This window comes from Vibrio splendidus (assembly GCF_002873455.1).
Taxonomy (GTDB): Bacteria; Pseudomonadota; Gammaproteobacteria; order Enterobacterales; family Vibrionaceae; genus Vibrio; species Vibrio splendidus_J.
The window spans coordinates 173015-288357 of sequence record NZ_MCUN01000009.1; the positions used below are offsets into that span (position 1 = coordinate 173015).

Genomic DNA, 115343 nt, shown 5'->3' on the forward strand with positions numbered 1-115343 from the left:
GCCACCAGAATATCCAGAAATAACGTCAGTTACCCCTGTGAGTTTCTCTAGATCAGATTCTGTACACCAAAAACAACCACCAGCTAGGGTCGCGACTTCACTTTTCCCTGAATTAGCCGTTTTATCCATAGTATTGGCAGTGCCAGTTTGGCTCACAAACAGAGAAATCAGTGGCAGAGCAACCACGAGTGATACCAATATTTTAGATAATTTATTCATAGATACCTCATCTTGACGTTCTTTTCATTCGATTTTGAATGTACGTATAGAGACAGGTTTAAGATGGAAAAAATTACATCATTTACAAAAAAATATGTCACAGAGAAAATCTTGCTCATAAATGGCGCCAGTAGTAGGGTGTAGACATTGGTACGCAATAACAAATAATGATGGCGTCTCTCGTACATCTAAGGAACAACATGCAAGCAGAAGTTAAATGGGTCGAAGGCTTTAAATTTTTAGGTCAATCTCAGTCAGGCCACTCTGTCGTTATGGATGGAAGCGGTGGCGCAACGGCTCCAAGCCCAATGGAAATGGTGTTAATGGCCGCGGGTGGTTGCAGCTCTGTTGATGTAGTGGATGGTTTGAAATCTGCAGGACAAAACATCACTGGTTGTAATGCAAAACTAGAAACGACACGTCGTGAAACAGCGCCGAAAATCTTTACCGTGATTAATATTCATTTTGAAGTATCTGGTGACAATCTTGATCCTGAACTTGTTGCTAAGGTATGTGCGGATTCGTTAGAAAAGTATTGTTCAGTATGCTTAATGTTGGGTGCCGGTGTAGAGATGACCCACAGTTGGGAAATCGTCTAGTCTCTAATTGTACTGCTTGGCGGTAGACTGATTTTTACGGCTTCTACTTATAGCTGACGGCATATGGGGAGAGCCTGATAAAGAAAAGGGCGGAGCACTTGAAAGTGCTCCGCCCTTAATTTTTTAGTTGTTATAGATAGCGTTATTGAGCAGCTTCTACGACAACTTCTTCAACTTTGACTTCTTCTTGGTATTCAAAACCAGGGATCGTTGCGTCAACACGACGGTTTTGAGCGCGGCCTTCTGCAGTATCGTTTGATGCAATAGGGTTCTCTTCACCTTCACCAGACGCTGAAATACGGTCTGCTTCGATGCCTTGCTCTTCGATGTACGCGGCTACAGCAGCAGCACGTTTCTTCGAGATCATCATGTTGTATTCAGCTGCGCCTGTTGAGTCAGTGTGACCAACAACATCAACTGATGATTGAGGGTGAGCTTTAAGTACTTCAACTAATGGCATTAATGCAATTTTGCCATCTGTAGACAGTTCAGTGCTGTTTGTCTCAAACATACCTTGAGAGAAGCTTTCAGTTTGCGCTTTAGTAACAACAACGGTTGTTTTTTCTTCAACAACAACTACTGGCTCTGTGATTGGCTCAGATGGCGCTTGTGTTACTGCTACCGCAGAAGCTGTAGCCGCTGCCGCTGAAGCCGTTGTGTTACCTGTACCGAAGTTGTAGCTTACGCCAACAGACAGTAGATTTGAGTTTAGGTCTTGAACGTAGTTGTCGTCGAAATCATCAAAGTATTGGTATTCAACACGCAGTGCCCAGTCAGAAGAAAGCTGCTTCTCAACACCGATGCCAGCAGTAAGAACAACGTCATCTTCGCCACCGTGAGAAATGTAAGCAGGACCGGCTTTGAAGAATACGTCAAACTCTTGCTGTACAGGTAAACGGTACATTGGAGTTAAAGAAATTGCGATCAGAGGATCGCTAAATGATGATGTAGTGCCATTCTTTGAGAAGCTAGTTTTGTAATCACCTAAGAAATCAGAACTCAACTCAATGCCAAGTCTGTCACTAAAGTTATAACCAGAGTAGATACCTGCACCGATTGCATCGTCATCACATTTAGCACCAGCTACACACGCGCTGTCTAGCCAGCCCACACCCACTTTTGCACCAACGTAAGTGGTTGCAGCAATAGAAGGAGCTGCTGCTAGGCCTGAAGCCGCAACAACAGCACACATGATTTTTGACAGTTTTTTCATAATCTTATCCTTGGATTAACTCTTATTGTTATCTGAACCTGCCAGGAGAACGATTACTTATTGGGGTATGACACTGCTTACAAAAAGTAAACCAAGGCGTTGGCTCAGCTGGATCTATTTTTTACTTAGTACTTATATTGTTAATCTGATTGCGTATCGTAGTCAATGAAATTGTTAAATATTATATATTTAAGGTGCTATTTACTGTTTTATTTGTCAATAATATGTTGTCTTAAATGTTGGAATCGGATGAACCTCGCATCACTGACGTAGTTTTACGAGGTTTTGTGTTGTTTTTTTTATACAGAATGTGGATTTATCGAGCTAGTTTAAGAGTTTAAGAGTTTAAGAGTTTAAGGGCGCTCGCCTGCAATTAAACGTTTTTCAATATCGACAATGACATCTGGTAGATCTGCAATAGTATCAATCAAATAGTGCGGGTTTGACCTATTTAGCTTCATACTTGCTTTGTCACGCGCAGCTGCAAGTGTCGCTTCGTCGGCATCCAAATATTCTTGGTACGTCAAACCTGCTTCGTTACCAGAAAGAACAAGACCTACTGTCCACATGCCGGCGTTGTGGCCTTCATCGATGCCAGGTGCTGCATCATCCACTTTCACACATGCTGAAACACTAGTCACACCAAGGTCGATTACGTTTTTAAGTGCCATGAATGGAGCAGGGCGACCGCCTTGAGGTAAGTCATCCGTCGCTACGACGTTGTCTGGATGGTAACCGTAATCTGCTGCAGCTGGAATCAGTACGTCCATCACTTCTCGTGGGTAACCAGAACAAGAACCTATTTTTACGTTCTTCTCTTTTAAGTTATTAACGACTTCAATCGCGTTTAAAATTGGCGCTGCGTGATCCGCTACTTTCGCTTTTTGAAGAGGCATGAATGCCGCGTAGATCGCATCAACGTCTTCGCTGGTCATCGAGCGTCCGAATTGAGCATTCCAACGAGCGTCAACAGCTGGGATTCGACCCACCGCCTGGATGTGATCCCATTTGCCGATACCCATAGGTTCACGTGCTTCTGCTAGAACAATATCAAAGTCGAAACCTTGCTTGAATGCTTCAACGAAGATGCTGGTTGGAGCAAACGAACCGAAATCAACGATAGTGCCAGCCCAGTCAAAGATAACCGCTTGGATAGGTGATGTTGTGTTCATAATAATGTCCTATTGTGTGTCACTTCCCGCCTGTTTAATACTCAAAGGTTCAGACGCGAGGTTACGGGTTGTTTTAGGTTATTGGTTATTTGAAATTATTGCTTCAAGGCATGCTTTCAAAGGTACTCAAAGTCTCTGCAGACTTTTGCTATCGCTTTTTCGAATACAGACAGAGCGACTTCTAGTTCGTTGCGGTTGATGATTAATGGTGGACTCAACTGGATCACGTTACCTTGTGACACCTTAAAGCTCAGGCCATCGTTTAGACACTGGTAAAGCACCGCTTCTGCTTCATCGAAAGCTCGGGTTTTGGTGATGTGGTCAGTGACCAATTCCACGCCCCAGAGCAGGCCGATGCCGCGAACGTCACCAATGACTGGGTACTTCTCTTTCATTTGAAGCAGTTGTTCATGCACGAAAGCGCTGTCTGCTTGCACTTTTTTAAGTAGGTTTTGTTGCTCAATTACTTCCATGGTGGCAAGTGCTGCCGCGCAGCCAATAGGGCTTTTCTCATGGGTGTAGTGACCCAGTGATACCTGCGCTGCCGTGTTGTATTTGTCTTTGGTGACCATGGCTGCAATTGGAACCAAACCACCGCCGAAACCTTTACCAATACATAGGATGTCAGGTTCGATATCAAACGCTTGGTGTGTGAACCATTCACCGCTACGACCCATGCCATTTGGGATGTCATCAATGATCAACATGACGTTGTGTTTGTCACAGATCTCACGGATACGCTTCCAATAAGCCTTACTTGGCACTTGAACATCGGTGTTACGAACCGCTTCTGCGATGAAGGCGCCAATACTGCCTTCTTTTTCAATCACGTACTCAAGGTAATCGGCATAGTGCACATCACATGCCGTCTCATTGTTATCGCCTGAGCTTTGCCCGCGAAGCGATAAAGAGTCATTAAGCGGGAAAGCACCACGATAAGAGACCGCTGGTGGGATACGTTCTACGCCTGCCATTAACGGGCCCATGCCTTCACGAAAACAAGCTTCACCACCGACAGAGATTGCATCCAGTGACGCGCCATGGAAGGAATCCCACAATGAAACGACTTTGAAGTTGTTGGTGACATGTCGAGCCAGTTTGAGTGCCATGCCGATCACCGATGTACCACCGGGAGCAAACAACACGCGATTCAAATCACCACCGCAGATCTGTGTCAGCTTTTCAGCGCACTGAACGGCTGTTTCATTGGTGAAGCGACGTGGTGAAAACGGCAATGACGCCATTTGCTGAGTCACTTTATTAATGATATGTGGGTGGCCATAACCTAATTGGTGAACATTATTGCCGTGAAAGTCCATGTACTTCTTGCCCGTCGCATCTTGAATGTAGATGCCTTCGGCTGCTTCAAGTGTGTCTAGGCAAGGCGTTGACATGGCTTGGTGAAGAAACACGTCAGAGTCACGCTTTAACATTGCTTGAGTCGCATCATCGTTTAGCGATTCGTTCCACTTCTCACGCGCTGGCGTGGTGTTCACATCGCCTTCGCTTCGAAAGTGTGTCGCCTTTAGAATCTGCTCTTGATTGGTCGTCGTCATTATTTGATGTCCCAGTACATAGCGTTTTCTACAGCGCCAATGAGAGCTTCAATGTCTGACGGGTAAACTTCACCGATGTTACCGATTCGAAAGCAGTCTGCGTTTGAAACCTTGCCCGGGTAAATCACAAACCCTTGCTCTTTCAATCGGTCATAGAATTCCTTGAATTGGTAATCGCTATGAGTTGGAGAGTAGAAAGAGGTGATGATAGGTGAGTGAAGATCATCATTGAGTAACGGTTCAAAACCAAGAGAACGCATACCTGCAACCAATGTGGTTTGGTTGGTTTGGTAGCGATTATGACGAGCTTCAATACCGCCTTCTTGTTCCAATTCAAGTAGAGCTTGGTAGAAAGCGCGCACCGTATGAGTCGGAGAGGTGAAGCGCCATTTCCCATGGTTGCTTTCCATACAGTGCCATTGGTCAAACAAATCAAGGCTTAATGAGCGAGCTTGGCCTTTACACTTTTCCAGTTCTGATTGTTTTGCAATAACAAAGCCGAACCCCGGCACGCCTTGAATGCACTTGTTTGCAGAGCTGATCATGTAATCGATACCTAAGTCAGCAATATCCATAGGGATGCCACCAAAACTCGACATCGCATCTAGAATGACTGTTTTGTTGTGCTGTTTTGCCAATTTGGCAATCTCTTCAATTGGATTCAGCATACCAGTGGTGGTTTCACAGTGGACAATCGCCACGTGAGTAATGTCTGAATCCATGGCCAATGCCGTTTCCATTTCGTTCAAGTCAGGCTGTGATGTTTCACCTGGGGAAACGACATGGCATGGAATGTTTAAATATTCTGCGATTTGAGCAATACGAGCACCATACGCACCGTTATCAACCACAAGAAGCTTACCGCTGTTAGAGATAACGCTACCGATTGTTGCTTCAACTGAAGCAGTGCCGCTGCCTTGCATTAGCACACTTGTATATCCCGCTTGTTTAGTCGCTAAAGTCACAAGCTTGCTACGAATCACTTCAACAACGTCTTTGTTGTATTCATCATCCCAAGTACACCAATCTTTTAGCATCGCTTGGCGAACGGTTTCAGAAGTAGATAGAGGACCTGGTGTCAGTAGTAAGTATTCGTTTCTCATGTTCAATTCTCGCGATGTTGATTTTGGACTATACCAATATTTGCGATTACTTTAACAACCAATTTAAACGGTCGTAAATAGCCTAAACATCATTTTCACAAAAGCTTCATATTAAAATTGGTCACTTCTCTTGAGAAATTCCCCGATCTTTAAACTGCCATTTTTTGTTCATTTAATCGTCATAAAAGCCAGTTAGCTTAATACTCGAAATCTGGTACATACCAATGTAAAGGTATGTGCTCACAACCTAAATGAATTTATGGATATAGAAGCCTCTAGATGGAGCTTCTAGCCTTAACAACTTTAACCTTGGCAATTCCTAACCTTGGCATCGGGCCTGACTGGAGAAAATGATGAAAAACCGTTTTATGAAAGGATCACTTGCAGCATTAGTTACTCTATTGGCTGGTAATGCTTATGCAGCACAGGAAGTGACGGTTTACACCGCTTTCGAAACTGACATTTTAGCGAAATACAAAAACGCATTTGAAAGTGAAAACCCAGACATCAACATCAAATGGGTTCGTGATTCAACTGGGATCATGACGGCAAAATTATTGGCCGAGAAAAACAACCCTCGTGCAGAAGTAGTATGGGGTCTTGCGGGCTCTTCTATGGCTTTGCTTAAAGAAGAGGGCATTCTCAAGCCTTACACACCTCAAGGTGTAGAAGCACTGCGTTCAAACCTCAACGACCCGCAATCTACTCAAGCTTGGTATGGCAATGACGCATTCTTCAATGCGGTTTGTTTCAACGAAGTAGTTGCTAAGCAATTGAACCTACCTGCACCTAAATCTTGGGATGACCTAACGAAGCCTATCTACAAAGGCCACATTGCAATGCCAAACCCAGCGTCTTCTGGTACGGGCTACATGCAGGTTTCGGCTTGGTTACAAAACATGGGTGAAGACCAAGGTTGGAACTACATGCAGAAGCTTGATCAAAACATTGCTCATTACACGCACTCCGGTTCGAAGCCATGTGTTCAAGCGGGTATGGGTGAAGTGGCTATCGGTATTTCTATGGCGAGCCGCGGCGCGAAGCTGAAGACTCAAGGCGCGCCACTTTCTGTGATTACACCGGAAGGTATCGGTTGGGAATCTGAAGCGGTAGGTCTTGTTAAGCCTTCAGATGCAGCACAGCGTGTTATCGATTGGTCTATCTCTAAAGCAGCGAATGAACTTTACATTGAAATGTACCCAGTTGTTGGCCACCAAGATGTCACAGGTAAAGCAGAGAACTTCCCGAACGTAGAGAAGAACATGGCAAAAATGGACTTCGCTCGTATGGGCAGTGAACGTGCAGATGTTCTGAAAACATGGTCTGAGAAGTTTGACGCTAAATCAGAGCCAAAATCTTAATCTGCTGAGCTTTTTAGTTCATGAGCTCCTTGGTTAATTATCTACCGAGCTTATTCGACACGTGGTTTATTAGACACGTAGTCCATTAGGTATGCAGCTCATTAGAAGTTAGGAATCAGTAAAGGAAGGCTTCGGTCTTCCTTTTTTAGTTTTACACCTTTAGGTTTTAAGTAAGGTACAACAAATGACAAAGCACTACTCATATTGGTTCAAGCAAGCATTGGAACAGGAATTTGGCAGCATCAATACTGGGCTAGAATCCGCTAAACCGCTTCAAAAAGACGTTAACTGTGATATCTCCATTGTCGGCGGTGGTTACACCGGTTTATGGACGGCGATTTTAATCAAACAACAACAGCCCGAAAAACATGTTGTAGTGATTGAAAAAGGCTTGTGTGGCAGCGGTGCTTCTGGTGCGAACGGCGGGTGTATGCTGACTTGGTCAACTAAATATCCAACGCTGAAAAAACTCTATGGAAAAGAGCAAGCCAAATGGCTAGTTAAGGAATCTGAAAAGGTCATTTACGAGATCGAAGCTTTCTGTAACGAGCATAAAATCGATGCGCATCTTTATAGAAGTGGCACTTACTACACGGCGACCAATGAAGCTCAAAAGGGCGGAATGAAGCCTGTCGTTAATGAGTTGGTCAAGCAGGGTATCAACAGTTGGAAGAAGTGCGATCAGTCATTGCCTGATAAAGCAGGGTCGGATCGCCACATTGAAGGTTATTACTCGGAAGCTGCGGGTAGCGTTCAGCCAGCGTTATTAGCGAGAGGCTTACGCCGCATTGCGATCGAATTGGGTGTCGAAATTTACGAAAATACAGAAATGACTTCTCTTGATTACGGCTCACCAGTTCGCGTCCAAACTAAGGGTGGGACGATAACTTCCGATAAAGTGATCTTAGCGCTCAATGCATGGATGCTCGATCACTTTAAAGAGTTCAAACGCAGCATTGTGGTTGTCTCGTCTGACATGGTAGTGACCAAGCCTATTCCAGAAAAACTCAGGCAGTTTGGTCCCGAAAAAGGAGCGGCGGTAGTGGACTCACGCATCTTTGTTCATTACTACCGTGACACTGAAGATGGACGACTCATGTTGGGCAAAGGCGGCAATAAATTCTCGTTTGCCAATCAAGTTGAAAGCATGTTCAACCAAACGACTAACTACATACCGATCCTCAATCAATCTTTCCAGAAATTGTTCCCTAAACTGGAACAGAATGAATTCGATTACAACTGGTCAGGCGGTTCAGACCGCTCCGTCACAGGATTGCCATTTTTCGGTAATCTAAAAGATCAAAACAACATCTATTATGGGCTCGGTTACTCAGGTAATGGTGTGGCTCAAACTCGCATGGGAGGCAAAATTTTGTCTTCAATGGTGTTAGGAGATGATAACGAATGGACACGTAGTGGTTTAACTCGCGGTCCACGAGGCTATTTCCCACCAGAGCCATTTCGTTGGGTTGGGGCGATGATGGTGCGTGATGCGGTGCGAAGAAAAGAGAACGCAGAAGATTCGGGTAACACGCCATTGTGGCTAGATAAACAGTTATCCAAACTCGCAGGTGCGGCGGGCAAAGCCGACAAGGTTGAATCATAGATTAATCTAGCGTTTAAATTAGAAGTTTACATTTAGGCTCTCAGTGATTTATGGGCAAGTCATTGAGGGCTTTCAACGTTGAGCTCACTTTTAATGCTGAACAAATAGCAATCTTTAATGCTTATTATATCTGCAATATAACTGTCATTTAGCTTCTATAAATTTGTCACTCAACTGCAATATTCAAAGTTTAAATTTGGTATATACCATATAGAGAGTGCTGTAGTATGAGCAACCAAACTTATTTGAATATTGAAAACGTTGTAAAACAATTTGGCCAATTTACAGCGTTAAAAGACATATCCTTATCGATCGAAAAAGGTGAGTTCGTCTGTTTCCTTGGCCCGTCTGGCTGCGGTAAAACAACACTCCTACGTGCGATTGCAGGACTGGATTTACCGACCTCAGGCTCTATTGAGCAGAATGGAGCGGATACGACGTTCCTACCTCCTGAGAAACGCGATTTTGGTATCGTATTCCAATCTTATGCTCTATTTCCAAACCTGACTGTGGAAGAGAACATCGCAATTGGTTTGAAGAACCAAGGGATGTCGACCAAAGAAGCTCTGGAAGCGGTAGAATCTTGGTTAGAAACCATTGGTTTACCAACTTCTGGCCAAAAATACCCAAATCAACTGTCTGGTGGACAACAGCAACGCGTGGCTCTCGCTCGTGCATTGGCCTTGTCTCCAGGTTTGCTACTCCTCGATGAACCGCTCTCTGCGCTTGATGCGAAGGTAAGAACACACCTGCGTGATGAGATCTGTCAATTGCAGCGTAAGCTGGGCATTACCACCATCATGGTGACTCATGATCAAGATGAAGCCTTAACCATGGCCGATCGCATTGTGGTCATGAATCATGGTGTTATCGAGCAAGTGGGTGCTCCGCAAGAAATCTATCAAAATCCAGTCAGCCGCTTTGTCGCTGAATTCGTTGGTAGTATGAACTTTATACAAGCTTCTGTTGCTGCGAAAGGCAAAATGCGCATTGCAGAGTCGATGTTAACGTTGCCAGTTTTAGATAATTTGACACCAAAGCATGGCGACCGTTTTGATATCGCGGTGCGTCCAGAACAAATTCAGTTTGTTGATCGCTTTAACGAGTCTTTACCCGTCAGAATCATATCTAGCGAGTTCCTCGGGGCGTTCTATCGAGTTGAGTGCGAGCTGCAACATGACTCAACGGCTAAAGAGATCATCGTTGATGTGTCAGTCAAAGAGTTTAATCGATTGAAACTGCGTCGCAGCGATATTCGTTACGTAGCGTTTGATGAAGAAGGTCTGAGAGCTTACCCATCTGAAAGCCTGCAAGTGATGAAAGACGAGGCGGCGTAACAATCATGGAATCGACTCAAATGATGCAATCTAAGCTGCTAATTCAACGACGAGTAACGCCTTTTCTTGCTCGGTTAAGTAAAGACAACGTAATCCTATTCGGGCTTCTGGCTTTTTTGTCAGTGGTCATGACGCTATTCATTCTGATGCCTCTGTGGGCAATGTTGAAAAAGAGTGTTCAGAACGCAGACGGTGAATTTGTAGGATTACAGAATTTCGCAACGTATTTTGCTTCGCAGAGCCTCTGGCAGTCGGTAGGTAACACGTTTACACTTGGGCTGTTAGTAACGGTTGTCGTAGGTGTATTAGCGTTTGGTTATGCCTATGCGTTGACTCGTTCATGTATGCCTTTTAAGGGGCTTTTTCAGGTGTTGGGTTCAGCGCCGATTCTAGCTCCGTCGTTGCTTCCTGCGATCAGTTTGATCTTCTTATTTGGTAATCAAGGTATCGCCAAAGAAGTATTAGGGGGAAACTCGGTATACGGTTTGATTGGTATATCACTCGGCTTAATATTCTGGACTTTTCCACACGCCTTGATGATTCTGACCACCTCGTTAAGAACTTCTGATGCTCGTCTGTATGAGGCGGCACGTGCTCTAAATACTTCATCACTTAAAACCTTCTTCATGGTGACGCTACCTGCAGCCAAGTATGGTTTGATCAGCACTCTGATCGTTGTATTTACGCTGGTGGTTTGTGACTTTGGTGTGCCAAAGGTGATTGGTGGCAGTTATAACGTTCTATCGACTGACATCTTTAAACAAGTGGTAGGGCAACAGAATTTCTCTATGGGTGCAGTGACCAGTATTTTGTTGCTGTTGCCTGCATTGCTTGCGTTTACAGTGGATCGCTGGGTTCAAAAGAAACAGAAGAGCTTGTTTGATACTCGATCCGTCGCGTACCAACCTGAACCAAACACTCTACGTGATGGCGTGTGTTTCCTTTATTGCACCATCATCTCTGCTGCTGTGGTTATCGTGCTAGGCATGGCGATATACGGTTCAATGGTCACGTTCTGGCCTTGGAACAAAGCACTCACCTTGAATAACTACAACTTCGCAGAAATGAGTACTTATGGTTGGACGCCGTTCTTCAACTCTCTAACGCTGGGTGCATGGACTGCTATTATCGGTACAGTGCTGATTTTCTTGGGTGCGTACTGCATCGAGAAAGGCAGAGCATTTGGTCCTGTTCGTCAAGCAATGCAGATGCTCAGTGTTGTGCCGATGGCAGTTCCGGGCATGGTGTTGGGTTTGGGGTACATCTTCTACTTTAATGACTTGAGCAACCCACTTAACTTTTTGTATGGCACGATGGCGTTCTTGGTGATCAACACCGTGGTTCACTACTACACGGTAGGGCACATGACGGCATTAACCGCATTAAAACAGCTGCCTGAGGAGATAGAAGCGACGGCGGCTTCGGTTAACCTACCGCAATACAAGCTGTTCTTTAAGGTAACCGTGCCGGTTTGTTTGCCTGCGATTTTAGATATTGCGACATACCTGTTTATTAATGCACTTACCACGACATCTGCGGTAGTATTCTTGTATTCTACCGATACGATACCTGCGTCAGTTTCAGTACTGAATATGGACGATGCGGGACAAACCGGTGCAGCAGCAGCCATGGCCGTCATGATCATGATATCGGCGGCAAGTGCGAAGTTGATTCATATGCTAATCAACAAGTTATTTGAGAAGCGCACCCAAGCTTGGCGCAAACGCTAGCCAACCATTTTATATTGCAGTTGGCCAAGGAATGGCTGACGACAAGAACAAAAATAAAAGGAAATGAAGTGCAGTACGTAAAAATAAAAGACGTCATCGTAGAGCAAATAGAGTCGGGGATGTTAACGCCACGACAGAAGCTGCCTGCGGAGCGCAAACTGGCTGAATCGTTTGATACAACACGAGTAACGTTGCGTGAAGCGCTGTCTTCACTTGAAGCTGAAGGGCGTATTTATCGAGAAGACCGCCGTGGTTGGTTTATCTCTCCAGCGCCGCTGCGCTACGATCCAACGCAAACGCTGAACTTCACTAATATGGCTTTGTCGCAGAATCGTAAGCCGAAAACAGAATTAGTGGCAGCGAAAGGTATGTTAGCAACCAAGGAAGCAACTAAGCTTCTTGAGCTGCAACCTTTTTCGGATGTTTATCGAGTGGACAGAGTTCGTTACCTTGAAGATAGGCCAGTTGTGTATGTGACCAACTACATTCGACCTGAACTGTTCCCTAACTTGCTTGACTACGACTTGTCTAAGTCATTGACGGACATATACCGAGAGCACTTTGGTGTGGTGTATCAAAAGATACGTTATCGTGTGAGCACAACATCATTGCTGGGCGAAACAGCGCAAGCTCTGCGCGCGACTTCGGGTTCTCCGGCTATGGTGGTTGAGCGTGTTAACTACAATCAGAACGGTGATTTGATTGACTGCGATATTGAGTATTGGCGTCATGATGCGATCAGCATTGAGTCGATAGCCCAGCTAGAGCGCTAGTCATACTTTAGAATGCTGGCATATCTGCAATTATGTAGTATTGCCCAATTGAAACGATCAAAGGTCTCTTATTCGGAGGCCTTTTTTATCACCGGTTGTCAGCCGTTGTGCTAATTCATCAATAATTTAGGAATGAAATGGAATTCTCTGCCATTGTAATCGTGATTATTTCGGCTTTGCTTCATGCGGGTTGGAATGTTCTAGGTAAATCTAATCAAGGATCGGGTTCGTCATTCTTCTTAGCCTCTGGCTTTGCCGCCGCAGCGATATTGACGCCTTACTTGCTCTGGTATGTTCACAGTGTAGGGCTATCAAATATCTCACTTCCATTCTGGCAACTGGTTTTCTTGAGTGGGATCTGTCAAATCATCTATTTGATTGGGTTAGGCGCGGCCTATAAACAAGCTGATATCGGTGTGATTTACCCAATGGCACGAGCACTTCCCGTGTTGATGGTGGGTTTAGGCACCGTGTTGATCGGCTATGAATTGTCAGCGAATCAATGGATTGGGTTCACTTTAATAACCTTAGGCTGTTTGTTTGTACCACTTAAGCAGTTTTCAGATCTTAGGTTAAAAGCGTATCTGAACCTTGGCGTGCTGTGGGCGTTAATCGCCGCTATTGGTACCACGGGTTATTCCATTATTGATAAAGAGGCGCTTCTACTATTAGAACCATTAAGCACATCTATTATCACAAACAAGCACACCGCGATTTTTTACCTAGGCATTCAGTTTTGGGCGATTGTGATTCCGTTGAGTGTTTGGTTATTCGTAACCAACCAAAGAATCGAGTTTACTAATGCTTGGACACTGCGAAAGAAAGCCACAGTGGCCGGCATCATGATGGCTTCGACTTATGGTTTGGTGTTGTTTGCGATGACCATGACTGAGAACGTCAGCTTGGTTGTTGCTCTTAGGCAAGTAAGTATCATCTTCGGCGTAGTGATGGGGATCTACTTTTTAAAGGAAAAGTGGCACGTTACACGTGGTGTAGGCGTCATGTTTATCATTGCTGGCTTAGTTATCTCACTGACTTAAAAAGAAATTAAATCCCACCTCCAACCTGTAATGTGACTTTTCAGTCGCATTTTTCTTATTGATAGCAAACGTTTTACTAATGTTAAAGATGTGATCCTTCTCATAGACAAGGCTGTAAAGTTACCGGTAACATTCACCTCAACGTTACCGGTAACATATAATTACAAACCGGACTCTGTGAAACTCATAAGGATACCCAAATGAAAGCTCTGACTAAAACGCTGATTGCTGCCTCCCTCACTGGTCTATTTGCTACTTCAGCAATGGCTGCAGACTTTAAACTTAAAATTCAATCTTCAGATCCTTCTGGTGACTTGAACTTCAAGGTTCAGCAGAAGTGGGCTGAGCGCGTAGAGACGATGTCTAACGGACGTATTGATATCGATCTTCTGCCTGTAGGCGCTGTGGTTAAGCACACAGAAACGCTAGGCGCGATCAAAATGGGCATCCTAGATGGTCACATCACAGCAACAGGTTACTTCTCTGGTAAAGATCCAGCATTTGGTCTTATCGGTAACATGGTTGGCGCATGGTCAGACACAACACAACTGCTTCAGTACATGAACTACGGTGGTGGTAATGAGCTAATGACCGAACTGTACAAGCCTTACGGTGTTCAATTTGTTGGTGCTTCTACGACGGGTGTTGAATCTTTCATTTCTAAAAAACCAATCGATGGTGTTGCGGATCTTAAAGGCCTGAAATTACGTGCGCCTGAAGGCCTAGTTCAACAAGTATTTGCAGCCGCGGGTGCGACTCCAGTAAACCTACCGGGTTCGGAAGTATTTACTGGCCTAAGCAAAGGCGTAATTGATGCCGCGGACTACACGGTATTCTCTACCAACCAAAAAGCGGGCATGAACGACATTGCAACACATCCAGTTCAACCGGGCTTCCACTCACTGCCGCTTATCGATATCTCTATTTCTCAGAAGAAATGGGACAAGATGCCAGCTGATCTACAAACGATTCTACAAACGTCAGTTCGTGACTTCTCTTACGACATGACGACTCAGCTGAAAATGGCTGACCAAGCTGCACTTAAAGAAGCTCAAGCGAACCCAGAAATTACTATCCACGACTGGTCTCAAGAAGAGCGTAAGAAGTTCCGTGAAATCGCGAAAGGCCAATGGAAGGTATTTGCAGAGCGTTCTGATAACGCAGGAAAAGTTTACACCTCAGTGACTGTGTTCCTAGAAGAAAACGGCTTACTGTAATTCAAACTTAGTTTACTGACGGGGGAGGGCACTGCTCTCCCGTATTCTCCCAGGAAATTTGGCTCATGACCGATAAAATCCCCCACGCCCCAGCTGAAAACGACGAGCAACCAAGAAATGCGCTTGATCGTTTTGTTATAAAGTTCAGTAATCTCGTTAGCTGGTTGTTTATTTTTACTGTATTGATTTCATTTTATGAAGTTGTGATGCGTTACGCATTTGATGCCCCGACCACATGGGTACATGAAACAGCTTCTTTCATCGGTGGTTCATTATTCATTATTGGTGGTATCTACGCGTTTGCTGCGAATAAGCATGTACGTGTGGTTCTTATCTACGATTCAGTGTCTAACCAAGCACGCAAATATCTTAATCTTGTTCACCACATTGTTGGTTTGGCCTTTGCTGGCATGCTCGCTTACGCGGCTTACTTCACTGCGGAAGAAGCGTGGTTTGCACCTTGGGGTGAATTCCGCCTTGAAACATCAGGTTCAGTGTTAAACGCGCCTTATCCTGCGTTGCTGAAAGGCCTGATTTTTGTCGTTTTGTGTGTTCTTGTTGTCCAGTTTGTATTGCACCTAATCCAAGAGTTGATAGGTCTAAGGAAGAATGACGATGTTTGATTTATCTTCTATTGGTATCGCATGGGGCAGTTTGCTCATGCTGGTTATGATGATTGGCTTGCTACTGACCGGTATGCAGCTAGCGTTCGTAACAGGCTTTGTCGCGATTTTCTTCACTCTATGTTGGTTTGGTCCTGATGCCCTGCCTTTGATTGCAAGCCGTACCTACAGCTTTGCTTCTGGTTATGTTTTCCTTGCTGTTCCGATGTTCGTGTTGATGGCGGCTTTATTAGACCGCTCGGGTATCGCGCGTGACCTGTTTGATGCAATGAAATCTGTTGGCCGTAAGGTTCGTGGTGGTGTTGCAGTTCAAACGCTACTAGTTGCGGTTCTATTGGCTTCGATGTCAGGCGTTATCGGTGGTGAAACGGTACTACTGGGTATTCTTGCTCTGCCACAAATGCTTCGCTTGGGTTATGACCGTAAGCTTGCTATCGGTACAACCTGTGCGGGTGGCGCACTTGGTACCATGCTTCCGCCAAGTATCGTACTGATCATCTACGGTATGACAGCCAGCGTATCGATTGGCGACCTGTTCAAAGCTTCTTTCCTACCTGCGTTTATTCTTGCTGGCTGTTACATCGGTTACGTGCTGATTCGCTGTAAGCTAAACCCTTCTCTTGCGCCTATTCCAAGTGATGATGAGACAGAAGAAGATATCGCCAATCAGCCAAGCTACTTCAAAGCTCTGTTCTTCCCATTGCTTTCTGTTGCAACGGTTTTGGGCAGTATTTACACAGGTATCGCTTCAGTAACAGAAGCTTCTGCCTTGGGCGTGGTTGGTATCATGATCAGTGCGCTAATTCGTGGTGAACTGAACTTCAACATGTTGAAAGAGAGTGCCATCGCAACCATGCGTACCTGCGGCATGATCATGTGGATTGGTATCGGTGCAAGTGCATTGGTTGGTATCTACAACCTGATGGGCGGTATTGATTTTGTTGAAGAAACTATCCTTGCGCTCAGTGGCGGTAACGCGACAGTAACGCTATTAATCATGATGGCTATCTTGTTGGTTCTAGGCATGTTCCTTGACTGGGTAGGTGTGGCGCTTCTGACTATGCCAATCTTCGTTCCAATCATCACTGGCCTTGGTTTTGATCCAGTATGGTTCGGCGTTGTGTTTTGCCTAAACATGCAGGTGTCGTTCTTGTCACCGCCGTTTGGTCCTGCGGCATTCTACTTGAAATCAGTAGCACCAAAAGACATCAGCTTAGGTGAGATTTTCTCTTCACTACTGCCGTTCATTGCACTTCAAGTATTGGTTCTGGCACTGGTTATTATCTTCCCTCAGCTCGCGCTTTGGTGGCAATAACAGCGAAGGTTCCTGAGTGAGTTTACGTTCAGGAACCTATCAATAGCAACACAAGTTTAACTATTAGATTCGATTGTCAGCCCCTGTTTTGGTTGGGGCTTAGGGAAGGCTTGCCTTATGAAAAGCAAAAAAATACTCGTGATGGGCGTATCTGGATGCGGAAAAAGCCTGATTGGTAGCCGTGTCGCGCAGGCTTTAGAACTTCAATTTTTTGATGGGGATGACTTCCATCCGCAAAGCAACGTTGAAAAAATGCGTCAAGGTATCCCGCTGACTGACGAAGATCGTCAAGGATGGCTAGAAACACTGAATAAGCAATATATCGAACAACCAAGTGCTGTGATTGCATGCTCTGCATTGAAACCTCAATACCGCGAGATTCTGCGAGAGAACAATGAAGACTTAGTAATTATATACCTTCAGGGCAGTTTCGATACGATTTGGAGTCGCCATAAAGCTCGCGAAAACCATTACTTTAATGGTCAAGAAATGTTGAAAAGCCAATTCGCAACCTTGGTTGAACCTGAGCTAGATGAAGCGTTATTTGTCGATATATCGCAAGATGTTGGGCAAGTCGTAGAAAGTGCACTCAAACAAATTAAGCAGATAGGTTAAACCATGACTCAGATAAAAAATGACATCGCGATGATTGGTTTAGGAGTGATGGGCAAAAGCCTTGCGCTCAACCTATTGGATAACGGCTTTAACGTTGCTGGCTTTGACTTGAATACAGACAATATTGATCGCGCCAGTTCAGAAGCAAAGCTGCTTAATGAATCGTTTACTGGTAAAGGTCAGTTCACACAAGGGACTAGCCTTGAGCATGTGCTGCAAGGGCTCGCGAAGCCGCGTGTAATCGCTTTGTCGGTTCCTGCTGGAAAACCTGTCGATATCGTCGTGAATAGCTTGCTTGATGCTGGCTTAGAAAAGGATGACATTGTTATCGATACAGGTAACAGCCTTTGGACAGATACCGAGGCGCGTGAAGTGAACTACAAAGGCAAGCTTCGCTTCTTTAGCACCGCCGTTTCTGGTGGTGAAGAAGGCGCGCGTGTTGGCCCAGCGCTCATGGCGAGTGGTGACCAATCAGCTTGGCAATATGTGAAACCGATGTGGGAAGCGATTGCTGCAAAAGTGGATGCGAATGGACTACCGGTTGCTAAGTTTGAAGCGGGTGAAGCGTGCGCGGCGTATGTTGGTCCTTCTGGTACAGGGCACTATGTGAAAATGGTACACAATGGTATTGAATATGCCGACATGCAGCTTATTTGCGAAGTGTACCATTTCATGCGTGATATGCTTGAAATGCCAGCTCAAGAGATTGGACAAGTCTTTGATCAATGGAACAACGGTGTACTTAATAGTTACCTGATGGAAATCAGTGCCGATATTCTTCAACAAGAAGATGTTGTAACGGGTAAGCCGTTCGTTGAGGTAGTGCTTGATAAAGCAGGGCAGAAAGGTACGGGGTTGTGGACGGCAGTTAACAGCCTTCAAGAGGGGTGTCCAACCCCAACCATTGCTCAAGCGGTTTATGCACGTGCGATGAGCGGTCAAAAATCACAACGTCTTCAAGGTAGTCAGCTTCTAAAGGGCAATATTGCTGATGCCAGCCAGTTGGATAAAACAGAGGTTATTTCTGAGCTTCACGATGCCCTATATTGCGCCAAACTGTCTGTTTATGCCCAAGGTTTTGATTTATTGAAGACAGCGTCAGACAAAGAGGGTTGGAATCTCGATTTCACTCAAATTGCTAAGATTTGGCGAGCGGGTTGTATTATTCGTGCCGCTTTCTTGCAAAGTATCACATCGGCTTACCAACAAAATAGTGAGCTAGCGAATCTATTGTTTGATGAGGCTTTCATCAAACAAGTGGAAGAGCGCGAGTTGGCTTGGCGCATCGCAGTAGCGAACTCAGCTCTGTATGGTGTGCCGATGCCGGGAATCAGCTCTGCTCTGAGTTACTTCGACTCATTACGTTGTGAGGTGTTGCCTGCAAATCTGCTGCAAGCGCAACGTGACTATTTTGGTTCTCATACTTATTCGCGCGTGGATAGAGAGGAAGCTGAAAAGTTTCACGTGACTTGGAGTCAGTCCCCAAGAACTGAAGTAAAAGTGAATGCTTAAACAATCAATAACGCCCTCAACAAGATTTTGTCTCAAAAGGTCATTCCTTTTCCGAACTTGTTTACTGGCGCACATTACTTCCCCTCAATTTATGAATACTAACCCGTAGAGTCTTTGAAAGCGGCAAGTGCTGTAGTTCAAGAGAATATCAAAATAATATATAGTAAATTTGCAAATTGTAGTGAGGTTGTAATGAATGTAATGCTATTTAGTAACGGTAAGTTACCAGGTGACACATCACTTTTGGAGTATGGTAAAGAGTGGATTCGTCCAATGATGGAAAAGGCTCAGCCTAAAAAAATGTTGTTTATTCCATTCGCAATGATTCGAGGGCAATACTCGGATCGCACGCAGCAATTGCAGCAAGTGTTCGATGAATATGATTGCGAAGTGGTGAGCATTCATGAAGCCGAAGACCCTGTGCAAGCCTTGAAAGAGGTTGATGGTATCATCATTAGTGGCGGTAATACGTGGGTACTTAACCGTATGCTTCACGATCTAGGTTTGGTAACACCGATGCGTGATGCTGTGATCAACAAAGGTAAGCTGTTTATTGGTTGGAGTGCGGGAACAAATGTTGCAACACCAACGATTCGTACCACTAATGACATGCCAATTGTCAGCGCTGCTATCTTGCCTGCGCTTAATTTTGTGCCATTTCAGATTAACCCTCACTATATAGAAGCATCCATTTCTGGGCATATGGGCGAAACACGTGATGAACGTATTGAAGAGTTCTTGTGCATGAACCCAAGTGAAGTCGTTGTTGGTATCCCTGAAGGGACGATGCTGCAAGTGTGTGAAGGGAAATTAACGTACCACACCGCGACAGGCAAGCCAATGAAGCTCTTTAAGCATGGTCGACTTGCAGAAACGTTCACGGCAGACAGCGATCTTGCATTCTTGATGGACATCGGTTGCTAGATAACGAATAGAGACAAGTTACAACCTCTTAATAGGGGCAAGTTATGTGCACAATTGTAATGGGTTAAGCGAAACCTCAGTCTTGATCATCCAAGGTTGGGGTTTTTAATGCGTAATATACACATCAAGTGTAAGTTGAGAACTTATTGAACATCGTCTTCGAAAAGAAATATTGTTAGTTTTATTAGTGGTAAAGCGACGTGTGTGTTTATGATCTGATATCAAGTTTTAGGTGTTTAGTTCTTCTAAAGTCGTCGAAATTCGTTACTATGTTACCAGTAACATTAATCGTAACCATGATGCTGTCAGTATGCTAAGTAAGAAAAAACGTCCCACATTACAAGATGTTGCCAACCTAGTTGGTGTCACCAAAATGACCGTCAGTCGCTGTTTACGTGATTCTTCACAGGTATCAGAAGCACTGCGAGATAAGATCAGCGCTGCAGTAGACGAGCTAGGTTATATTCCTAACCGTGCGCCAGACATCCTTTCCAACGCTAAAAGCAATGCGATTGGTGTTTTAGTCCCCTCGTTAACTAACCAAGTTTTTGCTGAGGTTATCCGCGGTATTGAGCAAGTCACCGCACCTGCGGGTTACCAAACTATGATAGCCCACTATGGCTATAGCGCAGAACTGGAAGAGCAGAGCATCGCTTCGCTGCTTTCTTACAACGTTGATGCGATTATCCTCTCAGAAAACGTGCACACAGATAGAGCGCGTAAGATGCTGCAGACTGTTTCTATCCCTGTGATTGAAATTATGGATTCGGTGTCGCCAAGAATTGAACAAGCGGTTGGCTTTGATAACTTCGAAGCGGCTAGAGCGATGACCAAAACCATGCTCGACCGAGGGCGCACTAATATCGCTTACTTAGCGGCACGTATGGATGAACGTACTCGCTTAAAAATGGCGGGCTACGAGCATGCGATGCAAGAAGCCGATAAAACGCCGGTAACCCTGCAAACGGAGGACGCTTCCTCGTTTACCCTTGGTGCAAAACTGATTGGTGAGTTACTTGAGAAGCACCCTGAAGTGAATGGTATCTTTTGTACTAATGATGATTTAGCGATTGGTGCTTTTTATGAATGTGTACGGCGTGGTATTCAAGTACCCGAGCAGATGGCGATTGCAGGTTTCCACGGACACGATATCACAGTGGCGATGACACCGCGTTTGGCGACTGTCGTAACACCTAGGGAGCAAATTGGTAAAGTCGCTGCACAGCAAGTTGTAGCGCGTTTACAAGGCAATAAAGAATGGGTTGCGAAGCTGGATCTCGGTTATGAGATTGAAGTAGGTGAGAGTATTTAATCTTACACTTTGGCTTTGATCTTCATCGGATTCAAACTAAAACGCCCTTAACGAGATGAACTTCGCTAAGAGCGTTTTCTATTTATCTAGCAAAAAGATGTATGTAGTAACAGGCTTAACCCGCTAAAGCCTGAGCATCTTGTTGCTTCAACACTTTGTGGCCATCTTCAGTGACGCCACGCTTCCAATAACTGCTGATGTAGATGTTCTCTTTAGCGACTTCTTTTTCGTTGCGGAAGTATTGTCTTAGTGCGCGCATGCTTTCAAATTCACACGCTGTCCAGATCGAAACCTGACCGTCTAACCATTCTGAGTTGCGAACCGTTTGTGAAAGGGATTCTGAGGTTTCATCTTCAATTAACCAAGTGACTTTGATGCCTTGAGGCGCTTCAAGCGTTTGCTTGTCTGCTGCTGAATTGATCTGAATGACAGCGTGCCCCGTCGCCGTTTCTGGAAGTGTTTTTACTTTTGCAGAGAGCGCAGGTAGCGACGTCATATCTGCCACCAAGAAGAACCAATCCGATTCTAGATTCAGCCCTTGAATTAATCCAGGGCCTGCCACTGAAACCGTGTCACCTACTTCTGCGTTCATTGCCCATCTTGCAGCAAAGCCACATTGCAGATCTGTGGTGATGTGACGAACGAAGTCAACCTCAATCCACTTTTCTACTGGGTTGTATTGACGAATGGTGTAAGTGCGCATGGCTGGGCGCTCACCTTCGTTCAGCTGGCTTAAATCAGTGGTGCCGAGTGGCGAGAACAAAAGCTTGATGTAGCCGCCAGCACATTCGGTTGGGTACTTACTTAATCCTTCACCGCTAAGCGTTATACGCTGCATATTCGGTGTAATTGTTGAGGTTTGAGTAACGGTTAATGTGATAGGGCTAGGCTTGCTCATATAAGGCTCTCTTGGATTCTGATTTTTACATCATAATCCTGAACAAGAAAACACTCAATACTAATGGTTATCATTTACTTTTATTTACACAAGCACAACGTAACTTGAATCATCCATCGAGTTATCTACCAATCCTGACATCTATATACCTATTTATCCTGATATCAATATCGACAAAAAAGCCCTTTAGAAAACTAAAGGGCTTGATGAACGAGCTTGTTGAGTAAGAATGCTGTTAGCTGTTAGCTGTTAGCTTGTTCTAGTTCAATCGTTTGATCAGCGGCTTTCGCTGCGTCTAGCATCTTACGAATAATGAACGATGCTGCCATTGCGATACCCACCATTACAACCGCTAGAATAGTTAGTAATTGGAAGTAATCACCGTAAACCGTTTGAACGATTTCTTGTGTGATTGCTTGGCCTTTCTCAAGTGCAATTGACGTAGAGAATACCGCACCAACAATGCCGGATAGTGCGATTGCAACAGAGAATAAGCTTACTGAGAAGTTCTCGATGTGCTTAGGTGCAACAGACAAAATGAACGCTACAACCATAGAACCAACAATAACTTCACCAAATGCTAGGAAGAAGTGGATTGCTAGGAACACTTCCGGGCGAATCAGAATATCTTCACCAACGGTTGTTACTGCCATCGTTAAGATACCAAAAGCGATCGCCGTCAGGATGAAAGATAAACCTACTTTGGTAGCGGTTGAGAAGTGAATGTTTTTCTTTTCTAGTTTAGAGAAGATGCCCGTAATGATAGGGCCTGCAACCATACACCAAAGTGGGTTCATTGCCATTGAAGCTTCAGGGGCTACAGGGATGAAGCCAAATAGATCGCCACGCATTGTGTTGATCGCAACCATTGTCATCGAAGTCATCATCTGTCCGTAGTACACGAAGAAACATGTCGTCAGGAATGTGATGATTAAGATCGTGCCCATTTTCAGCATGTCTGATTTCTTCGATTTCATCATCAAAGAGACAAAGTAGATGATCGCTGCACCACCAATTGCGTATACGATGTTCTGGCCGATATCCATGTTAGAAAACATGAAGAATACCAAACCAATCATTGCTGCAGAAAGGCCAAGGAACGCAGCCCAGTGTTTAGTGCTTACTGGTTTTTGGTCGATTTCAGCACTTGCTTCAACAAGGCCTTTGCGAACAAAGAGCATCATCAGAAGTGCAGCACCTGCTAGAGCAGCTGAAAGAAGGAAGCCACCGTGGAAACCAACAACAAGCACTAGCATCGGGAACAAGTACTGGCCTAATAGCGCACCAATATTGTTGACTGAGTAGTTGATAGGGTAGCAGTTTTCGAAATCTTCCTGAGTTTTGAACGTGCGTTTGTAAAGACTTGGGTAAGAAGGGGACATCAAACCACGCGCATAACTCGCTAAAGCAATACCACATAATGCCATTGGAACATTGGTCGCCGCGGCACCGAGTACCAGTAGAGCATAACCACTTGCGAATCCTAGAAAGGCAATGGTCAACGATCGGTATGCGCCTAAAAATTTGTCGGCGATGAAGCCACCTGCAATAGCAAATAGCGGTCCGATTGCAGAGAAAGCACCAACAACCATCATTGTGTCGGCTTCATTGTAGTTAAGATCTTCAAGGAAGAAACGAGTCAAGATCACCATAACGCCATAGAACGAAAGTCCAAACATCATTTGGCAGAACATCATTGATTTGTTTAATCTATTCCACATTATTTTATTCTCACATTAGTATTAAGATGTAGTGTAATAACCTAATTATAATACCATCACTAGCAAGACATAAACTGAAACATGTATCCCAAACAGAACTTTACTCGATATACCTTTTCTTATGAGTGCATTGATATTTCTAATGAGTGAAATTTGCAATGTTAGATTTTGCTAATGAGTGTGTGGTTGTTCGAAATCTAACCATCTTCATTTGTGGCTAAGTAATGAACTAATAAAGAGAAAATTAACGTTGATCATTTTGTAAAGTTTACAAGTGAGAGTCACTTTCAATTGGCTGCTGGGCTTTAGCCAATAAAAAAGCCAGCTTGGTGGCTGGCTTTGTTGAGATATTGAAAACTAAGTTTACAATAACGTGTTCTGAGAGCGGCGGCTTCTAGTCGCGCGTTTCAATGATTTATTGTACTTCAACTATGCAATGTACCTGAACTATTCACCGCATCTCAGCTGGTCACAGCATCTAGCTATTCACAGGGTGGCGCCATGTGGATCACTGCTAAACCACCTAAGGACGTTTCACGGTACTTTTTGTTCATGTCTTTACCTGTTTGGTACATGGTTGCGATAACCTTGTCTAACGAGATAAGACACTTGCTAGTGCGTTTCAGCGCCATGCGTGATGCGTTGATGGCTTTCATTGCACCCATTGCATTACGTTCGATACATGGGACCTGAACAAGCCCACCGATCGGGTCGCACGTCATGCCCAGTGAGTGTTCCATTGCGATTTCAGCAGCGATACAGATTTGCTCGTTGCTGCCACCGCGCAAGGCGGTTAAGCCAGCTGCAGCCATTGATGAAGATACACCGACCTCACCTTGACAACCCACTTCTGCACCAGAAATTGAAGCATTGGTTTTGTATAGGATACCGATAGCACCAGAGACGGCTAAGAAGTCTTTCAACTGCTTGGTGTCTAGCTCTTTGATGAAGCGGTGGTAGTACATTAGTACCGCAGGGATAACGCCAGCCGCACCGTTAGTTGGTGATGTTACGACTTGTCCACCCGCAGCGTTTTCTTCACTCACAGCAAAGGCAAATAGGTTAATCCAATCCATGATCTCCATTGGATCGTTTTCAATCGAAGCATTGGCCTCAAGCTTTTTCAAAAGAGCAGGGGCTCGACGCGTCACTTCTAAACCGCCATCAAGAATGCCTTCGGTGTCAAAGCCACGTTGCATACACAGAGACATCACCTTCCAAATTTGGTCGGCTTTTTGGTCAATCACATCCATACCTTGGAATGAAACTTCATTGCGCAGAATTAAGCCACCAAGGCTAAGCCCTTGCTGTTCTGAGAGTTCAAGCAATTGGTCGGCAGAAGTAAAAGGGAATTCAACTTTTGTTTCTGCTTCTTGCTTGCCGTTTTGTAGCTCATCAGCGGTTGCGATAAAGCCACCACCAATCGAGTAATACGTTTCCATATTGAGAAGGTTACCGTTTGCGTCAAAGGCAGAGATGGTCATGCCATTTTCATGAAGCGGAAGGTTAGTTTTATGGAAGAGTAAGTCGCTTTCTACATCGAAGTGAATTTCATGGTTACCGCTAACCAGTAGAGATTTATCTTCGATCGCTTTACGCATTGCTTGGTTAGCGCTGGTAATCTTTATGGTATCAGGGCGGTTACCGAGTAAACCTAACAAAGTTGCTCTGTCGGTGTGGTGACCAATACCCGTCAATGATAACGAGCCGTACAAGTCGATTTGAATACGCTTCACTTGCTTAAGCTGAGCATCAATCTTTTGGGTAAAATTAAACCCAGCAATCATTGGTCCATTTGTATGGGAGCTGGAAGGCCCAACCCCGATTTTGTAAATGTCAAAAATAGACAGCATAGTAACTTCCTGTGAAGACGGTTCGATGAACGAACTCTGTGTAAAATTTTTATTTTGTGCGTTTCACTTTTTAGTGAAAACAGACCTTGGTTGAAACAGATTTTTGATTGAGCTTATTCTTTGTTTGAAACGTTTCTTTTATTGAAATTTGTGTTAACAAACGTAGAGCAATGAAATGCATGAGCGTGTTATTTTTGCTTAAAAGCGGCACGTCTATTCTTGCATTTCCTATGTGTCGCTATGAATAGTGAGCATTATTGCGAGCAACATATAAGAATTTCAAAATACTTTTGTTAACAACTATTGTATACATAATTCACTTCATCTAATCACTAAAACGAGACTTGAACATAAAATGAGCATTAATCACCTCCTTATTGTGCTGGGTAAGCGACTTAATGAGAATAAATTGACTGATGAAGGAATCAGTCGAGTTGATGCTTTGGTTGGGTATCTGGCGGAGTCTTTGGTAGAAGAGTCCGATCAGCAAACTGCCGTTGCATTTTGTGGTGGGATAACGCAAGGGCAAACCCTCTCTGAAGCCGATGTGATGCACCAGTATTTTAGAAAGCTTGAAAACCAGCGTGCACATCCGTTTCCGTTAGGAGCGGTTTTACTCGAGCAACATTCGACCAACACTGTTGAGAACATTCAGAACTTGGCCTCAGAGATGATTGCAAGCAGGCTATTTACTCGCGGACAGAGTGTGCAGGTGACATTCGTTTCTAATGATTACCACTTACAACGTATATTCGAGATTCAATCGCTAATGGACGAGCAAGGTTTACTTAAGATTTTAGTCGAGAAGTGCTCTGCACTTGGCGTGGAACTGCAAATAGATCATCAGCTAGATGCTCATGTCGCGGTGCCATACCCTCATCAAAGTGCTCAAGGGCAATTGTTTCTGTTGATGGATGTGCTGACAACCTATCGAGTTTATCTTGAAGGTGTTTCTGCAGGCTCATTTAAGAGGGATTTGGATTCAGTAAGACGAGAGCCCGAAAGGTTGTCTTTGGAAGCCTTGATGGCCGTAAAGGAATTAGTCGGGGACTCTTCTCATTTTGATATCGTCGACAGCTTACTTCCAGTATTGGAGGGTTGTATCCAAAAGACCCCAGTTGGTACCGAGATAAAAAAAGTCAGGGAGTACCTAGCGTTGCTCGATACTAACCTGACTTTATTGAATCGTTATTTAGACCCGGAATCGGATCACACACATCGCTGGTGGCGATAGATGTTATTTCTTTCTCGTGATGCCAATAACGGTCTTTAAACTTGCAAATGCAATCAGGCAGTAAGCTAAAAGTTCAGTACCTTCTTCTGCGATGGTCTTAACGTTATTTATATAATGTTCTCCCATTACGCCATGCCAAAAACTGCCCATGCCAAATAAGCGAGAAAAAACAAGCAGAAGCATAACACCAGTAACCAGCATGTTCATGTGTGGGGATGCAAGAATAAGAGCCAGTTGGTCTATAGTTTGTTTACCATTTCTTAATGCATAAAAAATTGCACTTCCGGCTACAAGAACCGCGGGATAAACCCAAGCACCATGAACGATCATGTCAAACCAATAATCTAACTCTCGGATGAACATTACGGCAAAGAATGCGCTGATTAACATAGCGGCATGTTTTACCTCAGGACGCTTTTTTGCTAAGTAAGCAAATGCGCCAGAGGAGACGATTAAAAGAAATTGCTGTAGCATTTCAGTGACTGAATTTTCACCGATCTTTCCATTCAAGAAAACGAAATCAATGCGGATTGCTAGGTTGACTATTATACCAATCGCCAATACTACCAGCGCTGTTTGACAGCGTTTATAGATTACCTCAGAAGTCGACTGAGATAGATTGAACTCTGGTATCTCAAATGACATATGACTTTGTTCTTTCGATTTTGTTTGTATTTTCATAATCAACACTATTTGTAAATATTTGTAACAGACAGGTATTCTATCGGTCTAGGTTAGGCTAATGTCAGAAATGTGTCAGAAATAAAACGGTGTTCAATTGGTGTTCGCATACCGTAAACCGCTACCTGAAGGCAGGCAGTTTACGTAACGGAATAGAATTGATAGGGGTGGGTTTTATAGTTTTGAGGTTGGAAACTTATAATCGAAGGATTACTTTTCAGTTTCTTGATCATGGTTATTGCGGTAGTACTCCCACTGTTCAATGCGCTCACCGTCTTCGAATACACAGTAAGTTGTGCGTTGATCGTTTTCAGTGACAGTTTCTAACTCACCATCTTGTTGAACACAATAAACTGCAGCAGGGTTAGCGACTGATACACGTTGGCCTTCGCTATATTCTGCATAGTCGTTCGCACAACCGCCTAATACAACGGCAAATACAGCCATCAAACCAATTTTCTTCATGTTTATCTCCTACGTGATAAGTCTAAAAGTGAATGCGTTAAGTTTTACAGAACCAAATGAGAAGCTCTATGAAACTAGTATATTTTAGATTTCAGAAAAGGTTGTCCTAATTTGGTCAAGATATTGAAATAGGTTGATATTTCTCAATGTTTGGTTGTTTTTTGAGTGTTGGATCAAGCTAAGTTAATCCATGTTGCAGCGGAAATGTCCCTGTTCGATAAGTTCTTGTTTGGTGGTGTTAGGGATTCGATAGCGACTCGATAATCATTCGGTAAGGATGACTGAATAGTGAAAAAAGCAAGCAAGTAACGGTAGTTGTTGGCGATTGTAAACCTCTAATCTATTGATGATTATGATATGATGCCGCCAAATTCAGTAGAGCAGTCAGAACCATGAGACACCTAAAAACCACTATCCACCCTGATATCGACCATCTAGACAATAAAACGGTATACAAGCGCAACGCTGCCCGCGCTATTGTATTAGATGGTGAAGATATTCTGATGCTCTATACAGAGCGTTATCACGATTACACCATTCCTGGCGGTGGTTTAGATGAAGGGGAAGATGTTATTGCAGGTATGGTCCGTGAACTCGAAGAAGAGACCGGCGCGAAGAATATCCATAGCATCAAGCCGTTCGGTATTTTTGAAGAGTTCCGTCCTTGGCACAAAGACGATGCGGATATAATGCACATGATTTCTTACTGTTACTCATGCAAGATTGATCGTGAACTTGGTGAAACGGCTTACGAAGACTATGAAGTGAAAAACGGGATGAAGCCTGTGTGGATGAATATCAATGAAGCGATTGCTCATAACGAAAAGACCATGGCTGAGAGTCCTAAAAAGGGCATGAGCATTGAGCGTGAAACTTTTTTACTCCATCTGATTGCCAAAGAGATGCTGTAGACGCAGCGACTTTCGATGTTTTAAGCGTCTCTATCTCAAACTTCTCCCTCTCTAAGTTCGCTGATGTTTAATCGCCTAAAAGCTATGTGCTTTTAGGCGTTTTTATTGGCCCCTCAAAACCACCGCCTAGGGCGGTGGTGATTGTTCCTTGAGGCTATAGCCTGAAGAAGTGCCCATGTTAGAAGTAACCTCTTATTCACCAAAAGTAAGGGAAACAACCACATGGGCGATTATAGAAGTTCATCACATGTCTATTGGCGTTGCAAATACCATATAGTTTGGACTCCAAAGTACAGATGTAAGATTTTGAAAGATAGGGTTGGAAAGGAGCTTTATCGTTCAATCTATATCTTGTGCAACATGAAAGACTGCGAGGTTTTAGAATTAAATGTTCAACTAGATCATGTTCACCTTGTTGTCATTATTCCTCCCAAGTTGTCGATCTCGAGTTTGTTAGGAGTTTTAAAGGGCCGAACAGCAATTAGACTTTTCAATAAATTCCCACATATACGTAAGAAACTAAGGGGAAATCACTTTTGGGCTAGAGGGTACTTTGTAGATACGGTCGGTGTGAATGAAGAAATCATTCGACGATATGTCCGACACCAAGATAAACAGGACATTGAGTATGAACAACAACTGCAGTTATTGAAGAACGGCTAGCGTGGACGCCCCCTTCTTGGGGGTTATAAAGCAAAACCGCCTTCTAAGAAGGCGGATATTTTTTTAAAATCCGAAGTAATCGAGAAAATGAACTCTACTATCCAAGGTATCAACCCCGGAGCTGGTATCACACGTTTCTCTCTCCAGATGATGAAAGACTATGGCTTGAGCGATGTCGGCTACGAATTCTTCTCTGGAAGTGAAGTGGATTGTTTTGATGCATTTGAAAGTGCGGTCGCAAACAAAGAGTGGGTCATCGTGCCCCTATGGAAACCACAGTTTCTGCATTATCGCTACGATATTCGCGAACTCAAAGAGCTTAAAGGCTTGCTCGGAATTGTTGATAGAGCGGTACTGCTTTTAAGAGATGACAAGAAGCTCTTGTTCAGTGAAGAACAGATTCAGAAGTTGGATTCACTGCGTTTCTCGAACGATATTATTGCCGAACTGGATTACAAAGTTTGCCGTGAAGGTAAATCACAAGATCAAGTGACACATGATTGGTTGATTGAGCACGGCCTGATTTAACCTCTAAGCCGTTGGCAATGCAGTTAGATGTCTGCATTACCTAGATAGCGGCAATACCATTGTCAAAAATAATTTGATAATTATTCAAATATTAGGCGGTTTATCTCGGGTGGGAATTAACTAAGATTAACTCGTCTAATTCAAGGAGAAAGCACAATGTCAGTACCATCAAAAATAAAAGTTATCGGATTTACTCAGTCACTTGCGATTACCGAGCAAGAGAGTTTGTTTGAGTTTGAAACGAGTCTGCCAGAACTAAAAAATAATGATTTGCTGGTAAAAGTGAATGCGACTTCTATCAACCCTGCTGACGCCAAAATTCGTATTCGTAATGCTAAGGATAAAACACTCGAACAACCTAAAGTGCTGGGCTATGACGCAGTCGGTGAAGTTGTTGGCAGAGGTGCTGACGTTGAAGGCTTCGAAGTCGGTGACCGTGTGTACTATGCGGGTGACGTAACACGTATGGGTGCTAACGCAGAATTCCAAGCTGTGGACTACCGTATTGCGGCTAAAGCACCTAAGAGCCTTTCTGATGAAGCTGCTGCTGTTATGCCACTAGCAACACTTACCGCTTGGGAAGCGTTGTTTGACCGCCTGCGTGTTCGTCCTGAAGAGAAAAAGTCTATCCTGATCATTGGTGGAGCAGGCGGTGTAGGTTCAATTACGATTCAATTGGCGAAGCAAATGACCAATCTGAAAGTTATCGCTACAGCTTCAAGACCTGAAACTGAACACTGGGTTAGGGATATGGGTGCAGACCATGTGGTGAATCACCGTAACTTGGTTGAGTCTGTACGAGAGCAAGGTATTCAACATGTAGACTACATCTTCAATGTTGCTGATACAAAAGGGCATTGGGATTCGATGGTTGAGCTAATAGCCCCTCAAGGCATGATCAGTTCGATTGTTGAGTTTGATGGCGGAGTTGACTTGTCTGCGTTACAAGGTAAATCAGCAGGCTTTATTTGGGAGCTGATGTTTACACGTTCACTGTTCAACACCGACGATATCCAGAAGCAACAAGACATCTTATTCCAAGCCGCGAATCTGATTGATGCGGGTCGTATTAAATCGACGCTGACCACCACATTGAATGGCTTTAGTGTTGAGACACTGAAAGATGCACATCAACGTATTGAAAGCAGTGCCTCGATCGGTAAAACAGCCATCAAATACTAATAGCTGATGTGTTTCCGCCGTTGTTTTGAATCGTTGACGGTTTAAATAGAAGAAGCCCCTGATATCTGATTGCTAGTCAAAAAGTATCAGGGGCTTTTATTTTGCTTGCGGTTTAGTCAGCTTTTGGTGACTTGATAGGTTTCGATGTTTTGAAGTGAAGCTGTATTAGGTCTAGCTCAAAAGGAACGGGCTGCTTGTCTGCGATCAAAAAGCCGATCTGTTTGATGTCTTGTGCTTTAAGTTCTGGCGAATCGCTCAGTATCCGGCCTCTGAACACCGCTTGAAAATCATTGAAGTGGAAGGTCTTGTTAAGCTGCTGTCCCTTAATGGTATCGAAATCGTGTTTGTATTGAACTCGATTACCGTTCTTCGATGTTGTGAACCTCAGTTGGTAGGTTCGACCATCACCAATGAATAATAGCTCTGCACTATCTATTTCATGGGCAGGTGATTCAATGGAGCGCTTTATAGAACTGAAACCGCCATTATTTTCTAACGATAGCTCGCCCCTGAATCGACTTATCCCATCATCATAAATGAACCCGCCGGTTGAGATGCCGCCCATGACATTGTCATTGGTCGCTGTCCATTTTTGTTGTTGATCAGGTTGTGTAAAATCGATCATATTTATCTCTGCGGCAACTGACTTGGAATATAAAAAAATTAGGCTGAGTAGCAGCCACAAGGGTGTTGTTAGCCTAAATCGCACTTGCGTCTGAAAAGCGGTTCCGTTCATGATTCTCTCCACTGTTTTTCCATAGCGCTACATTGTTTACTCGTTAGCTATGGATGTTTTACGGAGAAGGTTCAGTTTCAAGCATAGCTAAACAACGCTTGATGAAGTCTTCATAGTTCGGTGCCTTGTCGTATTCTATCTTCAACGAACCATGGAACATCAGTGTCACCGTAACGTCTCTGTAGCTTAACCAACAGGTGTAACCATCGTAATCGTGCCACGCAATCATCTCGCCCAATTGATATTTACTATTCAGTTGTTCTCCAGAGGTACGAATGCACTCAAATACTCTAAGAAATTCCATAATGGTGATTCTGCTGTCCATGTGCTGCTCCCGCTGAGTAGTCGATTAAACAATGTTAAGTGCTTGTATTTTAATTAAATACGATCTCGCTTTCTGTTCCGATCACATGGGAGAGCAAACGTGATCTTTTTACAGAAAGCTTCTTACTTACAAATCTTTTCTTGAGAAAATAGGATTCAATACCAGTTCAGAGAGTCTTATTCTTCTGTTCTGAAGATGAAGTTTGAATCGAGTTACTTATTTTCCATTCTCATGTATTATGCCTGACCATAATTGTATGACAAATGTGTAATTCTGTTTCCGTATGAGTAAAGTCACCAACCACGCCATCTTGCTTTTGGTATTTGCAAACCTATTGGCGTCTTTTTCCGATGTCTCACTAAAAATACTGAATGGTGAAGTTCCCACATTTCAGTATGTGTTTATTCGGCAGCTATTGAGCGTGATCTTACTGCTTCCTTTTTGGCTAAAGCTCCCTAAAGAGACTCGCATGCAAGGCGGTTGCCGCATCAATTTTTTACGGGCTCAATTTATATTAGTGGGTAGTGGTTGTGCGATGATTGCCATTACACACCTTACCTTGGCGACAGCGAACGCGATGTTCTATGTTGGGCCAATCCTGATGCTTCCTCTGTCTATTGTATTGTTGAAAGAAAGGCCGACATCATCAAAAGTGATCGCGACACTGATAGGCTTCGTGGGTGTATTAATTGTGTTGCGTCCGGAGCAATTTCACTGGGCGGCGATTGCAGGGTTAGGCAGTGCGCTTGCAATGGGTGTCGGTAATATTCTGATCAAGCGTCTGAACGCCGAACAACACATTATCTCGACCTTGTTTTGGACTAGTGTTATGACTCTGCCACTTGCACTGGCGTTTGCATTGCCGGCATGGGGCGCGATTGAATGGCGTCATGTGGGATGGATCATGGCAATCAACCTGTTCGTTCTTGGTTACCATGCGCTTGTCGTAGTCGCTTATAAAAAAGCACCGGCAAACCAAATTGCACTCGCAGAATATTCGGGGTTAGTGTTTGTAACCTTGTTTGGCGTGATGTGGTTTGACGAAATCCCCGACACGCTGACATTGGTTGGTATCAGCCTCATCGTTATTCCTATGATGCCGATTAAATGGAAGACGTTCTTTAGTCTAGGGAACAGAGCGCCTCTCGATGTAGAGGTGAATCAGCCCAAGTCATAATATCTGCTGCTTAACCGCCACGTATTGCAAAGACGAAACGTGTTTGATGAAAGAAAAGCGAACCCAAGTGGTTCGCTTTTTTGCTTTTGAATCATCACAGACTTAACAAACGAGCTTAACAAGCCGCATGATCAGGAAGTCAGTTTGGGGTAGTCGTCTAAACTTAACGCCTATCGCTTAAAACTTGTGTGATTAAAGTTCTCATGCTTGAAGTTTGTATAGCATCAAAAGCAGAACATTAGGGCTCTAAAACGTTCTCGAAATAAAAGCAAATTAGTGCTTTACCTAAACTTAACTTGAGGTATTAGGATATGAAACGTTGCTTACGAGAATACTTTAAGGAGAGAAGAATGATTCAACTTGAACATGTGAATTTAGTCGTCAAAGACATCCCTGAAATGCTGACTTTTTACAAAGCTGCGTTCCCTCATTGGTATGTCCGTGATGAAGGCAAAGGGGAGTGGTCAGGTAAGCCGCGTAACTGGCTGCATTTTGGTGACGAGTACCAATATATAGCGTTGAGTGATCACGGCGAAGGCGAAAATAGAGACTTGGCTGGGCATTCTGTTGGTCTCGCGCACTTCGCTTATGTGACTAATAATATCGAAAGTGTAACCAGGCGCCTTGTTGATGCGGGCTTCCCAATTGCCAAGCCCGGAGCCGAAGAACCTTATCGAAAAAACGTATACTTTGTGGATCCGGCGGGCTTTGAAATCGAGTTCGTTGAGTATCTTAGCGATGATCCCAAACTGCGTAATGCCACGAGTTAACGGTATGAAAATGCTTTAGGGAGCACTTATAGAAAAGGGCATTGTGGGATATTCCGCAATGCCCTTTAAGATCTATTGATTAGCCAACTGATCTTTAGTTTGGTTACCTACTTAGCTTTAAATGGCACTAACAGTTGTTTTCCAAACACATTGATAAGCGCACCCGTCACGATAAGGCCACCACCTAGGTAGGTCCAAACTGATGGAATCTCGTTGAACACCCACACACCTAATAGTGCTGAGAACACGATCTGGACGTATGAGTAAGCCGAGGCTTTACCTGCCGCTTGAGTTTGCATTGCTTTGGTTAAACCGTATTGGCCGATTTGTGTGAAAATTCCGACTAGAACTAACATAACGGTTAAGAACAGGCTCGGCCATACAAAGTCGTTCCAGATAAGAGCTGTTGATATTGGCAGAGCAACCAGTGGGAAGTAGAAGATGATCACTGAACTGTCTTCAGTCTGGCTAAGCTTCCTCACAATCACATAAGCAATTGAGCTACCAAATGCGCCACATAACGCCAGCATAATACTGAATAACGGCAACTCGCTGCTCGCGCCGCTGTTCATGCTTGGCTGAACCATTACTAGTAATCCAGCTAAGCAAAATGCAATACAGATCATGGTCGATTTTTGAATGCGTTCTTTTAGGAAAAGTACACCGAGTAACGCGGTAAATACCGGGTGAACGTATTGCAAAATGGTGGCTTCTGCAAGCGGTAGCGTGGTGACTGCATAGTAAACACACATGAGCGCAGCAGTGCCGACAGCTCCACGGACGAAAAGGAGTGGCTTATTTTGTCCCCAAATTGATATGCGTTTTCGTTTCACATCGATATAACTGATGATCAAAGATACCAAAGCTCTTGCTGCAACGATTTCAAATACTGGTATGCCGTAGTTGCTAATGTATTTCACACAAGCTGACATTAATGCGAATCCAAAAGCGGAGAGGATCATGAACCTGACCCCAACGGGGATCTGTGAAAAAGAGAAAGAAGGCATAAAAATATCAATCGGTTGAGGGAGAAGGAATGATAGCTTAGTTTAGGAGTGCCGACCAAAGTCTTTGTTTATTGTTTCAAGCTATTGGCGAAAAGCCATCGACTTTGAGTGTTCGAAGGACGCACAGAATATCTACTACAACTCAGTTTTATAAAATCAACCCCGACATAAAGTGACCTTAATTCAATTCTGATTTTTTTTGGTTTAAATTAGCTGTCGGCTTCTTATTATCTCGATGAATAGATAATAAGAGACACTGCCATGAAACCAATAAATACCCTACTCATTTCTGCACTTGCCGCTTGTGCGTTTAGCCCGGTAAGCTATGCTGATACTATTTTGCACGCTTTCAACTGGAAGTATTCAGACGTCACTGCCAACGCTAATCAAATTGCGCAAGCGGGTTACAAAAAAGTGCTTGTTGCTCCGGCAATGAAGTCGAGCGGCACCCAATGGTGGGCTCGCTACCAACCTCAAGACTTGCGAACCATTGATTCCCCTTTAGGTAATAAACAAGATTTAGCCGCTATGATCTCGGCACTCAAATCTGTGGGTGTTGATGTGTATGCCGATGTGGTTCTAAACCATATGGCGAATGAAAGCTGGAAGCGAAGTGACCTAGATTATCCTGGGACCGAGGTACTTAATGACTATGCAAACCGCTCTAGCTATTTTTCCGATCAAACTCTTTTTGGCAATTTAGCACAAGGTTATGTTTCGGCTAGCGACTTCCACCCAGCAGGTTGTATTTCAAACTGGAACGATCCTGGTCACGTTCAGTACTGGCGTCTGTGTGGTGCCGATGGCGATGTAGGTTTACCTGACCTTGATCCGAATAACTGGGTGGTTTCACAGCAGCGTTTATATCTAAAAGCGCTGAAAGGGATGGGAATTAAAGGTTTCCGTATTGATGCCGTCAAGCACATGAGTCAGTACCAAATCGATCAGGTATTCACATCTGAGATTACTTCGAACATGCACGTGTTTGGTGAGGTAATTACCAGTGGCGGGGCAGGGAACAGCGGCTATGAGTCATTCTTAGCGCCTTACCTGAATAATACTAATCACTCCGCGTACGATTTCCCGTTGTTTGCATCGATTCGCTCTGCATTCTCTATGAGTGGTGGTCTAAATCAGCTGCATGATCCTAAAGCATATGGTCAAGCGCTTGATGATGATCGCTCGATTACGTTTACTATTACGCATGATATCCCGACCAATGATGGATTCCGTTACCAAATTATGGGTCCACAAGATGAGCAGCTTGCTTACGCTTACATCCTTGGCAAAGATGGCGGCACGCCGTTAATCTACAGTGATGACCTTCCTGATTCTGAAGATAAGGATAGCGGTCGTTGGGGCAATGTCTGGAATAGCTCGAATATGAAGAATATGTTGAGCTTCCATAACGCAATGCAAGGCAAATCAATGACGATGATTTCGAGCGACCAATGTACTTTGCTGTTTAAGCGTGGCAAGGAAGGCGTTGTTGGTATTAACAAGTGTGGCGAAACGCGTGGAGTGACGGTTGATACTTACCAACATGAGTTCAATTGGAATGTTCAATACAAAGACGTATTAAGCAGCGCGACAGAAACCATTTCTTCTCGCTACCATACGTTCAATCTACCACCACGCAGTGCGCGTATGTTTAAGCTTTAATGTTTACTCAATAGAGCGAACACCACCGGTAGAAAGCCTAAGCCGCAGTCAGTTCTGCGGCTTATTTGTCTCTGGATTCAAGGTCTATCTCTACGGTTGATCGATAATTACACCAAACCAATGGTTCTTATGGGATAGCGATTTCAACAACTCGATCTCTTTTACTGTCTCTTCTTTAAGCCATTCAATAAGGTCATTGATGATAGGCGTGTGAGTGCGCTGGTGCATGAAGTAAGTCCAAGCACTGTGTTGGATCTTTGTGTGCTTAGGGCAGTACAAGAAACCGCGTTGAAGCTCTTGTTGAACCAATAATAGATCAGTAACCGTCACTCCTTCACCTGACAAGCAAGCACTAAGCGCCATATCCAAAGACAAAAAGCTGGTATTCCTGACGGGTTTCTTTGGGGGAAACTCGACATCTGCCAACCACACTTTCCAGTCGTGATGATCTAAGGTTGGATGGAGCCTTGGCAAGGTTAAGATCGAATCGAGGTCGGTGTCTTTATTCGTTAAGTTGGTCGAATTAGCTAAGTTGGCAGAATTAGTTAAGCTAGTCGAACAGACTGGCGCCATAAACTCTTCACGTAAGAAAGTGATGTCAGGTGCTTTGTCATATCGCTTTTTGAAGCGCGTGTGGAAGATCAGTAGGTCATACTCACTACTATTAATCGATTCGTCTTCCTCAATTACAGGAACTATGACGATTTCATAATCTTGATAACGCTCGTTTAGTTCCCTTACTTTAGAGATCAATACTCGCGTAGCGAAACTCAAGGTCGCTTTGATCACAATACGTTTCTGCTTGGGCTCGCTCCAAGAGGCAATGACAGCTTCGATATTGCCGTAGCTTTCACGCAAAGCCGCATACAAATCATAACCTTGTACCGTTAATTCAATCGCTCGATGCTTACGAATAACCAGTGATGCGTTTAACTCATCTTCAAGCTGTTTGATCTGTCGGCTGACTGCACTTTGTGTCACGTGCAGCTCTTCGGCAGCCAGAGTAAAGCTCATCAGCCTTGCTGCAGCTTCAAAGGCTTTTAAGCCATTATGTGAGGGGGGCAAGCTAGGATACGGGGTCATAATTTGTTCGCATGAGTTTACGGAATGTTAGAGTCGCAAATTTATCAATTGAACACCAGCCTCATCGATCGTATTTTGTCCAAAATAACTCGAGGCACCCATGAAAAAAATACTCACACTCGCATTCCCTTTGATCATTTCTCAGCTGATCTCTATGGCGTTAGTCCTTACTGATGTTTGGATGATGTCGCGTATCAGTGTGTCAGCCCTTGCGGCTGGTGGCTTAGGTGCCTCTATCTACTTCTTCATTTTTATCATTGCCAGCAGCACCGTAGGCTGTGTCGCGAACCTGATCGCGATCGCTTATGGTCAGCGCGTAGCTCGCCCAGAGTTTGGCAATACTCAAATTAGGTTGGCCGTTAAAGGCGCAGTTATGTTGGCATTCGTACTCAGTGTCAGCTTGATGGCAAGCTTTTGGTTCGCGCCACTGGTATTAGAAGCGGCCAAGCAGCCACAAGAAGTGATCACTTTGGCCATGGAATACGTGCATGCCTTGAAATGGGTGATGCTGCCTTCGCTTATATTGTTGGTGCTTCGTGGCTTAACCAGTGCGTTTGGTAATGTACGCTCCATTCTAGTGATGTCGATCATCACCGTAATCCTGAATGTGCCAGTAAGCTACCTCCTCACGTTCCAACTCGATATGGGTTTAACTGGATTAGGACTAGGTACGGCTATTGCGGCATTTATCGTGATGATTGGATACACGGTTTGGGTGTTCAAACGTGATGAGTTCAAACAATTCGCCCCTTGGTTAAATACCGAAGAGTATTCCATTAAGTTGATGAGCCCTTTATTAATGATGGGTTTACCGATTGGACTCGCGGCTTTACTTGAGCATGGCTTGATATATGGCGGTACCTTAATGGCGGGAACGATCAGTATTGCTTCGTTAGCCTTACATCAAATCTTGCTTCAATGTTTAAGTTTTACTTGGAACTTCAATTTTGGTTTTTCACAAGCTGCAGCGATTTTGGTTGGTCGTGATTTTGGTGCGGGTAATTTCGAAGGAATCAAGCGAACGTCAATTCAAAGCTTTATCTTAGTATCGGTGTTGAGCGTCGTGTTGTCTGCCGTGTTCATTATATGGCCGGAAATGATCGCTTCTATTTTTAAGCTCGACGACGGTACTGGCGCAATGACTTCGTTATTGGCTTCTGTGATCTGGGTGGTGGCTCTGTGCTTTATTGTAGATGCTTGGCAGTTACTGGCGATTAACTTGTTGAGAGGGATGAAGATTGTCTCAATGCCGACTGTTATGACAGCCATTGGTTACTGGGTGTTTGGTTTGCCTGCAGCCTGGTATTTGATGCCACAGTTTCAGCTTGCTGGGATCTGGGGAGGAATCGGAGTTGGTTTAGGTGTAACTGGTATTCTTCTACTTATCCAATTAATGCGTGTTATTCAAAAGCACAATCAATCTCCAGATTTGTCTAATCATTCTTATACGTGATTTGCTAATGGTGTACTGAACACAATAAAGCCGCAGTCATCATAATGACTGCGGCTTTTTTTGTTATCTATTCAGATTCTCCCTTTTCTGGGGGGATGGGAAGAATCAATATCAGGGGCGCCTATTTGTTACTAGGCAGATTTATTTACTACGAGATTATTTTCCACCAGACATTGCTGATTTCATCATCGTTTTGAATTGCTCTTTCTGCTCGTTGGTTAGCACATTGTAAATATTATTTTTCAGACGCATTTCCTGCATCACCATCGACTTCTCAGTTGCTTGAACGGTGTCGATGACTTTCTCCATTTCCGCTTCATCAAAAACAGGTTGAATCACAAGGTTGATCTGTTTCTTCTTAAGCGCTATCGCCTTATCCATATCAATCTGTGTTCTATCAGATTGGTAATCTTCAACAAGAGAAATGACTTCAGCGTGCTGTTCTTCCGTTAGGTTCAAAGAGGCAATCACCATTTGTAGTGGGCTCGCTGCGGGCTGTGGTGGTTGTGTTGGTGATGAAGCACTCACAAACGGAGCGGTAACGAGTAAAGCTGAAGCCATTAATACACAAAGCGACTTTTTCAGTGATTTCATTGAGTTTCTCCTGTTAGTGGAAAACAGAGTATAGAGTGGTGAGCTGAACTCGATATGAATATTCTATTCAGCTTTCATTCGTTGATTTGAATCCCCGATTCTGAATAAGTGAGGATTCCGTCCATCTTAAGAGATTACAAGGAAAAGGTGATTGCGATTAAATTGGTGTCAACAGAGCGAGACACACACATTAATTTGAGGTGTTTAACTCAATATGAATTATTTAGTCGTTTTACTTTTTTGAGGAAATCTTATGTGCACACGTATCATCTATGAAACAAATACTGGCAAATTCATCACAGGTCGTGGAATGGATTGGAACGATCCAACAGCAAAAAGCCGCGTTGTTGTTTACCCTCGAGGGCTAAAGCAAACGGGCGGTGATATGGATAATGCTCTAACTTGGACCTCAAAATACGGCTCAATTTTTAGTTCTTTTTACGATGCTGCTTCATCAGATGGTATGAATGAATGTGGCTTAGTTGCTAACACACTTTACCTAGCAGAAGCTGACTACGGCGATGTTGCACTGAGTGAAAAACCGCGTATGTCGATTGGCGCTTGGAATCAATATTTCCTAGATAATTTTGCAACAGTTGCTGAAGCGGTAGAGGCGATGCAAGATGTTCCGTTTATTATTGCAGCACCAATGCTTCCTAATGGCCGTGCAGCGGCAGTACATCTAGCGATTTCTGATGTATCTGGTGATTCTGCTGTACTTGAATATATTGATGGGGACTTGGTTATTTACCACAGTAAAGCTCATCGAGTGATGACAAATTCACCAACATTTGATCAGCAGTTAGCGATTAACAACTATTGGGAAATTATAGGCGGCAACCGTATGCTTCCTGGAACAATTAGTGCCGCTGACCGTTTTGTCCGTGTAAATTATCTTCTGAAAAGCACGCCTAAATTTGATGATGGCGTAATGGCAACTTCAGCGGCTATGTCAATTATGCGTTCAATTGGTGTCCCTCTAGGCATGGAAGACCCTGATCACCCAAATATTTCTGCAACATTGTGGAGAAGTTTGGGCGACCATGAAGCAAAACGTTACTACTTTGAATCTTCTATTCAGCCTGCTATTTTTTGGCTAGATATTGATAGTGTTAACCTAGAAGTGGGCGCACCAATTATGTCAGTAGAAGTTAATGGTCCAGAATCGTTATTTGGTGACGTTACTGAACAGCTTAAACCATTAGAAAAACTGACTTGGTTATAATAAGTTTTTGGCTCAAGTGATAAGTGCTGTTTTAAAGCCCTCTATTGTTTGAATGACTAGTTAGAAGCCGTTGCATTTTGCAGCGGCTTTTTCGTTTTATAAGTCTAGATTCATTGATTTTGTTATGTATTGAGAAGAGTCGATTGGTCGCTAGCCATTGAATGGCTCGTTGATTGATGTGTATTTATAGACCTTGGTCTTACAGAAACCTATAGAAAAGGTGACTAGAATGAATCGAGTCGCTCACCGTTTTATCAAGGAAACTACAAATGGAAGTTGGATTGTTCTGGACTGAAAAAGGAATGTTAGTGCTTGGCGCACTGTTTGTTTTGACGAGCATGATGCAGTACGGAAGACGCAGTAGTGATTGGAAGGGCGTGATTACTATGTTTTATAAGCGTATCCCAATGAATATTGCAGAATACAAATGGTACCGTTTAGGCATAGCATTACTGGTATTTGCTGTGGTCATTCGCTTTGCATTGTTGATTCTTTGGCCTTCATATCAATTCTAGTCCTCTTAGATAGGAATGTGAAGTCACCTGTTAGAAACGAGAAGTCAGTTTATTAACGAGTAAATCCGAGCCTTAATGAACCGATTTATTAGGGCTGCCATTTCATAAATTAGTACTGTTGCTCGATAAAAAAGTGTTATTACTCTATAATAACGATCGGTTATTACCTTTGTAGCATATTGTTTTTCATGAAGAATAATGTCAGATAATAGCTTACCTGCTTGTTTCATCATTCTTACTAATAATCTACACATAAATCCATTCACCCCGTACCTGATACCATAATGTTCTGTTACACTCGTCCGAATTAGCTTTAATTTGTCGGTGGTGCATTTATGTCGTTCCCAGTTCTTATATGTGATGATTCTGCGTTAGCAAGGAAGCAGATGGCTCGATCACTGCCTAGTTCTCTAAATGCAGATATAACGTTTGCTGTTCACGGGCTTAATGCACTTGAAGAGTTAGCTCAAAACCAGTTCAAACTGATGTTCCTCGATCTCACCATGCCGGAACTAGACGGCTATGGCACATTGGAAGAGATGCAGCGCTTGGGTGATACCACACCTGTTGTCGTTGTTTCGGGTGACATACAACCAAAAGCACAACAGAAGGTGATGGATCTCGGTGCCAAAGCATTTTTGCAAAAGCCGATCGATAAAGAAGCGTTAAAAGCCATTTTACGTGAGCATGTTGAGCCGCCAAAACAGCCTCAAATCATTACTCCAACCGCCTTAGAGTTGCCAATACTTCGCAGACGCGACATCTACATGGAAGTCGCGAACGTAGCGATAGGCCGTGCAGCCGATGCATTGGCTCGTCACTTTAATGTGTTTGTTCACCTACCGCTGCCGAACGTCAACATCTTCGAAGTGAGTGAATTGCACATGGCACTTCGTGACCTAGCCGACAACGACCAAGTGTCGGGTGTTTGCCAAGGCTTTAGCGGAGAAGGCATTGCAGGCGAAGCATTAGTCTTGTTGAGTGATTCCAGTGTGAGCGATCTTAAGAAGCTCATGAAGGTGCCAACAGAGAGCGAGCAGCTAGAAGAACTAGAGCTGTTGATGGATGTATCGAACATCTTAGTCGGCTCATTCTTGAATGGGTTAGGGGAGCAGTCAGAAGTTCGTTTCTTCCAGAGCTCTCCTGTGCTGCTAGGTCAACACATCTCAATTGATTCGGTGATTGAGAATACCAGTGGCTCGTTCAAAAAGACCATGACGTTCGAAGTCAGCTATAACATAGACGGCACTTCTATCCGTTGTGACCTTCTGTTTATGTTCGTTGATGAGTCTCTGCCTCTTCTAGACAACAAATTGGCCTACCTAATGGAGGAGTTTTAATATGCTGAATCTTCCTGCTGAATTTGAACAGTTCCACTGGATGGTGGACATGGTTCAAAACGTCGATATGGGGCTGGTGGTCATTAACCGTGACTTTCAGGTACAAGTTTGGAATGGCTTCATGACGCACCATAGCGGTAAGCAATCGCATGATGCGATCGGTAAGTCGATCTTTGAGTTATTCCCTGAAATTCCTGAAGAGTGGTTTAGACTGAAAACCAAGCCAGTCTATGACCTAGGTTGCCGCAGCTTCATTACATGGCAACAAAGGCCTTATCTGTTTAAGTGCCGCAATGTTCGCCCTGTAACTCAACAAGCCGATTTCATGTATCAGAACGTGACGCTAAACCCAATGCGCTCACCAACAGGGCAAGTCAACTCATTGTTCTTGTCTATTCAAGATGCGACCGCTGAAGCGTTAGCCTCTCAAAAGAACTAACACTGCTCTATTCACTAAACAGCACTTTTCTATGTGCGTATTAGCATCGGTCTGATCAGCGAATAAAAATGGCTAAGGTTAACCACCTTAGCCATTTTTTGCTTTTTGTTCTTCAAATCTAATCTTTCCTCTAGCTTTTCACTTCAACCAATCCTCTTTTACTAAGCGTTTTGCAGAATCTTCCTGGTTAAATGAACGAAAGGGCTGCCACGAAACGTGCTTTTGGAACGGTAATGCTACGGGTCAATAGAAATTGGATTTATAAAGTTTGAGTTTGAAAGCATTATTTAATGGAGTGCGAGGGCTGGATTCTCAAACCCAAGTGAGTCTTGGCCTTTAGATTGGGTCTTTATCACTCTACTTTTCCTAGTTGATGCTAACCAACCGCACCATGAGTTTGTCGAATTTGGTCGAAAACAGAAAAAATTAGGAGAAAAATTGAATTTATTTAAGAAAAAAGGCATTTTTTTATAGGGTAAAAGTGGTGTTTTTCTGTGATTTTGATGAACTTTCTTCACATATTTGCGAAGTGAGGAGGGTATTTCGTGAAATGCGGAGGAAAACGATTGCGCAATAAACCGACAGCGTTTGCTTTGGGGGTTAGCTAAGTTACTAATTAGTAAGTGTTTAGTCGGAGATCGGGAAGAGGGAGGTTTTAGCAGATATGGAATCTTCGAGAGGATAGCATAAAAAAAAGTGAAATATCAGACTTGCTGTTACTAAATCACGACCTATAATGCTGAAAACCGGAGCGTCTGCCAACGCTCCGGTTTTTTTGTGTCCGAAGAAAAGTAAACTCGTCTGCCAACGGTTTTACTACGCATTTCGCGAGAGACACATAATTTTATGAATCAAGGAAAACACCATGCGTATCGAACAAGAACTTAAGTTAGGTTTCAAAGATGTACTCTTCCGTCCGAAGCGTTCTACCCTTAAAAGCCGTTCTCAAGTTGAATTAACCCGCGATTTTACATTCAAGCATAGCGGTCGTCAATGGTCTGGTACTCCAGTAATCGCAGCGAACATGGATTCGGTAGCAAGCTTTGAAATGGCAGCCGCTCTAGCCGAGCACGGTGTTATGACGGCAGTACACAAGCACTACACGGTAGAGCAGTGGGCTGAGTTCGCTAAAACAGCAGACAAGAAAACACTGAACAACGTATTTGTTTCAACAGGCACCTCTGAAGCTGAATTCGAGAAAGTTAAGCAAATTATGGCGCTTAGCGAAGACTTCGTATTTATCTGTATTGATATCGCTAACGGCTACTCAGAGCACCTGGTTGATTACGTACAAAAAGTTCGTGCAGAATTCCCAGACAAAGTTATCTCAGCGGGTAACGTTGTAACGGGTGATATGGTGGAAGAGCTAATCCTAGCGGGTGCAGACATCGTTAAGGTTGGTATCGGCCCAGGTTCGGTTTGTACTACACGTGTTAAAACAGGCGTAGGTTACCCTCAACTGTCTGCAATCATCGAGTGTGGCGACGCTGCTCACGGCCTTGGCGGCATGATCATCGGTGACGGTGGCTGTTCATGTGCGGGTGACGTATCTAAAGCGTTCGGCGGCGGTGCTGACTTCGTAATGCTAGGCGGCATGTTAGCCGGTCACTCTGAGTCAGGCGGTGAAGTTGTAGAGCAAGACGGTAAGCAATTCATGAAATTTTACGGCATGTCTTCACAGTCGGCTATGGACAAGCACTCAGGTGGTGTTGCTAAGTACCGTGCTGCGGAAGGTAAAACTGTTTTACTTCCGTTTCGTGGTTCAGTTCACAACACAATCTCTGACATCCTTGGCGGTGTACGTTCAACTTGTACATACGTAGGCGCAGCAAAGCTTAAAGAGCTAACTAAGCGTACGACTTTCATCCGTGTACAAGAGCAAGAGAATACCGTATTCGGTCGCGAGTAACGTTTAAAACACTTGTTTAAAATTTTAAGAATTGAGCCACTTTAGAGTGGCTCTTTTTTTTGTTTGAAAAACATGAAATGGCGGCGGACATAATATTTTTAGACAGTTGAAGAATGGCGAGAGGTTATAAGTTGTGAATTGAACATAAATAAAGGCAAGCAATGTAACTGAGAAAAATGTTACAAGCGTTCTTAACACCAAAAGAAATCTAAACTGATGTAGGTACTTATTTGGTGAGCCTATTAACTTTAGAGTGATGAGAAGAATTGAAAGCTTGGAAAACCAATGTGATGAAGCAGTTAACGAGGTCGTAGATAAGGTGATAGTAGATTGGTCATTGTTTATAGATTTGTAGTTTAACTTTTTGTGTCAATCTTAAGTTTATATTCCACGATATTGGTCTGATTATTGGTAACGCTGGTATTTAAGTAAAGGAAATTGTTGTGGGGGGATGCTACTTTTTATGGCAGTTACTTAATGGTTCTTGATTCAGCTTTTGATGTAATTTTGGCCGAGGAGTTAAGGATATGGTTTGCTTACTCAAAAAATTGGAAGAGCACATTCTCTATTCAAATAAGTGGATATTATGAACAAACTTTTAACGGAATGTTTTTACTTTACCAAATCTAACGCTGGTGAAATTTTTAGAATATTCGGACCTTACATGATTTTTACATCCTTGCTTACCCCCTCCATTGAATTATTTTTGGAGAGTGTTAACTATGCTCAGGTCAATTTCATTAATTGGATTTTAATCTTCACTGTCCAAACCTATTTAATGGTCCGTTTTATTAAATTCATGGCTTTTAAGGCTGCTAGGTATAAAAAAGATGAAACTGTCTCTTGGCGGGAGTTTCTTAGGTTATTGGTCGTACAACTTCTGTATTGCCTCGCAATTATGTTGGGTACATTAGCATTGATCATACCGGAGCATCTAAATATGCGTTTGCAGACTTTGAAGCTATTTTAAACGATAAACCTATATTTTCATCGTTAAGTGAAAGTTGGAAAAATACTGAAGGGATCGTGGGTAGGTTGATGATGATCTTCGTTTTTAGTTGCGGACTTGATATAGCTATAGGTTTTATCATAGAGCCGTCTGAGGATGCTTCTACATTACTGTACTTTGTAACTGAAACTCTATATGGATTAATATCATACAGCTTAATGATATTCACTTATATCATTTACTTTAGAATTTACATCGAAAAGTGGTCGGGTAGGGAGACACTAAAGCTCAACACAATCTCGGGGTGATATATGAAAATGGCGAAGGTGTACCTAAAAATTACAAGATAGCGATAGAGTGGTATCGAAAAGCTGTAGAACAGGGTCAAGCTTGCGCGCAATATAATCCTGGGGTGATATGAGACTGGTAAAGATGCTCCCCAAGATAATAGAAAATCATATATGTGGCTTGAGCTAGTGGGGCATAGTGGACATAAAGTAACTAAACCAGTTTTTGATGTTCTGACCAAGAAAATGAGCCCACAAGATATAAAGCAAGCTTGAGAAATGTTTAAACAGCGCCTGAAGTCAAACTACACAAATTGTGGTTGATTATGCTCTCGCTCCGGGTATAAATCTAAGTGTAAACTGTCGAAACTCACTGTAAGTTACAGACTTAAATAGTATTATTTACAGGCGTAAAGAGCCACTTAACTTTTCCGCTCACTATTTTTAGGATGAATTCTTAAAAGCCTATCCAAGAACACATGATGATCCTTCTGCTTGGCAATAAATGGAAACAATACGCCATTCTTGATTTGGCCCTTTCAACCATTCATTTTTGTTCGTTGATTCATATTCCGAGAAGCGGAAGTTGTACTTTAGATAAGCTGCTTCTAAAGAAGAACAATAGTCATACAAGAACTGCGATTACAATTTGAATTGTTGCCATGTCAGAACTAAACACCTAGTTCAATAGGTTTGCTAATAACTTGTCACAACTTGCTTTGAGCTGCTGTAGCTCTTCAATATCTAGCTTGTTCTTACAAAGCATGCTGTTAGGGACAGAAAGAGCTTTGTTTCTCAGTTCAGCCCCTTCTTCAGTTAAGAAAACTAAACGAATACGCTCATCTTCAGTGCTACGTTGTCTTGTTATAAATCCTTTTGCATCAAGGCGCTTGAGTAGCGGGGTAAGCGTACCGGAATCGAGGTGAAGTTCCTGACCAAGTTCTTTTACATTGATGCCATTTCGCTCCCAAATAACCATCATGGCTAAGTATTGAGAGTAAGTAAGATCAAGTTCATTCAGTAATGGGCGGTAAGCTCGAATGAGTGCATTTGATGCACTATAAAGCGAGAAACACACTTGATTTTTAAGTAATAATTGAGTCCCGTCTGCTCTGGTTTGGTCGAGTTTTTCAGTTGAATTGGCCATCTCACACACCTTATTGAAAATATATTGTGCACAATATACTTGTGTTTTCCCTTTTGATCGAATTATACTTACCGAAAATAAATTGCGCGCAATTTAATTGCTAGCAATTAATGTGGTTTTTACCGTACCTAATTTGAAGGACATCATGATGACAACACTATATACAACAAAAGCAACAGCATCAGCAGGACGTAATGGTCAAGTGACCACCGATGACAACATGCTTGATCTCGCATTGAGCTACCCAAAAGAAATGGGTGGAACGGGTGAAGCAACTAACCCTGAGCAACTGTTTGCTGCGGGTTACTCGGCATGTTTCTCAAATGCGATCCTTCACGTAGCTCGTGAAATGAAAATAAAACTAACTCAAGCACCAGTGACTGCTGAAGTTGGTATCGGTCCAAACGAAACCGGTGGTTTTGCATTAACGGTTGCGCTAGCTGTAACACTAGAGTTAGAAGAAGAACAAGCACAACAATTAGTTAAAACAGCACATCAAGTTTGCCCTTATTCAAATGCAGTAAAAGGTAATATTGATGTGAAGATCACTGTGAATGACAAAGCATTATAATTAGTTAATATTTGTGTAATTAGGGACAAATAACGTGAACACTCTATTGTTGGCCGCTGGCCGCGTACTTTTGGCGTTGTATTTCTTGGTTCCAGGCATTATGAAATTTGTGTCGTGGGATATGCATATCCAATTGATGGAAAAACATGAAATGCCATTCGCTCCTGTACTGCTGGGGCTTGCCGGTATCTTTCAGATTGGTGCTGCTGCACTATTAATAGCGAACCGATTTACATGGCTCGTAGCGTTGTTGCTAGCCGGGTTAGTGGTAGTGATCAATGTATCGTTGCATGATTTTTGGAATTATTCAGGCTTAGAAGGGGCGCATGAAATGCAAAACTTCATTAAGAACTTGGGTATTCTCGCTGGTCTGTTGGTTCTGTCTGGTCACTCAGTACCGGATAGTTTTAAAGCTAAGTCGTAGTGACTGGTTTTATTGCTTAGGTTCGAGATATTGATATTTGAAGAAAGCCGCATTTTGATGCGGCTTTTTTAAGGCTAATGATCAAAACGAAAAGTTATTGAGTCATCATATAGCGACTATCACGCTCGGCAAATTTTATTCATCTTTAAGTATCAAAGTATCAAAGTATCAAAGTATCAAAGTATCAAAGTATCAAAGCATCAATATCTTAGCGCTAGTTTTTGATGCCTCTTCATAGCGCTTTCATACTCGTATCCCTAATACTTTATCTGCTTCTAATAGCGACACCGACTCTTAATAGCCCTACCAAATCCTAACCGCTTCAAATGCTATCAATACTATTAATACACCTGCACTTGCATCAATTCGTCTCCAATCTGTCGTTTCTGACAACTCACCATTACAATCTGTTTGAACGAATGACGTTACCAAGCCTTGTATTTATTGCGTTTCCTCATTTGGTAGGACTGCATCCTACATAAGCGATTCAAACATTCCACTTAGCAAATTTAGACTGTGTACCTCTTAACGAGTTAATCGAGTTAGAAATGCATGGTGAACCGGAGTGTTCATTTACAAATGAGTTGTTGGGATCTAAGGGTAAAGATTCTAGCTAATGAAATGGCGCTTTATAGGTATGAATACTCAACTTTTGAAAAACAAACGTAAACACAACTTATTCTCTTTGGCTTTGCTTGCTTCAATCTCAACTATCTCTTTTGCAAGTGAGTCTGAGGAAAAAAACATTGAGTCTTTATCTGGTAAACAAATTTTTGCTCATTATGGGCTAGACGATAACATCCCCAAACTTGCAATGAGTTCACTATTGCAAGGCGAGCATCTTGTGGAATACGCGACACGGAAAGTGACCGTGGGAGATAAAACCCGCGAGTCGAGTGTGTACTTAGTAAAGGATACGGATGCCAAAGGAAACATCGATCTTAGGATCAAATATCGCCCAGATGCTCTCGATGAGCAGGAAGATGTTATCGATCAGATAGAGAACTTCACTCGCACGGAATATCGCCTTAGAAATTATGCGGAAAGCTATAACGTTTCTAGCATTAAAGCTAAGGAACTAGAGGGTGGTACGGTCGTCATTAGCTTTGATTATTCAAAATATGGTTTACCTCAAGACATCTCATACTTCCGTTTCCTCAGTGTTGAGTTGAGCTTAGAAAACGGTGAGCCGCAGAGGATGCGCATCTTTAATAGAAAGCCGTTTTCATACGACAAATACAGTGTCGATAGCTACGAACAACGCATCGAATTCTCTTCACTGGCTTCTGGAAAGTTAATCATTGCAAGTAAGAACACTGAAATCAAAGGGATGGCAAAGAAAGAGCCTGTTCATGTTGTGAGCTCAGTGGAACCTGTTGCTATCTATGAAGACGAAAGCGGCGTTAACATTTTGGACCACGACCGTTTAGAGCGTGTATCGGACCCAAGAATGCGTGAGCAAAGTGTAGAACTAGACAGAGTCTTTCCGCTAATGGGTGACATGGTGAGAAGGCAAGGTATTGATCTACCTTTACCTTTTGGTATTTCTGCGGCTTACCGCAACCAAAACATGAACATACCTTTTACTGATTTCATTATTGAAGGGGTTGGTCTTAATGAGTTCTTTGACCCGTTTGGCAGTGTGGGTGTGGTTAATGCTGAAAGTTTCACTTTGAGAGGTGACGTTAACATTCTGCCTTTTTGGAATGTGTATGGCCTGGTCGGAAAGATTAATGTCGATGCTCAGGTGGACGCAGAATACACCGGTGAAATAGGGCAAGCGATCAAAGACAAGCTGAACAATAAGGTGCCTCATTTAGGTGATGCATTTTGTAGTGAACTCGCTGCGCTTTGTCAGTCAGGAAATGTGCATGTTCCTCTTCATCTTGAATACGACGTTGTCGGTATGGGCACAACGCTATCTGTTGGTTATAAAGAGTTTTTCGCTTCGGTGAATGGCAGTTACACGAAAACACGCTTGAAAGGCACTGACAATTGGGGAGATGGAATACTTACCATTCAACCTATGCTGGGTTATCAACTTGTGGACTATCGAACTCAGCTTTTTGTGGGAGCGGAATACCAAGGTTTAGATGCTCGTATGGATGGGCACGTTGTAGCAGGTGATATTGAGTTCGATTACGACATTGGTGTGAGCTTAGATAATTGGGCTTATCTCGTGGGCTTTAACAAGCAAATTGGTAAGCATTACAACATCACAGGGCTATACAGCAGAGGTGAGACTCGCGATTCAGTCACCGTCAATTTCGGATACCGTTTCTAGTATCAAATCTCTTTGTAGGTTTTGGTCGACAACGTTTGTGAGGGTGAAGTCCTACAAACGCGAGTTAGGAAATTGAGTCAGTGATTTTAGTATGAATCCATTAAATCAAAACCGCTAGAGAGCGGATAGGTAACGTAGAGGAATGGACTCGCGTAATCAAACTTTCGTAGGCATCAGATGAAAGCAAATATCAAAAATACAACGATTAGTGGCGTGGTACTTACGTTTGTGACGGCGTGTACGTCACCACATACGTTAGATAAGCGAGTCAGTGAGCACAATTATCAGCAAGCCAGTGTGGTGTCGGGGAATAAACAACTGTCAGAACCCATTCGCATACTGAAACACGACAATTACTCTCTGTTTTTTGATGAATCGACTCAGAAAACGCCATTGCGCAGTCATGAAGACAGGTTGAATGTGTTGGTGCTATCTGGCGGTGGCGCGAGCGGTGCATTTGGGGCTGGAATATTAAACGGTCTTTATGATTCGGGCAGCCTACCAAGTTATAGCGTGGTGACTGGCATCAGTGCCGGTGCTTTGATGGCTCCTTTTGCTTTCGTGGGTAACGACAGAGTCGAGAGTATGAAAGCGGTGATGCTTGGAATAAAAGACAGCGAAGTCATCGGTAAGAAGAATCTACTCGATACCCTATTTAGAGATGCTTTTTCTCGTGGTGACAAGTTGATTGAGTTTATTGAAGCGACTTATACATCAGGATTTATCAATGAAATTGCTGAGGCCCATCAGTCTGGTCGACGACTCCTGATTGGAACGGCTCAGTTCGATTCCGAAGAGCTAGTGGTTTGGAATATCGGTCAAATTGCTGCGAGTGATATGCCGAATAAGCAGTCATTGATTCATCAAGTTATCGCGGCCAGTGCGTCTATTCCGGGTGTCTTTCCTCCTCAATTTATAGACGTTGAAAGTGAAGGCAAAAGATTGGAAGAGCTCCATGTCGATGGGGGGCTTGCTGCGCAAATGTTCCTGTTTGCCGACCACATTGATTACGCCAAGATCAACAAAGCCATGGGCATGACACAACCACCGAACGTGCATGTTATCCGCAATGGAAGACTAGAGATGCCCTACCAAAAGACCGCGGATAAAGGCATTAATTTACTTACACGAACCGTGCAAAGCATGACCGTAAACCAAAGTATGGGTGACCTTTATCGAATGGCTTACTTTAGCGAGAAGCAAGGACTCGACCTTAAATATACGTACATTGACAAGCATTTTCATGCGAGAGCAGGCAGCAAAGATATGTTCGATAGTCGTTACATGCTTTCGTTATACCAATACGGCTATTTGAAAGCGAAAAATGATCAAGTTTGGTCACAATTATGGCGTGATTAGATAGCACTTAAACGCAGTTTATTTATTGAGAACACATCCGTTATTCATAAGAGCAAATAACATGACAACAACTGAATTTATCATCAGCACGATCACAATATTGGGTACTGCGGCATTCGCATTGTCCGCCGTGTTGGCTGCATTAGATAAGAAGGTCGACATATTTTCGGTGACGGTATTAGGCATTATCACGGCGGTTGGTGGAGGAACGATACGCGACTGTATTTTGGATGTTCCAGTTTTCTGGTCGGTTGATATTTCGTATATTACGATTGCCTGTATGGCGAGTGTATTTGGTTTTTTCTTTTTCCCATTAGTTCAACGTAAGCAGATTAATACCTTGTACCTTTATATCGATGCAGTAGCGATTGCAATGTTTGCGATTCAAGGGACAGATAAAGCATGGTCACTCGGTTTTGGTCTTCCGGTAGCACCGGTTATTTTGGGGATTGTTACCGCTGTTGGTGGGGGCGTCGTCAGAGATACGCTTCTGCAACGACCATCGCTACTCCTAACTAAAGAACTCTATGCCATTCCAGTGGCGTTAGGGTGTCTGCTTTATTGTGGTTTCCTAGTTTTCTTGAATGATTACGTGCAAGTCGGGGCATTGATTTCAGCAGGTTTGATTGTTTACATGCGGCATTTATCCATTCAAAAGCATGTGGCTGTGCCTGATTGGGCGATTATCAAAAGCAGAATCAATTAGGTTCAATCTTGGGATCTCCTAAAGTGCTGTTGACCGACATGAACACTGACTTTAACGGCAGCACTAAGACTAAACGTAAAATTCCCTTTTCTTGCCTAGGCGTTGGCAGGTGATTTCGATGCATGGAAGCGTGATTCGCTAGAGAGTAACTCTGGCACTTTTCTAAGGCACTACTATGCAAATGAATAAACTCTTATCAACGCTGACCATGAGTTGTATTACCTTTTCTTGTTCAACGTTCGCTTCATTTTTTGATGAGGTAGATGACCAGTTCGATATGGGTCATCACATCGCAGAAAATGCGGTCGGTTTTTTACCTATCCCAATTATTATCACCGAGCCTGCGGTTGGCTATGGTGGTGGCTTAGTTGGGGTGTTTATGCATGAGACGGAAGAGCAGAAAAAACAGCGAAAACAAGCTGCGCTCACTTCATTGGACGGCGGGGCTCAGTTGATGCCAGCAGCGATTACAGCGGTAGGCGCTGCCGGAACGAAGAACGGCTCATGGTTTGCTTTTGCAGGACACCGCCACACATGGTTAGACGATTCGATTCGTTACATTGGGGGAGCGGGTTTGGGTAAAGTGAACCTTGATATCTATAAAGATATTTCATTCCCTGGTGTGGGTGACAAGCTGCCTTCTTTTGATAAAACTTTCGGCTTTAACACTCAAACAACCGGGGCTGCGATGCTTCAAAGTGTTCAGTTTCGTGTTGCTGATACCCCGCTGATGTTGGGCGTAAAACAGTTTGCTTCTTACACTTCTGTCGAGTCGAGTAAAAGCGCAGTGAACCAACTTTTGGCGTGGACGTTAGGCAACGAAAGCGTGACTTCAGGCTTAGGAGTCATCGCGGAATATGACACGCGAAACAACCTTTTTTATCCGACATCCGGCTTTAAAGTCGGAGCCGATTACATGATCTACGATGAGAAATTGGGTAGTGATTCGGATTATCAAAAATTCAGCTTAGAAGGCGAAGGTTATGTACCCATTACTGAAAAATGGACAATCGCATTTGCTGGTGACTATGAGCTATTCACTACCGAAGAGTTATTCGTTGCGCCAACGACACAACCTTATATCAAACTACGAGGCGTAGAATCTTTTCGTTATCAAGGGGATGAAATAGTCACGTTGCAAACCCAAATCACTTATGACATTGACCATCGATGGAAGGTGTCTGCTTTCTATGGCATCGGTGAAGCGAAAGAGGAGAGCAATTATAGTGAAAACGCTACCGTTGATGCTTATGGCGTTGGCTTTCGTTACCAAGTCGCTCGTCGTTATGGTTTGTACATGGGAGTGGATTTAGCGCGCAGCGAAAATGACGGTGCGTTCTACATCACTTTAGGCAGTGGTTTTTAAACCGACGGTTGGTTTCAATCATTCTTCAATAGGTTGAGCCTTCGATCCAGCTATTCAGGCTAGAGAGGATTCCATCCTACAAAGGCGATTATCGAAGTCGTTCAGTCGCCTTTATAATTTTTCGCAAGTCAGCACAAACGAACCAAAAGGAATGTGGTAAGCGCAGGGAGACGCTTGTTTGAGCCAATTAGCAAACTTTAATTAGCAAACTTAGCCATCAAACAAAGTGGATACTACTATGAAAACCAATCGCTCACTTATCATCATCGGAGCATCACTATTTTTAGCGGCTTGTGGAAGTGATCATTCTGACAACCAGCCTACGCCATCTAAGCCAGAACCACTGCAGCCTAATCCAACGCAAAGCATCAACCTTGAACTGGATTTCGCAAATATAACGGCATTGCGAGAATCGGTTGTGGTCGATCGTATCGATGGTCAACAAATACTTACCGATATCGATGTGTTTAAAGGAATTCCGTTTGCTAACGCTGACCGTTTTGAGCATAGCCAATTACATTCGCTTGAAGGCAGCATTGATGCGACTGAGTTTGGCTCAGCATGCCCACAATTGAAGAAAACGGCACAATCACAATCAGAGGCGTGTTTGAACCTTAATGTGTGGCGTCCTGCGAACACGCAAGCTGGCGACGACTTGCCCGTTTATGTCTATATCCATGGCGGTGACTTCGAGTATGGATCTGGCTCTGAAGCTTTAGTGCATGGCGATACTGTGGTTGCACAAAGTGTCGATGATAATCGTCCGTTTATAATGGTGACGTTGAACTACCGTTTAGGTGTGTTAGGAAGCCATTGGGTTGAGGGCAAAAATGCCGATGGTAATTATGGTATCGGTGACCAAAAGCGAGCATTAGAATGGGTGCAGGAGTATGTCAGTGATTTTGGCGGCGATGCCTCAAATGTCACTGTCATGGGGCAAGGTGCGGGTGCTATGTCGATTGGTCTACTTCAGCAACAAATGTTAGACGATAACCTACCATCTGCTTATTTTCAGCGAGCGATCATGCAAAGTAACCCTTATGGTTTTGAATATAGAAACTATTCAAGCGCTGAAAAACAAGACGAAAAACTTGAGTTAAGATCAGCTTCCGTCGAAGAGTTACTTGATGCTCAATCTGAAATATTAAGCCTTCCAAATCGAATTGTTGGTTGGGTTGCAAAAAGCGTGACGCCCGATTTGCTTGGTAAAGCAGAAAGTACGCCAATGAGTGAGTTGATGCCGTTTTCACCTTACATGGTGTGTACTGGTATGGGATTGCTTTCTTGTTCAGACAATGCTGAGCAGCCTTTTATTGCTGACTTTGCCGTACCAACCGTATTAGGTTCAAACGCAAAGGATTCAAGTACGATGACCATGTTGCCTCGGTTAACTTTCTTGATCCCTAAGGTGATCGAAATCTTGCAAGCGTCTCAGCCGGAGGACTTAGAATCTATGTCACAGGCACAGTTACTCACAATGGTTGAAGAGTGGATCAATGATGAGTCTAACATCGAAGTTACCAATGTACTTTTACGAGTTGATGACGTTCAGCTTGCTATTGATTTACCAGATATACGATTGCCGAGCACGGCCTATGAAGCAGTAAGCAAATTGTTTTTCGGTTATACAAAGAACCGCAATATAACTTCTCAATTGTTAAACTTTTCTGACTTTTCTCCTCGTAACGAAAGTGATTTGAGCTTGGCTATGAAAAATATGTCCCAGTTCAGCACCATGATGAATGACATGTTGTTCTCCGGGCCAAATAGAATGAAAGCGAAACAATCAGATCAAGCGGTAACCCTGTACCACTTTTCGTATAAACCAAGTTTTAACGTCCGTTCGTACAATACCAAAGGTCAAGAGGGGCTTCTGGATATAGAAGACGCAATGAAAACGCTGAGTTGTATTAGTGGTGCGTGCAATGGCTCTGAGTTGCCATTCGTCTTTAATAAAGCCGTTAGGCTTGATGGAACTGCGGTTTCACCATCGAAAAAAGATAAAGCCTTGATGAAAAATCTGTCTCGATTCTGGTTCAGTGATGAATTGTTCGATGGTTATGAATACGAAGCTTCTTCTGACAATGTGCTCGTGATTGATGAGCAAGGCGAGATTGGTGCTGAGTTATATTGGGACAGCTACACACAAGCGGGTGAAGACCCTCTGTTGAGTCAAGGCCGTCTAAATGGACTGGAAGAAACCGATATACTTGTAAGCTATTTCGTTACTGATGAATAACGCTTTTTAGAAAATCAGTATTACCTTATCTCAACGACCGTGTTGTATCGATAGGTATTTAAATTATACCAATGGCCAGTCTTTTGACTGGCCATTTTCATATCTGCGCCCCGATTTCAGCCGCCTAGGTCATTTGATTGGTGGCTTTATTTGTCTTTCTTTCTGCACGTCTTATTTAACGTTGATCTTACGGCTTTTGACGGATTTAGTCCGTCATATGGAATTGTTTGATTATAAAAATCATCCATATAATAGACCCAACTTAAACAGAAACACACTTCAAAAGAGGTCACTATGAACACTTCAACTCTAATCAAAAAAGCACAATTCGAAAACGGCACAATGTTTGAAACCAACGAAGACATGCTGTTTGTACTTCAACTTAATGGTAGTTGGTATGAAATGGGTCAGCAGTACGGTGCGCTTTCAAAAGAGCACATGCAAGCAATGTACGATGTGCTTGTACAGCCTGAATTTGACAAAGGTTTGATCAGCCAAGCTAAAGCATTTGAGTTGTTTGGTTCACGAGTGTTTGCATCACTTTCACTTCGTCGTAAACAATATTTCCAAGGTGTCGCAGATGCACTTAACTGGCCTGTAGAAAAAGCCATTGTGCTAGACCAAAGCGGTCCGATGGCTATCTACCTGGGTAAGCTGCACTCTTTCTCTGGTTGTTCATCTTTAGCAACATGGGGTGAGAGTACGAATAATGAAAACACAGTGGTTGGCCGTAACATGGACTGGAATGAGCTCTTCTTAGATTTCCCAATTTATACCACTGTTTATAACCCAACTGACGGTTCGAATAGTGTTGTAAACGTGAGCTGGCCTGGTTGGACATGGATGGTAACGGGTTTCAATGACCAAGGTGTTTACACAGATTTGCACGATGGTACATCAATGGGAGGAAACATCGTTTCAATTGAAAAGCCGTCATTTTTAAATTCAGTATTCGACTACATGACAGAGTCTGATACGGCTGAAGCATTGAGCGCGCGTTTTCAAGCGGCTCGTACTGATATTGCGTCAATTTGGATGGTGGCGGATAAAGACGGTCAAGCTTGTGCTTATGAAAATACGATTCAAGAAAACCGTAGACGTGTATCAGAAAAAGGGGCGAACTCTTTCGTGACTGTGAATACGTTCTTAAACCCTGATTGGGGTTTGGGTATGCGTGAAACACAAAGCTTTTCACTGAAACGTTTAGAAAATTTAAATGCTCGTCATGATGATCATAAAGGCGACATTGATGCTCAAGTTATGCGCGATATCTTTGATTTACCGCTCTATGACGAAGACGGTAACTTCAAAGAAAACGGTGGTGTAACTAAACCTACGAATCAAGATGTGGACTTAACTAACTACCAAGTAGTTGCTGATTTGAACGAGCTACAAATGTGGGTGAAACTTCCAGCTCTAGGCGAAGAGAGTGATTGGGCTCATATCGATGTTAAGTCGCTATTCAATAAAGCATAAGTTGATACTCGTCGTATGGATATACCTTTGTTAGCACGGATGCTGACTCGACCTTCTTCAAACAAGTCCCTTCTTGGCCTAAGTTAGCCAATTTTATTAAATTTCAGTGGATTATATCTGCGACTAACCCATTGTACTTACTCCTGTTTTATAAGAGGTAATCGTGTGACTTTACCGCCATTCAGATTTTACATTCTGATGGTTTTCGTTTCGTTGGCTACGGGATGTGCCACTTCATTTCCTGAAGTTGAAAGTGATTTTGAACAAAATTGGCAACCTACAGAGTATCAAGTCAGTGTCTATTTAATACCGTCAGCACCAGAGGCTTTAGCAAGGCGAATAGAGTTAGTTCGTCGTGCGCAATCGAGCATCGATATGACTTACTTCTCGTGGGATAAAGATCTCGTCGGGCTCATGCTTTTGAATGAAATCAAACAAGCGGCCGACCGAGGTGTAATGGTTCGACTGACACTGGATGATTTATTGGTGTTCAATGAGAAATGGTTAGCGGATCTCGACCAGCACTCGAATATTGAAATACGTCTTTTTAATCCGTTCGAATCCAGAAAAATAGGTTGGTTGGGGAGAGCTTTTGATTTTGCCTCTGATCACTCCACTTTTGATCATCGCCTACATGAAAAATACTTTAACGTTGATGGGACGTGGATGATTTTAGGGGGAAGAAATATCGGCAATGCTTATTTTGGTTACAGTGAGAAAGCGAACTTCTTTGATATGGATGTTTTGTTCCAAGGGCAGATTATTCAATCGTTTTCTGCTAATTATGAATCATTGTGGGAAGGGGGTTTATTACGCCCTATATCCGATAAAATTAGCGTCAATCCTAGTGGTGAATTTCGGTTTTTTTTCAAAGCTTTCAACAGCGTAATGAGCCAAAATCAAGACTTGCAGCTCTTTATTGCCAGAACAGTTAACGAACTGTCACCCGTGACGTACACGGCTACAACGGCCAGTCCGGTCTTTGATTCAACGGAAAAGTTACTTGATAACCAGCCTTATTTTAGAACTCGAGTGCAACGTTTGTTGGATGAACCTTTGGCATCAGCTCAGCACGTGTTGATATCGACACCTTATGTGGTTCCAAGTAATGGCAAATTTAAGGTTATCGATAAGTTGACGAGACAACAAAAACAGGTCGAATTGATCACTAATTCTTCAAGCTCAAATGACTCACCTTTTGTATCTGCTTCTTATGAAGTGAGTAGAGAAGATCTGCTTGATAAAGGTGTTACGTTACTTGAATATAAAGATCAAGCGCCGAACGACGACCATTATTATCATGTTGATACTTATTACCACAATAAGACCATCATCGTTGACCGCAGGCTGACGTATATTGGTTCTTCCAATTTTGATCCACGCTCTGATTACTTGAATATTGAATTTGGGTTATTTGTACGAGATGAAGAGTTTGCTAAACAAGTTGAACATTACTTAAAAAAACAGAAAGATGAACTGTTCTGGGTCGTATCGCGGAATGAAGAAGGTGAAACACAGTGGGTTTCTGGTGAAGCTGTAGAGACGCAGTCACCTAATTATGGCTTAAGTCATGATATGCCTGATTGGCTTTTTCGTAAGCTTAATATTGAATTTGAACTTTAGTAAAAGGGGCATTATGCCCCTTTTTTTATTTCCAGCTCCTAACGGTTTATTTTCAGCTCTTAACGATTTACTTCATCAGATAGTAATTTACTGTTTATCGATCTGTAGAGAATTAAAGTGTTTTATGTATTCGTCGACGGATTTAAGGATGGATTTCTTTATTTCTAAAATGGGTTTGGAGTGGGTGTTCCACAGCGCGAACGAGAATTTCAAACCATGTTTTAGTTCATCTAGCTTTAGAGGTTCTAAGTGCTCTGTAACGTATTGTGATTCTGAAAGCACTTTAGGCAACCAAGCCCAACCTAAATCACTTTCAATCAATTTAATCACTAATGCGAGTTGATCGACTTCTTCATTGTTGGCTGAAAGGACAATTTTCTCTTTCAATCCATCATGAGTAAAAGATCTCAATACAAATTGTCTATTTGTTCTAAGCGCGCCTAAAACTTGATTCTCTGACAGTGTGGTCAGTTTGCTTCCTTTCTTAGCAAAAGGTAAGAATTCCACATGGCCAATGAAAGTTGAATCCTTACCAAACATGCCTTTACCTTGGTCGATGTTGACCAAGCCAAAATGAATATCTCCGTTATTAATGCCTTCTTCTACTTCTTGCTTGGTTTTTACTAAGAAGTTGACTCTCATGTTTGGAAAGTCTTCAGCAAGTTGTTCTCTGATCAAAGACAATATACCGTGTGGCACCACACTTGAGTAACCAATATTGACTCGCTCAAGTCCACCATATGAAAGGCTTAATGCGATCTTGTCGAAGATTTTTGATTGGTCGATAGTCGATTTTGCGTAGTGATAAAGTAGGTGACCTTCTTCCGTCGGTTCTACGGCTCTTCCGATACGTTCAAATAAGTCTACCGCAAGGACATCCTCTAAATTGGCAATGACTTGCCCTGTTGTCGTTCTATGTTTATTGAGTTTTGCTGCGGCTTTACTGAATGAACGCTCTTCATAAACCGTCACGAAGGCCAATAGTTGCTCAATACTAAAATTCATTGCTTGGTAGCTCCCCACACAATATTTATTGTTGTCACTTAAACCTAACAGTAATCCTCAGAAATGCCACGAAAATTGGCCTTGTTTACAATGAATGCACTTAGGATTTAGTGGTTTATCGTTATATAAATTGATGTGTGATCGAATCGAGGTCTAGGGGATGAGGGAGGCAAGTTATGCAGAAGCATATTTGAGTTCGTACAGATACAAAAAAGCCGCATCAATGATTGCGGCTTAGAAGCTGATAATAGCTTGGTTACTCGTAGGGCTCGACTTCAATGTTATTTAGGCTGTAGCCAGCATCGGCTAAGTCGGTTGAATTGTTTTCAATGTTAAGAGTACCGGAGACATAAACAACGTCCCAAAGTGCTTGGTTACTGGTTCCATCTGGTGCATCGACAAAAATGATTTGATTGGTTGGCGGTGGTGGAACATGGATACAAGCGCCATAGTACGGGACAAGCAAAAACTGTGTCGTGGTCTCACTGTCGCCTTCTAGTGGAATTACAAACCCCGGTATTTTGACTGTTTTCCCGACCAATTCCTTTCGAAAAGATCCTACAGTATTTTGCAGCGGGGCTTCACCTGTATGATCCATTGTAAATTGTACGGAGGCATTCTTTATCATTTCTTGTTCGTGTACCGGGACAAGATCTTTCCATTCAAGTGTCACGATGTCAGAAGCAATGCTGACGCTACTTAACAGTGCTAAAGAACAAGCCGCGACTCGTATTAATGCGTTTTTCATTTGAGACTCCTCATTTTCGTTGTTGAGTAGCTTATTTCTTTAGCGTGCTTTCTGTTAATCGCTTATGCCGGATGTCGCCCTGCCTTTTTTGTTTTTCGGTCTTTCCCCACAAGCCAATCATGTCGTTGATAGCTTCATCGTAAGAGTAAGAGTAAGAGTACGAACAAGAGGCGATGGTTGCTAACTATGATGGGTGGTGTCCGTCATTTGCGATTAAAGAGTTTAGGGTTATTAGTCAAAAATACCTGCAGTACGGAAACAGGTGAGAAACAACGCTCACAACTTTGGAGGGAAATGCACTTTGTATTGTATAGGTATTAAAAATGAAAAAATTCACACGAACGACACTCGCCATTATGTCAATTGGCAGCATTGCTGCAGGTGTGGCAACACAAGTATTTGCAGAAGAGTCTGCACCCAACCCATCTGACTTGACTGAAACAAGTACGTCTGCATTTTTTGGTTTGAATAATCAAGGTGCATTAAAAGGGTCTATATCTGGAGATTTCCATTTCGATAATGGACAAACGGGTATGTTGACGGTTGAAGGTACGATGGACAAAGAAGGAAAATACTCGGACAGTCGTATGCAGTATTTCCATGTCTTCACAACAGACAACCACGTGGTACCAAGAGCTGCTTTGTCGGTTGATGTTATCGATAACTCAATGTTTACATCAGCGTCTATTGGTGGCGTAGCAGCCATCAATGCGGGTGTAGAAGGTTTACAGTTATTTCCACGTTTAGGCGTGTTGGCGGGCGAATATTCAGATGAATCAATGAATGCGTTTAATGCGAACAGTAGCGAAGCATACGGTGTGTCAGCAGCGTTTTATATGATGTACACATTAGGTGACGATGGTACTTATATTGGCGCTTGGCCAGAATATAATTACTTAGACGGTGATATTGAAACATCATTATTAAAATCGACGGTCATGATCGCAACACCTTTCTCAAATGACAAAACTCGCTGGGGACAACTCCGAGTCGATAATACCTCTGGCTCAATGCAGTCTAAAAATCAATCTATTGATATCGACGATACTGTTGTTTGGGCAAACTACAAATTCTATTTCTAATTTAATCATTAGCGGATAACAAAACTGCGGATGACGAATAGCGAATTTCAAAAGCACGACTTGCATTTCAAGTTGTGCTTTTTTGTATGTGTTCGTTTTTCGATCTCTAACTCTCGAATGAATGCATTATAAATTATGCAGGGTCATATCCGTCATGTGAGAGTTAGTGGAATGAGTGAATTCGTCAATAATATGAATCAAAGAGGCAACGCATGTTCTCATTTATTGTTCATTTACCGAATTGATTTGGAGTAACCCATATGAAAAATACAACTACAGCAAACCAACTAAAGAAGACGACTTTGGCATTGATGGTCGCTCTGTCACCTAGCGCATTTGCTTATGACTTAGTGATTATGAACGGCCGTGTTATGGACCCTGAGACAGGAACAGACAAAATTGCAAACGTGGCTGTAGACAATGGTCAGATTGTTGCGATCACGGATCAAATTTTGGATGGCGATAAAGTTATCGATGCTGAAGGTTTAGTGGTTGCTCCTGGTTTTATTGATACTCACTCACACGTAGTGGCCATCCCTGTTATGCAAAAATTACATTTGCGAGGTGGTGTGACAACCCCTCTTGCGCTTGAAGTTGGAGCATACCCTGTGAACAATTGGTACAACCGCTTGGAAGGTCGTTCGCAGACTAACTTTGGCGCGAGTGTTTCATCTGGTGGTATTCGTACTAAGGTGTTTAACGAAAAATACAATACCCGAACAGGTACTATGATCAACGACATGTTTGATGCCGAAGAGACAAAAGCATCAGGCATTAGCGGTGATGCTTTGTCGACGATAGCAACACCGGAACAAATCAAACAGATTACAAAAATGGTTGATGAAGAACTGCAGGCTGGCGGTTTAGGTATTGGTGTACCGGTTGGGTATATGTCTAAAGCGGCGACCGTAGTAGAAACCAAAGAGTGGCAGCGTTTAGCGGGTGAATATGGCGTACCTACTTATCTGCATGGCCGTTTTTCGAGTGAGCTTCCGCCGACTTCGGGCCTGTTAGCTATTGAAGAAATGCTCTCAAGTGTAGGCATTTACGGTGGTGGTCTGCTCGTTCAACATATGCATCAGCAAACGTTGAATGAAACACCGGCAGCGCTAAAAATGCTCGATGATGCGCGTGATAAAGGTTATAAAGTAATGGCTGAAATTTACCCATACAATTTTGGTGCGACGATCGCAGCGGCTGATTATCTAGAGCCGAGTAACTACAAACGCAATATGGGACGTGATTATTCAGATATCATTGAAACTGAAACGATGAAGCCATTGACAAAGGAACGCTACGAGCAATTGTTGAAAGAAAATCCAGGTGCGAGTGTAATGTTTTATGGCGCAACCAATGACGATTTGAAAAATGCACTTGCTCACAGTTCGACTACTGTTGGAAGTGATGCTTTCCCTTTAATGAAAAAAGACGGAATGATGGCTTATAGTTGGAACACTCCGTATGAAGGTTTACAAGGTCACCCTCGCGCGGCGGGTACTCAGGCTCGTGTATTAAAAATGGTTCGTGAAGACAATCTCATGCCATTGATGTCAGCAGTCGCTAAAATGTCTTACATGCCAGCTAAATTCTTGGAAGAGAATGGCATTGAACAAATGAGTAAAAAAGGTCGTATTCAAGTGGGTGCGGATGCGGATATCACAATGTTTGATCCTGAGACTGTAACTGATAATTCAACATTGAAAGAACCTGGATTACCATCAACAGGCATCCCTTATGTTGTTGTGAATGGGACGGTGATCGTTGAAAACTCGAAAGTGCTGGAAGGTGTGTATCCGGGGAAAGCCATTCGAAACAGTGTTTCAAAATAGAGCTCTATAAGAACACTTCAAATAGGTTTTAAATTGGAAGCCTAACGCTGCAGCTAACACTACGTTGCATCTTAAAAGCCTTGTTGAAAGACAAGGTTTTTTTATGCCTTGAATGTAGCGAGAGTAGGATGACATCCGTCGAATGCGATTCATAAAGAAGTCATTAATCGTATTACATTGACGCTGTTCTTAGGTGATAGAGATAGCGGCATGACCAAGATTCATCCATTTCATTTTTTGCTCGCCGTATTTGGCTTTTTTTCGGCTTACACCAATGCCATGGGTTTTGATATATCTGGCTTACCTTTAGAGTTAGAAACGAACCTTCGATATCATCTAACCGCTTATGAAGACAAAGAGGCTAGTCGACTGAACCAACGAAAGTTGCATTCCACTGTTGATGCTGCGCTTAGCCCATATGGTTATTACCACTCGCAATTGAAGGTACACTCTGTCGATGATCAGAGACTTTCATTGGAGGTTGATTTGGGCTTGCCTACTAAGGTTGCTACGGTCGATGTCGTAGTATCAGGAGAAGCGTCTCAAGATATCGATTTCTCTATGTTGCTTGCTAATAGGACCATCAAAGAGGGAGATACCTTGAATCATCAAGCATATGATTCACTCAAGTCTAGGTTGTTGTCGTTAGCGCAAAGAAAAGGCTATTTTGATGGTGTCTTTACGCAATCAAAACTTGAAGTCATTCCGAGTCAAAATATTGCGAACATCCGACTCCATTTTAATTCGGGTCCGAGATACAAGTTTGGCAGGGTTACTTTCCATCAAAATCAAATTGAAGAGGATCGAGTTCGAAGCTTGAACACCTTTGAACAAGGTGACCTCTTTGAAACCAACTTGGTTTCGGAATTTCAAGCGCAATTGATCAAAACTAACTGGTATCAAGGTACGAGTGTCGTTTCAAATTGGTCGACTGCGAATGAAAAAAATGAAGTTCCCATTGATGTGTATCTCGATCCTAAGACTAAAAATATTGTTCAGTTTGGTGCAGGATATTCGACGAACTTAGGAGCTAAAGGGTCGCTTCGTTGGCAGCAGCCTTGGTATAACGCGAGAGGGCATAGTTTTGAAAGTAAACTCGAAGTTTCAGAACCTGAACAGTCACTGAGCTTGGGTTATAAGATTCCTACTAAGGACGTAATCAATGATTATTACGGTGTTCGGTTCGAGAGTAAGCAGGTTGATTACCTCAATACTAACAGTGTTATGGGGGACCTTGTATTCGAGAAACACTGGAAAGTGGATGAAGAGTGGCAAAGTACGGTTTATCTAAAGTACCTTTACGAGAATTATCAGCAAGCTTCTGACGAAAATGAAACACAGCTGATGATGCCGGGCATTGAATTTCTTTATCAACCAAAGGCTTATCAACCTAATAACCCACTATTCAAAGACTTAAAACATTGGCATCTGTATTCGATTGAATACTCCGACCCAAACCTGTTGTCTGATTCTCGAGTGCTTAGAGTAACGGGGGATAGCCAGTTGGCATGGAACATCACTCAGAACCAAATCTTTTCCATGCGTTCTTATTTAGGCACAAACTTTTCAGATTCAATTGAAGATCTACCATCATCTTTAAGGTTCTTTGCTGGTGGTGATGGCAGTGTTCGTGGTTACAAATATGGTTCGATATCACCGACAGACCAAAATGGTGAGCTAACAGGTGCTCCCTTTGTAGCTACGCTTGGACTTGATTACCAAGCACGAGTTTACAAGTCGTTTTGGGGAGGCATATTCTATGATGTTGGTGATGCATTTGATACTTCACCGAACTGGAACCAAGGCTTAGGGGTAAGCGTTGAGTGGAAGTCTAAGTACTTGCCTATTAAACTCAACTTGGCGAAAGGTGTTAACTCGGAAGACGAATATCGAGTGCATCTATCATTCGGAACCAAGTTCAATTAGTACCTGATATTTCAGCTTCATACTGATATTGCTGTTCCATATACAGAGTAGCAACTGCCCTCTGATAATAATGAAAAGAATGGGTATTAGATGCTCAGTAGAAAAACTACTGAGCAAGTCGATCAAGTAACGTGGTAATTATTGCTTAACCCAATAATGGCATGCCTATTAGTTTTCCGTGCAAGAAAAAAATCATCACCACCGCGAGTGCGATACCAATAACGACCGAAATAAGATCGTTAATTTTACTGACTTTTAGTCTTGGAATCGGTCTTGGTTCTCTTTTCTTCATCGAGATAATATCGAGAATCGCCCAGATAATAAAAGAACCAAACAGTATCACATCAGCCAACATTCCATTGACGAGCAGGTGGCTTATCGCCCACAGCTTAACGGCCATTAGTTGAGGGTGTTTAATGAATTGTCCGATTCTGCCTGGAAAGTAGGGAGCAACAAATAAGATCATCGCAGGTAGCATCACCAAATAGGTGATATGTCTGAACCAAAACGGAGTGACGTAAATAAGTGTAGGTTCAAGCCTGAGCTCGGCATACCCTTTGCCAATTAAAACAACCCCCACAATTGAGATCAGCGCATAGAAGCCTTTCCATGCGATTAAATTCTTTGCGGCTAAGCGGTCACGTAAACTCTCAGCGAAAATTGAGATAGAGTGAATACCTAGAAATAGGACTAACCCGAAAATAAAGCTCAACATATTTTATCCTTAAACAATGATTTAGCACGGCAAATCGCTGTGTCATGAGTTGGAATTTCGGGTAGACATATCAGCCATTATTATCAGACCCGCAAACGTAATCATTTCATAAATATGGATTTTATTAAAGCGTGGGGTCACGAAATGAAAAAAGCCACCAGTAATAATATTTCTATTATTACTGGTGGCTTTTAAGTTATTAAATCGAAATTTTATTTGTCTTGTTCAAAGTTAGATGGAAATAGTGCTCGACGAGTTTCTTCATCAAATTCAGTTTTAAAGCTAATACCTTTGCCTATCTCTCGAGCTCTTAATGCCGCGGGGCGAGCGTTTACGTTGTCGAACCAACGTTTAAGGTTTGGGTAAGGGTTCAATCCTTCTTCGCCAAGAACAAAAGGTGCTTTGTCGATCCAACCCCACGCAGCAACATCCACGATGGTGTATTCATTGCCAACGATAAACTCGCGTCCTTTCATGTGATTTTCTAACACATCGTAGTGACGTTGTGCTTCACGCAAATAACGATTTGCTGCGTAATCAAGGCCTGCGGGGGCAACCTTTTGAAAGTGTACTGATTGCCCTGAATATGGACCTAATCCACTGGCAATAAACATCATCCAAGATAGCAGTTCAGCCCGGTCTTGTGGTTGGCCTGCTAATTGACCTGTTTTTTCAGAAAGGTAAAGAAGGATAGCGTTGGAATCGAATACACGTTGCCCATCGTCTTCAATCGCTGGCGTTTTACCGTTCGGATTAATCAAACGATATTCCGGCGTGTGTTGCTCACCCTTTAAGGTATCTACAGGAACAAGTTCGAAATCAAGCCCTGTCTCTTCAAGAAAAAGGGCGATCTTCATTGGGTTTGGCGTGTGATGAAAATAAAACTTAAGCATAGGGTAACTCCTTGTATTGGAAATTCATTAAAGCATTACTTGAACGATCGTTCAATAATTGATTTTGGATTATATGCAAATTGATCGACTCGTTTTGAGTTCCTATGACTGCTGAACTTCATCATACCCAGAGGAACTGCGTAGAGTTGTCTAGTGTAAGCGTTTTTAAGTTGTTGAATAAATGAGCATAAACTTGATTTTTTGGTTCAATAGCTAAGTATAAGAGGATCATTTTTGATGACGTTGAACGTGTCGAATTGAAAGATAGGTATTCAAAAATAGTTAATCGAACGTCTTAAATACAAAAGTTAACTCGGTTTTTACTTCGCTCAGGCATACAAATTTGTGATCTGGAGTCACACCTTATGCAACAAATGAATATTAACGCGATAGATTTTGGGGTGGTTCACGGTTTTTTAATATTAGGGGCTTACATTGGGGAGCAAATCTGATGTGAACACTTAACGACACAGGATCTTTCCATGAAAAAGAACATTATCGCCCTCGCTCTTGGTGGCATGCTGGCTTTTGGCGTAACACCTTACTCTTTTGCCGCTAACGATGGTGCTGTAGAAGCTTCTGCAGATTACGCGCAGTTGGTTACCAAGCGACAAGTTGTAGATCAATTATTACTTGATGCGTTGAAGGCGTTTAAATCTCCAGCAAGAATTTCTCACGCTGGTTTCACGGCTAAAATGCCAAGCAACATGGAAATTGTAACGAATCGATTACTAGAAGCTTACAAGCTTGAACCTTACCGTACTGACTTGTTGATCTCGGCAGCCAATGCTCAGATCTATAACAAAAATGCAGAGCGAGCGATTGAGCTGTTTGAACAAGCTCTGACTGTCGCCCCTGATGATGTAGACCTACATGCATATTTAGCTGTTTGGCAAAGATTTGACGGCAATGACAGTGAATCCAATAAGCACATGGAGAAACTAGAAAGCCTGAACAAAGGCAAAGCTGAAGATATTAAGCGTATTTTCGCTACCGTTGATCGTGTGTTAGAAACACCTCTTAAAGAGTCTGCGGATAAAGGGTTACTTAGCGACCATGGTGCAATCGTCACGTTAGGTTATGCACTTAACCCTGATGGCTCAATGCATGAAATTTTGATTGAACGTCTTGAAACCACATTAGCGATGTCAAAAGCCAACCCGGATGCGATGATCGTACTAACAGGTGGTGTACCTAAGAATCACAAGACAGAAGGTAAGTTGATGGCGAATTGGCTTATTTCGAAAGGGGTAAGTAAAGATCGCATCATTGAAGAGAACTATGCGACCAGCACGGTAGGTAACGCTTTGTTCAGTAGCTATGCGCTTGCTCGTCATAACATCAAACATGCGACAATTATCAGCTCGGCGAGCCACGTTCGTCGTGGTCAAACTCTGTTTGAAATCGCCAGCTGGCAAACTGGCCCTAAGGGCATTACGTTCGATACGGTTTCTTACCCAGACAAGCCGTTAGAAAGCCTTAAGAACGCAACTAGTGGCGAGCTGTTAGGCATTTATCGTGATGCTCTAAGAACCTATGGTATGTGGAGCTACCGCTCTTACCCATTGGAGTCTCGCTAAGCCCAAGAATTATTTGCGTTTGGGAAAAGCACAGTTCGTGTTAAACCAAAGCTTCACTTGTTAGTACAATCGAGCACAGCTAGATGGTATGCTGTGCTCCTACTTAATTTAGTGTTTCAAAGGCAAAAAAATGAACCCGATTTTAGCAATGTTGAAAGAGAACAATATTAGCGACGAGCAGATCAGCGAGATATTCAAGACGTTGACCGAGAACCCTCTTGCAGCAATGGCGACAATCAGCCAACTTGGTTTACCACAAGATAAGCTTCAAATGCTGATGGGTCAGGTAATGCAAAACCCTGCGCTAATCAAAGAAGCAGTTGAAGAGCTTGGCCTAGATTTTTCTAAGGTTGAAGCCGCTAAAGAGCAACTTCAAAAATAAGTGAGTGTGATCTAGCGATAGAGTTCATGAGCGATAGCCGGTTTGGCTAACTGTTCTTGGCAACGCTAGTTAGACTCTAATAAAAAGCCGTTTGAGCAATGTAGTCATTGTTTAAACGGCTTTTTTGATCGTCTCAAGATCAGGTCAGGGGACAAACAAACGCTAGCACGATGTGACTCACTCGCTTAAATCATGTAACTTCGTTTTTAACACTCTTGTTCTCAATAAACCGAATTTCGGCGTTGCTCATGAAATCTAGCTTAAGCATTCGATCTTACACCAAGCAATTTAATACCCATGCTCATGATGGCCATCATCAATTGGTATTGCCGATCCAAGGCAGTATCAATATTGAAATGGTGGGGTATATCGGCAAAGTGGCCGTGGGTGAATGTGTGGTAATTCCGGTAGCCACAGCGCATGCGTTTAGAGCGGATGAAGCAGCGAGGTTTATTGTCGCGGATATGGCAGAGTTGCCGCAGCACTTGTTAGAGCATGAGCTCTCGGTTTTTACGATAACACCACCTTTAATGAGCTTCCTGCTGTTTGTAGAAAAGCAGTTGGAATATCAGGTCGATAGCGGTATTGAGTCATCAATCTTGGATGTGTTTTCATTGCTATTAGAGCAACAACAAGTGAGCAAGAGCATCGACCCAAGAATCCGCGCCGTACAAAGGCTGATAGTGGATAATTACGCCCAACCTCTCTCTATTTCACATCTTGCAGAAACGGCCTGTCTGAGTCCCACTCAATTCAAAAAACTCTTCAAAGAGTGCTTGGGTATCAGTGCGCTTAAATACATCACTTGCTTTCGTATGGAGAAAGCTCAAGCCCTGTTAACTCATACCGATTTACCCGTTCAATTGATTGCTGAAAATGTGGGCTATAGTGATGTATCTGCTTTCAGTCGACGCTTCTCTCAGCACTTTGGGATGTCCCCAAGGGCGTTTCTAGGCTCAATGAAAGAGAGTCTTTCAAAACAACAATAGCGTCCTTTTAGCAAACTAAACCTTATCAATCTTCACTATTATCTATTTCAGAACTGAAAATTGGATAATAGAAATGAATCTTGCCATCAATCGCGTTAACGAACTCCAAACGGGCACTTTGGCCATCTTGTTTGCTTCTATTTTATGGGGCACGACAGGCACCGCCGCAAGCTTTGCACCTGATTTAAGCCCATTAGCGATTGGTGCTTTCTCTATGGGCGTCGGTGGTCTAATGCAAGCGGGTTTGGCGTATAGAAAAATCCTATTCGCTTTCGACAAACTTTTGCAGAACAAGAAGCTGTTGGCAGTGAGTGCTTTGGCTTTGGCGGTCTATCCTTTAGCTTTCTATTCTTCAATGAAATTATCAGGTGTGGCGATTGGTACGGTAGTTTCGATTGCGACCGCACCTTTCTTTTCTGCTCTGTTAGAGTGTCTGATTAGCAAAAAGAATAATATCAACAAACGTTGGCTCACTAGCTTTGCGATTGGTGTGGTAGGTATTGGGTTGTTGGTGTTTTCAGAATCTTCATGGGCGAATGAATCCGGTGATGATCTGAAGCTGTTGGGTATTGCTTTAGGTCTGGTCGCTGGTTTGTGTTACGCCATTTATTCTTGGGCGACAAAAGCATTGATAGATAAAGGGATTAAGTCACAAGCAGCGATGGGCAGTATTTTTGGCCTCGGTGCGATGCTGTTGCTGCCAACGCTCTGGTTTACTGGTGATAACCTGTTTTCCTCACAAGCTAACGTATTAGTCATCAGTTATCTGACGTTAATCCCGCAATGCTTGGGCTATATCGCTTTCAGTTTTGGTTTACGCCACGTCACCGCGAGCAGTGCCAATCTGCTGACCTTGTTTGAACCAGTAGTCGCAGCGGTGCTTGCCGTCTGTGTTGTCGGTGAGCTTATTCCTTTTATAGGCTGGCTAGGTATGTCTCTGATTGTAATGTGCTTGTTTATACAGTCGAATCCATCTAAAGGAACGTTATAAGTATTTGTTTTGTTTTGCCTAATTGAAATTTTTTCATGTGTAATTCTTATAATTGAATAAAATCAGTATCTCAGTTGTGAGAGTGCTGTTACTATCGCTATCAATAGTCGGGGGGCATATTCCTTATTTGGTGTTTGCTGAGATCGTTAGTCGAGACCCGTTGAACCTGATTCAGTTAACACTGGCGTAGGGAACTATAAGCACTCGTTCTACGTCTGCATTCATGAATACTGTTCATGAATCTATTGCGACTTCTCCTTCGATCGGTGTTCGTTCTCCTACGTCTTGTAAGATAGTAGGAGCGACAATGACACACAGTTCTATTTCAAAAGATTTAACGCCAAAAGCCTCAACTCCAAAAGCCTCAACACAGCAGCACTCTGCTGAAGACACGATTCGCACGAATACTCCGATTGTTTTAACCATCGCGGGTTCTGACAGTGGCGGCGGTGCAGGTATCCAAGCTGATATTAAAGCCATGTCTGCTACCGGTAGTTTTGCTTGTTCTGTGATTACCGCTATCACTTCCCAGAACACTCAAGGCGTTTCCGCCATTTTTCCTATTCCACTTGATCATGTCGCTAGCCAGCTAGATGCGGTTTTCACTGATCTCAATATCGTGGCAGTAAAAGTCGGCATGTTGGCCGATTCGCAAATCATCAAAGTCGTCGCGGACAAAATCAAACAATACCAACCTAAACACTTAGTGATTGACCCTGTCATGGTGGCGACAAGTGGAGACCTGCTGTTAGAAAACTCGGCAATTACGACGCTAAAACAAGAGCTGATTCCGCTCGCAGACATCATTACGCCTAACTTGCCAGAAGGCGCGGCGTTAACAGGCAAGCCAGTACCTGAAAGCGAAGCCGAAATGCAGGGCATGATTGAAGACTTACGCGCACTAGGTGCTAAAGCTGTCCTGCTAAAAGGCGGTCACTTAGAGAAGGATGAGAACAGTAACGACTTACTGATTCTGCCAACCACATCTGCTCTGATTAGCGCTAAACGTTTTCCTACAAAAAATACCCATGGCACGGGTTGTACGCTTTCATCTGCTATTGCTTCTTTCTTGGCTCAAGGCAACACGCTTTCAGAGGCTGTCGACCTAGGCAAACAATACATTTCGCGCGCGATTGCTCACGCTGATGAGTTGCAAGTCGGCCAAGGTCATGGCCCAGTAAATCACTTCTTCGCTGGACACGGTAATGTCCGTTAATACGATTGGCGTTCAACTCAGCAACGCGACTCTGCGTTACCGAGATAGCGAGCACGCGACCTTATCTGGGCTGTCACTGAGCTTAAACGCAGGTAAGTGGACGGTATTGCTTGGTCGTAGTGGCTGCGGGAAAACCACGGTATTGCGTTATCTGGCAGGCTTGCTGGACGACAAGGTGGAGTGGCAGGGCACATTGGCAACCTCTGATGATCTGCCTTTAACGGATCGCATCGCATACATGGCACAACAAGACTTGTTACTGCCATGGTTGTCGGTTATCGACAATGTTTGCCTAAGTCATCGCTTTCAAAATCCAGCTTCTGATAAAGCACCGCAAACCAATCAAGCTCTAGAGTTGCTAGCTGCGGTTGGTTTGGCTGATTATGCGAATGCGATGCCGGACCAATTGTCTGGCGGTATGCGTCAGCGTGTCGCTTTGGCTCGAACCTTAATGCAAGACAAGCCAGTGGTGCTGATGGATGAACCGTTCTCTGCGCTGGATGCGGTAACAAGACACAAGTTACAGACCTTAGCGTGTGAACTGTTAAGAGATAAAACCGTTGTGTTGATCACTCATGATCCACAAGAAGCGGTGCGTTTGGCGGATAACTTGTATGTGTTGCAAGGCACGCCTGCGAATGCTCAGTCTTTATCTGTGCCCAATACGGGCACACCAAGAGTGTTAGATGGTGAATGTGCTGAGTTACAACAAGCGATCTTAGAACAGTTGGAGCGTGATTATGAATGATCTAACGCGAAGCGAAGCTGTGGCTCATTCAGCTAACGTACAGACTGCCACTACACGTCCTCGTCAGATTAATCCCATTATGCGTTTGCTGATCAGCAGCGCCGTGATTCTCGGTTTATGGCAAATGGTGGTGGTTATCTTCGAGATGCCTAGCTTCATTCTGCCAGCACCTGCAGAAGTCTTCATCAAGCTAATTGAACGTTACGATGTGCTACTCAAACACACTTGGGTGACTGCGCAGGAGATCTTACTTGGTCTATTGCTCGGTTTGTCTATGGGGCTGTTTTTCGCCCTACAGATGTTGATGTTCGAACCGCTGAAACGTTGGTTGTTGCCTATCTTAATTGCTAGCCAAGCAATCCCTGTGTTTGCGATCGCACCAGTGTTGATGTTGTGGCTGGGTTATGGCATCGCGTCAAAAGTGGTGATGGCGGCGATCATTATCTTCTTCCCCGTGACCACTTGTTGTTACGACGGTCTACGTAATACACCGACAGGTTACCTTGATCTTGCCAAGACGATGGGTGCATCTAAATGGCAATTGCTCCGTTATATCCAATTGCCTGCCGCATTGCCAACACTGGCGTCTGGCATTCGTGTGGCGGTGGTTATTGCCCCAATTGGCGCGGTTGTCGGCGAGTGGGTGGGTTCGAGTGAAGGGCTAGGTTACCTAATGCTGCAGGCCAACGCGCGCATGATCATTGATGAGATGTTTGCTGCCTTGTTCATCTTGGCGGTGCTGTCCATCTCGCTCTACTTCATCACAGACAAATTACTTAAAAAAGCTATCCCTTGGGAAAACCAATGATGGTTCGCTCAACACTTTGTTTAATAAGGCTTCGCTCAACGCTATTTATCTAAACAAAACTTCGTTAAAAATTAGCTCTATAAACACAATAATAATATTCAAAAGGAAAGGTTAACTATGAAAAATACCAAATTGGTAGGTGCAGTGGCACTGCTTGCTTCGCTAGTTTCAGGTCATGCATTGGCGGATTCTGAACAAAAGAAACTGACATTGATGTTGGATTGGTTTGTGAACCCGAACCACGGCCCAATTGTGATTGCTCAAGAGCGCGGTTACTTTGCTGACCAAGGCCTAGAGGTTGAAATCCAAGAGCCTGCAGACCCAAGCACGCCTGCAAAGTTGGTTGCAGCAGGTAAAGTCGATTTAGCAGTAACTTACCAACCAAGTTTAACCATGGATGTAGCGGCAGGTTTACCTCTCGTTCGCGCATCAACCCTTATCGCAACGCCATTGAATACGTTGATGGTTTTGGACAATGGCAAGAACGATTCATTAGCGGACTTGAAAGGTAAGAAGATCGGTATCGCGATTGCGGGTAACGAAGAAGCAACTATCGGCACTATGCTAGCGCAAGAAAATGTTGCGTTTACAGACGTGCAAACCATCAATGTCGGTTGGGCACTTTCATCTTCATTAGCATCAGGCAAGGTAGACGCAATTTGGGGTGGCTTACGTAACTTCGAAACCAACCAGTTAGCACTTGAAGGCTTTAAAGCAAAAGCGTTCTTTCCTGAAGAGCACGGCGTACCCGCTTACGACGAGCTGATCTTTGTGGCGAACGCAAAGAAACACGACGACGAAGCGATCAAAGCGTTCAACAAAGCACTTGAGCAAGCAACCACTTACATTGTGAACCACCCACAAGAGTCATGGAGTGAGTTTGTGGCGTATTCACCAGATACGTTGAACAACGAACTTAACCAACGTGCATGGGACGACACACTGACTCGTTTTGCACTTCGCCCTTCAGCTGTAGATATGAAGCGTTACGACGATTACGCGCAGTTCATGTTCGACAAAGGCATTATCAAATCACTACCAAAAGCCGCTGATTACGTACCGACTTTTGACTAAGGAATCTCATGAAATACCAAGACTTAATCCAAGCCTGTCAGCAAGATTGGCAAGACTACATCGAGCATGATTTTGTTAAAACGCTGGCGAACGGCACTCTCGCTCAACCGTGTTTTCTGCATTACTTGAAGCAAGATTTTCTGTTTTTGAAGCAGTATGCTCGTGCTTATGCTTTGGCGATTTACAAAGCTAAAACCTTGGCTGATATGCGTCGTGCACTGCCAAGTGTTCATGCTCTATTAGATTCTGAAATTTCACACCACGTGACTTACTGTGGTCAATGGGGTTTAACGGAGTCTGACTTGGAAAATGAACCTGAAGATTTCGGCACCGTTGCCTACACGCGCTACGTTCTAGATGCAGGTATGACGGGTGATCTTGTCGACCTTTACGCGGCACTGGCTCCGTGTTCAATTGGTTACGCTGTGATTGGTAAAGCGTTGTTAGAAAGCAGTGATACTGTGTTAGAAGGCAACCCGTACGCAAGCTGGCTGCAACTGTACGGCGGAGAAGAGTTCCAATCAGGCGTGGCAACGGGCGCGGAATATTTCAATCAACTGCTTGCTGAAATTGATATCAACAGCGAGCGCGGTCAGAACATCGTTCATATCTTCAAAACCGCAACGCGTATGGAAGTGGCTTTTTGGCAGCAAGGTCTGAATGCACTTAATGACTCAACCGCGGTTTAAAGCGACTTTCTTGAATAAGGATTAATCCATGCTAACTGAACAAATCATCCAATCGCTGCGCGCAGTACGAGAGCAAAAACCACTGGTTGTGAACATCACCAACTACGTCGTGATGAACAATACGGCCAATGCGTTATTGGCGATTGGCGCTTCGCCTATTATGGCGCACTCACAGCAAGAGCTGGCAGAGATGATGTCTTTCTCTGGCGCGCTTGTGATCAACATCGGTACGCTAGACAGTGTGTGGACACCAAGAATGCGCTTTGCTGTTGAACAAGCGAATGCGAACAACAAGGTTGTGGTGCTTGATCCTGTGGGTTGTGGTGCAAGTACGCTGCGTACCGAAACTTCTCGTGAAATTGCACGCTTAGCCGATAAGTTGATTATTCGTGGTAATGCATCTGAAATTATCGCACTAGCGGGTGAGCAAGCACAGAGCAAAGGCGTTGATGCGCTAGATAGCAGTGATGCCGCATTAGGCGCAGCGCAATGCTTAGTGGCTGAATATGGTGCGAACGTGGTTATTTCTGGTGAAACAGATTACGTTGTGACTAAAGACAGCGTTGTGACGTTAAACAATGGTCACCTAATGATGCCGTATGTGACGGGCATGGGTTGTACGCTAACAGCGCTGACGGGTGCTTTCGCGGCTGTCGGTGATGACAGTGGTTTGGCTGCAGCAGCAGTTTTAGGTGTGGTTGGCGAAATCGCCGCTGAGAATTCACGTGGCCCAGGTAGTTTGCAAATGAACTTACTCGATGAGCTGTATCAACTAGATGAAGAGACACTGATTCAACGTTTAAAGGTTCAGTAGTCTCAATCTGGCTTAAGCATTTAGCTCACTAAAAAGCCCTCAACTATTGGTGTCAGTTCAAACACGAATGTGCTGGGGGCTTTCTTATTGTATAAACCGTGTTCGCTATGTTTTCAATAAACGAGGCTCGAAAGAACAGAGACTTAAAGTCAGCTAGGTTCTAAATCGATTCACTTGGCTCTCTAGGTGGTGAGCAACCTCGGTTAAGTCGCTCGCCGCGCCAGAAATACTGCTTACAGACTCTTGGTTGCTTTGTGCGATGGTGTTTGCACCTTGTGCATTCTCACCCAATGATTTGGTCAGACAATCTTGTTCGTCAACAGATACTGCAATCTGGCTGTTAGCCTGATTCAGATCTTGGATGTGTTGGTTAATCACATGCAAGTTCTGAGAAGCTTGCTGTGCCTGAGTTGAAGCATCTGAAACCGTGCTGTGGCTCTCTTTGATCGACTCTAACGCATCTTTAGCGCCACGCTGTAACGAGGTGATGAGCTCATCAATCTGGCTTGCAGAATCTTGAGTACGCTTAGCTAGAGTTCTTACTTCGTCGGCTACTACTGCAAATCCACGACCTTGTTCACCTGCGCGCGCAGCTTCAATAGCCGCATTTAATGCCAGTAGGTTGGTTTGCTCAGAAACGCCTTTGATTACTTCAAGAATGGCACCAATATTCATCGACTCTTTGTGTAGGTCAGTCACTTTTTGGCTGCTCACCTGCATGCTTTCATCGGCGCTGCCAATCTCATGCAGTGTTTTGTCTACTTCTTTGAGCCCCATCGCCACATTCTCGGTTGCTTGGTTGGCAACTTGAGACGCGTGGTTAGCACTTGCAGCAATTTCTGATGTGCTTGAAGCTAATTGATCAACGGCAGAAGAGATGTTGATCATTTCACTGTTCAATTGTGTTGCATTGGTCGAGCTGTTGTTTGTCACCTGATTAAGTGACTCCGACATCTCACCAATACGCACGCTAGAACGGTTCACTTGACCAACAATATCGCGCAGAGATTCAATCGTAATCTCCATGTTAGTCAGCAGTTCACCAATCTCATTCTTGCTCTCAATGTTCACTTCAACATTCAGGTTGCCCTGAGAAAGCTCGTTGGTGATCTGTTTAACCTGCGCGATGCCTTTGGTAATAGAACGAGTCACCAACACTGCGCTCGTCATGCCAATCACCAAAGCCACACCCGTTAGCAAGAAGATGATTTGAACTGAACGTTTTTTACTGGCTTGCAGTTCTGGCGTTAATGCTTGTTTCTGTTGCTCTAGAATACTTTGAGCATCCGCGACCGCGATAGCCAAGCTGTCACCAATCGAGGCAAGAGTCGCTGTTCTTTGAGTGTTTTCAATCATCTGCTGATGAACTTGCTTAAAGCCCTTTGCATACGCTTCACGTTGGTTTGAGAAGTCTTCAATCAACTCACTTTGATAAGGGGATGATTTAAGAGATTCAATATCGCCTTCAATACCTGGCAACGCGTATTCAAAGATATCTTTACCCGCTTCATAGGTTTTTAGGTCGTTGTTGTTTGAGTAACTCAGTACGGTGATCTTGGCTGCGAGGAAGTTCTCCATCAACATACCCGCGTATAAGCTCGCGTTTGGATCATTGTTGTTGTAAGACTCATACAACAAGCTCTGAGCCGCTTTGAGGGCGTTGGTTTCTCGTTTGACCATTTCGACATTCACTAATTGGTCGATGAGCAGCTGGCTCTGTTTCATTGAGCCATAAGCCGTGTCAAATGCCGCCACGCTGTCTTGCACTAATTGCAGGCTAGCTAGGCTATCGGTTTTGGTGGTGGTTTGGATTAAGTTGTTGAGCAGTTCATCAATCGCGAGTTTACTTGATTGATAATTTGTTTCGTATTGCTCATCCAATGACTCTAAGTAACGTTCAGAGGCTAAACGCATCTGAAGAAAGTGCACTTGAATGTTGCTTGACAGTGTCGCTTTTTGGCTGAGCTCACTGTATTGGCTAAAGCCGTTCGACAAGGTTTGGATACCTTTGTAACTCACAAAGCCTGAAATGACGAAAAAGAGCAAGCAGATGGCATAACCCAGCTTGATCTTGAGCGCTATAGAAAGGTGGCGCATAACTATCCCTATATTTACCTGATTCCTTCACAGCGGAGTATTTCATAAAACAGCGTTCTGGGCATGCTTGAAGTGAATACTTTGTGTAATAAGTAACGCTTTCGTTAAAAATTCCAGGATTTTCGGTATGCTTTCAACGAGTTGTATATTCAATGGTGCGCGCTTAATTGAGCTAATTTAGTATTAACTTCCATGCACATGATGCGATTTGTCGGTAAAATGGTAGCAACTCTATTTAGACTCCGACTCCAAAGGTACGATATGAACCCTTATAAGCTCTATTTAGTAACGGATGACCAGCAAGATTTAGAAACGCTTAAGTTTGTGGTTGAACAAGCGGTCGCTGGTGGCGTCACTATGGTTCAAGTAAGAGAGAAACATGGGGATGTAAGAGCTTTCATTGAACGAGCACAAGCTGTTAAGTTGATTTTGGCTGGCTCTGGTGTACCGCTGATCATTAACGATCGGGTAGACGTTGCTTTGGCTGTGGATGCTGACGGCTTGCATTTAGGACAGTCAGATATGCCTGCTGAGTTAGCCCGTCAGTTGATTGGCCCAGACAAGATTCTTGGGTTATCAATTGAAACTGAACAGCAGCTACAACAAGCCGATAGTCTGCCGATTGATTACATTGGCCTCAGTGCGCTTTTTGCCACACCGACTAAGACAAATCTTAAGAAACATTGGGGTTATGATGGCATTAAAATGGCGTTGGAGACAACGAAGTTACCGATTGTCGGTATTGGTGGAATTAATGAATCGAACATTCCGCAGTTAGTTGAGAGCGGTATTCATGGGTTAGCATTGGTATCTGCGATATGTCACGCTAAAGATCCCAAACAAGCGACGCGGGATCTGTTGTCTCTAATGAGAGAGTGAAGGGGTTATCGGCTAGAAAACAAATGAGATTAACCATTTGTTTTCTAGTTAAACAACAGGCTCATAGAAAGGCTAAATTGGCCTATCGCTTGAGCTTTTAAGACAATTTATTGAATACACAATTTGGTTTACTGAGCGCATAAAGCAACAGTACCGATGATCATAAGAACGATCGCGGCATACCAGCCGTATTGCGCGGTCTTATCAGCAACAAACACCTTAATGTAGTTGAGTTCTTCATGCGCCATTGCAATGAAGTCTGTGTAGTTAATCGATAACTCGCGGCTCGCTTCTTTCAAGTCTTGCTGAAGTTTGTTGAAAGCCTCATCGATGAAGCCTTTTGTTTCTGAAATAGACGGAGTAGCAACCAAAGTTAAGCTATTCCAAACTGCCATACGCGATTCATATTCGCTTTCACTGACACAATTAAGTACGCGTAAATCATACTCTCGTTTGTTACGCTCTTTGCCCATTTTCTCAGGGCAAATATTTCTTAAAACGTTCACGACAAATTTTCCAAAAGGTTCATTTAGATATAAAAAAGCACTCGAAGAGGGCTCATAAACTGGGTGCGAATCAATATTCAAAAGTGATCTATTTGAAGCTTTCACAAGTGGTTGCAGGGCAGGGGCACTTATGTGGGAGATTTGAAGTTGGGTCAGTGGTGTTAAAGAGCGATTTGGTTTTGTCGATCTCAGTTTGATAAGACAACCCCTTTAGGATCGCATACTAGTTATGTCACTTTGGGATATCAACTAGGGTGTTTTATCCACACGACAAAGAAAATTATCGGCACGAAAAGCGGAAATGAGGTAGTGCTGGAGAAAACACCACCGTCATTGATTTAGGATTCAGTTGCTGAAATAGGCTGAGCTCAAGGATTGGGGAAGATTAGTTGGCTTGCCATTGATTGTTTTCTAATGAGTGGCCCTTTAGTTTTTCAAGTAAACTTGTTAACACTGGCCCATTGATATGACTGCGAGACACTAAGCAACCCACTGGAGTAATCCAACCACCATGCTCGTGTGCCACTGGCAGTGCTACGAGATCACCTTTCTGAATTCCTTCCATCACCATCATTTCAGGCACATTTGCCCACCCTACGTTTTGTTCAACGAGATCGATGATTGTTTTGTGGTTGTTTGCATACCAAAGCATCGAGCTGATGCCATAGGTGAACCACAATTCGCGCTGCTTCGAACTGCGATGCACACATTGGCGGTAGCGCTTTAGGTCTGAGTCTTGAACGACGGGCATTTGGCTCAGCTCGTGCGTGGCAGAGCCAACAGTAAGAAAGCGTGCTTGGCCCAGTAAGAAAAAGTCCATATCTACTTTAAGTTCACCGTCCGCATAGATGATACCTATCTGCGCTTTGCCGCGTCTGACTAAGTCTTCAACATCGAAGGTTGAGGTGGTAATAATATCAAAGTGTGTGATTGGAAACTGATCGGCTAGTGAGCTGATTATCTTAATGAAATTCTTATCTATGATGCTCTCATCAATGGCAATGATCAGTTCGTGTTCATCTTCTTGTGTCAGCGATTCTACTTTTTGGTCGAAGTACTTTTGTTGGTCGAGAATTGCCTTAGCGACAGGCAATAACGCTTTACCTGTGTTGGTCAAAACGGGGATGTTTTTCTCACGGTTAAACAGCTCTTGGTCGATGGCAATTTCTAGGTTGGCGATCGATTGGCTGACACCAGACTGAGCGCGTTTCAGCTTACGTGCTGCAGCAGAAAAAGAGCCACTTTCACACACGGTGACGAAGACTTTTAATTGCTCAAAACTGTACATGTTACTTCTCGCTCAATACCAAATGGGATGATAATGCTCAGGCTATCACTAATCGTGATGGCTGTTAACTTTCTCTTATTATTTCCGATGACATAATCCGAGCTAATCCAACACATACTAGATTATTTAGAGGAATGTATGAGTACGTTAGAAAGAGTGTTCCACTCAGTGTTATTCGAAGTTTTGGCCGTAACACTTTCAATTATGGGCTTGGCGATATTTACCGATCATGATGTGAATGCCTTATCAGAAACCATGATAGTTGTCGCGACAATCGCTATGATTTGGAATTACTGCTTTAACCGCATTTTTGATCGCTACTTTACGGGTGAAAAATCTCAGCGTTCACTTAAGCTGAGAATATTCCATGTGGTTTTGTTTGAAGCAGGCTTGTTGATAGCGACGATCCCAGTGATGGCTTTCTTGCTTAATGTGGGGATTTGGCAGGCATTCTTAATGGATATCGGCGTGACTATTTTTATTACCATTTACGCGTTTGTGTTTAATCTGATTTACGATCATATACGAGCATTCTGGGTACGCAGAGCGGACTTAGCCGTTCAGTAATCTACCAAGTCAGTAAATACTAGTTTGGCTACTAACCGTTTGTTTATCCGTTATTTTGACGGAGGTATCCGGTTAGTAGGTCTAGGTAACGGGGCGTTTGTTCTGCTATCTTAAATAAGGTGATAATTTGAGTTCGTGAAAGAACAGATTAAGAGGAAAGGATGCCGAATATCCCTCAAATGACGGTTGTAGATAAGAAAGAAGTCGAATTGTTCGCGGAACTGTTCAAACATATTGATGGTGAAATCTATACCTTACTACGCAGTGCTCAAATCCCTAATGATATTCTCACCAGTAATGACCATTACGATTATCTTCCTGAGACCACGGTTAAGAATGTGGTCAAGATTATGGGGGAATCTGCGTCGAGAGAAGAGTTTTCGCTGTTTATGTGGAGTTTTTGCAAGCAAACCTATGTGCCAAGGTTCGTCGCTAAACTGAGTCAGCAAGACTCGCTGAAAAGTGCACTTGACCAATTTGGTGAGCAGTTGAAGCTCGTATCCAACGGTGCGAATGTCTATACCAAGCAATCCGGAGGAAAGTGGTGGTTGGTCCGCGAGAAGCCGTTTACTAACGCGCCTTGGTTTAAGTTCGCTGAACTGTTCTCGGTTATTTTCATCAACGAGTTACTTTCAGTATTAACGCAAGGTCGTTGGAAGCCGTTTGAGGTCGGTATTCAGAATGGCGATCTCGAATGCTTTCAATCTCTTCCACAAATGGGCAGTACTCAGTTTTATACGCATAGACCTGTCACCGCCTTTGAGATCCCTGAAGAGATCATGCTTGCGCCTATTGTTTTGCCAAAGGTAGCTCAAGAATCAGAAATCACTGCGCCTTTACCTAGCTCATTCCTGAGTGCTTTTAAGCTTGTTATTAAACCTTATCTCACGATGGGGAAACTGCCAATTAGCTTAGCTTCTGAGATTCTAAATATTCATGTCAGAACGATCCAGCGTCGGTTGGAAAGTGAAGGGGTGACCTACAAAACCTTGATTGAAGAGATGGTTCTTGAGCAGGTTTTAGAATTGCTTAAGAAGTCAGATTTATCGATCACGCAAGTAGGCGCGAAAATGGGCTATTCCGATTCTTCCCACTTTACCCGAGCCTTTAAACGACAGATGAACATGACGCCAAGACAGTACCGAAAAGAGCACAGCTAACGTCGGTAAGCAACAGTACAAAGCTATCAGTAAGAGCTCCGGCAATAACAGTTCCGCAGCCAAACTCTAGCCAATAAGTAATAACTCCAGCCATTAAGCAGAAACCGGAGCCTGAACGCAGATTTATTTATTGTCACCAAATGGCCATTTGTGAACCTTGAACACTGGCAGTATCACTACTAAGTTACTGAATGTTGATGAGTTGTTTTGCCTCGATTTCCCCCGGAATTTTGATTAGATTTTTGTGGTTATCGCGGCTAATAAAAACACCTTTGAAACCTCATAACACTCATTAGTAGTTACGGAATCGTTATGGGAAGTGGACTCCACTCATAAACGGAATCAAGGTGTATAAATGAAAAATGCTGGCTTAAAACTCTCTGTTATTGCTCTTTCGTGTTCATTTGCTTTTTCTGCAAATGCCGCTTCAACGTTATTCACAAACGTTGATATTTTCAATGGTACTGAAAACAAATTGTACGAAGACCATCATGTATTAGTCGAAGATAATCTTATCAAACAAATCTCTGCGAGCCCGATAGAGGCTGGCGAAGCTGAAGTGATTGATGGCACAGGCAAAACGTTAATGCCGGGTTTAATCGAAGGCCATGGTCACTTGTTGCTGAATGGCGGTAATCTAAGTGACCACGAAAACAACCGGACGATTGAAGAACTGGCTGCTCGAGCAACAGTGAACGCTAACGCTGCGTTTCAATCAGGTTTCACCACGTGGCGTGATGCTGGTGGCTTGAATACTGGCTTACGTAAAATAATCGATTCTGGCATGTTGCCGGGCCCACGACTTTACACATCAGGCGCATTTATTGGCCCGACGGGTTCGCATGCTGACTTTAGTAACCTAACCACGGCTAACCAACACTTCTTTGGTTCATCGACCAGTATGGCTCGAAATAGCGTGAGCTTTAATGCCGATGGTATTACAGAAATCAAAGCCGCTGCTCGTCAAAACTTCAAGCAAGGCAATACTCAAATTAAGATCATGTCTTCGGGTGGTGTGGCTTCAACATTTGACCCTTGGCAGTTGAATGCGATGTCTGCGGAAGAAATTGAAGCTGCCGTGGAAATTGCTGATGCGTATGGCTCTTACGTGATGTCGCACGCCTACAGTAAAAAAGCGATCATGCGTAACTTGGATGCGGGTGTTAAAACAATCGAACACGGTTTCATGTTCGATGGCGATATCGCTGACAAGATGGAAGATAAAGACGCTTACATCACAACTAATATGACCGCGTTTTCACCTTACCTGACGCAGATCGAAGCGATCAACTCGAACCCTGCCTCTAAGCGTAAAGCGGAGTCGGCAACCAAAGCATTCAAAGACTACATATCGAATGTCAACAAGTACCAACCTAAATGGGGTTTCCACACAGACTGTGTTGGTGACGTGGTTTCTTGTATCAAACAAACTGACCATACGATCTTCCTTGCGGGTAAAGAGTTAGGCAACTTCTTCACTTTGAAAGGGATGACATCTGTAAATGGTGAGATCGTTAAGTTATCTGGCGTGATGGACCCATACCCAGAGGGTAAGTTAGGCGTGATTGAAGCGGGCGCATACGCCGATATCATTATTGTTGAAGGCAACCCACTTGAAGACTTGTCAATGATTGGGGCAAACGAAAAATGGTTTGATGCAGAGCCGCGCAGCCCTGAAATCGACACCATTAAAGTCATCATGAAAGACGGCAAAGTCTACAAAAACACGCTGTAGATCAGTTCGACAACTTAGTCAGAAATTAAGCTTTAATGGGTGACCTATTTGGGTAGGTCACCTCTCTTCAAGGTGTTCCTTATGCAAAAAATGCTTCCTCTTATCCTGTCGGTGGTATCACTGACGACCGTTGCTTTTCCTACTTTTTCTGAAACTGCGATGAATCTTGAGTGGCAAGATCTGAACTCAGAGTCTCACGAAATGAAAGTAGAAATGCCGGATCTCACCGATCAACAAATGCGTCTATTACAAGGTGTGATAGCAATGAGTGCATCAGAGGAAGATCAAGCTCAACAACAGGTTTTATTCTTTAAACAAACGCTAAAAGAGCAGGGTGTAGACGCAGACGAAATGATCGCACTGCGTGACGAATACATGCAAACCATGAAAGCAAACGCCGAAGCCATCACGACAGAGTTGATGGCAAGAAAGTACGAGTTCCCGGTTTCATCGTTCCACTGGAGTTTTCAGAAGGAATGACAGCAACCGAGTTTCTGTTAGTGCCAGTGGCGGGTGCGTGTATCCACATGCCACCACCACCTGCAAACCAGATTGTGCGCGTGTCTTTCCCTGAAGGCTTTCAGGTACAGAACGTTCAGTATCCAGTGTGGGTAGAAGGTGACTTTAGCTCGAACAAAGTGACCGAAGAAGTCTTCCTAGTCGATGGCAAAAGTAATCTCACCATGGGTTATGAAATGAAAGCTTCGACGATCGAAGACTATTATGAAAAAGAAAATTAATGGTTGTCATCAAATGACAATTTTCAATGTGAGTAGTGAATAAAATAAAACTAACTTAAAAAGCACTGGTGACATGATGAACTCAAGATTCTCCAAAATAAATAAGTATGGCTATTGTGATGGTGGCGAGCCCAATGAGTGGCGTTGTTTACGGCGCTAACTTTGAAGGCCCAGATTCTGTTGAAAATACAATTGCAGAGCAGAAAGCACAAAAGAAATCTTGGAGGGAGTCATTAGCTGAAGATGGTTTTACATTTGGTGCAGATTACTTTGCTTTGGGGCTGACCTCAGGGGATGGGGTTGGCAGCGACAGCGTTGATGCATCTTCGGGTGTGGCACGATTATACGGTTCATGGCATCTATTAGGAAAGGGCACACAGAACTCAGGTAGCTTAGTTTGGAAGGTGGAACATAGGCATGCTTATGGTGATACTCCGCCAAAAGACTATTCATTCGGCCCACTTGGCTATGTCGGTGCAATTGGTCCGGCATACAGCGACCAAGGATTTCGTGTTACAGACTTAAACTGGAAGCAAAAAATCAATGATGGCAAAGGCACCATTGTCGTCGGTTGGCAGGATGTAACGAACTATGCGGATGTTTACGCTCTAGCAAGCCCGTGGTCTGGCTTTACTAACTTGGCATTCTCGACAGGCTCAGGTGCGATGGGCTTACCGGATGACGGTGTATTGGCCCTTTCTGCCGGTCATATGCTAGGCGAAAACTTTTATGTCGTAGGTGGTATCGCGGACGCAAAGGGTAAATCAGATGATATTTTTGATGGCTTTGATACCGCTTTTGGAAGCGATGCCTCTTTCTTCACCACACTGGAATTAGGTTGGACGGCTTCGCAAGAGCAGATTTATACCGATAACTTCCATGTGACGTTTTGGGATTTTGGTGACGATACGCGCCACAGTAATAGCCTTGCTGCGGAAGGTGGCTCGGGCGTCAATTTCTCATGGAGTCAGTTTATGACGCCGCAAGTTATGCCGTTTGTGCGAGGTGGTTTCTCAGAAGGGGATGTTGCCCTTTACGATAAATCAATCTCTGTTGGTATGGGATATTTCGGGTTAGGAAAACCGACGAACAACCTTGGTGTTGCGCTAAACTGGGCGGAAGTGAATGGTGATTCTTTTGCAGCTGATGCGAAAGCAATAAGCGGTAATACAGAGCAGTGGACAGCTGAAATTTACTACAACATGCAACTCAACGATTTCATCCAAGTGACACCTGATATTCAATACATTAAAGATCCAGCTTTCTCCAATGAAAGCAGCGCTTGGGTGTTTGGTATTAGAGCGAGAGTCGTTATCTAATTCTCCTTGTTAATAATCAGATCTGGATATAAAAAGTGAGTATAATTAGGCTCACTTTTTTGTCTTTGGTGTGTATGTAAAGCAGTTATGCTTTCTCTGCTTTGGGCGTATCATCGAGTGCGAAGTAGATCTTTGAAACAATAATCACGACAGTGGTTTTGGCTCCGATAAAACCATCGACACGAGAAGCCAAGTCAGTGTCGGCTCCATTCCTTATTCTTCCGTGATTCAAACCGGCGACCCTGACCTTGATCTATTTGGTCTGTGCGAGGGTCTTATGCGCTTTCTGAACAGGATATTGAGATCTCATCGATGTGACTCCTGACCGTCGTGTTAACCCAAATGAAGACTCGGTATTGAGCCTGTATGGCTTTTTCGGAGGGCAAAACCATTTAAACCAGCATTGGTCTATCGCCTATGGGTTAGGCACTCACTTGCTCTATTACCGCAATAAATACGAATACAACAACAGCTACTCTCAAGCATTTCAATCTCAGCTAGATGGCTACGCATTGAATACATCAGCATGGGCGTTTGTTGCAGAACCTTCAGTCAAACTTCAATACTTGCAACCAAAGGAGTGGGGCAGTTGGAATGTGTCTTCCAGAGTTCGTTACTTTTATGGAACAGGCTGGGGCGAAGCGAACGATGGCGATACCGGTAACCCAGAAGGGATGCGATTCATTAATGAACTAGAGTTTAGGCAAAATGTAGCGCTCGATGCTTGGTCGCTTAATCACCCTCAAATTCACTATAACTTAACAAGAATCGATGTCGCGGGTGATTTGACTACTCCTTTTACTATGAATTTGGGGCAGGATTAGTATTTGATGTCCCTTACGATTCTTACTTTTTTGACAACTTCGGGATTGGAATTAACTTCAATTCTGGCAGCTCGTTGAGCGGTGGTAGCTTGTTCTTACTTAATAATTAGTTGTACCTGATTACTAACTAGCTCTTTCTATTAAACAACTCGCTTCTTCTGCTCAATAGTTAGCATAAGCCTATGCGCTTAATGTTCGGTATGTAATTTGAATTTATATGTGTCGTAAAATGGTAAATATCTTAGTGGAAACTTAGCCATCATAGCGATTCGCCCATCACCAGAGCAAACTATGAATAAGTTAAGTTTTGACCGAAAAATTCCGCTATACGTGGTGTCTACACTTGCCCTCAATATGGCCGTTAGTCTGTGGTTACTGAGTGTGGCTTCTTCGGCAGTCATGGCTTTTTCTGTGTGCGCTTTATTTGTGCTCAGCAGCCTCATTACTGCACGCCTATATCGACATGAAATGGCTCAAAGCAAGAATAGCTTGTCTGAAGCGATTATTGATGGCGTCGCTGGTTTTATCATCCTCGACAGTCAATTGAGGGTAATACAAGTCAATCAACAGTTCTCTCGAGTTTCAGGCTATGCCTTTGACCAAGTCGAGTCTCGTCCGATTTCTGATCTCTGCTTCATGAATAATAGCAGTTTGATATCGACTATCACTCGTTCACTTAAGGAAAATCATAGGTGGAAAGGTGAGTTGAGTGGGGTCAGTCGACTTGGCGAGCAGTTTACTGTCAACGTTGTAGTGGAAAAGCTAACCGAAATCCTGCCGCACAATAGTAAATACGTTGTGACCTTTACCGACATTAGCCGACGCAAAGTATTAGAACGTCGATTAAGAATGTTGGTGGACACAGATTCTCTCACAGGGTGCTGGAACCGCCGCCGTTTTGATAAAGATCTTAACCATTATTCAAACTTAGCGGAGCGTTATGGTTACACGCACTCTTGTTTGGCGTTGATCGATTTAGATCATTTCAAGGCCATCAATGATAATTATGGTCATGACCAAGGTGATTCAGCGTTGAAAGAGGTCGCGGAACTGTTGCGAAATAACAGCCGAGACACCGACATCGTAGCGCGAGTAGGCGGCGAGGAGTTCGCTATCTTAATGCCCGAAACTAATTTGGCAGAAGCGTTTGAGGCGATGTATCGATTGAAAGAAGTGATTGCCAAAGGAACAACACTGAACCTGACTGTGAGCAGTGGTGTGTCTGAAATACAGGCACAAGCCGAAGCGACCTATCGCAGTGCGGATAAGGCGCTTTACCGAGCTAAAGGTAATGGGCGAAATAGAGTGTGTAGCTCTAGTTCTAGTTCTAGCACAGGCTCGGGCAGGGCAGCGCCCATTGTCCTTGGTTAGGCGTGTGTTGCAATTAACTAATCGGTGAGAGCGGAGCCTAAGCCGAAATCGAGCGTTGATAGATCTTGGGGGTTAACCCTGAGACGCGCTTAAACGCACGAGAAAAGTGCGAGATGTTGGTGTACCCGAGTTGGCTAGAGATGTAGGTCAGGGTATGGCCTTCTTCCATCAGTTCACAAGCTACCGAAAACATCAGGTTCTCTTTGATCTTTCGATAAGTGGTGTTTTCGTTCTTGAGTTTGCGTTGGAACGTTCGCACTGAAAAGTTGAGTAGCTCAGCGGCTTCTTCAAGAGAGAGATCTTGTTCTTTCATGTACGGCTTTAGAAGCTCATAGACGCTATCGGTAAAGCTGGTGTGCCACTCAATAAGCGTCGGTTTAGCACTGAGTTCTTTAGAGGTTAGGCGAATTGGGAGTTGTAAGATTTCTTCAGGAATAAGCACAGCCGTCGACGACTGATCAACAAACAATTGGCAGCTACTTGGCACCAGTGTTTTAACGACATCGATGTCATGTCCTTGCAGACGCACCTTATTAGGTAACCATGGCGATTGGGATAAAATGGTTATTAATTCAATGATATATGTAATCGCAAAAGCTTCGCCCCATTGAAACATAGGGGAGTTGTCTTCTGGGGCGGTTCGGCAAAACCAGCTTTGACCGTGTTCTTGAATAAACTCGACTTTGCTGCCTGGGGAGTCGTAGGCAAAGATTGAATTGATCTGTTTTAGTGCGTCACCGATGGTTTCGAATTCGGTAAATTGATGCAAGACATTTGGGATGATTCGGCGTCGAAATGCGAGTCCAAGAATATCGGTGAACCGAGATACGCCGAGTTGTGCCGATGTAAGATAAATCAAACGTTTAATGGATTCCGATGGCACAAAATCACTTTCTGATTCGATAAGGTCGGGTGGTAAACCTGAGTCTTTAAGCAACAGATGTAAATCAAGACCATAGTCAGAAAAAACCTGAACCAGAATTTTAGCGTAGTTCGTTTGAATTACCGGGACTTGGTAGTGACTAGAGGTCATTGGAATACGATCCTGTATATATTGTTGCATTATTAGACGTGCATATCATTTGCAACGTTTTGTTTACTAAATCTAACCCTATTTACTTGAGTTTTCCATCGCTGGGTTTATTTTTAAAGTATTAATTTTGTTGATCTTAGTTATCTAGAAGGGAGTCCCATGTCAGAAGTCAAAGGGAATAAGCAAGAAGCCAATGAAGAAGTTGGCCAGCAAGAAAATGGAAAAGACAAAGTAAGAAAGGTCACAAACTATCTATTGTTGTTTGTTGCATTCATGTTGACTTTCAGTGTCATTTCAGACCGAATCATTCCCATTACTGATAATGCTCGTGTAAAAGGTTATATCGTTCCAATCAAGCCAGAGGTGTCGGGTAAAGTACTCGATATACTGGTTCAACCTAACCAACTGGTTAATCAAGGCGACAAGTTAGCCGTTTTAGATGAGTCTGATTACAAAATTGCAGTACAACAAGCCGAGCAAAATTTAGAGATTGCAGGCCAAAATGTCGGAGCTCAAACCGCGAGCATTGCTTCTGCTCAAGCGAAACTTACTTCAGCGATCGTTGAAAGACAAAACACCAAGCTACAAGCCAAGCGTGTTTTAGAGATGGCCGATAAAGGTGTGGTTTCTAAATCAGATGCAGATAAAGCGCGAGCAGCATTAGCGACGTCTCGAGCTGCGGTTGTGAATGCGGAAGCTGACCTTGACCGTGCTAAGCAACAAATGGGTAAAGAAGGCGAAGAAAATAGCCAAGTGAAAGCGGCGTTGTTGGCACTTGAACAAGCTCAATTGAACCTAGAGCGCACCGTGATTACCGCGCCGACACAAGGTGGAGTTTCTAACTTTAGCCTGTCTGAAGGGTTTTATGCATCGGCAGGGCAAGCAATCATGACCTTTGTTTCAACCGAAGATATTTGGATTGAAGCTTATTATCGAGAAAACAGCCTAGGTAATGTAACGGTCGGTGATGAAGTTGAAGTGGCATTGGATTTCGCTCCGGGCAAAGTGGTAAAAGGGCGCGTAAGTAGTATCGATTGGGGGGTTGATTGGGGGCAAAATGACCAAGCAGGCAAACTTGCTCAAGCTAGCCAACAAACGGGTTGGTTGCGCCAAACACAGATGCTTCCTATCACCATTGAGTTTGATAATGAAGAAGTGACAGGCATGCTCCGAGTGGGTGGCCAAGCGGATGTGATTGTTTATAGTGGCGACAACTTTGTTTTCAACGCGATAGGCAAAATATGGATTCGTCTGATTAGCGTATTGTCTTATGTCCGATAAGCCGATTCTTGACCAACAAACACAGCAACGTATCCTGCGATTTACTGTCGGGGTCACGTTGGCTGTTTTCTTGGCGGCGTGGATAAACTGGCCACTTGCGTTTGTGGCGCCAGTGTTCACTGCTAAGTTCCTAATTGATAAATCAAATCTCCATAAGGAAACGGTCTACGAATTGCTCTTGGCTGTTGTTGTCACCATGGGGTTAGGTTTATTGCTGTCGCGAGGAATTACCCATTACCCGATCCCATTGCTGATTTTAGTGGGGCTAATGATGCTTTGGGGTTACTACTTGTTTGTAGACCCTAAATGGAACCTTTTCGCCACCATATTGTTGATTGCTGTCTTGATGTTGCCATTCATGGCGATTGATAACCCTGGCGTTTCGGTAATGCTGGCCTCTGGATTAGCAACTTCTGGTGTGGTTTCAGTGATGATCTTTGCGTTAGTGCATGTATTTTTCCCTGAGCCTAAATCGGAGTTCTCAGGCTTCGCTGCTGCGCCACTCGAAAAGAAACAGCGTTGGTATGCAGCCTTTAGGGCGATGATTATCTCCTATCCAGTAGTATGTTTTTTCTTTATCTTTCAAATATCTGAAGCTTTATTGACAATGATGTTCATTGCGCTGTTATCGTTGATGATTACGTCAGAGAAGTCGATAAAGTTGAGTGCTTTTCTAGTGATAAGTAACGGTATCGGGGGATTGCTCGCGATAGCGGCTTTTTCAATCCTTTCGATTGTTCCTAATATTATCTTCTACTCTTCATTCATAGCCTTGGTCGCTATTGTGATCGCCAAGAAGATCTACACGGTTCCTGAAAAAGCGCCGATTTTCGCCACTGCATTTAGTACGTTGTTAGTACTTGTCGGTAGCACTTTGATGAGCTCAGGCGACATCGATAGCAACACTCTTATACGCATATTCCAATTAGTGTTAATTGGTATATATATGATTTTGGCTTCTTTATTCCTAGAAACTCGGAATTGGAAGTTCCTACAAAATCAGCCTTAATTATGTCTTACAAGGACGTCTCATGAAGTTAACCGATAATTTTTCAAAACAGGCGATTGACGCTGCTATCAAAATCGCAGCAATTGCCATGCTCGTCTATTGGTGTTTTTCAATTCTACGCCCGTTCATTCTGCTGGTGGTGTGGGGGGCGATCATTGCGACTGCGTTGTATCCAGTGGCCGTCGCTATTTCAAATAAAACGGGGATGTCGAAAGGTAAAGCCAGCGCATTACTGAGCTTTATCGGTGTGTTGTTGCTGTTGATTCCATTGGTCGCACTCTCTTCGGGTATTTACACCAGTGCATCGGACCTAATGGCAGGATTACAAGATGGAACCTTATCCCTGCCTAAACCCAAAGAATCTTTGCAAGAAATCCCATTCGTGGGTGAAAGAGTTTATGCCACCTTGGTTCATGCTTCTTCGAATATCGAGAGTGTATTTATAAAGTATGCTGATGAACTGAAGATACTTGCGTCTAAAGCGGCGTCGGTTTTAGGTTCTTTAGGTGGTGGTTTTATCCAATTTATTATCTCGACTATTATTGCTGGTGCATTCATGAGTAATGCCGACAAATGCCAAACCGGTGTGACTCACTTAGTGGCGCGTTTAACGGACGGTAAAGGTGAAGAGCTAGTTCAACTTTCTAAAGCAACAGTACGTAGCGTAGTACAAGGCGTGATAGGGGTTGCTGTTATTCAATCCATTATGTCGGCAATTGGTTTGGTTATCGCGGGTGTTCCAGCCGCGGCATTGTGGGCGCTAGCGGTGTTACTGGTCGCTATCATTCAGCTGCCTCCGATTCTTGCCTTGCTACCTGCAATCATTTACATGTTTAGTGTTGAATCTACGCTGGCGGCGAGCCTGTTCTTAGTGTGGTGTATTTTGGTCAGTGGCAGTGACGCCATTTTGAAGCCTGTACTGTTAAGTCGTGGCTCTCATATTCCAATGTTGGTCATTTTACTGGGTGCGCTGGGCGGAATGGCGATGTCAGGAATTGTCGGTTTGTTTGTTGGTGCAGTGGTTCTGAGTTTGACTTATGAGTTGATGATGGCGTGGCTTGAACTTGAAGATAAAAGCCAAGAAGAAACTGAGAAATATCAAGAAGAGACAGAGGGGAAATAGATGAAGCCAGTCTCGAAAGACGACAACTTCTACTTCTTATTCTATGCACTGTTGGTGTTGTTTTTTGGTTGCGCTGTGATGCAGCAGTTTTATCCGCAAGGCCAGAAAACGATACTATTTCTTATCATCATTACTCTGGCGAGTTCAATTGTTGGCATCCACAAAGAGCGAGCTTTGTATCGCTCTTGGTATGGAATGTTACTACTTACGGCATTGGTGTCTGGTGTGTTTTCGTTTTTGGAAGGCTATAACCTAACTATTGTGACTTTAACTGCGTTGGCTGTATTTTTGTTTTTACATATTTACTCCGCCTTAAAGCAGGTGATGCAAGCGAAAACGGTAACACCCAATCACATTATCGGTTCGATCTGTATTTACTTATTGTTGGGGTTTGCTTGGTCGACCATCTACTTGTTGATTCTAGAAATCTTCCCTAATGCCTTCACTGGATTAGAAGAGCAGATTTGGCTGACGAACCTGTTCAATGCGATGTATTTTAGCTTTATTACGTTGACTACGGTCGGCTATGGTGACATATCACCGGCTTTGCCTATTGCTCAGTTCTTCGTGTTTATGGAATCCATTATCGGCAGCTTTTACTTGGCCATCATGGTGGCGAGTTTGGTGAGCATTCGACTTGCACAGTCTCAATCCCAATAGAGCGTATACAAATAATAGAGCATAGACAAACAAGCCCGGCAATTGCCGGGCTTGTTCTGTTTTACGCTTTTCAAAGTCAAACCTAGCTTTGAGGTGAACTCCCTATGAGCGACGAATCTTAAGCTCCAATGCCTTGTATCTTCTCCAATTCAGCGATGGTCGTTTGTGACACAAGCTGACCATCCATGTAATAGCTAACGTTTTGACCCTCTTTGATACCGGTCAGAGTTGCCGTTTCACCAGAGGTATAGACGATGTCCATTTGAACCGTGTTTTCGTCAATCTTAATCATCTCACCCGTTTCAATCGTGCGATTGTTTGAAATTGGTCCTACAGGGGCTTCTTTCAGGCTTGGGTCTAGGTCGTCGTTCACTTCGAAGTGTGTATCTGTTTTTGTATCAAATACGTGTGGCGAACCACTGATTGGGTTTTGACCTGTCCAAAATTCAAGTGAGTTGAATACGACATAGTCGGCTGCGGTTGTAATACCGTACACAGGCGCTAATAAGAAGTTTACACCTGCACGAGCATAGCGGTTATCGACAACTTCAACGTTAAATTTCATCACTTTCCCTGTTACGGCGTTGCTGCCGATACAACCAGTTAGCGCAGAAGCCAAAACCGTTAGTCCTACAATTTTAAGTGCAATCTTTTTCATTTTAGTACCTGTATAAGTTAGAAGTCTGTTTTGTTGGAACAGGTGTAGTATGGTTTTTATTCGACTCAGAGTTTTACCATTTAACGCCACTGACGATAGAAAATTGGTTATGTACTTTAAGCATCACAAGCTAGATCTAGAAAACCAGATATAGAAAAGCGGGCTACAAAAATCGGAGCATAAAAAAAGCGCGACCTAATAGGACTCGCTTTTGAGCCTTTGGATAAGTCGTAATGAAAACAACGACTTCAATACAGAATCACTTCATCACATAAGAATAGGCCGATACGACAAGCCAGCGGAAAAATCGAAATAAAAGGGTAGTGGCTTTAACGGTAAACTTGGCGATTGATACCGTTGCTTCTGCACCAATGCTAACGCACTTATGCAGATCGGATTCTTTGTATTCTGAATAGGTCATATGGTTTCTCATTTCTGTTGTTGTCTTTCATATGTAAGTAATGACTCCTGTCTGGCGATATACCCTGTGCGACTAATGTACGAATATTCATCGATAGAAACTTACCATTTAATGCCAAGTAGTGTGAAAACTAGCCAAAAGATAACGTGTTGAGAGAAATTAAGTACGTACCTAGATGTAACCTATCAAGTTACCGAAAAAACGAGGTTATATAGTGGTATGATCGCGGGCTCAGCACCATAAGTGATAAAGAATAGGAAACAGAATGACTCACCTTACCGATCAGCAAGAAGCTGCAATGTCGACGTTTAAGGAAAACTTACACCTTCCAAATGGTGGTTTTCATAAACTGATTATCGATCTAAGTAAGGAATATCAGCTGCCTTTTCAAAAGGTGCGCGCCGTTTTAAAGAAAGCTCAAAAAGACGTGGAGCGACAGATACGAGAAGACTTTACCAGTGTTGATGACGCGGTACTGAGCCAAGCCAATTGGGTAAATATCATTAAGTCGAAACTTGTTGAGCTAGCGGAAGAAAACCAAACAGTCATGGATAAGCTTCAACAAAACCTGAAGTATCAAAAAGTGTTGTCGGCAACCAATGGTTCAATCGCAAGTGAAGACGAACGTGATGAGTTGATTGAAGAATTGATTCAAGCTTATGAAAAAGAGGTATTCAAACCTTTACTGGCTATGCTGCACACAACAAAGCTGTATTGGAAATTAATGCTGGTGGATGAGACATGTAAGATGAATGAGGAGAATCGTGAGAAGTTTAGTGATTACCCTCAACACATGCAAGCTGCAGAACACTTATATACTCTTGATCAGAAGTTAAGGTCGATGCCGTTAACTTATTAGTCCATGAATGCACTGATAATGACTCATTGGTGATTCAGAGTTTGATATAAGTTGGTTTCAATAGAAGTACGATAACCTAGCTAGCGTTAGCCGCGTGTGAAATGCAAAAAGGGCTAGGTTTCTGATCTGTTTTACTTCTACTCTATTTTGTTCTACTAGAGCGAATTGAGGGTGACATCTTTGACTTTTTCTATATCTGTTGAACTAGACGGTGTTTCTTTCTGTAGCCTATGGGAAATGCTATAGGAGTGTGAAATGTCCTAGGGTGTTTCCGTTGCCTGAAACAATAGTTCCGATGCTTTCTCGTTCATTAAATTCAAAGTCGATGAGATAACTGTGATGTTGTAGCTTGGGCAATATGTGGCGGTGGAGTATATCGCTATTAAGCTGTCGAATCTCTGTGACCCATGAAATCTCTTCTTTGTGTAAGTCTATTTTAATCTTGAGCATTTATTACCTTTTAGTTTATTGACTGTTTTTTCGCGTGATAGTTGGTACCAATGGGTTTGTCTTGTTGTTCTGCGTGACATAACTGTGCCTTGTGTTTATTACATTTATATTTAATAAGTCGATCTATTTTGAATTCGCTAAAAAGAAAGCAAATGACGAATAAAACGGTAGTGGGATCTAATTTAAAAGCTATTGAATGACTATCTAGGTGAAAGCTGACGCAGAGATGGTGTAACGAGGAATCGAGAACTGTCTTTGTGGAACTTGGACTTACTTTAGCATTAACAGCTCTATAGATTGGAGCTAGGTGGCGAACTATACGCCTAGTTTTTTAAATTACAACCCTATTTTTAATTAAATTTAAAAATATTTTTGAATGATTTGCCGTCGCTTGTTGAGAGTTAAATGAGCGAAGGACAGGTGATTCACCATGATGTCTGACTAATGTTTGGCTTTACACCGCTTCGTGTTCTTTGTCATTAGTAGTTTTAATTGAACAGCTAACTTGGTGATAATTAAGCCTTTGATATGTATGGCTTTTACATTGTAAATTGCAACTCTTGATTATGAGGTTGAGCGTTGTAATTATAGGGTTTTCGGGCACTTTTCCCCATCAGTTTATTCTTCACATTGATGATCATTTTCCTCTTCGTGTCCTTTTGTTATTTCTGATCCCTAGTATCTCTCCTGACTACGCATAATATGAATACTCACTTTTACATTTCTGAATAATAAAGTTGTTGTGTCGCTAGTTTAACGCAAATATAATTGATAATAGTTCTCACTTGCGTTACGGGTCTGTTATCAAAGCAATGACAGACTTTAAATTATCGTTATTTAGCCGTTATATACGCCCCACGCTCGCCTATGAGTCATGTGACTTTCATTGTCATGAGTGGTGGTTAGTATCAATGGCAAAGGAAGAAACATGAAGAAAACAATTAATTCAGTTCGCCAGTTGTTAAGCGGGCTTGCCATCGTTCTTGCATCATCATTATTGATGACCGCTCAAGCGAAAACCGTGACCATTGAACACGTAAAGGGCACGGCGCAGTTTACTGAAGTACCACAGCGCGTTGTGGTACTTGGCTTTGGTAGCTTGGATGTGCTGGACAAAATTGGCGTGAAGCCAGTAGGTGCGCCTCATAGCTTGCTGCCCGATTACCTAGCTTCGTACAAGGAAACGACAGCAAATACAGGATCATTGAGTGAACCTGATTTTGAAGCTATCTACATGTTGAAGCCTGACATCATTATCGCGGAAAACCGCATGCTTAAGGTTTACGACAAGCTGGCACAAATCGCTCCAACGGTCATGTTCTCTATTGACGGTGATAAATACTGGGCTGATGCTCAGCAAAACTGGCGCGCGCTAGGTGACATCTTTAGTAAGCAAGCTGAAATAGAAGCGATCATCAAAGAGACTCAAGCGTCGATCACGGCGGTAAACGATAAAGTCGCGTCTGACGAAACGTCAGCAATGATGCTGATGAACAACGGCAACAACATTGCGATGTTCAACAAAGGGAGCCGCTTTTCAATCATCTTTGATGACTTTGGTTACGTTGAATCAAAGAGTGCGACAGTGGCTCCGATTAAAGGGAATCACGGCAATCTAATCTCGTTCGAATACATTGCTGACGCAAAACCTGAAGTGCTTTACGTTCTTGATCGCGAAAAAGCGATCGGTAAATCAGAAGGGCGCGCACAACAACTGTTTGATAATCCATTAGTCGCGGTAACACCTGCAGCGCAGCAAGGTAACATCGTTTACCTTGATTCAAGTGCTTGGTATCTGGCTGGTGGCGGTGTAACAGCGATTCACAGAATGTTGGGTGATATTGAACGTACGATTCAATAATTGCTAATCATCAGATTCTCGGGCTTATAAGAATGTTCTTATAAGCCCTTTTTTACTTTCTATACGGTCTACCCGATACCTACTTTTAGTATTATTTTTATGTTGAAACCCATTGCCGCTGCTGTATTTCTTGTTGTGTTATGCGTTATGTCATTGATGATTGGAGTCGCTGAGATCAGTTTTAGCGACTTCTTCAATGGCAACCAACACGCCAACTCTATTTATGTTGTTAGTCGAATCCCTCGACTGTTCGCGATTGTGCTCGCCGGAGCGGGCTTGAGTGTCGCTGGCTTGATCATGCAACAGATCGTGCAGAACAAGTTTGCCGCGCCTTCGACTATGGGCACCATTGACTGCGCCATGCTTGGGTACATAGTCGGTATTCTGGTGCTGGGTAATGCCGCTCAATGGAGTTACTTAGGCTTTATCTTTGCGTTTGCGGTGTTAGGCACCATGTTGTTGGTTCGCTTCTTACAACACCTTAAGTTCAAGAATGCGGTGTTGGTGCCTTTAATTGGCATCATGTATGGCAACGTTGTCTCGTCTCTAACAACCTTTATTGCCTATAAGTACGATTTAGTACAAACCATGTCGGCATGGACGATGGCGAACTTTGCGAGTGTATTGCAAGGCAGCTATGAAATCCTTTACCTCGCGGTTCCTGCATGTGTGTTGGCATACTATTTTGCGAGTCAGTTCAGCGCGGCGAGTATCGGTGAGAGCTTCGCAAAAAATATCGGTTTGAATTACCAGAAGATCGTCTTCATTGGTGTTGCGTTGGTCGCTATCTGCGCCTCTTCAGTGGTGATGATCGTCGGTGTTATCCCATTCCTTGGCCTTATCGTGCCGAATATCGTGTCGCTGATGATGGGCGATAACATGAAGAAGATCCTGCCTTGGACAGCCTACTGGGGCGTGATCTTGGTATTGGTTTGTGATTTGTTAGCTCGAATCGTCATCTTCCCTTACGAGATCCCAATCTCGATGGTAATCAGCATCTTTGGCGGCTTGATTTTTATCTACCTAATCATGAGAGACAAGTCGAATGCGTGATTCAGTAAAAATTGCGATTCTGGTTATTGCGTCTTTGGGTATGGCGGCGGTATTTGTGGGGCAGGGACTTACGTGGGATAACTACGAGTTCTTCTTGTCTTTGCGACTACCAAAACTGCTGTCGATTGTGTTAGCGGCGGTGGCGATTTCTGCATCGTCACTGGTTTTTCAAACCATCACCAATAATCGAATTTTAACCCCTTCAATTTTGGGTTTTGATAGTTTGTACATGTTGGTTCAAACGGTGCTTCTGTTTGTGTTTGGTGGCACTAGCTTTTGGGTAATTGATGCAATCGCGAACTTTTCATTGTCTGTGACTGTGATGATCTTGTTCTCGTTTGCGCTGTTCCATTTTTACTTCAAGAGTAAGCGAAACAACGTATTTACACTGTTGTTGATTGGTATTGTGTGCGGCAGCGTATTCTCAAGCTTAGCGAACTTCCTTGCGATGTTGATTGACCCGAACGAGTTTGCCGTGCTGCAAAATGTGATGTTCGCGAGCTTCAACAACGTGAAAGGTGAACTGGTTTACCTCAGCCTTATTCCATTGGGTTTGAGCTTGCTTGGTCTGTGGTTGTTAGCGCCTAAGCTTGATGTGCTTTGGCTTGGTGTGGATAACGCAACAAGCTTAGGGGTGAACACCAAGCGATTGACTCAAATTACCTTGGTGATTGTGTCAGTGATGGTCGCGGTATCGACGGCTTTGGTCGGCCCTGTGCTGTTCTTTGGTTTAATCACCGTGAGTTTAGCGCGTCAGATATTCAAATCTTATCAGCATCGTGTACTTATCATCGCAAGTAGCCTGTTAGCGATAGTGCTATTGGTTTCAGGCCAATGGTTCATTGAAAAAGCAATGGCGTTTGAAACCACAGTGAGTGTGATCATTAACTTGGTCGGCGGTTTGTATTTTATGTTCTTGTTGTTACGCACCAGAATTCAATAAAGGTAGAAAGTAGTGATTAAATTAACAGGTTTAAGTAAGAAATATGGCAAGACACTTGTGGTGGATGATGCCAGTGCCATGTTCCCGAAAGGAGAAGTGACTTCTATCATTGGCCCAAATGGTGCGGGTAAAAGTACGCTGCTTTCTATGGCGAGTCGCTTAACCGAAAGTGATGCGGGCGAGGTCGTTATTGGCGATAAATTACTGGCTGAATGGGATACCAAAGAGCTGGCGAAACACCTTGCCGTGTTAAGGCAGTCGAACAACATCAATATGCGATTTACGATTCGTGAGTTGGTTTGTTTTGGTCGTTTCCCACACTCTCAAGGTCGCTTGAAAGACGAAGATCATAAGATCGTCGATACAGCGCTAGAACACCTTGGCATTACCGATATCCAAAACAAATACCTTGATGAGTTGAGTGGTGGTCAGCGTCAAATGGCGTTTATCGCGATGGTTGTGGCGCAAGATACAGATTATGTGTTCCTAGATGAACCACTGAACAATCTTGATATTAAACACTCGGTCGAAATCATGCAGACGCTGCGTCGTTTAGCGCATGAGTTCAATAAAGCGGTGGTGATCGTGATTCACGACATCAATTTTGCTTCTTGTTACTCTGATAACATTGTCGCGATGAAGAAAGGCCAAGTGGTTAAGTCGGGCAAGGTTTCGGAAGTGGTTGAAAAGTCCGTGATGGAGTCTATCTACGAGATCCCATTTGAGATTCGTGAGTTCGATGGTGTTCGAATCTGTATGTATTATTCAGGTCGTTAGGCTGCTGGTTCGCTAGGCTATTTGATTCTCTAATGACTTAAGTGAAAAGAGCTCCCGAGTGAGGAGCTCTTTTTGTTTTTGCCAGTTTGTATTTTGTTAATAAAGGTCTGGCTTCAAAAGTAATTTGTATAATTTCCTTTGTATTATAATGACTTAATCGACGTAATATTGACTGGTCATACTTCGACAAACGTTAGTTTGATGTCACTCGAAGATCTACTCTTCATTTTTAACAAACATTTGTCATTTTCGTGTTGAGAGGTGCGAAAACCCATCTACACTATGAGTATAACTATTTGATTTTTATACGAGGTGTTAATGAGTCAGAAGCCTATAGTGTTAGTCGTAGATGACACACCAAGCAACTTGGATGTGTTAACGGCGATACTCAAAGACACCTACAAAGTTAAGGTCGCAATTAACGGTACTATTGGTATCAAAATAGCAAAGATGGCGCCGCAACCGGATCTTATTCTCCTCGATATCATGATGCCAGATATTGATGGTTATGAAGTTTGCAGACAGCTCAAAGAACAGCCCAATACCGCGCATATTCCTATTATCTTCGTGACTGCCAAAATTGGACCTGAAGCTGAAGTAAAAGGGCTCTCCTTGGGGGCTGTCGATTACCTAACCAAGCCGATAACCCCTGCAATCGCACTCCAGCGTGTGAAAACGCATATCGCACTTTATGACCAACAACGCGCGTTGTTTAGTCAGGTTAAAGAGAAAACCCAAGAGATTAATCTCGGCAAACTGGAAACGCTGAACATATTGGGTAGAGCTGCTGAATTTAAAGACAATGAAACAGGGATGCACGTTAAGCGCATGAGTCATTACTGTGAGGTTCTAGCTAAAGCCTTGGGTATGACAGATGAAGACGCCGAGACTCTGCGTGATGCAGCACCAATGCATGATATTGGCAAGATTGGCATTCCTGACAGTGTGTTATTGAAGCCAGGAAAATTGGATGCCGATGAATGGACTACCATGCAGAAACATGTGGAGTTCGGTGTTGAAATCCTTGGTAGGCAGGGCGATTCTAAACTGATGCGAATGGCGATTCAGGTAGCGCAATACCACCATGAGAAGTGGGATGGCAGTGGCTACCCAAACCAGATAGTTGGCGAAGATATTCCTTTGGTCGGACGAATTGCGGCTGTTGCTGATGTGTTTGATGCCCTAACAGCAGAGCGCCATTATAAAAGAGCCTGGAGTATCGATGAGGCACTAAGCTTATTTGAAGAACAAAAAGGCAAACATTTTGATCCTACTATCGTCGATCTTTTTTTCTTAAAGCTGCCTGAGATTCTAGCAATTAAAGAGAAGTTTAAAGATGAATAAACGCTTTGCCATAGGGATCAAGCAGTGTTTTATACTCGTTTTTAGTTTGTTGCTTCTTTTTATTGGTTTGTCGCATGCCAATGCTGAAAGTGTCAGTGAAGATGAATTAACCCTATGGTTGGAAAATAAACCTACGGTGACATTTATTGCGCTTTCCAGTCATTACCCATATTCGTTTATCGATGATAATGGAGAGGTGTCCGGTATCATTCGGGATTGGGCGAAAGAATTTGAACTTAATTATGGAATTGAAACGGATTTTATAAGCGTAAACTCTAATTCTGAAGCGAAACAAGCACTACTTGATGGGAAAGGAGATGTTTTCCCTTTCCAGCAATTTGACCCGAGCGAAGGTGGGCGATTTCTCGCTACTACCCCTTACATCCCTTACCAAATCGCAGTGATTCTTCCTACCGACGATCCTATTACCGATAACATTGCGCAATCCGATAAGCGGCGTATCGCCATGGTGCGAGATAGTATCGATCTAGAAAAGTCGGGTGTCCAACTCAACTCGATCGAAAGAGTCCAATTTGATACTGCGATTGATGCAATTCGTGCGCTGGAAGATGGTTCAGTCGATGGGATGCTCGCCGAGCCTGTTACCACATTAGATCTTGCTCACAAGAGTGGTGTATACAGCTTAGCGATCAATTACGTTCTCGACCGCTGGAAATACATAGAAGCTTCAATGGTTGTTCGAACTCAGGACACCGCACTGCTTGCTTTGTTAAACCAACAAATCGCAACATTTGATATCGGGAAGAAAAACCGGATTTTGTCGCATTGGTTAAAAGATTCGCCCTATCGGACTCCAGTAAAAGGGGTATTTGGTTTTGGTAATCCACCATATATGTACCCGGAAAGCACTTCTGTCGGTATCGAACACGATATTATGCAACGAGCTCTAAACAATATGGGCTACCGCCTAGGTGACGTTGTCACTCTCCCTCGCAGTGCTGCTAATCAAGCCATAGATAACAATAGTTCTATATCGTTTGTTTCTGGGGGACAGACTGACGAGTCTTCAGTACACTTTTTGAGTGACAAAGTCATGGATGTTGAGTTTGTACCCGTTTCCTTAAAAAGACGTAATTTGAATCTCAATTCTACCAAAAACCTTTCTTTAGGTGCTTTGTTATTTGATGAGACGTCACCAATAAAAAATGCTGTCGAACTATTAACAAACAAAGCAAGCATCGATCGAATTGAAGATATTGATAGCTTAGAGTCTGCATTTTCTCAGCTACGAGCACAAAATGTTGACTTGTTAATGGTCGAAAAGCGTGTACTAAGGTGGTTTGTGACGAATACACGTTTTATTGAAATGCGTGAATTAGAATTACACGAAGATTTTAGAGTCAACTATCCAATTTTTGTTGATTTTAGAACAGCCAAACTAAGAGACAGTTTTAATGAAGCCATTGAACATTTAAAAAAAACTGATAATGAGTTTGAGCAGATACTTGAAACCCAAGTTAATAACGATCTTACCTTAGTACTTAGACAAGCCGATATTATTGCTCAAATCTCCGCTTACTTTATTGTGAATGACCGCTTCGAAGAACTCCCTAAGATCTTCGATATATTCGATGCTGAGAACTCATTTAAGATTATTTCTGCTCAAGCGGATAATAATAAAAGACCTATTGAATCTTGGTATTTAGGTGAAGCATTAGATTCTTCACTGAGTAAAAAAAACACGTCTGAATTATCATCTGTTACCAAAGGTGCTGGTTATAAAACTCAAACAGGAAGTATTAATGCGGGCTTCATGACATTTTATTTTGATGTCAATTTGGTTGAGAATAATTATGTGTATTTCCCTTCGATTGAACAATTTGAATCGTTTGGTGAAGGAGCCCTGCGTTATATTTCTGATGTTTACCAATCAAACAGCTTGACTGGTGAACTTCTTAACCTAAGTCAGAAAGAGCGTCAATGGATCAAAGACCATCCCGAACTGAAGATAGGTATCGATCCAAACTCATTACCTTATGAAGCCTTGTCAAACAAGGACGAATATATAGGAATGATTGATGATTACCTCAAGTTAATTGAACAAAAAACAGGGTTGCGTCTTAGTCATGTCGACGTTGAAAGTTGGCAAGAAACTCGTCGCCTCGTTGATCATCGACAAGTACACTTAGTGTCAGCTGCGGTTGAGAATCGCTCACTAGGCGAAAGTGTAGAACCCGCAAAAGCGCTTTTTTCTAGCCGCCTTGCGATAGCCTCAAAACGTGATGTAAATAGTATTGTGCTTAAAGAGGCTCAAGGTTGGAAACTTGGAATATTAGCAAGTGGTGCTAACACCGAAGCCATCGTTGAAAGTTACCCAAATATTGAATGGGATCTTGTCAAATTCACTAAAGAAGGGTTGGATCGAGTTGAGTCAGGTGAGCTAGATGGATTTATTGATACTGTCGATGTATTGAATTATTTGATCAATTCATTTGGTTATCGAGGTATCGGAATTATTGGTCGGTTGGATTTCTTTTTGTCGCCGACCTTACATGTCATCAAATCAGAGCCGTTGTTACTGTCTATTGTTAACAAAGCAATAGGAAGTATCTCTGCGGAATACCACCAAAAAATATCCGCTAAATGGGCTGCACCTAAAGCGATTGAAAAAGTTGATTACCAACTTGTTTATACCATCTCGGTATTTTCCGTCGTGATAGTGTTGTTGATTGTATTTTGGAATAGAAAACTATCCAAGCAAATCACTATTGCTAATAACGCTACTGAAGCACTTCGTAAAGCACAAAGTCAGCTTTACAACATTTTGAATACGTCCCCTATAGCTGCGAGTGTTATTGTCGACGAACAAGTTCGTTATGCGAACGATACGGCAAAACGCCTCTTTGGAGTAGAACGGAGAGAACTTTCCTCTATTGATGTTGAAGTCGTTTATAACTCTTTATCCGACCGTGATGGATTGTATAAAGAACTGAACCTTTACGGTAAGGTTGTGAATAGGGAGTTAGTGCTTAGGAAATTTGATGGCAGCCGTTTTGTCGCCCTTGTTAGTTACTACCTATTTGAACTTGATGGGGAAGTTGCGACTCTATTTTGGGCTTTTGATATTTCTGAAATGAAACGCCTAAATGAACAACTAGAAGAAGAGAAAAAGAGAGCAGATTTGGCAAGCCAAGCCAAATCTGAATTCTTAGCCAATATGAGCCATGAAATAAGAACGCCGATGAATGCGATTATTGGCTTGTCTTATCTAGCGATTGGAGAAATATCTAATCCGGTTGCTCGAAATTATATTGAGAAAGTGCATCGTTCGGGTCATTCATTATTAGCTATCATCAACGATATTTTGGATTTCTCAAAGATAGAAGCAGGGCAGCTTGTTATTGATAGCATTCCATTTGACCCGATGACGACTTTTCAAGATGTCATTGAGCTGATGGAATCGAAAGCGGCTGAGAAGCAACTTCAGTTATCTATGTCGATAGATCCAGAGTTAGATACTCCGTTGATGGGCGATCCATTAAGATTATTTCAGGTCATTCTGAACCTGATTGGTAACGCAGTTAAATTTACCGCTTATGGACAAGTGAGCTTGAATGTTACTCATCTCAAATCCAATGATCGCAGCATGAGTATGAGGGTGGTTGTTTCCGATACAGGGATAGGAATCTCAGAAGAAAATAGGCACAAGCTCTTTCAAGCATTCAGTCAGGCAGATAGTACTACCACGAGAAAGTTTGGAGGCACCGGATTGGGGCTGAATATCAGTCAGAAACTCGTGCAAGCTATGGGCAGTGAAATTTCAGTAGCGAGCGTATTGGGTAAAGGCAGTGAGTTCTCTTTCCCTTTAACATTGCCTAGATCGAACACAGAAGCACTCGCTCACTTTAAATCACAGGAGCTCAAGCTGGATTATCACATCGAGTTTAAAGGGCAAAAGGTATTACTGGTTGAAGACAATGAATTGAACCAAGACCTAGCATTGGCATTTTGCAAGCGCACAAACTTGAATGCTGACTTGGCCGAGAATGGAAAAGAGGCGGTAGAGCTAGCCAAAAATAATGACTATGAATTGATTCTTATGGACCTTCAAATGCCTGTTATGGATGGCTTTGAAGCGACACGTCAGATCCGTGAGTTTGATACGCAGGTCCCTATTATAGCGATGTCTGCCAATGTGTTTGCTGATGCAAAGCAAAGAGCAAGAGACGCCGGTGTAACGGACTTCTTAGATAAGCCGATTATCATCGATAAAGCGACTTCTTTGATCATCAAATACATAGTTCCGGAAGTGATGGTGGAAGGAAAGGCTCCTCCATTAGATGGGCAGGCAGAGAGACTCGAAGGCCTAACAAGTAAACCCAATTGCATTGACTCTATCCGTGTGTTTTCTCGACAACAATTCGAACAACTTACTCATTATGATTCGGAACTTCAAAACAAGCTGATTGGGAAATTCCATAATAGTGCACCAAGCATAATGGTTGATGCGTTTGATAATTTGGTACAAAACGATTGGATTACGCTGGAAAGAAACCTGCATACTTTGAAAAGCATAGCAGCGTCGATTGGTGGACTTCGGTTAGCTGATTTGATGGGAGAGTTAGAAGGAAAAGCTCACAATAGTCTGTGTGATGAGCAAGATCTCCGAGAAGGTGAAGCGAGGCTAGTTGAGCTCATTGCAGCAACGGAAAGCGAGATTGTGAAGTCACAAGCAGAAGAGATGAATAAAGTGAGTGCTACGGGATCCGTAATCAAAGAAGATCAAAGGCTTAAGCTACTTTCGCTGCTAGAAGATTATGATAATGATGCCACGCAATACGTGGCTGAGCTACTCGCGAAGTATCCTAATTCTGCTGCGCTGAAAGATGTACAAAGTGCGCTAGATAACTATGACTTCGATCGAGCGTGTCAGGTTCTCAATACCTTGGAATAAGCCGTTTTTGATCATTGGCTTATAATAGTCACCCCAAAGCACCTGTCTTCAAGACAGAAACGTCAATACAGCCACTTCTAAGATTAAAGCCTTTACCTTTCGGGTTAAAGGCTTTGATTTAGTCAGCTAGTCAGCTAATCAATTAACCAGTTAATCAACGCTTCTAACCACTCACGTTCTGTTTGATTACATCAATAACCGTATCGTATCGGTGCGGTAGTTTTCGGTTTCTTTTTTGAACCAAATACAGTGTTTCCTCAACTTCTACTTTTGGTGGTACAACGTGTAATTTGTCTCTCTCAGGGAAGTGTTCAACCGCGCCAGCCGGTAACACGGTAAAGCCTAATCCTTTAGATACTGGCAATAAAATCTGGTGAAGTTGATTGATGTAGCCAGACTTTGGTATTTCGTTAACATTAATGTTCGCTAGATCTTTGTCTCCGCAGAGGTCGAAATATAAAGATAGGTAGTGAGCAGAATCTGGATGTGCAATCAGGCCAATGTCGTGAAGTGCTTGCGGTGTGATCTCTAAATCAGCAAGGCTGTGATGTACGATAAGACACAATGCTTCTTTGCCGATGACTTGGCTTTGGTAGTAGCTGTCGTTGGGGGAGTGCCTAACAATGCCGATATCGGTGGTGCCTTGGAGTAGGTCATTTAAAATCTTTTTGTTTGGAGCCGCTTCTAAGTTAATGCTCAGATCTTGGTGTTGTTGCTGAAGATCAAGAAGCTTGGGATATAGGCGTAAAGAGAGTGAGCCAGAGCAAGACAAGTGACATTGCCCTGCATAGGGGTTATCAAAACTCAGTGACTCAAAGAGATATTCTTGGTCTTTCTCTAGTTTGAGCGCGTAGCGATACATGATCCGACCTTGTTCGGTCAGTTCGAAACTCTTATTTTCGCGAGAAAGCAGATCACAATTGCAAGCCTGTTCAAGCTTTTTGATATGTTGGCTGACTCCAGGTTGTGTCATATACAGCTTTTCTGCCGTTTGGGTGAAATGACCAACTTCAACCAGAGTCTTAAACGTATTGAGCCAAAGTGGATTAATCATACTCACCTTCAAATGCTAAAGCCTATAAATAACTGAGCCTGTAAACAACAAAGCCTATAAATAACAGAAAATTATTATTATCTTAAGTAATGATAATTTCAACTCTAGAGCGTAAAGCAGCGAAGATCAAAGTACACGTGATTGAATATTGTTCGAAGTAGAGCTTGCGATGGTTTGCTTGAGTTCTTTTGAGTAACAAAGTGTTGCGACTTTGTTGATTATTTGGTCTATTGACCAACTGTGCTCATATTTAGGAACGAAGATGAATAGAAATGTTTGGCTGCTCTCACTGTGTCAGGCCTTGTTGATGACGGGCAACATATTACTGATCTCAGTGATTGGCTTGATAGGCAAACAGATTGCGCCCAGTGTCAGTATGATCACTTTTCCTGTAGCGTTGCAGTTTTTAGGCTTAATGGCAGCTACTATTCCTGCGTCTTTAATTTCAGGAAAATTAGGTCGAAAACGAGGGTTCAGTATCGGTAATGTGGTTGGCATTACAGGGGCTAGCCTTGCAACTTACGCTTTATCTCAGCAGCATTTCTATCTGTTTTGTTTCGCCACGTTTTTGCTTGGAATAGGTATTGGCTTTGGTACGCTTTATCGTTTCGCTGCTATCGAAGTTTGTGATGAAAACGCACGCCACCGTGCAATTTCAATATCAATGGCTGGTGGAGTATTGGCGGCGGTACTAGGGCCTAATTTAGCGATTATGTCTCAGCAATGGTCAGCAGATGGTTTGTATATCGGTGCTTTCGCTTCTTTGATTGGATTAAACATTCTAGCGTTACTTATCTTACAAACCATTCAGTTTCCTAAAGTTTCCTATAATAGTCTGGCCCCCAAAGCAGACCCTATTCGTGTGATAGTCAAAGCGCCTAACTTTATTGGTGCAGTTTTTGCTGCCATGGTCGCTTATGCGGTGATGAATATCCTGATGACAGCAACACCACTGGCAATGATTGGTTGTGGCTTTGATTTTACCAAGGCGGCGGGTGTCATTGAGTGGCACGTGCTAGGCATGTTTGTACCTGCGTTCTTTACCGGCTCACTTATCGAAAAATTTGGGTCAAGAATGATGATCTTGGCGGGCGGGATTCTGTTCGTTGTCTGTATTGCTATCAACATTCATGGCGAGTCGATCTGGCACTTCAGAGCGGCTCTAGTTGTGCTTGGTGTGGGTTGGAACTTCATGTTTATTGCGGCAACAGGTTTGTTTAGTCAGTCCTACCAATCGCAGAATAAAGCTAAGGCTCAAGCGTTTAATGAATTTATTGTCTTTGGTTGTGTGACTATTACAGCGATGCTCTCTGGCTGGCTAGAATCGACGGCAGGATGGCAGAACCTCAATATTTACGTATTACCATTTGTGCTAGCTGTTATCTTGCTATTCGCGTTTAGCGCACGGAAATCGCGCATTCAAAAACAACCGGTGTAATGGCTGCTCGTCTAATGAAGAGTGGAAAACCACCAATATGGTAACTCCCTCACAGCGTTAATGTTGTTACTGATAAATACAGATAAATAGAAAGCCCTACCATTTGGTAGGGCTTTTGTTTACGGCTTAAATAATAACGTTGTCTTAAAACTGCTGTCGTGGCTTATACCTTGCGACAACAGTACTTAAGTTTGTTTTGTAAATACGCATGACAGAGCCTGCGATGATTTACAGGTCCACCAAAATTGTATCAGTCGTAATCCCACCTTGGTCATCGATTATCTTTAGCGTCACTTCATGCTTTCCGTATGAAGGGAAGATTGACGTGAATGTGCGTCCTCGTTTCACCTTTCCATTTGGCAATGTCCACTCAGTATCAACAATTCGACCATCATTGTCTGAACTTGTTGACCACATGGTTACCCAACGACCCAAGTGAATGTATTTCGCGCTTGCTTCAGGAAGGGCGTTTGGCGATTCAACGCTCACAACGGAGCTAAATGAATTGGTAGCGCCTTTGTCATCAATAACGGTCAAGCTCACTGTGTATTCACCCGCTTGCTCATACGACCAGTTTGGCGCCATTTCGTTGCTTGTTGTGCCATTACCGAAGTCCCATAGGTAACTGGTGATCTCACCGTCTTGATCAGAACTGAAGTTACGAGCGGAGACGTTCAGGCCAGTAGCATTGATCTCGAAGTTCGCAGTAGGTGCGACGTTGTGTTGATTTGCTTTAGATAAGCGCACCACACCGTATTCGTTGTTGTCACTCTGATTTACAATATCAACGGCTAAGCCAAATTCCGTCAGGATACGACCTGAATCTGGTGCTTGAGGGGACGTGTAATCTTGGTCATCAGAGAAGCTAGCACTGCCAACCAAACTGGTATCTTCAAGTACATCATTGTCGCTGTTCACAAGACGCATTGGAGTATGATCTTTGAGTGAAAACGCGGCATCGCGAACTTGGTAACGAGTTTGAGCTACTTGACCGGATTTTTCCCAGATCATTGCATTCTGGTCAGCATCGACCACGCCTAACCAACCTTTACCTGGATGCTTGCCTACCCAGTTATCAGTCAGAGATTCGTCTACGTACCAAATAATCAAACCCGGATCGAATGAGATGAGTTGGCCCATGCGTTTGATGTTCGCTAGACCTTCATCAACATCCATGTGGCTGCGCCATTGCAGCAGGTAGTAGTGTTGAGCTTGATTGAATCCATTACTCAGTTTGTAGCCATTTAGGGCGAAGGTGGATTTGCTTTCACCATCGTCAATTAAGGTTACTTCGCCATCAACGACCACGCTAAGATTATCCAAATAGAAACCTTCCATCGCCAAGCCACCATCGGTGATGTAATCAAATGACAGCTCTACTTCTTGGCCTCTCCATTGTGAAACGTCGAACTCAGCATCAACCCACCCGCCAGATTCGCCGCCAATAGCCGGAACGAGACCGGTATTGTATGGGTCGTCCATTGAGGTGATGTTGCCAGCTATTGCTTGTCCGTTGATTAGCACGCGAGCGAAGTCGTAGTCTTTCTCTATCTCATACCAAGTTTTGAACGAAAGCAGAGCTGAATCACCAGCAGGGATCACCAACTTGCGAGTCATACTGTTTTTCAGATCATCGCCTTTTTGAGAGTGGAACGAATACTCACCATCAAAGGGTTTCAGACTTTCAATCTGCTTCTCTGGAAGATCGACTTTAATCATGTTCGGACGGCTGTTATCCGTTGTTTGGAACAGCGTATAAACTTGTGGGTTGTCTTCTAGGTCATCAATCGAGATTTGATCATCGTTAACCCAGCGACCGCCAATCGATTTTTGTAGGAAGTGTTTTGCCCAAGAGCTGAATGCCGTTGGTTGTGTACCACCAATCTTACCTGCCCAACTACCTGAAGACATTATTGACCAATATGAGACAGGTTCACCCTTGCCTGTGTATTGAGTGTCGTACTCGTCTGGCAGGCCTAAATCATGGCCATACTCGTGAGCACACACACCAGCTGCTGCATCAATAGGTTGAATCGTGTAATCGAACGCCGCGTATTGGCCACCAAAGCGATCTGGAAGTGAACTAGAGGTACCTTCTAGTACATGAGTGCGACCAAGGTTGAATCGGTGAGACCAAATCGCATCAGGGCCTAATACGCCACCACCGGCTTCTTCGCCAACAGATGCGTGGAATACCATTAGGTGATCAATCACACCATCGGGTTCACGAAAATTTCCGTCACCGTCGTAATCGTAACGATCTTCGATATCGTAATCGGCTAGGTTGATGCTAGGATCTTGAGCCAATTGATTCAGCGCTTCGCGAACCAGTTCTTGTGCGTTGAGATCGTTGTCGGTGGTCGGGGAGTTGCCACCATAGAATGACGCAGGCTTAGAGGCGCGATACCAGCCCGCAGCTTGACCTGCAACACTGTAGCTATCACCTGATTCACTTTGGTAGTATTGGCGCATCGAGATTAGGTTTTCGCCATTTGGCCCTGTGTAGCCAGAATTTGAAAATAACAACTCTTGATAATGATCTGGGTTGTAGCTCTCGTACAACATCTGAGTGTGTTCTTCAGTTAGCTTGTTGTCGTCCCAGTTTAAATCGGGGAAATCAACCAGTAGAGCGAGTACTTTATCTGTACGCTTGGTACCTAATTCTAAAGCAAAGACACTCGCTTTTTTAACGCCAGACCCTTTTTCTATGGCTTTGAGTATTTTCGCTCGCTGCTCAAGTGCTTTTTTACCGAATTGAGCATCGCCTTTAAATCCGGAATTGATCTTATTCTTCAAGTAACGGTCAAGTGCGTCGTGCTTTGTCACATCGGTTGCATCTTGGTCGACTAAGCCTTGTCTAACTAGCATTTCAATGAGTTTGTCTTCATTAACAACGCCTAAATCAATAGGTGTTTTTGCATAACTACTGACGCTAAATAGAGTTAGCATTGCTGAAGCCAACAATGTTTTTCTCATCATTTTCATTACATTTCCTTTTTATATTTCCATGTCGATATCAGTATCAACTGCTTTATTCGGAGCGGTTGTCCGAGTTTGGCTTAATACACTCTTTTGGTGTCTTATTTAACTGACGTGTGTTTGTTGTATTTTTTTTACTTTCTATCTCTTTTGTATTGGTTATCTCTTTTCTATTTTTTGAATCAAACGGAGTGCTCTTTACTTTTTTTGCGTTGAGATAGATACGCAAAGCTTCTTGATTGCCCTCATAGGTTAAGCCATGACAGATAACGCCTTGTTCAATCAATGACTTCAACAACAGTTCGTCATTCTCAATAGTGGAAGCCTGTGACAGTGAGGAAAAAGTTAGAACCATTAAAGCCATTGTTTTTCTGCGTTTTTTTATAAGATTCCTCGTTATTATAAGGGTTGTTGTAAGGTTCATAGTTATAAGAGCCATCAGTTTTGATTATGTAACAAAATATATTTATAAAATTAACCAATCAATTGGTTAATTATTACAATTAATTATTCGTTCCGGTTTCAACATTAAGAGTTAATATCAAATAAGTGTGTTGTTTATTTAATTGTCAGCTATTTAGTGAGGTTGGATGCATTAATAGTTGATGGTTTTAATATTTAATGGCAATGGTTAGGAAGTGGTTTTTATTCTCGAAAGCGCTTTGCGTAAGGTACGGGGGTATAAAAAATAAAATGAATATTTTATAGTTAGAGTTTAAAAAATGCATGTAATAATTGAGTGTTTAGTAAATACTCATACTAAAATTATTTTCACTCGAAATATCAATAATTGGTCAATTAAGCACGAATTAAAATGCTTTAATAGAAAGAATTTCGCAATACCCTCAATGAGGTTGGATTATCAGATGACAAAAGAGCTCGTATTTGAGCTCTTTTACTTTCATTCTTGTTGGCGATTTACTTATGAATGAGAGACATCACGGTAAAAAAAGCGTTCACAAGTGCGTGGATTCAAGCGCTTTATGACGTTTGATATTAAAGCGATAACCAGCATCGAGAATAATAATCTTCCCCAAAATATGGTGTAGAAGTCAGCCCCAATTAACATGATCAAAAGTGTATCTTCAATCAAACTGTGGAGTAGATTGAGCAGCATGATTGCAGTGAATACATCCCTCGCGGAGATATGTCCCTTTTTAGCTTCATTGATCAATAATCCACCGCCAAACGAAAGACCAAGCGTGATTCCAATAATGGTTAGATTAGTCGCGTCCTTGCTGATTCCGAGTAATCTCAAGAATGGTCTTAACAATATTGCCATGAGCTTTTCAATGCCTAGAAGCTTTAAGATCTTGAGTAACAGTAATAGTGCTGAAATCACCATGAAGATAACGGCAAAGCTTTTGAGTTGTTCGGTAGCCCAACCAAGATAGCTAGTGTTTCCAGATACTTCAGGCTGCCAAAGCACGGTTGCTGGGTAGTTGAGCAAATCTCCGTATTGATAACTGAGATTGAGTAAC

The 115343-nt window shown here is 43.2% G+C and carries 100 protein-coding genes, 3 pseudogenes and 1 riboswitch (2 of these 104 running past the window's edge); of the genes and pseudogenes, 72 read left to right on the plus strand and 31 right to left on the minus strand.

Annotated features, from left to right (window positions below):
• A protein-coding gene (gene msrB / locus BCU75_RS07820) for a peptide-methionine (R)-S-oxide reductase MsrB (protein WP_102473447.1) crosses the window boundary here: on the minus strand, positions 1–219 show its 5' end (the start). It extends 924 nt beyond the left edge of the window; only the first 219 of its 1143 coding nucleotides appear in the window; its start codon is at positions 217–219; the stop codon falls past the left edge of the window.
• 200 nt (positions 220–419) lie between these two features.
• On the opposite strand from msrB, the gene BCU75_RS07825 reads away from it, so the two are divergent.
• Positions 420–818, plus strand: coding sequence for an OsmC family protein (locus BCU75_RS07825; protein ID WP_017068628.1), 399 nt, complete (start codon positions 420–422; stop codon positions 816–818).
• Positions 819–960: 142 nt separating this feature from the next.
• Here BCU75_RS07825 and BCU75_RS07830 read toward each other — a convergent pair whose 3' ends face one another.
• From BCU75_RS07830 to phnW, 4 genes are all read right to left on the minus strand, one after another.
• Positions 961–2031 carry an OmpA family protein gene (locus BCU75_RS07830; RefSeq protein ID WP_102473448.1) on the minus strand — a complete coding sequence of 357 codons (1071 nt, stop codon included), beginning with the start codon at positions 2029–2031 and terminating at the stop codon, positions 961–963.
• 353 nt (positions 2032–2384) lie between these two features.
• A complete protein-coding gene (phnX, locus tag BCU75_RS07835) occupies positions 2385–3203 on the minus strand; it encodes a phosphonoacetaldehyde hydrolase (protein ID WP_102473449.1) in 819 nt (272 codons plus the stop codon).
• Positions 3204–3319: 116 nt separating this feature from the next.
• Positions 3320–4759, minus strand: a complete 1440-nt coding sequence (locus tag BCU75_RS07840) for an aspartate aminotransferase family protein (protein ID WP_102473450.1) — start codon at positions 4757–4759, stop codon at positions 3320–3322.
• Entirely contained in the window at positions 4759–5862 is a 1104-nt protein-coding gene (gene phnW, locus BCU75_RS07845) for a 2-aminoethylphosphonate--pyruvate transaminase (protein WP_102473451.1), read from the minus strand. Before phnW ends, BCU75_RS07840 begins: the two co-directional genes overlap by 1 nt.
• A 350-nt stretch (positions 5863–6212) precedes the next feature.
• Between phnW and BCU75_RS07850 the strand changes: the two genes are divergently transcribed.
• The 13 genes from BCU75_RS07850 to gntR all read left to right on the plus strand — a co-directional run bounded on the left by BCU75_RS07850 (position 6213) and on the right by gntR (position 21227).
• Positions 6213–7223: a putative 2-aminoethylphosphonate ABC transporter substrate-binding protein gene (locus BCU75_RS07850; RefSeq protein WP_017094998.1), complete on the plus strand. Its 1011-nt coding sequence runs from the start codon at positions 6213–6215 to the stop codon at positions 7221–7223.
• Between the two features lie 184 nt (positions 7224–7407).
• On the plus strand, positions 7408–8829 hold the full coding sequence (locus BCU75_RS07855) for an FAD-dependent oxidoreductase (protein WP_102473452.1): 1422 nt from the start codon (positions 7408–7410) through the stop codon (positions 8827–8829).
• 227 nt (positions 8830–9056) lie between these two features.
• The gene (locus BCU75_RS07860) at positions 9057–10166 is read left to right on the plus strand and encodes a putative 2-aminoethylphosphonate ABC transporter ATP-binding protein (RefSeq protein WP_102473453.1); all 1110 of its coding nucleotides are present in this window, start codon (positions 9057–9059) and stop codon (positions 10164–10166) included.
• Between the two features lie 20 nt (positions 10167–10186).
• Positions 10187–11896 carry a putative 2-aminoethylphosphonate ABC transporter permease subunit gene (locus BCU75_RS07865; RefSeq protein WP_198593403.1) on the plus strand — a complete coding sequence of 570 codons (1710 nt, stop codon included), beginning with the start codon at positions 10187–10189 and terminating at the stop codon, positions 11894–11896.
• A gap of 68 nt (positions 11897–11964) precedes the next feature.
• Positions 11965–12669, plus strand: coding sequence for a phosphonate utilization transcriptional regulator PhnR (gene phnR, locus BCU75_RS07870; RefSeq protein ID WP_016789432.1), 705 nt, complete (start codon positions 11965–11967; stop codon positions 12667–12669).
• A gap of 137 nt (positions 12670–12806) precedes the next feature.
• The gene (locus tag BCU75_RS07875) at positions 12807–13709 is read left to right on the plus strand and encodes a multidrug transporter (protein ID WP_102473454.1); all 903 of its coding nucleotides are present in this window, start codon (positions 12807–12809) and stop codon (positions 13707–13709) included.
• Positions 13710–13909: 200 nt separating this feature from the next.
• Positions 13910–14926, plus strand: a complete 1017-nt coding sequence (locus tag BCU75_RS07880) for a TRAP transporter substrate-binding protein (protein WP_102353626.1) — start codon at positions 13910–13912, stop codon at positions 14924–14926.
• Positions 14927–14991: 65 nt separating this feature from the next.
• Positions 14992–15549 (plus strand): TRAP transporter small permease subunit, encoded by a 558-nt coding sequence (locus BCU75_RS07885; protein ID WP_102473455.1) that lies wholly within the window; start codon positions 14992–14994, stop codon positions 15547–15549.
• Positions 15542–16864, plus strand: a complete 1323-nt coding sequence (locus BCU75_RS07890; RefSeq protein WP_009845624.1) for a TRAP transporter large permease — start codon at positions 15542–15544, stop codon at positions 16862–16864. Before BCU75_RS07885 ends, BCU75_RS07890 begins: the two co-directional genes overlap by 8 nt.
• A gap of 117 nt (positions 16865–16981) precedes the next feature.
• On the plus strand, positions 16982–17479 hold the full coding sequence (locus BCU75_RS07895; protein WP_102473456.1) for a gluconokinase: 498 nt from the start codon (positions 16982–16984) through the stop codon (positions 17477–17479).
• 3 nt (positions 17480–17482) lie between these two features.
• Positions 17483–18991, plus strand: a complete 1509-nt coding sequence (gndA, locus tag BCU75_RS07900; protein WP_102473457.1) for an NADP-dependent phosphogluconate dehydrogenase — start codon at positions 17483–17485, stop codon at positions 18989–18991.
• A gap of 192 nt (positions 18992–19183) precedes the next feature.
• Complete coding sequence (gene pepE / locus BCU75_RS07905; protein WP_198593404.1) at positions 19184–19915, plus strand: dipeptidase PepE; 732 nt, start codon at positions 19184–19186, stop codon at positions 19913–19915.
• A 310-nt stretch (positions 19916–20225) separates the two neighbouring features.
• Entirely contained in the window at positions 20226–21227 is a 1002-nt protein-coding gene (gntR, locus tag BCU75_RS07910) for a gluconate operon transcriptional repressor GntR (RefSeq protein ID WP_102473602.1), read from the plus strand.
• 115 nt (positions 21228–21342) lie between these two features.
• On the opposite strand, the gene BCU75_RS07915 is transcribed toward gntR, so the two are convergent.
• The 3 genes from BCU75_RS07915 to BCU75_RS07925 all read right to left on the minus strand — a co-directional run bounded on the left by BCU75_RS07915 (position 21343) and on the right by BCU75_RS07925 (position 25699).
• The gene (locus BCU75_RS07915) at positions 21343–22125 is read right to left on the minus strand and encodes a siderophore-interacting protein (protein WP_102473458.1); all 783 of its coding nucleotides are present in this window, start codon (positions 22123–22125) and stop codon (positions 21343–21345) included.
• 242 nt (positions 22126–22367) lie between these two features.
• Positions 22368–23846, minus strand: coding sequence for a peptide MFS transporter (locus BCU75_RS07920; protein ID WP_102473459.1), 1479 nt, complete (start codon positions 23844–23846; stop codon positions 22368–22370).
• Positions 23847–24328: 482 nt separating this feature from the next.
• Positions 24329–25699 carry an L-serine ammonia-lyase gene (locus BCU75_RS07925; protein ID WP_102473460.1) on the minus strand — a complete coding sequence of 457 codons (1371 nt, stop codon included), beginning with the start codon at positions 25697–25699 and terminating at the stop codon, positions 24329–24331.
• A 355-nt stretch (positions 25700–26054) separates the two neighbouring features.
• Here BCU75_RS07925 and BCU75_RS07930 point away from each other — a divergent pair, with 355 nt between their 5' ends.
• The gene (locus BCU75_RS07930) at positions 26055–26933 is read left to right on the plus strand and encodes a YdcF family protein (RefSeq protein ID WP_102473461.1); all 879 of its coding nucleotides are present in this window, start codon (positions 26055–26057) and stop codon (positions 26931–26933) included.
• Between the two features lie 3 nt (positions 26934–26936).
• Here the strand turns inward: BCU75_RS07930 and BCU75_RS07935 are convergent, their stop codons facing one another.
• Together BCU75_RS07935 and BCU75_RS07940 are read right to left on the minus strand one after the other, a co-directional pair.
• Positions 26937–27614 carry a hypothetical protein gene (locus BCU75_RS07935; RefSeq protein ID WP_102473462.1) on the minus strand — a complete coding sequence of 226 codons (678 nt, stop codon included), beginning with the start codon at positions 27612–27614 and terminating at the stop codon, positions 26937–26939.
• A gap of 210 nt (positions 27615–27824) precedes the next feature.
• Positions 27825–28079 (minus strand): putative hemolysin, encoded by a 255-nt coding sequence (locus BCU75_RS07940; protein ID WP_076676499.1) that lies wholly within the window; start codon positions 28077–28079, stop codon positions 27825–27827.
• A gap of 392 nt (positions 28080–28471) precedes the next feature.
• On the opposite strand from BCU75_RS07940, the gene BCU75_RS07945 reads away from it, so the two are divergent.
• The 4 genes and pseudogenes from BCU75_RS07945 (at position 28472) to BCU75_RS07960 (ending at position 31363) form a co-directional block, all read left to right on the plus strand.
• The gene (locus tag BCU75_RS07945) at positions 28472–28990 is read left to right on the plus strand and encodes an NUDIX hydrolase (RefSeq protein WP_102473463.1); all 519 of its coding nucleotides are present in this window, start codon (positions 28472–28474) and stop codon (positions 28988–28990) included.
• Positions 28991–29212: 222 nt separating this feature from the next.
• The gene (gene tnpA, locus BCU75_RS07950) at positions 29213–29653 is read left to right on the plus strand and encodes an IS200/IS605 family transposase (protein WP_102473464.1); all 441 of its coding nucleotides are present in this window, start codon (positions 29213–29215) and stop codon (positions 29651–29653) included.
• Between the two features lie 63 nt (positions 29654–29716).
• Positions 29717–30181, plus strand: a pseudogene (locus BCU75_RS07955) (glycine betaine ABC transporter substrate-binding protein); the annotation flags it as partial.
• Between the two features lie 156 nt (positions 30182–30337).
• The gene (locus tag BCU75_RS07960; RefSeq protein ID WP_102473465.1) at positions 30338–31363 is read left to right on the plus strand and encodes a zinc-binding alcohol dehydrogenase family protein; all 1026 of its coding nucleotides are present in this window, start codon (positions 30338–30340) and stop codon (positions 31361–31363) included.
• Positions 31364–31475: 112 nt separating this feature from the next.
• Here the strand turns inward: BCU75_RS07960 and BCU75_RS07965 are convergent, their stop codons facing one another.
• The gene (locus BCU75_RS07965) at positions 31476–32111 is read right to left on the minus strand and encodes a CIA30 family protein (RefSeq protein ID WP_102473466.1); all 636 of its coding nucleotides are present in this window, start codon (positions 32109–32111) and stop codon (positions 31476–31478) included.
• A 46-nt stretch (positions 32112–32157) separates the two neighbouring features.
• A complete protein-coding gene (locus BCU75_RS07970; RefSeq protein WP_076677226.1) occupies positions 32158–32424 on the minus strand; it encodes a DUF3081 domain-containing protein in 267 nt (88 codons plus the stop codon).
• Positions 32425–32707: 283 nt separating this feature from the next.
• On the opposite strand from BCU75_RS07970, the gene BCU75_RS07975 reads away from it, so the two are divergent.
• Positions 32708–33601: a DMT family transporter gene (locus tag BCU75_RS07975; protein ID WP_102473467.1), complete on the plus strand. Its 894-nt coding sequence runs from the start codon at positions 32708–32710 to the stop codon at positions 33599–33601.
• 350 nt (positions 33602–33951) lie between these two features.
• Complete coding sequence (locus BCU75_RS07980; RefSeq protein WP_102473468.1) at positions 33952–34371, plus strand: VOC family protein; 420 nt, start codon at positions 33952–33954, stop codon at positions 34369–34371.
• Positions 34372–34478: 107 nt separating this feature from the next.
• Here BCU75_RS07980 and BCU75_RS07985 read toward each other — a convergent pair whose 3' ends face one another.
• On the minus strand, positions 34479–35378 hold the full coding sequence (locus BCU75_RS07985) for a DMT family transporter (RefSeq protein ID WP_076677220.1): 900 nt from the start codon (positions 35376–35378) through the stop codon (positions 34479–34481).
• A gap of 261 nt (positions 35379–35639) precedes the next feature.
• Here BCU75_RS07985 and BCU75_RS07990 point away from each other — a divergent pair, with 261 nt between their 5' ends.
• Positions 35640–37040: an alpha-amylase family protein gene (locus BCU75_RS07990; protein ID WP_102473469.1), complete on the plus strand. Its 1401-nt coding sequence runs from the start codon at positions 35640–35642 to the stop codon at positions 37038–37040.
• Positions 37041–37130: 90 nt separating this feature from the next.
• On the opposite strand, the gene BCU75_RS07995 is transcribed toward BCU75_RS07990, so the two are convergent.
• On the minus strand, positions 37131–38123 hold the full coding sequence (locus tag BCU75_RS07995) for a LysR family transcriptional regulator (RefSeq protein WP_076677216.1): 993 nt from the start codon (positions 38121–38123) through the stop codon (positions 37131–37133).
• Positions 38124–38223: 100 nt separating this feature from the next.
• Between BCU75_RS07995 and BCU75_RS08000 the strand changes: the two genes are divergently transcribed.
• Entirely contained in the window at positions 38224–39576 is a 1353-nt protein-coding gene (locus BCU75_RS08000; protein ID WP_102473470.1) for an MATE family efflux transporter, read from the plus strand.
• A gap of 156 nt (positions 39577–39732) precedes the next feature.
• Here the strand turns inward: BCU75_RS08000 and BCU75_RS08005 are convergent, their stop codons facing one another.
• Positions 39733–40170: a Spy/CpxP family protein refolding chaperone gene (locus BCU75_RS08005; protein ID WP_076677212.1), complete on the minus strand. Its 438-nt coding sequence runs from the start codon at positions 40168–40170 to the stop codon at positions 39733–39735.
• A 253-nt stretch (positions 40171–40423) separates the two neighbouring features.
• On the opposite strand from BCU75_RS08005, the gene BCU75_RS08010 reads away from it, so the two are divergent.
• From BCU75_RS08010 to BCU75_RS24825, 6 genes and pseudogenes are all read left to right on the plus strand, one after another.
• Positions 40424–41395: a linear amide C-N hydrolase gene (locus tag BCU75_RS08010; RefSeq protein WP_076677210.1), complete on the plus strand. Its 972-nt coding sequence runs from the start codon at positions 40424–40426 to the stop codon at positions 41393–41395.
• Positions 41396–41664: 269 nt separating this feature from the next.
• Positions 41665–41910 carry a hypothetical protein gene (locus tag BCU75_RS08015; protein WP_102473471.1) on the plus strand — a complete coding sequence of 82 codons (246 nt, stop codon included), beginning with the start codon at positions 41665–41667 and terminating at the stop codon, positions 41908–41910.
• 335 nt (positions 41911–42245) lie between these two features.
• Positions 42246–43250 carry a response regulator gene (locus tag BCU75_RS08020; protein WP_019821697.1) on the plus strand — a complete coding sequence of 335 codons (1005 nt, stop codon included), beginning with the start codon at positions 42246–42248 and terminating at the stop codon, positions 43248–43250.
• Between the two features lies 1 nt (position 43251).
• Entirely contained in the window at positions 43252–43689 is a 438-nt protein-coding gene (locus tag BCU75_RS08025; protein ID WP_102473472.1) for a PAS domain-containing protein, read from the plus strand.
• An 865-nt stretch (positions 43690–44554) separates the two neighbouring features.
• Entirely contained in the window at positions 44555–45598 is a 1044-nt protein-coding gene (locus BCU75_RS08030; protein WP_102473473.1) for a GMP reductase, read from the plus strand.
• Between the two features lie 1244 nt (positions 45599–46842).
• Positions 46843–46968 (plus strand): annotated as a pseudogene (locus BCU75_RS24825) (hypothetical protein); the annotation flags it as partial.
• A gap of 545 nt (positions 46969–47513) precedes the next feature.
• Here the strand turns inward: BCU75_RS24825 and BCU75_RS08050 are convergent.
• Positions 47514–47981: a MarR family winged helix-turn-helix transcriptional regulator gene (locus BCU75_RS08050; protein ID WP_102473477.1), complete on the minus strand. Its 468-nt coding sequence runs from the start codon at positions 47979–47981 to the stop codon at positions 47514–47516.
• 148 nt (positions 47982–48129) lie between these two features.
• Here BCU75_RS08050 and BCU75_RS08055 point away from each other — a divergent pair, with 148 nt between their 5' ends.
• The 9 genes from BCU75_RS08055 (at position 48130) to BCU75_RS08095 (ending at position 60029) form a co-directional block, all read left to right on the plus strand.
• Positions 48130–48552 (plus strand): organic hydroperoxide resistance protein, encoded by a 423-nt coding sequence (locus BCU75_RS08055; RefSeq protein WP_102466042.1) that lies wholly within the window; start codon positions 48130–48132, stop codon positions 48550–48552.
• A 34-nt stretch (positions 48553–48586) separates the two neighbouring features.
• Positions 48587–48976: a DoxX family protein gene (locus BCU75_RS08060; protein ID WP_102473478.1), complete on the plus strand. Its 390-nt coding sequence runs from the start codon at positions 48587–48589 to the stop codon at positions 48974–48976.
• A gap of 637 nt (positions 48977–49613) precedes the next feature.
• Positions 49614–51260, plus strand: coding sequence for a hypothetical protein (locus BCU75_RS08065; protein ID WP_102473603.1), 1647 nt, complete (start codon positions 49614–49616; stop codon positions 51258–51260).
• Between the two features lie 177 nt (positions 51261–51437).
• Entirely contained in the window at positions 51438–52619 is a 1182-nt protein-coding gene (locus BCU75_RS08070; RefSeq protein ID WP_102473479.1) for a patatin-like phospholipase family protein, read from the plus strand.
• A gap of 61 nt (positions 52620–52680) precedes the next feature.
• Positions 52681–53325, plus strand: coding sequence for a trimeric intracellular cation channel family protein (locus tag BCU75_RS08075; protein ID WP_076677193.1), 645 nt, complete (start codon positions 52681–52683; stop codon positions 53323–53325).
• Between the two features lie 181 nt (positions 53326–53506).
• Complete coding sequence (locus tag BCU75_RS08080; protein WP_241905366.1) at positions 53507–54691, plus strand: BamA/TamA family outer membrane protein; 1185 nt, start codon at positions 53507–53509, stop codon at positions 54689–54691.
• Between the two features lie 238 nt (positions 54692–54929).
• Positions 54930–56930: a carboxylesterase family protein gene (locus tag BCU75_RS08085; RefSeq protein WP_102473480.1), complete on the plus strand. Its 2001-nt coding sequence runs from the start codon at positions 54930–54932 to the stop codon at positions 56928–56930.
• A gap of 294 nt (positions 56931–57224) precedes the next feature.
• Positions 57225–58406 carry a C45 family autoproteolytic acyltransferase/hydolase gene (locus BCU75_RS08090; protein ID WP_102473481.1) on the plus strand — a complete coding sequence of 394 codons (1182 nt, stop codon included), beginning with the start codon at positions 57225–57227 and terminating at the stop codon, positions 58404–58406.
• Between the two features lie 198 nt (positions 58407–58604).
• A complete protein-coding gene (locus BCU75_RS08095; RefSeq protein WP_102473605.1) occupies positions 58605–60029 on the plus strand; it encodes a phospholipase D family protein in 1425 nt (474 codons plus the stop codon).
• 87 nt (positions 60030–60116) lie between these two features.
• Here BCU75_RS08095 and BCU75_RS08100 read toward each other — a convergent pair whose 3' ends face one another.
• Positions 60117–61034, minus strand: a complete 918-nt coding sequence (locus BCU75_RS08100) for a LysR family transcriptional regulator (protein ID WP_102466484.1) — start codon at positions 61032–61034, stop codon at positions 60117–60119.
• A gap of 256 nt (positions 61035–61290) precedes the next feature.
• Positions 61291–61782 (minus strand): DUF3299 domain-containing protein, encoded by a 492-nt coding sequence (locus BCU75_RS08105; protein ID WP_102466485.1) that lies wholly within the window; start codon positions 61780–61782, stop codon positions 61291–61293.
• 323 nt (positions 61783–62105) lie between these two features.
• Here BCU75_RS08105 and BCU75_RS08110 point away from each other — a divergent pair, with 323 nt between their 5' ends.
• The 3 genes from BCU75_RS08110 to BCU75_RS08120 all read left to right on the plus strand — a co-directional run bounded on the left by BCU75_RS08110 (position 62106) and on the right by BCU75_RS08120 (position 66619).
• Positions 62106–62864, plus strand: coding sequence for a hypothetical protein (locus tag BCU75_RS08110; protein ID WP_076677183.1), 759 nt, complete (start codon positions 62106–62108; stop codon positions 62862–62864).
• A gap of 260 nt (positions 62865–63124) precedes the next feature.
• The gene (locus BCU75_RS08115; protein WP_133148289.1) at positions 63125–64693 is read left to right on the plus strand and encodes an amidohydrolase family protein; all 1569 of its coding nucleotides are present in this window, start codon (positions 63125–63127) and stop codon (positions 64691–64693) included.
• A 210-nt stretch (positions 64694–64903) separates the two neighbouring features.
• Positions 64904–66619, plus strand: a complete 1716-nt coding sequence (locus BCU75_RS08120) for an autotransporter assembly complex protein TamA (protein WP_102473482.1) — start codon at positions 64904–64906, stop codon at positions 66617–66619.
• A 145-nt stretch (positions 66620–66764) separates the two neighbouring features.
• Here BCU75_RS08120 and BCU75_RS08125 read toward each other — a convergent pair whose 3' ends face one another.
• Positions 66765–67334 carry an NnrU family protein gene (locus tag BCU75_RS08125; RefSeq protein WP_102466642.1) on the minus strand — a complete coding sequence of 190 codons (570 nt, stop codon included), beginning with the start codon at positions 67332–67334 and terminating at the stop codon, positions 66765–66767.
• A gap of 212 nt (positions 67335–67546) precedes the next feature.
• Complete coding sequence (locus BCU75_RS08130) at positions 67547–68227, minus strand: glutathione S-transferase family protein (protein WP_102473483.1); 681 nt, start codon at positions 68225–68227, stop codon at positions 67547–67549.
• 482 nt (positions 68228–68709) lie between these two features.
• Between BCU75_RS08130 and BCU75_RS08135 the strand changes: the two genes are divergently transcribed.
• The 10 genes from BCU75_RS08135 to thiM all read left to right on the plus strand — a co-directional run bounded on the left by BCU75_RS08135 (position 68710) and on the right by thiM (position 77518).
• Positions 68710–69807 carry a YdcF family protein gene (locus BCU75_RS08135; RefSeq protein WP_102473484.1) on the plus strand — a complete coding sequence of 366 codons (1098 nt, stop codon included), beginning with the start codon at positions 68710–68712 and terminating at the stop codon, positions 69805–69807.
• A 130-nt stretch (positions 69808–69937) separates the two neighbouring features.
• The gene (locus tag BCU75_RS08140) at positions 69938–70189 is read left to right on the plus strand and encodes a DUF2999 family protein (protein ID WP_009844829.1); all 252 of its coding nucleotides are present in this window, start codon (positions 69938–69940) and stop codon (positions 70187–70189) included.
• A 248-nt stretch (positions 70190–70437) separates the two neighbouring features.
• The gene (locus BCU75_RS08145; protein ID WP_102473485.1) at positions 70438–71178 is read left to right on the plus strand and encodes a helix-turn-helix domain-containing protein; all 741 of its coding nucleotides are present in this window, start codon (positions 70438–70440) and stop codon (positions 71176–71178) included.
• Between the two features lie 73 nt (positions 71179–71251).
• The gene (locus BCU75_RS08150; protein ID WP_102473486.1) at positions 71252–72169 is read left to right on the plus strand and encodes a DMT family transporter; all 918 of its coding nucleotides are present in this window, start codon (positions 71252–71254) and stop codon (positions 72167–72169) included.
• A 98-nt stretch (positions 72170–72267) separates the two neighbouring features.
• Positions 72268–72379, plus strand: a riboswitch (TPP riboswitch).
• Positions 72380–72476: 97 nt separating this feature from the next.
• A complete protein-coding gene (gene thiD, locus BCU75_RS08155; protein ID WP_102473487.1) occupies positions 72477–73385 on the plus strand; it encodes a bifunctional hydroxymethylpyrimidine kinase/phosphomethylpyrimidine kinase in 909 nt (302 codons plus the stop codon).
• Entirely contained in the window at positions 73375–74133 is a 759-nt protein-coding gene (locus BCU75_RS08160; RefSeq protein ID WP_102473488.1) for an ABC transporter ATP-binding protein, read from the plus strand. The genes thiD and BCU75_RS08160 overlap by 11 nt, the downstream gene beginning before the upstream one ends.
• Positions 74126–74941 (plus strand): ABC transporter permease, encoded by an 816-nt coding sequence (locus BCU75_RS08165; RefSeq protein ID WP_102473489.1) that lies wholly within the window; start codon positions 74126–74128, stop codon positions 74939–74941. The genes BCU75_RS08160 and BCU75_RS08165 overlap by 8 nt, the downstream gene beginning before the upstream one ends.
• Positions 74942–75058: 117 nt before the next feature.
• Complete coding sequence (locus BCU75_RS08170) at positions 75059–76015, plus strand: ABC transporter substrate-binding protein (RefSeq protein ID WP_102473490.1); 957 nt, start codon at positions 75059–75061, stop codon at positions 76013–76015.
• 8 nt (positions 76016–76023) lie between these two features.
• Positions 76024–76704, plus strand: coding sequence for a thiaminase II (tenA, locus tag BCU75_RS08175; protein ID WP_102473491.1), 681 nt, complete (start codon positions 76024–76026; stop codon positions 76702–76704).
• Positions 76705–76732: 28 nt separating this feature from the next.
• The gene (gene thiM, locus BCU75_RS08180; protein ID WP_102473492.1) at positions 76733–77518 is read left to right on the plus strand and encodes a hydroxyethylthiazole kinase; all 786 of its coding nucleotides are present in this window, start codon (positions 76733–76735) and stop codon (positions 77516–77518) included.
• Positions 77519–77671: 153 nt separating this feature from the next.
• Here thiM and BCU75_RS08185 read toward each other — a convergent pair whose 3' ends face one another.
• Positions 77672–79615 (minus strand): methyl-accepting chemotaxis protein, encoded by a 1944-nt coding sequence (locus BCU75_RS08185; protein WP_102473493.1) that lies wholly within the window; start codon positions 79613–79615, stop codon positions 77672–77674.
• A gap of 261 nt (positions 79616–79876) precedes the next feature.
• Here BCU75_RS08185 and thiE point away from each other — a divergent pair, with 261 nt between their 5' ends.
• Positions 79877–80494: a thiamine phosphate synthase gene (thiE, locus tag BCU75_RS08190; protein WP_102473494.1), complete on the plus strand. Its 618-nt coding sequence runs from the start codon at positions 79877–79879 to the stop codon at positions 80492–80494.
• 128 nt (positions 80495–80622) lie between these two features.
• Here the strand turns inward: thiE and BCU75_RS08195 are convergent, their stop codons facing one another.
• The gene (locus BCU75_RS08195) at positions 80623–80967 is read right to left on the minus strand and encodes a thiamine-phosphate diphosphorylase (protein ID WP_102473495.1); all 345 of its coding nucleotides are present in this window, start codon (positions 80965–80967) and stop codon (positions 80623–80625) included.
• A gap of 418 nt (positions 80968–81385) precedes the next feature.
• Entirely contained in the window at positions 81386–82288 is a 903-nt protein-coding gene (locus BCU75_RS08200; protein ID WP_102473496.1) for a LysR family transcriptional regulator, read from the minus strand.
• 138 nt (positions 82289–82426) lie between these two features.
• Between BCU75_RS08200 and BCU75_RS08205 the strand changes: the two genes are divergently transcribed.
• The 8 genes and pseudogenes from BCU75_RS08205 to BCU75_RS08235 all read left to right on the plus strand — a co-directional run bounded on the left by BCU75_RS08205 (position 82427) and on the right by BCU75_RS08235 (position 90004).
• On the plus strand, positions 82427–82855 hold the full coding sequence (locus BCU75_RS08205; RefSeq protein ID WP_102473497.1) for a PACE efflux transporter: 429 nt from the start codon (positions 82427–82429) through the stop codon (positions 82853–82855).
• Between the two features lie 179 nt (positions 82856–83034).
• Positions 83035–84015: a helix-turn-helix domain-containing protein gene (locus tag BCU75_RS08210; RefSeq protein WP_102473607.1), complete on the plus strand. Its 981-nt coding sequence runs from the start codon at positions 83035–83037 to the stop codon at positions 84013–84015.
• Positions 84016–84370: 355 nt separating this feature from the next.
• Entirely contained in the window at positions 84371–85750 is a 1380-nt protein-coding gene (locus BCU75_RS08215; protein WP_102473498.1) for a metal-dependent hydrolase family protein, read from the plus strand.
• 81 nt (positions 85751–85831) lie between these two features.
• Entirely contained in the window at positions 85832–86230 is a 399-nt protein-coding gene (locus tag BCU75_RS24550; RefSeq protein WP_241905362.1) for a lipid II flippase MurJ, read from the plus strand.
• A complete protein-coding gene (locus BCU75_RS24555; RefSeq protein WP_241905367.1) occupies positions 86122–86490 on the plus strand; it encodes a DUF3299 domain-containing protein in 369 nt (122 codons plus the stop codon). Before BCU75_RS24550 ends, BCU75_RS24555 begins: the two co-directional genes overlap by 109 nt.
• 107 nt (positions 86491–86597) lie before the next feature.
• Complete coding sequence (locus BCU75_RS08225; protein ID WP_241905363.1) at positions 86598–87809, plus strand: carbohydrate porin; 1212 nt, start codon at positions 86598–86600, stop codon at positions 87807–87809.
• Between the two features lie 139 nt (positions 87810–87948).
• Positions 87949–88743 (plus strand): annotated as a pseudogene (locus tag BCU75_RS08230) (Solitary outer membrane autotransporter beta-barrel domain); the annotation flags it as partial.
• Between the two features lie 181 nt (positions 88744–88924).
• Positions 88925–90004 carry a GGDEF domain-containing protein gene (locus tag BCU75_RS08235; RefSeq protein ID WP_102473499.1) on the plus strand — a complete coding sequence of 360 codons (1080 nt, stop codon included), beginning with the start codon at positions 88925–88927 and terminating at the stop codon, positions 90002–90004.
• Positions 90005–90041: 37 nt separating this feature from the next.
• Here the strand turns inward: BCU75_RS08235 and BCU75_RS08240 are convergent, their stop codons facing one another.
• Positions 90042–91037, minus strand: coding sequence for an AraC family transcriptional regulator (locus BCU75_RS08240; protein WP_004731614.1), 996 nt, complete (start codon positions 91035–91037; stop codon positions 90042–90044).
• Positions 91038–91196: 159 nt separating this feature from the next.
• Here BCU75_RS08240 and BCU75_RS08245 point away from each other — a divergent pair, with 159 nt between their 5' ends.
• The 4 genes from BCU75_RS08245 to BCU75_RS08260 are packed head-to-tail and all read left to right on the plus strand — an operon-like array spanning position 91197 to position 95110.
• Positions 91197–92318, plus strand: a complete 1122-nt coding sequence (locus tag BCU75_RS08245) for an HlyD family secretion protein (RefSeq protein WP_102473500.1) — start codon at positions 91197–91199, stop codon at positions 92316–92318.
• Complete coding sequence (locus tag BCU75_RS08250; protein ID WP_102473501.1) at positions 92308–93327, plus strand: DUF2955 domain-containing protein; 1020 nt, start codon at positions 92308–92310, stop codon at positions 93325–93327. The genes BCU75_RS08245 and BCU75_RS08250 overlap by 11 nt, the downstream gene beginning before the upstream one ends.
• Positions 93328–93349: 22 nt before the next feature.
• On the plus strand, positions 93350–94450 hold the full coding sequence (locus tag BCU75_RS08255) for an AI-2E family transporter (protein WP_102473502.1): 1101 nt from the start codon (positions 93350–93352) through the stop codon (positions 94448–94450).
• Complete coding sequence (locus BCU75_RS08260; protein WP_102473503.1) at positions 94451–95110, plus strand: potassium channel family protein; 660 nt, start codon at positions 94451–94453, stop codon at positions 95108–95110.
• Between the two features lie 118 nt (positions 95111–95228).
• Here the strand turns inward: BCU75_RS08260 and BCU75_RS08265 are convergent, their stop codons facing one another.
• Both BCU75_RS08265 and BCU75_RS24370 read right to left on the minus strand, forming a co-directional pair.
• Positions 95229–95768 carry a DUF3332 domain-containing protein gene (locus BCU75_RS08265; RefSeq protein WP_102473504.1) on the minus strand — a complete coding sequence of 180 codons (540 nt, stop codon included), beginning with the start codon at positions 95766–95768 and terminating at the stop codon, positions 95229–95231.
• 259 nt (positions 95769–96027) lie between these two features.
• Positions 96028–96189 (minus strand): hypothetical protein, encoded by a 162-nt coding sequence (locus BCU75_RS24370; RefSeq protein ID WP_165690356.1) that lies wholly within the window; start codon positions 96187–96189, stop codon positions 96028–96030.
• Between the two features lie 265 nt (positions 96190–96454).
• Here BCU75_RS24370 and BCU75_RS08270 point away from each other — a divergent pair, with 265 nt between their 5' ends.
• Entirely contained in the window at positions 96455–97048 is a 594-nt protein-coding gene (locus tag BCU75_RS08270) for a hypothetical protein (RefSeq protein ID WP_102473505.1), read from the plus strand.
• 240 nt (positions 97049–97288) lie between these two features.
• Here the strand turns inward: BCU75_RS08270 and BCU75_RS08275 are convergent, their stop codons facing one another.
• Positions 97289–97498, minus strand: a complete 210-nt coding sequence (locus BCU75_RS08275; protein ID WP_004731601.1) for a hypothetical protein — start codon at positions 97496–97498, stop codon at positions 97289–97291.
• 928 nt (positions 97499–98426) lie between these two features.
• Between BCU75_RS08275 and BCU75_RS08280 the strand changes: the two genes are divergently transcribed.
• From BCU75_RS08280 to BCU75_RS08305, 6 genes are all read left to right on the plus strand, one after another.
• Positions 98427–99359, plus strand: coding sequence for a siderophore ABC transporter substrate-binding protein (locus BCU75_RS08280; RefSeq protein WP_102473506.1), 933 nt, complete (start codon positions 98427–98429; stop codon positions 99357–99359).
• 99 nt (positions 99360–99458) lie between these two features.
• Positions 99459–100412: an ABC transporter permease gene (locus BCU75_RS08285; protein WP_102473507.1), complete on the plus strand. Its 954-nt coding sequence runs from the start codon at positions 99459–99461 to the stop codon at positions 100410–100412.
• Positions 100405–101355 (plus strand): iron chelate uptake ABC transporter family permease subunit, encoded by a 951-nt coding sequence (locus BCU75_RS08290; protein WP_102473508.1) that lies wholly within the window; start codon positions 100405–100407, stop codon positions 101353–101355. The genes BCU75_RS08285 and BCU75_RS08290 overlap by 8 nt, the downstream gene beginning before the upstream one ends.
• 12 nt (positions 101356–101367) lie before the next feature.
• Positions 101368–102132 (plus strand): iron ABC transporter ATP-binding protein, encoded by a 765-nt coding sequence (locus tag BCU75_RS08295; RefSeq protein ID WP_017105113.1) that lies wholly within the window; start codon positions 101368–101370, stop codon positions 102130–102132.
• A gap of 318 nt (positions 102133–102450) precedes the next feature.
• Entirely contained in the window at positions 102451–103476 is a 1026-nt protein-coding gene (locus tag BCU75_RS08300; RefSeq protein ID WP_102473509.1) for a response regulator, read from the plus strand.
• Entirely contained in the window at positions 103469–108391 is a 4923-nt protein-coding gene (locus BCU75_RS08305) for an ATP-binding protein (RefSeq protein ID WP_102473510.1), read from the plus strand. The genes BCU75_RS08300 and BCU75_RS08305 overlap by 8 nt, the downstream gene beginning before the upstream one ends.
• 163 nt (positions 108392–108554) lie before the next feature.
• Here BCU75_RS08305 and BCU75_RS08310 read toward each other — a convergent pair whose 3' ends face one another.
• Entirely contained in the window at positions 108555–109445 is an 891-nt protein-coding gene (locus tag BCU75_RS08310) for a LysR family transcriptional regulator (RefSeq protein ID WP_102466953.1), read from the minus strand.
• A 262-nt stretch (positions 109446–109707) separates the two neighbouring features.
• Here BCU75_RS08310 and BCU75_RS08315 point away from each other — a divergent pair, with 262 nt between their 5' ends.
• On the plus strand, positions 109708–110883 hold the full coding sequence (locus tag BCU75_RS08315) for an MFS transporter (RefSeq protein ID WP_102473511.1): 1176 nt from the start codon (positions 109708–109710) through the stop codon (positions 110881–110883).
• 228 nt (positions 110884–111111) lie between these two features.
• Here the strand turns inward: BCU75_RS08315 and BCU75_RS08320 are convergent, their stop codons facing one another.
• The 3 genes from BCU75_RS08320 to BCU75_RS08330 form a co-directional block, all read right to left on the minus strand.
• On the minus strand, positions 111112–113868 hold the full coding sequence (locus BCU75_RS08320; RefSeq protein WP_102473512.1) for an immune inhibitor A domain-containing protein: 2757 nt from the start codon (positions 113866–113868) through the stop codon (positions 111112–111114).
• Between the two features lie 46 nt (positions 113869–113914).
• Entirely contained in the window at positions 113915–114226 is a 312-nt protein-coding gene (locus BCU75_RS08325; protein ID WP_076677122.1) for a hypothetical protein, read from the minus strand.
• 558 nt (positions 114227–114784) lie between these two features.
• On the minus strand, positions 114785–115343 hold the 3' portion of the coding sequence (locus BCU75_RS08330; protein WP_102473609.1) for a hypothetical protein. 407 nt of this gene lie beyond the right edge of the window; only the last 559 of its 966 coding nucleotides appear in the window; the start codon falls outside the window, past its right edge; its stop codon occupies positions 114785–114787.

Bases quoted from the DNA above. Each gene is read 5' to 3' on its own strand.
- BCU75_RS08305 (WP_102473510.1), top strand. From the start codon at position 103,469: ATGAATAAACGCTTTGCCATAGGGATCAAGCAGTGTTTTATACTCGTT.
- BCU75_RS07875 (WP_102473454.1), top strand. From the start codon at position 12,807: ATGGAATTCTCTGCCATTGTAATCGTGATTATTTCGGCTTTGCTTCAT.
- BCU75_RS08100 (WP_102466484.1), bottom strand. From the start codon at position 61,034: ATGAATTTTAGTATTGAGCAACTATTGGCCTTCGTGACGGTTTATGAA.
- BCU75_RS08075 (WP_076677193.1), top strand. From the start codon at position 52,681: ATGACAACAACTGAATTTATCATCAGCACGATCACAATATTGGGTACT.
- BCU75_RS08245 (WP_102473500.1), top strand. From the start codon at position 91,197: ATGTCAGAAGTCAAAGGGAATAAGCAAGAAGCCAATGAAGAAGTTGGC.
- BCU75_RS08130 (WP_102473483.1), bottom strand. From the start codon at position 68,227: ATGCTTAAGTTTTATTTTCATCACACGCCAAACCCAATGAAGATCGCC.
- BCU75_RS08055 (WP_102466042.1), top strand. From the start codon at position 48,130: ATGACAACACTATATACAACAAAAGCAACAGCATCAGCAGGACGTAAT.
- BCU75_RS07980 (WP_102473468.1), top strand. From the start codon at position 33,952: ATGATTCAACTTGAACATGTGAATTTAGTCGTCAAAGACATCCCTGAA.
- BCU75_RS07880 (WP_102353626.1), top strand. From the start codon at position 13,910: ATGAAAGCTCTGACTAAAACGCTGATTGCTGCCTCCCTCACTGGTCTA.
- BCU75_RS08080 (WP_241905366.1), top strand. From the start codon at position 53,507: ATGAATAAACTCTTATCAACGCTGACCATGAGTTGTATTACCTTTTCT.
- BCU75_RS08320 (WP_102473512.1), bottom strand. From the start codon at position 113,868: ATGAAAATGATGAGAAAAACATTGTTGGCTTCAGCAATGCTAACTCTA.
- BCU75_RS08195 (WP_102473495.1), bottom strand. From the start codon at position 80,967: ATGGGCAAAGAGCGTAACAAACGAGAGTATGATTTACGCGTACTTAAT.
- BCU75_RS08090 (WP_102473481.1), top strand. From the start codon at position 57,225: ATGAACACTTCAACTCTAATCAAAAAAGCACAATTCGAAAACGGCACA.
- tenA (WP_102473491.1), top strand. From the start codon at position 76,024: ATGAAATACCAAGACTTAATCCAAGCCTGTCAGCAAGATTGGCAAGAC.
- BCU75_RS08120 (WP_102473482.1), top strand. From the start codon at position 64,904: ATGACCAAGATTCATCCATTTCATTTTTTGCTCGCCGTATTTGGCTTT.
- BCU75_RS07960 (WP_102473465.1), top strand. From the start codon at position 30,338: ATGTCAGTACCATCAAAAATAAAAGTTATCGGATTTACTCAGTCACTT.
- BCU75_RS08025 (WP_102473472.1), top strand. From the start codon at position 43,252: ATGCTGAATCTTCCTGCTGAATTTGAACAGTTCCACTGGATGGTGGAC.
- BCU75_RS08255 (WP_102473502.1), top strand. From the start codon at position 93,350: ATGAAGTTAACCGATAATTTTTCAAAACAGGCGATTGACGCTGCTATC.
- BCU75_RS08280 (WP_102473506.1), top strand. From the start codon at position 98,427: ATGAAGAAAACAATTAATTCAGTTCGCCAGTTGTTAAGCGGGCTTGCC.
- BCU75_RS07890 (WP_009845624.1), top strand. From the start codon at position 15,542: ATGTTTGATTTATCTTCTATTGGTATCGCATGGGGCAGTTTGCTCATG.
- BCU75_RS08225 (WP_241905363.1), top strand. From the start codon at position 86,598: ATGGCTATTGTGATGGTGGCGAGCCCAATGAGTGGCGTTGTTTACGGC.
- BCU75_RS08275 (WP_004731601.1), bottom strand. From the start codon at position 97,498: ATGCTCAAGATTAAAATAGACTTACACAAAGAAGAGATTTCATGGGTC.
- BCU75_RS08150 (WP_102473486.1), top strand. From the start codon at position 71,252: ATGAATCTTGCCATCAATCGCGTTAACGAACTCCAAACGGGCACTTTG.
- BCU75_RS08300 (WP_102473509.1), top strand. From the start codon at position 102,451: ATGAGTCAGAAGCCTATAGTGTTAGTCGTAGATGACACACCAAGCAAC.
- BCU75_RS08285 (WP_102473507.1), top strand. From the start codon at position 99,459: ATGTTGAAACCCATTGCCGCTGCTGTATTTCTTGTTGTGTTATGCGTT.
- BCU75_RS07985 (WP_076677220.1), bottom strand. From the start codon at position 35,378: ATGCCTTCTTTCTCTTTTTCACAGATCCCCGTTGGGGTCAGGTTCATG.
- BCU75_RS07925 (WP_102473460.1), bottom strand. From the start codon at position 25,699: ATGCTGTCTATTTTTGACATTTACAAAATCGGGGTTGGGCCTTCCAGC.
- BCU75_RS08005 (WP_076677212.1), bottom strand. From the start codon at position 40,170: ATGAAATCACTGAAAAAGTCGCTTTGTGTATTAATGGCTTCAGCTTTA.
- BCU75_RS08105 (WP_102466485.1), bottom strand. From the start codon at position 61,782: ATGAAAAACGCATTAATACGAGTCGCGGCTTGTTCTTTAGCACTGTTA.
- BCU75_RS08235 (WP_102473499.1), top strand. From the start codon at position 88,925: ATGAATAAGTTAAGTTTTGACCGAAAAATTCCGCTATACGTGGTGTCT.
- BCU75_RS08020 (WP_019821697.1), top strand. From the start codon at position 42,246: ATGTCGTTCCCAGTTCTTATATGTGATGATTCTGCGTTAGCAAGGAAG.
- thiE (WP_102473494.1), top strand. From the start codon at position 79,877: ATGAACCCTTATAAGCTCTATTTAGTAACGGATGACCAGCAAGATTTA.
- BCU75_RS08240 (WP_004731614.1), bottom strand. From the start codon at position 91,037: ATGACCTCTAGTCACTACCAAGTCCCGGTAATTCAAACGAACTACGCT.
- BCU75_RS08200 (WP_102473496.1), bottom strand. From the start codon at position 82,288: ATGTACAGTTTTGAGCAATTAAAAGTCTTCGTCACCGTGTGTGAAAGT.
- BCU75_RS08325 (WP_076677122.1), bottom strand. From the start codon at position 114,226: ATGGCTTTAATGGTTCTAACTTTTTCCTCACTGTCACAGGCTTCCACT.
- BCU75_RS08145 (WP_102473485.1), top strand. From the start codon at position 70,438: ATGAAATCTAGCTTAAGCATTCGATCTTACACCAAGCAATTTAATACC.
- BCU75_RS08315 (WP_102473511.1), top strand. From the start codon at position 109,708: ATGAATAGAAATGTTTGGCTGCTCTCACTGTGTCAGGCCTTGTTGATG.
- BCU75_RS08170 (WP_102473490.1), top strand. From the start codon at position 75,059: ATGAAAAATACCAAATTGGTAGGTGCAGTGGCACTGCTTGCTTCGCTA.
- phnW (WP_102473451.1), bottom strand. From the start codon at position 5,862: ATGAGAAACGAATACTTACTACTGACACCAGGTCCTCTATCTACTTCT.
- tnpA (WP_102473464.1), top strand. From the start codon at position 29,213: ATGGGCGATTATAGAAGTTCATCACATGTCTATTGGCGTTGCAAATAC.
- BCU75_RS07865 (WP_198593403.1), top strand. From the start codon at position 10,187: ATGATGCAATCTAAGCTGCTAATTCAACGACGAGTAACGCCTTTTCTT.
- BCU75_RS08160 (WP_102473488.1), top strand. From the start codon at position 73,375: ATGTCCGTTAATACGATTGGCGTTCAACTCAGCAACGCGACTCTGCGT.
- BCU75_RS08085 (WP_102473480.1), top strand. From the start codon at position 54,930: ATGAAAACCAATCGCTCACTTATCATCATCGGAGCATCACTATTTTTA.
- BCU75_RS08050 (WP_102473477.1), bottom strand. From the start codon at position 47,981: ATGGCCAATTCAACTGAAAAACTCGACCAAACCAGAGCAGACGGGACT.
- BCU75_RS07995 (WP_076677216.1), bottom strand. From the start codon at position 38,123: ATGACCCCGTATCCTAGCTTGCCCCCCTCACATAATGGCTTAAAAGCC.
- BCU75_RS08185 (WP_102473493.1), bottom strand. From the start codon at position 79,615: ATGCGCCACCTTTCTATAGCGCTCAAGATCAAGCTGGGTTATGCCATC.
- BCU75_RS08205 (WP_102473497.1), top strand. From the start codon at position 82,427: ATGAGTACGTTAGAAAGAGTGTTCCACTCAGTGTTATTCGAAGTTTTG.
- BCU75_RS07975 (WP_102473467.1), top strand. From the start codon at position 32,708: ATGAGTAAAGTCACCAACCACGCCATCTTGCTTTTGGTATTTGCAAAC.
- BCU75_RS08265 (WP_102473504.1), bottom strand. From the start codon at position 95,768: ATGAAAAAGATTGCACTTAAAATTGTAGGACTAACGGTTTTGGCTTCT.
- BCU75_RS08115 (WP_133148289.1), top strand. From the start codon at position 63,125: ATGAAAAATACAACTACAGCAAACCAACTAAAGAAGACGACTTTGGCA.
- BCU75_RS07830 (WP_102473448.1), bottom strand. From the start codon at position 2,031: ATGAAAAAACTGTCAAAAATCATGTGTGCTGTTGTTGCGGCTTCAGGC.
- BCU75_RS07935 (WP_102473462.1), bottom strand. From the start codon at position 27,614: ATGAAAATACAAACAAAATCGAAAGAACAAAGTCATATGTCATTTGAG.
- BCU75_RS08135 (WP_102473484.1), top strand. From the start codon at position 68,710: ATGAAAAAGAACATTATCGCCCTCGCTCTTGGTGGCATGCTGGCTTTT.
- BCU75_RS07855 (WP_102473452.1), top strand. From the start codon at position 7,408: ATGACAAAGCACTACTCATATTGGTTCAAGCAAGCATTGGAACAGGAA.
- BCU75_RS08110 (WP_076677183.1), top strand. From the start codon at position 62,106: ATGAAAAAATTCACACGAACGACACTCGCCATTATGTCAATTGGCAGC.
- BCU75_RS08095 (WP_102473605.1), top strand. From the start codon at position 58,605: ATGGTTTTCGTTTCGTTGGCTACGGGATGTGCCACTTCATTTCCTGAA.
- BCU75_RS07945 (WP_102473463.1), top strand. From the start codon at position 28,472: ATGAGACACCTAAAAACCACTATCCACCCTGATATCGACCATCTAGAC.
- BCU75_RS07920 (WP_102473459.1), bottom strand. From the start codon at position 23,846: ATGTGGAATAGATTAAACAAATCAATGATGTTCTGCCAAATGATGTTT.
- BCU75_RS08310 (WP_102466953.1), bottom strand. From the start codon at position 109,445: ATGATTAATCCACTTTGGCTCAATACGTTTAAGACTCTGGTTGAAGTT.
- BCU75_RS08215 (WP_102473498.1), top strand. From the start codon at position 84,371: ATGAAAAATGCTGGCTTAAAACTCTCTGTTATTGCTCTTTCGTGTTCA.
- BCU75_RS07915 (WP_102473458.1), bottom strand. From the start codon at position 22,125: ATGAGCAAGCCTAGCCCTATCACATTAACCGTTACTCAAACCTCAACA.
- BCU75_RS08260 (WP_102473503.1), top strand. From the start codon at position 94,451: ATGAAGCCAGTCTCGAAAGACGACAACTTCTACTTCTTATTCTATGCA.
- BCU75_RS08000 (WP_102473470.1), top strand. From the start codon at position 38,224: ATGAAAAAAATACTCACACTCGCATTCCCTTTGATCATTTCTCAGCTG.
- BCU75_RS08290 (WP_102473508.1), top strand. From the start codon at position 100,405: ATGCGTGATTCAGTAAAAATTGCGATTCTGGTTATTGCGTCTTTGGGT.
- BCU75_RS08140 (WP_009844829.1), top strand. From the start codon at position 69,938: ATGAACCCGATTTTAGCAATGTTGAAAGAGAACAATATTAGCGACGAG.
- BCU75_RS08010 (WP_076677210.1), top strand. From the start codon at position 40,424: ATGTGCACACGTATCATCTATGAAACAAATACTGGCAAATTCATCACA.
- BCU75_RS07840 (WP_102473450.1), bottom strand. From the start codon at position 4,759: ATGACGACGACCAATCAAGAGCAGATTCTAAAGGCGACACACTTTCGA.
- BCU75_RS07825 (WP_017068628.1), top strand. From the start codon at position 420: ATGCAAGCAGAAGTTAAATGGGTCGAAGGCTTTAAATTTTTAGGTCAA.
- gntR (WP_102473602.1), top strand. From the start codon at position 20,226: ATGCTAAGTAAGAAAAAACGTCCCACATTACAAGATGTTGCCAACCTA.
- BCU75_RS08270 (WP_102473505.1), top strand. From the start codon at position 96,455: ATGACTCACCTTACCGATCAGCAAGAAGCTGCAATGTCGACGTTTAAG.
- BCU75_RS08065 (WP_102473603.1), top strand. From the start codon at position 49,614: ATGAATACTCAACTTTTGAAAAACAAACGTAAACACAACTTATTCTCT.
- BCU75_RS07940 (WP_076676499.1), bottom strand. From the start codon at position 28,079: ATGAAGAAAATTGGTTTGATGGCTGTATTTGCCGTTGTATTAGGCGGT.
- BCU75_RS08165 (WP_102473489.1), top strand. From the start codon at position 74,126: ATGAATGATCTAACGCGAAGCGAAGCTGTGGCTCATTCAGCTAACGTA.
- gndA (WP_102473457.1), top strand. From the start codon at position 17,483: ATGACTCAGATAAAAAATGACATCGCGATGATTGGTTTAGGAGTGATG.
- BCU75_RS07930 (WP_102473461.1), top strand. From the start codon at position 26,055: ATGAGCATTAATCACCTCCTTATTGTGCTGGGTAAGCGACTTAATGAG.
- BCU75_RS08210 (WP_102473607.1), top strand. From the start codon at position 83,035: ATGACGGTTGTAGATAAGAAAGAAGTCGAATTGTTCGCGGAACTGTTC.
- BCU75_RS07895 (WP_102473456.1), top strand. From the start codon at position 16,982: ATGAAAAGCAAAAAAATACTCGTGATGGGCGTATCTGGATGCGGAAAA.
- BCU75_RS24370 (WP_165690356.1), bottom strand. From the start codon at position 96,189: ATGACCTATTCAGAATACAAAGAATCCGATCTGCATAAGTGCGTTAGC.
- BCU75_RS07885 (WP_102473455.1), top strand. From the start codon at position 14,992: ATGACCGATAAAATCCCCCACGCCCCAGCTGAAAACGACGAGCAACCA.
- thiM (WP_102473492.1), top strand. From the start codon at position 76,733: ATGCTAACTGAACAAATCATCCAATCGCTGCGCGCAGTACGAGAGCAA.
- BCU75_RS07850 (WP_017094998.1), top strand. From the start codon at position 6,213: ATGATGAAAAACCGTTTTATGAAAGGATCACTTGCAGCATTAGTTACT.
- BCU75_RS07990 (WP_102473469.1), top strand. From the start codon at position 35,640: ATGAAACCAATAAATACCCTACTCATTTCTGCACTTGCCGCTTGTGCG.
- phnX (WP_102473449.1), bottom strand. From the start codon at position 3,203: ATGAACACAACATCACCTATCCAAGCGGTTATCTTTGACTGGGCTGGC.
- BCU75_RS08070 (WP_102473479.1), top strand. From the start codon at position 51,438: ATGAAAGCAAATATCAAAAATACAACGATTAGTGGCGTGGTACTTACG.
- BCU75_RS08125 (WP_102466642.1), bottom strand. From the start codon at position 67,334: ATGTTGAGCTTTATTTTCGGGTTAGTCCTATTTCTAGGTATTCACTCT.
- BCU75_RS08015 (WP_102473471.1), top strand. From the start codon at position 41,665: ATGGAAGTTGGATTGTTCTGGACTGAAAAAGGAATGTTAGTGCTTGGC.
- BCU75_RS08250 (WP_102473501.1), top strand. From the start codon at position 92,308: ATGTCCGATAAGCCGATTCTTGACCAACAAACACAGCAACGTATCCTG.
- BCU75_RS08030 (WP_102473473.1), top strand. From the start codon at position 44,555: ATGCGTATCGAACAAGAACTTAAGTTAGGTTTCAAAGATGTACTCTTC.
- pepE (WP_198593404.1), top strand. From the start codon at position 19,184: ATGAATGTAATGCTATTTAGTAACGGTAAGTTACCAGGTGACACATCA.
- thiD (WP_102473487.1), top strand. From the start codon at position 72,477: ATGACACACAGTTCTATTTCAAAAGATTTAACGCCAAAAGCCTCAACT.
- BCU75_RS07860 (WP_102473453.1), top strand. From the start codon at position 9,057: ATGAGCAACCAAACTTATTTGAATATTGAAAACGTTGTAAAACAATTT.
- BCU75_RS07970 (WP_076677226.1), bottom strand. From the start codon at position 32,424: ATGGACAGCAGAATCACCATTATGGAATTTCTTAGAGTATTTGAGTGC.
- BCU75_RS24550 (WP_241905362.1), top strand. From the start codon at position 85,832: ATGCAAAAAATGCTTCCTCTTATCCTGTCGGTGGTATCACTGACGACC.